At 74.3% G+C, this 115,343-nt stretch carries 68 protein-coding genes (1 of these 68 running past the window's edge); 30 read left to right on the top strand and 38 right to left on the bottom strand.

Features of this window, described 5'->3' with window-relative positions; translation table 11 throughout:
- On the top strand, positions 1 to 738 hold the 3' portion of the coding sequence (locus ACIGNX_RS28015) for a metallophosphoesterase (RefSeq protein ID WP_396543771.1). Its footprint begins 435 nt before the window's first position; only the last 738 of its 1,173 coding nucleotides appear in the window; its start codon lies off the left edge, out of view; its stop codon occupies positions 736 to 738.
- A 33-nt stretch (positions 739 to 771) separates the two neighbouring features.
- Entirely contained in the window at positions 772 to 1,689 is a 918-nt protein-coding gene (locus tag ACIGNX_RS28010) for an NAD-dependent epimerase/dehydratase family protein (protein WP_396543769.1), read from the top strand.
- On the opposite strand, the gene ACIGNX_RS28005 is transcribed toward ACIGNX_RS28010, so the two are convergent.
- Together ACIGNX_RS28005 and ACIGNX_RS28000 are read right to left on the bottom strand one after the other, a co-directional pair.
- Complete coding sequence (locus ACIGNX_RS28005; protein WP_396543767.1) at positions 1,686 to 1,934, bottom strand: hypothetical protein; 249 nt, start codon at positions 1,932 to 1,934, stop codon at positions 1,686 to 1,688. The genes ACIGNX_RS28010 and ACIGNX_RS28005 overlap by 4 nt on opposite strands.
- A 73-nt stretch (positions 1,935 to 2,007) precedes the next feature.
- The gene (locus ACIGNX_RS28000) at positions 2,008 to 2,499 is read right to left on the bottom strand and encodes a DUF4383 domain-containing protein (protein ID WP_396543766.1); all 492 of its coding nucleotides are present in this window, start codon (positions 2,497 to 2,499) and stop codon (positions 2,008 to 2,010) included.
- A gap of 191 nt (positions 2,500 to 2,690) precedes the next feature.
- On the opposite strand from ACIGNX_RS28000, the gene ACIGNX_RS27995 reads away from it, so the two are divergent.
- Positions 2,691 to 3,728, top strand: a complete 1,038-nt coding sequence (locus ACIGNX_RS27995) for a medium chain dehydrogenase/reductase family protein (RefSeq protein ID WP_396543764.1) — start codon at positions 2,691 to 2,693, stop codon at positions 3,726 to 3,728.
- 85 nt (positions 3,729 to 3,813) lie between these two features.
- Complete coding sequence (locus tag ACIGNX_RS27990) at positions 3,814 to 4,674, top strand: LLM class F420-dependent oxidoreductase (protein ID WP_396543762.1); 861 nt, start codon at positions 3,814 to 3,816, stop codon at positions 4,672 to 4,674.
- A gap of 4 nt (positions 4,675 to 4,678) precedes the next feature.
- Here the strand turns inward: ACIGNX_RS27990 and argS are convergent, their stop codons facing one another.
- Together argS and ACIGNX_RS27980 are read right to left on the bottom strand one after the other, a co-directional pair.
- The gene (argS, locus tag ACIGNX_RS27985; RefSeq protein ID WP_396543890.1) at positions 4,679 to 6,415 is read right to left on the bottom strand and encodes an arginine--tRNA ligase; all 1,737 of its coding nucleotides are present in this window, start codon (positions 6,413 to 6,415) and stop codon (positions 4,679 to 4,681) included.
- A 14-nt stretch (positions 6,416 to 6,429) separates the two neighbouring features.
- Complete coding sequence (locus ACIGNX_RS27980) at positions 6,430 to 8,208, bottom strand: alpha-glucosidase (RefSeq protein WP_396543761.1); 1,779 nt, start codon at positions 8,206 to 8,208, stop codon at positions 6,430 to 6,432.
- A gap of 338 nt (positions 8,209 to 8,546) precedes the next feature.
- Between ACIGNX_RS27980 and ACIGNX_RS27975 the strand changes: the two genes are divergently transcribed.
- Positions 8,547 to 10,871, top strand: a complete 2,325-nt coding sequence (locus ACIGNX_RS27975) for an ATP-binding protein (protein WP_396543759.1) — start codon at positions 8,547 to 8,549, stop codon at positions 10,869 to 10,871.
- A gap of 18 nt (positions 10,872 to 10,889) precedes the next feature.
- On the opposite strand, the gene ACIGNX_RS27970 is transcribed toward ACIGNX_RS27975, so the two are convergent.
- Positions 10,890 to 11,576 (bottom strand): GNAT family N-acetyltransferase, encoded by a 687-nt coding sequence (locus tag ACIGNX_RS27970; RefSeq protein ID WP_396543757.1) that lies wholly within the window; start codon positions 11,574 to 11,576, stop codon positions 10,890 to 10,892.
- Between the two features lie 164 nt (positions 11,577 to 11,740).
- Here ACIGNX_RS27970 and ACIGNX_RS27965 point away from each other — a divergent pair, with 164 nt between their 5' ends.
- The 6 genes from ACIGNX_RS27965 (at position 11,741) to ACIGNX_RS27940 (ending at position 16,588) form a co-directional block, all read left to right on the top strand.
- Positions 11,741 to 12,748, top strand: a complete 1,008-nt coding sequence (locus ACIGNX_RS27965; protein ID WP_396543756.1) for an adenylate cyclase — start codon at positions 11,741 to 11,743, stop codon at positions 12,746 to 12,748.
- Positions 12,749 to 12,750: 2 nt separating this feature from the next.
- Complete coding sequence (locus ACIGNX_RS27960; RefSeq protein WP_396543754.1) at positions 12,751 to 13,731, top strand: hypothetical protein; 981 nt, start codon at positions 12,751 to 12,753, stop codon at positions 13,729 to 13,731.
- Positions 13,731 to 14,912, top strand: coding sequence for an adenylosuccinate synthetase (locus ACIGNX_RS27955; RefSeq protein WP_396543753.1), 1,182 nt, complete (start codon positions 13,731 to 13,733; stop codon positions 14,910 to 14,912). The genes ACIGNX_RS27960 and ACIGNX_RS27955 overlap by 1 nt, the downstream gene beginning before the upstream one ends.
- Positions 14,913 to 14,930: 18 nt before the next feature.
- The gene (locus ACIGNX_RS27950) at positions 14,931 to 15,566 is read left to right on the top strand and encodes an NUDIX domain-containing protein (RefSeq protein WP_396543751.1); all 636 of its coding nucleotides are present in this window, start codon (positions 14,931 to 14,933) and stop codon (positions 15,564 to 15,566) included.
- A gap of 44 nt (positions 15,567 to 15,610) precedes the next feature.
- Complete coding sequence (locus ACIGNX_RS27945) at positions 15,611 to 16,045, top strand: VOC family protein (RefSeq protein WP_396543749.1); 435 nt, start codon at positions 15,611 to 15,613, stop codon at positions 16,043 to 16,045.
- A gap of 102 nt (positions 16,046 to 16,147) precedes the next feature.
- On the top strand, positions 16,148 to 16,588 hold the full coding sequence (locus ACIGNX_RS27940) for a PRC-barrel domain containing protein (RefSeq protein ID WP_396543747.1): 441 nt from the start codon (positions 16,148 to 16,150) through the stop codon (positions 16,586 to 16,588).
- Positions 16,589 to 16,634: 46 nt separating this feature from the next.
- Here ACIGNX_RS27940 and ACIGNX_RS27935 read toward each other — a convergent pair whose 3' ends face one another.
- The 3 genes from ACIGNX_RS27935 to ACIGNX_RS27925 form a co-directional block, all read right to left on the bottom strand.
- A complete protein-coding gene (locus ACIGNX_RS27935) occupies positions 16,635 to 17,483 on the bottom strand; it encodes an alpha/beta fold hydrolase (RefSeq protein ID WP_396543745.1) in 849 nt (282 codons plus the stop codon).
- A gap of 74 nt (positions 17,484 to 17,557) precedes the next feature.
- Positions 17,558 to 18,292: a hypothetical protein gene (locus ACIGNX_RS27930; protein ID WP_396543743.1), complete on the bottom strand. Its 735-nt coding sequence runs from the start codon at positions 18,290 to 18,292 to the stop codon at positions 17,558 to 17,560.
- A 67-nt stretch (positions 18,293 to 18,359) separates the two neighbouring features.
- Positions 18,360 to 19,763 (bottom strand): PLP-dependent aminotransferase family protein, encoded by a 1,404-nt coding sequence (locus tag ACIGNX_RS27925; RefSeq protein ID WP_396543741.1) that lies wholly within the window; start codon positions 19,761 to 19,763, stop codon positions 18,360 to 18,362.
- A 46-nt stretch (positions 19,764 to 19,809) separates the two neighbouring features.
- Between ACIGNX_RS27925 and ACIGNX_RS27920 the strand changes: the two genes are divergently transcribed.
- Positions 19,810 to 20,751, top strand: coding sequence for an aldo/keto reductase (locus ACIGNX_RS27920; protein WP_396543739.1), 942 nt, complete (start codon positions 19,810 to 19,812; stop codon positions 20,749 to 20,751).
- Positions 20,752 to 20,796: 45 nt separating this feature from the next.
- Here ACIGNX_RS27920 and rfbB read toward each other — a convergent pair whose 3' ends face one another.
- Entirely contained in the window at positions 20,797 to 21,789 is a 993-nt protein-coding gene (gene rfbB / locus ACIGNX_RS27915) for a dTDP-glucose 4,6-dehydratase (RefSeq protein WP_396543738.1), read from the bottom strand.
- 1 nt (position 21,790) lies between these two features.
- Positions 21,791 to 22,573, bottom strand: coding sequence for a GntR family transcriptional regulator (locus ACIGNX_RS27910; RefSeq protein ID WP_396543737.1), 783 nt, complete (start codon positions 22,571 to 22,573; stop codon positions 21,791 to 21,793).
- A 292-nt stretch (positions 22,574 to 22,865) separates the two neighbouring features.
- Here ACIGNX_RS27910 and ACIGNX_RS27905 point away from each other — a divergent pair, with 292 nt between their 5' ends.
- Positions 22,866 to 23,873 (top strand): LacI family DNA-binding transcriptional regulator, encoded by a 1,008-nt coding sequence (locus tag ACIGNX_RS27905; protein WP_396543735.1) that lies wholly within the window; start codon positions 22,866 to 22,868, stop codon positions 23,871 to 23,873.
- Here the strand turns inward: ACIGNX_RS27905 and ACIGNX_RS27900 are convergent.
- From ACIGNX_RS27900 to ACIGNX_RS27880, 5 genes are read right to left on the bottom strand one after another with little or no spacing between them, the layout of a single operon-like run.
- Positions 23,835 to 26,642 carry a beta-galactosidase gene (locus ACIGNX_RS27900; RefSeq protein ID WP_396543734.1) on the bottom strand — a complete coding sequence of 936 codons (2,808 nt, stop codon included), beginning with the start codon at positions 26,640 to 26,642 and terminating at the stop codon, positions 23,835 to 23,837. The genes ACIGNX_RS27905 and ACIGNX_RS27900 overlap by 39 nt on opposite strands.
- A complete protein-coding gene (yicI, locus tag ACIGNX_RS27895; RefSeq protein WP_396543732.1) occupies positions 26,639 to 28,936 on the bottom strand; it encodes an alpha-xylosidase in 2,298 nt (765 codons plus the stop codon). The genes ACIGNX_RS27900 and yicI overlap by 4 nt, the downstream gene beginning before the upstream one ends.
- Positions 28,933 to 29,745, bottom strand: coding sequence for a carbohydrate ABC transporter permease (locus ACIGNX_RS27890; protein ID WP_396543730.1), 813 nt, complete (start codon positions 29,743 to 29,745; stop codon positions 28,933 to 28,935). The genes yicI and ACIGNX_RS27890 overlap by 4 nt, the downstream gene beginning before the upstream one ends.
- Positions 29,745 to 30,647, bottom strand: a complete 903-nt coding sequence (locus ACIGNX_RS27885) for a carbohydrate ABC transporter permease (RefSeq protein ID WP_396543729.1) — start codon at positions 30,645 to 30,647, stop codon at positions 29,745 to 29,747. The genes ACIGNX_RS27890 and ACIGNX_RS27885 overlap by 1 nt, the downstream gene beginning before the upstream one ends.
- Positions 30,644 to 31,921 (bottom strand): ABC transporter substrate-binding protein, encoded by a 1,278-nt coding sequence (locus ACIGNX_RS27880; protein WP_396543727.1) that lies wholly within the window; start codon positions 31,919 to 31,921, stop codon positions 30,644 to 30,646. Before ACIGNX_RS27880 ends, ACIGNX_RS27885 begins: the two co-directional genes overlap by 4 nt.
- A gap of 344 nt (positions 31,922 to 32,265) precedes the next feature.
- On the opposite strand from ACIGNX_RS27880, the gene ACIGNX_RS27875 reads away from it, so the two are divergent.
- Entirely contained in the window at positions 32,266 to 33,594 is a 1,329-nt protein-coding gene (locus ACIGNX_RS27875; RefSeq protein WP_396543726.1) for a glycoside hydrolase family 43 protein, read from the top strand.
- 45 nt (positions 33,595 to 33,639) lie between these two features.
- On the opposite strand, the gene ACIGNX_RS27870 is transcribed toward ACIGNX_RS27875, so the two are convergent.
- Positions 33,640 to 34,773: a S1 family peptidase gene (locus ACIGNX_RS27870; RefSeq protein WP_396543725.1), complete on the bottom strand. Its 1,134-nt coding sequence runs from the start codon at positions 34,771 to 34,773 to the stop codon at positions 33,640 to 33,642.
- 273 nt (positions 34,774 to 35,046) lie between these two features.
- On the opposite strand from ACIGNX_RS27870, the gene ACIGNX_RS27865 reads away from it, so the two are divergent.
- Positions 35,047 to 35,406 (top strand): hypothetical protein, encoded by a 360-nt coding sequence (locus ACIGNX_RS27865; protein WP_396543723.1) that lies wholly within the window; start codon positions 35,047 to 35,049, stop codon positions 35,404 to 35,406.
- A 17-nt stretch (positions 35,407 to 35,423) separates the two neighbouring features.
- A complete protein-coding gene (locus ACIGNX_RS27860) occupies positions 35,424 to 35,708 on the top strand; it encodes a hypothetical protein (protein ID WP_396543722.1) in 285 nt (94 codons plus the stop codon).
- Between the two features lie 66 nt (positions 35,709 to 35,774).
- Here ACIGNX_RS27860 and ACIGNX_RS27855 read toward each other — a convergent pair whose 3' ends face one another.
- A complete protein-coding gene (locus ACIGNX_RS27855) occupies positions 35,775 to 38,159 on the bottom strand; it encodes a hypothetical protein (RefSeq protein WP_396543720.1) in 2,385 nt (794 codons plus the stop codon).
- Between the two features lie 214 nt (positions 38,160 to 38,373).
- Between ACIGNX_RS27855 and ACIGNX_RS27850 the strand changes: the two genes are divergently transcribed.
- Complete coding sequence (locus ACIGNX_RS27850) at positions 38,374 to 39,399, top strand: hypothetical protein (protein ID WP_396543718.1); 1,026 nt, start codon at positions 38,374 to 38,376, stop codon at positions 39,397 to 39,399.
- 45 nt (positions 39,400 to 39,444) lie between these two features.
- On the opposite strand, the gene ACIGNX_RS27845 is transcribed toward ACIGNX_RS27850, so the two are convergent.
- From ACIGNX_RS27845 to ACIGNX_RS27830, 4 genes are all read right to left on the bottom strand, one after another.
- Positions 39,445 to 40,767 (bottom strand): M20/M25/M40 family metallo-hydrolase, encoded by a 1,323-nt coding sequence (locus tag ACIGNX_RS27845; RefSeq protein ID WP_396543889.1) that lies wholly within the window; start codon positions 40,765 to 40,767, stop codon positions 39,445 to 39,447.
- A gap of 48 nt (positions 40,768 to 40,815) precedes the next feature.
- Positions 40,816 to 41,814, bottom strand: a complete 999-nt coding sequence (locus tag ACIGNX_RS27840) for a universal stress protein (RefSeq protein ID WP_396543717.1) — start codon at positions 41,812 to 41,814, stop codon at positions 40,816 to 40,818.
- Between the two features lie 112 nt (positions 41,815 to 41,926).
- The gene (locus ACIGNX_RS27835; RefSeq protein WP_396543715.1) at positions 41,927 to 43,276 is read right to left on the bottom strand and encodes an MFS transporter; all 1,350 of its coding nucleotides are present in this window, start codon (positions 43,274 to 43,276) and stop codon (positions 41,927 to 41,929) included.
- Between the two features lie 87 nt (positions 43,277 to 43,363).
- A complete protein-coding gene (locus ACIGNX_RS27830; protein ID WP_396543714.1) occupies positions 43,364 to 43,876 on the bottom strand; it encodes a DUF1360 domain-containing protein in 513 nt (170 codons plus the stop codon).
- Between the two features lie 197 nt (positions 43,877 to 44,073).
- Here ACIGNX_RS27830 and ACIGNX_RS27825 point away from each other — a divergent pair, with 197 nt between their 5' ends.
- Positions 44,074 to 44,799: an ATP-binding protein gene (locus ACIGNX_RS27825; protein ID WP_396543713.1), complete on the top strand. Its 726-nt coding sequence runs from the start codon at positions 44,074 to 44,076 to the stop codon at positions 44,797 to 44,799.
- A gap of 9 nt (positions 44,800 to 44,808) precedes the next feature.
- On the opposite strand, the gene ACIGNX_RS27820 is transcribed toward ACIGNX_RS27825, so the two are convergent.
- The 7 genes from ACIGNX_RS27820 to ACIGNX_RS27790 all read right to left on the bottom strand — a co-directional run bounded on the left by ACIGNX_RS27820 (position 44,809) and on the right by ACIGNX_RS27790 (position 54,084).
- On the bottom strand, positions 44,809 to 46,668 hold the full coding sequence (locus ACIGNX_RS27820) for a CheR family methyltransferase (RefSeq protein ID WP_396543712.1): 1,860 nt from the start codon (positions 46,666 to 46,668) through the stop codon (positions 44,809 to 44,811).
- A gap of 11 nt (positions 46,669 to 46,679) precedes the next feature.
- On the bottom strand, positions 46,680 to 47,738 hold the full coding sequence (locus ACIGNX_RS27815) for a chemotaxis protein CheB (RefSeq protein ID WP_396543710.1): 1,059 nt from the start codon (positions 47,736 to 47,738) through the stop codon (positions 46,680 to 46,682).
- A gap of 52 nt (positions 47,739 to 47,790) precedes the next feature.
- Positions 47,791 to 48,828: a GAF and ANTAR domain-containing protein gene (locus tag ACIGNX_RS27810; RefSeq protein ID WP_396543709.1), complete on the bottom strand. Its 1,038-nt coding sequence runs from the start codon at positions 48,826 to 48,828 to the stop codon at positions 47,791 to 47,793.
- A gap of 50 nt (positions 48,829 to 48,878) precedes the next feature.
- Positions 48,879 to 49,241, bottom strand: a complete 363-nt coding sequence (locus tag ACIGNX_RS27805) for an STAS domain-containing protein (protein WP_396543707.1) — start codon at positions 49,239 to 49,241, stop codon at positions 48,879 to 48,881.
- Between the two features lie 195 nt (positions 49,242 to 49,436).
- Entirely contained in the window at positions 49,437 to 50,696 is a 1,260-nt protein-coding gene (locus ACIGNX_RS27800; protein WP_396543705.1) for a glycosyltransferase, read from the bottom strand.
- Complete coding sequence (locus ACIGNX_RS27795) at positions 50,693 to 52,906, bottom strand: glycoside hydrolase domain-containing protein (RefSeq protein ID WP_396543888.1); 2,214 nt, start codon at positions 52,904 to 52,906, stop codon at positions 50,693 to 50,695. The genes ACIGNX_RS27800 and ACIGNX_RS27795 overlap by 4 nt, the downstream gene beginning before the upstream one ends.
- A 185-nt stretch (positions 52,907 to 53,091) precedes the next feature.
- A complete protein-coding gene (locus ACIGNX_RS27790) occupies positions 53,092 to 54,084 on the bottom strand; it encodes a glycosyltransferase (RefSeq protein WP_396543703.1) in 993 nt (330 codons plus the stop codon).
- Between the two features lie 274 nt (positions 54,085 to 54,358).
- Here ACIGNX_RS27790 and ACIGNX_RS27785 point away from each other — a divergent pair, with 274 nt between their 5' ends.
- Entirely contained in the window at positions 54,359 to 55,378 is a 1,020-nt protein-coding gene (locus ACIGNX_RS27785) for an endo-1,4-beta-xylanase (protein WP_396543702.1), read from the top strand.
- 30 nt (positions 55,379 to 55,408) lie between these two features.
- Here the strand turns inward: ACIGNX_RS27785 and ACIGNX_RS27780 are convergent, their stop codons facing one another.
- Complete coding sequence (locus tag ACIGNX_RS27780; RefSeq protein ID WP_396543700.1) at positions 55,409 to 56,263, bottom strand: TauD/TfdA dioxygenase family protein; 855 nt, start codon at positions 56,261 to 56,263, stop codon at positions 55,409 to 55,411.
- Between the two features lie 4 nt (positions 56,264 to 56,267).
- On the bottom strand, positions 56,268 to 57,230 hold the full coding sequence (locus ACIGNX_RS27775; protein ID WP_396543698.1) for an L-tyrosine/L-tryptophan isonitrile synthase family protein: 963 nt from the start codon (positions 57,228 to 57,230) through the stop codon (positions 56,268 to 56,270).
- Positions 57,231 to 57,585: 355 nt separating this feature from the next.
- On the opposite strand from ACIGNX_RS27775, the gene ACIGNX_RS27770 reads away from it, so the two are divergent.
- On the top strand, positions 57,586 to 59,562 hold the full coding sequence (locus ACIGNX_RS27770) for a carbamoyltransferase (RefSeq protein ID WP_396543697.1): 1,977 nt from the start codon (positions 57,586 to 57,588) through the stop codon (positions 59,560 to 59,562).
- Positions 59,563 to 59,601: 39 nt separating this feature from the next.
- Here ACIGNX_RS27770 and ACIGNX_RS27765 read toward each other — a convergent pair whose 3' ends face one another.
- The 4 genes from ACIGNX_RS27765 to ACIGNX_RS27750 are packed head-to-tail and all read right to left on the bottom strand — an operon-like array spanning position 59,602 to position 102,460.
- Complete coding sequence (locus tag ACIGNX_RS27765; protein WP_396543695.1) at positions 59,602 to 60,762, bottom strand: macrolide family glycosyltransferase; 1,161 nt, start codon at positions 60,760 to 60,762, stop codon at positions 59,602 to 59,604.
- A 1-nt stretch (position 60,763) separates the two neighbouring features.
- On the bottom strand, positions 60,764 to 63,007 hold the full coding sequence (locus tag ACIGNX_RS27760) for a cytochrome P450 (protein ID WP_396543693.1): 2,244 nt from the start codon (positions 63,005 to 63,007) through the stop codon (positions 60,764 to 60,766).
- The gene (locus tag ACIGNX_RS27755; RefSeq protein ID WP_396543691.1) at positions 62,994 to 80,105 is read right to left on the bottom strand and encodes an SDR family NAD(P)-dependent oxidoreductase; all 17,112 of its coding nucleotides are present in this window, start codon (positions 80,103 to 80,105) and stop codon (positions 62,994 to 62,996) included. Before ACIGNX_RS27755 ends, ACIGNX_RS27760 begins: the two co-directional genes overlap by 14 nt.
- A gap of 5 nt (positions 80,106 to 80,110) precedes the next feature.
- The gene (locus ACIGNX_RS27750) at positions 80,111 to 102,460 is read right to left on the bottom strand and encodes an SDR family NAD(P)-dependent oxidoreductase (protein WP_396543690.1); all 22,350 of its coding nucleotides are present in this window, start codon (positions 102,458 to 102,460) and stop codon (positions 80,111 to 80,113) included.
- Between the two features lie 446 nt (positions 102,461 to 102,906).
- Between ACIGNX_RS27750 and ACIGNX_RS27745 the strand changes: the two genes are divergently transcribed.
- From ACIGNX_RS27745 to ACIGNX_RS27735, 3 genes are all read left to right on the top strand, one after another.
- Entirely contained in the window at positions 102,907 to 103,824 is a 918-nt protein-coding gene (locus ACIGNX_RS27745; protein WP_396543688.1) for a hypothetical protein, read from the top strand.
- Positions 103,825 to 103,837: 13 nt separating this feature from the next.
- Entirely contained in the window at positions 103,838 to 104,302 is a 465-nt protein-coding gene (locus ACIGNX_RS27740) for a hypothetical protein (RefSeq protein ID WP_396543687.1), read from the top strand.
- 124 nt (positions 104,303 to 104,426) lie between these two features.
- Complete coding sequence (locus ACIGNX_RS27735) at positions 104,427 to 104,975, top strand: carboxymuconolactone decarboxylase family protein (protein ID WP_396543686.1); 549 nt, start codon at positions 104,427 to 104,429, stop codon at positions 104,973 to 104,975.
- Here the strand turns inward: ACIGNX_RS27735 and ACIGNX_RS27730 are convergent.
- Both ACIGNX_RS27730 and ACIGNX_RS27725 read right to left on the bottom strand, forming a co-directional pair.
- Entirely contained in the window at positions 104,957 to 106,360 is a 1,404-nt protein-coding gene (locus ACIGNX_RS27730) for an amino acid permease (RefSeq protein WP_396543684.1), read from the bottom strand. The genes ACIGNX_RS27735 and ACIGNX_RS27730 overlap by 19 nt on opposite strands.
- A gap of 110 nt (positions 106,361 to 106,470) precedes the next feature.
- The gene (locus ACIGNX_RS27725; RefSeq protein WP_396543683.1) at positions 106,471 to 107,550 is read right to left on the bottom strand and encodes an NAD(P)/FAD-dependent oxidoreductase; all 1,080 of its coding nucleotides are present in this window, start codon (positions 107,548 to 107,550) and stop codon (positions 106,471 to 106,473) included.
- A gap of 185 nt (positions 107,551 to 107,735) precedes the next feature.
- Here ACIGNX_RS27725 and ACIGNX_RS27720 point away from each other — a divergent pair, with 185 nt between their 5' ends.
- The 4 genes from ACIGNX_RS27720 (at position 107,736) to ACIGNX_RS27705 (ending at position 111,668) form a co-directional block, all read left to right on the top strand.
- Positions 107,736 to 108,824: a hypothetical protein gene (locus ACIGNX_RS27720; RefSeq protein WP_396543681.1), complete on the top strand. Its 1,089-nt coding sequence runs from the start codon at positions 107,736 to 107,738 to the stop codon at positions 108,822 to 108,824.
- Between the two features lie 133 nt (positions 108,825 to 108,957).
- Positions 108,958 to 110,217: a glycoside hydrolase family 3 N-terminal domain-containing protein gene (locus ACIGNX_RS27715; protein ID WP_396543679.1), complete on the top strand. Its 1,260-nt coding sequence runs from the start codon at positions 108,958 to 108,960 to the stop codon at positions 110,215 to 110,217.
- A 73-nt stretch (positions 110,218 to 110,290) separates the two neighbouring features.
- Complete coding sequence (locus ACIGNX_RS27710) at positions 110,291 to 111,052, top strand: SGNH/GDSL hydrolase family protein (protein WP_396543678.1); 762 nt, start codon at positions 110,291 to 110,293, stop codon at positions 111,050 to 111,052.
- A gap of 52 nt (positions 111,053 to 111,104) precedes the next feature.
- Positions 111,105 to 111,668, top strand: coding sequence for a dihydrofolate reductase family protein (locus tag ACIGNX_RS27705; protein ID WP_396543676.1), 564 nt, complete (start codon positions 111,105 to 111,107; stop codon positions 111,666 to 111,668).
- 90 nt (positions 111,669 to 111,758) lie between these two features.
- Here ACIGNX_RS27705 and ACIGNX_RS27700 read toward each other — a convergent pair whose 3' ends face one another.
- A complete protein-coding gene (locus tag ACIGNX_RS27700) occupies positions 111,759 to 111,971 on the bottom strand; it encodes a DUF397 domain-containing protein (protein ID WP_396543675.1) in 213 nt (70 codons plus the stop codon).
- A 24-nt stretch (positions 111,972 to 111,995) separates the two neighbouring features.
- On the bottom strand, positions 111,996 to 112,874 hold the full coding sequence (locus ACIGNX_RS27695) for a DUF5753 domain-containing protein (RefSeq protein WP_396543673.1): 879 nt from the start codon (positions 112,872 to 112,874) through the stop codon (positions 111,996 to 111,998).
- Positions 112,875 to 113,221: 347 nt separating this feature from the next.
- Between ACIGNX_RS27695 and ACIGNX_RS27690 the strand changes: the two genes are divergently transcribed.
- The 3 genes from ACIGNX_RS27690 to ACIGNX_RS27680 all read left to right on the top strand — a co-directional run bounded on the left by ACIGNX_RS27690 (position 113,222) and on the right by ACIGNX_RS27680 (position 115,252).
- Positions 113,222 to 113,509, top strand: coding sequence for a hypothetical protein (locus tag ACIGNX_RS27690; protein WP_396543671.1), 288 nt, complete (start codon positions 113,222 to 113,224; stop codon positions 113,507 to 113,509).
- On the top strand, positions 113,506 to 113,997 hold the full coding sequence (locus tag ACIGNX_RS27685) for a hypothetical protein (protein WP_396543670.1): 492 nt from the start codon (positions 113,506 to 113,508) through the stop codon (positions 113,995 to 113,997). The genes ACIGNX_RS27690 and ACIGNX_RS27685 overlap by 4 nt, the downstream gene beginning before the upstream one ends.
- A 100-nt stretch (positions 113,998 to 114,097) precedes the next feature.
- On the top strand, positions 114,098 to 115,252 hold the full coding sequence (locus ACIGNX_RS27680) for a hypothetical protein (protein WP_396543668.1): 1,155 nt from the start codon (positions 114,098 to 114,100) through the stop codon (positions 115,250 to 115,252).
- The last annotated feature ends 91 nt before the right edge of the window (positions 115,253 to 115,343 follow it).

The raw sequence follows: 115,343 nt of genomic DNA, 5'->3' as shown, positions 1-115,343 counted from the left end.
CGGGTGAGGCGGACCGACGTCGCGCTCCCCCGCCTCGACCCGGCGTTCGACGGGCTCACGATCGCGGTGCTGGCCGACACCCACTACGGGGCGATCGACCGCACGAAGTGGTCCGCGGGCACGGTGGCCGCCGTCAACGCGCTGGAGCCGGACGTGGTGGTGCACGTCGGCGACATCGCGGACGGCACGGTGGAGCAGCGCCGCGGCCAGGCCGCCCCGCTGGGCGACGTGCGGGCGCGGCACCGGTTCTACGTGTCGGGCAACCACGAGTACCTCAGCAACGCCCAGGCGTGGCTGGACCACATGACCGCGCTGGGCTGGACCAGCCTGCACAACCGGCACCGGGTGCTGGAGCGCGGCGGCGCGCGGTTGGTGTTCGCGGGCGTGGACGACGTGACCGGCGCGCACTCGGGCGAGGCCGGGCACGGGGCGGACCTCGGGGCGGCGCTCGCGGGCACCCGCGCCGAGGACCCGGTGGTGCTGCTGGCGCACCAGCCCAGCGAGGTCGTCAAGGCGGTGGCCGCGGGCGTGGACCTCCAGCTGTCCGGGCACACGCACGGCGGCCAGATCTGGCCGTTCCACCTGCTCGTGCGGTTGCAGCAGCCGGTGCTGGCGGGGTTGAGCCGCCACGGCGAGCGCACCCGCCTCTACACCAGCCGGGGCGCGGGGTTCTGGGGCCCGCCGCTGCGGGTGTTCGCGCCGAGCGAGATCTCCCTGCTCACCCTGCGCGCCGCGTGACCGCGCGCCGGTGACCCGGCATGATCTGCGGGCGTGAAGGTTCTCGTGGTCGGTGCGAGCGGGTTGATCGGGCAGCACGTCGTCGGGCGGCTGCGGGCGCGGGGGCACGCGGTGACGGCCGTGGCGCGGACCGCGCGGGACGGCGTGGACCGCGCCGTGGACGCCACCGAGGCGACCGGGGTCGAGTTCCGGGCGTTGCTCGCGGGGCACGACGGCGTGGTGTTCGCCGCCGGGGCGGACGACCGGGAGGTGCCGCGCAAGCCCGCCTACCCGGTGTTCCAGCGCGGCAACGTCACGCCGGTCGTGCGGCTGCTGACGGCCGCGCGCGAGGAGGGCCTGACCCGCGCGGCGGTGCTCGGCTCGTACTACACGTACTTCCACCGCGAGCACCCCGGGTGGCGGCTGGCCGAGCGGCACCCCTACATCCGCAGCCGGGTCGAGCAGGCGCGGGAGGGCCGGGAGGCGGCCGGGCCCGACCTGCCGGTGGCCGTGCTGGAGCTGCCGTTCGTGTTCGGCCGGGCCGGCGACCGGCTGCCGAACTGGGCGGGCGCGTTCGACCGGTGGGTCAGGTCCCGGTCGCCGCTCGTCGCGCCGCCCGGCGGCAGCGCGGTCACGTCGGCCGCCCACGTGGCCGACGAGGTGGTCGGCGCGCTGGAGCGGGCCTCGGGCGAGGACGTCCCGGTGGCGGCGGAGAACCTGACGTGGCCGGAGATGATCGGCCGCATCGCGGCCGCGGCCGGTCACCCGCGCCCGGTGCGCCGCCTGCCCGGGGTCGTGGCGGAGGCGGCGCTGCGGTTGACCGGTCTGGTGAACGGCGTGCGGGGCAGGCAGTCCGGGATCGACCCGGCGCACGCGGGCGGGTTGCTGCTGCGCGACCTGTTCCTGCCGCCGTCCGGTACCGGCTCGGTGGCCGACGCCATCGCCGAGACCTTCCCGGCCGACCGGCGCTAGCGAGCGCGGCGACCGCGTTCGGGTGCCTCGTACTCGTAGTCGCCCTCGGGCACGTCGAACGGCAGGGGTCGGTTGGTCCACGAGTCCACGAGCACCACGAGGCCGGCGATCACGATGACGACGACGCCGACCCAGCCCAGGCCGCCCCAGACCAGGATCCCCGCGATCAGCACCAGCGGCAGGACCATGAACAGGCAGAACGGGTCCACCCGCCCGAATTGCCGCCGTCCTCCGGAACTCGCCATCTACGCCCTCCCAGTCAAGCACCTCGCCGGGTGAACTTACGCGACGGCTCCCGGGAGGCCCCCAGCCGGTCGGTCAGGCGCCGTGCTGCTCGGGGCCGGGGTACCGGCCCTTGGCGCGTTCGAACACCGTGGCGAGCACGGCCAGGATGATCATGCCGGCTCCGAGCCCGAGGTGCAGCAGGTTGTCGGCCGGGTTGAGCGGCGCAAAGTTCGCCGGGCCGTCCCCGTGCCCGATCGAGTGCACGACCGACCCGTAGATCCACAGCAGCAGGTACGCGAAGCCGCCGGCCACCAGGAACGCCCGCGCCGCGCCGCGGGTGGCCGCCGCGAGGACGCCCGCCACGCCGAACAGCAGGTGCAGGACGTTGTGCAGCACCGACACCTGGAACACGCCGAACAGCATCGCGCCGGAGTGCGGCCCGGCGAAGCCGATGTCCCCGAGGTCCCTGGTGAGGCCCGGCACGAACCCCAGCACCCCGACCAGCAGGAACACCACCCCGACGAGCAGTGAGAGGGCCTGGACGGGGCGGCGGCGCGTGCCGACGCGGTCGGTCGAGGTCGTCATGGCAGTCCTCCGAATCGACGGTTCCGCTTGGCGTACCCGGCGGGTCACCACCGAAACCAAGATCCGCCCGGCCATGACCGACCGATGTGAGTAACCAATCACTCTCTCCACCTCTTCGCTTGACAGCGCGCGAACCGGCAGCGTTCACTGATTAGTGAGTGACTGACCACTCACACACTTGGGAGGAAGCGATGGCCGAGCAGTCCACCGAGCAGATCCTGGAGATCGTGCTGCCGGGCGTGGTGGGACCCGACGGCCTGCGGCCCCGTCGGCGCGACCGACCGGTGCCGGGACCCGGCCAGGCGCTGGTCCGGGTCGAGGCCACCGGGGTGTCCTTCGCCGAGCAGCAGATGCGCCGCGGGAAGTACTACGACCAGCCGCCGTTCCCGTTCGTGCCCGGCTACGACCTGGTCGGCACGGTCGCCGAGGTCGGGCCCGGGGTGGACCGGGCGCTGGTCGGCCGGCGGTGCGCGGCGCTGACCAAGGTCGGCGGGTGGACCAGCCACGCGCTGCTGGACGCGGCGGACCTGGTGCCGGTGCCCGCCGGCGTCGACCCGGCCGAGGCGGAGACCGTGGTGGTCAACGGCCTGACCGCCTGGCGGATGCTGCACGGCGTGGCCGGGGTGCGGGCCGGGCAGGTGGTGCTCGTGCACGGCGCCAACGGCGGGGTCGGGTCGACCCTGGTGCAGCTGGCCCGGCTGGCCGGCGCACGGGTGATCGGCACCGCCTCGCCGCGCCACCACGACGCCGTGCGCGAGCTGGGCGCCACCCCGGTGGACTACCGCGCCGCCGACCTGCCCGCCCGGGTGCGCGCGCTCGCCCCGGCCGGCGTGGACGCCGTCTTCGACCACGTCGGCGGCCCCGGCATCGTCGACTCCTTCCGCCTGCTCGCCCCCGGCGGCACGCTCGTCGCCTACGGCACCGCCGCCACCCGCGACCGGCAGGGCTCGGCGCGCCTGCCCGTGCTGATGCTGTTCGCCCGCCTGCTGTGGTGGAACGCGCTGCCCAACGGCCGCTCCGCCTCGTTCTTCAACGTCTGGGCGGGCAAGCGGAACGCCGCCCGCTTCCGCGCCCGCCTGGCCCACGACCTCGGCGAGGTCTTCGCGCTGCTCGCCGACGGCTCGCTGCGGGCGAAGGTCGCCGCCCGCGTGCCGCTGGAGCGGGTCGCCGAGGCCGTCGCGCTGGCCGAGTCCGGCACGGTCACCGGCAAGGTCGTGCTGGTGCCCTGATCCGGTGGTCGGGGGTTGACCTGGAGCGCGCTCCAGCCGTTAGCGTCGCGGTCGTCGGCGGAGCGGGTGGCGAACGGAGCACGACGTGCGACTGGGTCTGCACATCAACCGGTTCAACCAGGGTGCGGCGCGGCTCGGGCCCGGGCTGGCCGCCACCTGCGCGGCGGCCGAGGCCGCCGGGGTCGGGTGGATGTCGGTGATGGACCACTACTTCCAGATGGAGCAGAACGGCGGCGCCGGGGACGCGATGCTGGAGTGCTACACGACGCTGGGGTTCCTCGCGGCGCACACGTCCACGATCCGGCTGGGCGCGCTCGTCACCGGTGTCACCTACCGCCACCCGGGCCTGCTGGCGAAGATCGTCACCACGCTGGACGTGCTGTCGGGCGGTCGGGCGACGCTGGGCATCGGGGCCGCCTGGTACGAGCGCGAGCACCGCGGCCTCGGGGTGCCGTTCCCGCCGGTCGCCGAGCGCTTCGAGCGGCTGGAGGAGGCGCTGCGGATCTGCCTGCGGATGTGGGACCGCGACGACGACGGGCCGTTCGAGGGTGGGCACTACCGCCTCGCCGAGACGCTGAACGTGCCCGCGCCGCTGAGCGCGCCGCACCCGGAGATCATGATCGGCGGCAACGGCGAGCGGAAGACCCTGCGGCTGGTCGCCCGCTACGGCGACGCGTGCAACCTGCTGCTGCCCTCCCCCGCCGAGGTGCCGCACAAGCTCGACGTGCTGCGCCGCCACTGCGACGACCTCGGCCGCGACTACGACGCGATCCGCAAGACCGTGGTGCACCTCGGGGACGCCCCCGACGACGGCGACGGGCTCGCCGGCGCCCTGGCCGGGTACGCCGACCTGGGCATCGACACCGTGGTGCTGCGCGCGCCGGACGGCGACGTGGCGGCGTGGGTCGAGCGGGTCGTCGCACCGGCCGCCGCCCGCCTGGCCTGACGCGTCACAACCGGTCGGGCGCCTCGATCCCGAGCAGCGACAGGCCCAGCACCAGCGTGCGGGAGGTGAGCTGGGCCAGCGCGAGGCGGGAGCGGCGGGTGCGGTCGTCGGGAGCGTTCAGCACCGGGCAGTTCTCGTAGAACGAGGAGAACGCCACCGCCGTCTCGTACAGGTGGCCGCACAGCTTGTGCGGCGCGAACTCCCGCGTCGCCGTCGCCAGCACCGCGGGCAGGTGCAGCAGCTTCACGGTGAGGGCGCGTTCGGCGGGCTCGGTCAGCACGACCGGCGTGCCGCGCGGTGCCTCCCCGCCGGCGCGGGCCACGACCGACAGCACGCGGGCGTTGGCGTACTGGAGGTAGACCGAGGTGTTGCCCTCCATGGCCAGCATCCGGTCCCAGGCGAAGACGTAGTCCTTCTCCCGGTCGCCGGACAGGTCGGCGTACTTGACCGCGCCGACGCCGACCGCGCGGGCCACCTCGCGCTGCCGCGCCGGGGTGAGCGCGGACCGCTCGGCCACCACCGCGGCGGCCCGGTCGACGGCTTCGCGCAGCAGGTCGACCAGCTTCACCGAGCCGCCCGCGCGGGTGCGCAGGACCTTCCCGTCCTCGCCGAGGACCGAGCCGAACCCGACGTGCTCGGCGCGGTGGTCCGCGTCGAGCCACCCGGCGGCGCGGGCGACGGCGAAGACCATCCGGAAGTGCTGCGCCTGCGGCGAGCCGACGACGTAGAGCAGGTCGGTGGCGCCGCGTTCGCGGGCCCAGTAGCGGGCCGTGGCCAGGTCGGTGCTCGCGTAGCCGTACCCGCCGTCGCGCTTGCGCACGATCAGCGGCAGCGGTTCGCCCTCGCGGTTGGTGAAGCCGGGCGGGAACACGCACACCGCGCCGTCGCTGACCTCGGTCAGCCCCTTGGCCTCCAGCTCGGCGACGACGTCGGCCAGGAACGGGTTGTAGAAGCTCTCGCCGTAGTAGTCGTCGGCGGTCAGCTTCACGCCCAGCAGCTCGTAGACGGCGGCGAAGTGCCGTTCGGACTCCGCCACCAGCTCGCGCCACAGCGCCAGCGTCGCCTCGTCGCCGCCCTGCAGCGCCACGACCCGCGCGCGGGCCCGGTCGGCGAACGCGGGGTCGGCGTCGAACTTCGCGCGGGCCCGCCGGTAGAAGCCGTCGAGGTCGCCGATCGAGTGCCCGCCGGACGCGCCGCCCTCGTCGAGCAGGTGCTCGATGAGCATGCCGAAGGGGGTGCCCCAGTCGCCCAGGTGGTTGTGCCGGACCACCTCGTGGCCCGCGAACTCCAGCAGCCGCACCACGGCGTCGCCGATGATCGAGGACCGCAGGTGGCCGACGTGCATCTCCTTGGCCACGTTGGGGCTGCCGTAGTCGATGGCGTACCGCCGCGGCGGCGCGACCGGGACGCCGAGCCGTTCGTCGGCGAGCAGCCGCGACGCCTGCTCCTGCAACCACTCGCGGCGCAGGGTGAAGTTGACGAAGCCCGGCCCGGCCACCTCGGGCGGCTCCACGAGGTCGGCGGCGTCGAGGTGCGCGACGATCGCGGCGGCGACCTCGCGCGGCGGTCGGCCGAGCCGCTTGGCCAGGCTCATGGCGGCGTTGCACTGGTAGTCCGACCCCCGGCCGGGGGCGGAGGGTCGGATCACCGCCTCGACCGGGGTGATCTCCACGTCCAGCGCCGCCTTCAGCGCCCCGGCCACCCGCGAGCCGAGCTCCAGCCCGACGTCCCCGCCCAGCACCCGATCACCCTCCGTCACGTCCTCGGTTGATCGGGCGATTCTCCGGGACGACCGCCGCCGGCGCGAAGCGAATTCGCCCGGCGCCGGAACACCAGCGCCTCCCACGGCCGCAGGTCGACGCGGCCGGACGAGATCGACGGCGGCCGGTCGGTGTTGGCCAGCACGAGGTCGGCGCCGGACCACCCGGGGTCCAGCTCGACGCGCTGGTCGGTGCCGCCGAGGTTGGCCACGACGAGCAGCCGCGTGTCGTCCAGGGTGCGTTCGTAGGCGTACACGTGCGGGTGGTCGGCCAGCAGCATGCGGAAGTCGCCCAGGGCCACCACCGGCAGCTCGTGGCGCAGCTCGATCAGCCGCCGGTAGTGGTGGAACACCGAGCGGGGGTCGTCGTACTGCGCTTCGGCGTTGAGCCAGGTGTGGTTGGGGTTGACGGCCAGCCACGGCTCGCCGGTGGTGAACCCGGCGTGGGTGCCCGCGTCCCACTGCACGGGCGTGCGGGCGTTGTCGCGGCCCATGGCGCGCAGGCCGCGCATCACCTCCTCCGGGTTCGCGCCGGCGGCGACGGACTGGCGGTAGTGGTTGAGCGACTCGACGTCGCGCAGCTCGTGCACGCCGGCGAACGGCGCGTTGGTCATGCCCAGCTCTTCGCCCTGGTAGACGTACGGGGTGCCGCGGTGCAGGTGCAGCACGGTGGCCAGCGCGGTGGCCGACTCCCGCCAGTGCTCGCCGTCGTCGCCGAAGCGGGACACCACGCGGGGCTGGTCGTGGTTGTTCCAGTACAGGCTGTTCCAGCCGACCTCGCCCAACGCCGTCTGCCAGCGGCCCAGCGACGCCTTCAGGTCGCGCAGGTCCAGCGGCTTCGGGTCGAACTTGCCGCCGGGGCCGTGGTCGAGCGAGACGTGCTCGAACTGGAACACCATGTCCAGCTCCCGCCGCGCCGGGTCGGTGAACAGCCGGGCCTGCTCCCACGTGACGCCCGGCATCTCCCCCACGGTCAGGTACTCGCCGGGCCGGTCCCCGAAGACCTCACGGTTCATCTCGCCCAGGAAGTCGTGGACGCCGGCGCGGGTGCCGAAGTGCGGGAACCCGTCGCCGAGGCCGCCCGCCCCGGTGGTGGCGCCGTCGGGCAGGGCCGGGTCCTTGGAGATCAGGTTGATGACGTCCATCCGGAACCCGTCCACGCCCCGGTCCAGCCACCACCGCATCATCTTGTACACGGCGTGGCGGACCTGCGGGTTCTCCCAGTTCAGGTCGGGCTGCTTGCGGTCGAACAGGTGCAGGTAGTACTCGCCGGTCGCCTCGTCCAACGTCCACGCCGGACCGGAGAAGAACGAGCCCCAGTTGGTGGGCTCCGCGCCGGGCTGACCGGCCTCGAACCCCTCCCGCGGCGGCCGCCACCAGTACCAGTCGCGCTTCGGGTCGTCCTTGGACGACCGCGACCGCACGAACCACGGGTGCTCGTCGGAGGTGTGGTTGACCACCAGGTCCATCACCAGCTTCATGCCCCGCGCGTGCACCTCGGCCAGCAGCCGGTCGAAGTCCTCCAGCGTGCCGAACACCGGGTCGATCGCCTGGTAGTCGGAGATGTCGTAGCCGTTGTCGGCCTGCGGGGAGGCGTACACCGGCGACAGCCAGACCACGTCGACGCCCAGCCGCTCCAGGTGGTCCAGCCGCGCCGTGATGCCGGCGAGGTCGCCGACGCCGTCGCCGTCGGAGTCGGCGAAGCTGCGCGGGTACACCTGGTACACCACCGCGGAGGTCCACCACGGGGTCGCCGGGGTCGGGTCCAGAGCCATGTTCCATCCTCGTCCGGGGGTCGGGAACCGTCATCCCAGTTCACCATCGACCGGGCGACGCCGCACTCCGTTGATCACGCGTTGTCGACGGTCGAGTGCCCCGTCAGCACCCGCCCGGGTACCCGGATCACCCGGACGCCACGCGGCTGCGGGTGATCGGTCCACTGAGGACCGTACCGCTCGACGGCCGCGCCGCCCGACGGCCTGCCGGTCGCCGCGCCCTCGGTTACGCTCCGACCAGCCGGTGTGACGCACCAGCCGCTCCGGTCGTCGGCGGGTGCGGGGGTCCGTCCGGTGCGTGGACGCCTCCCGCCCGGGGCACGGGGAGGGGTGCGGACGTGGTCGGGTGGTCGGCGCAGCGGCTCTTCCCCGGTGACGACGCGACCAGCGCCGCCCACCGGGCGCACGACTGGGCGGCCACCCCGCTCGGGCCCGTGGCGTCGTGGCCGGTGGAGCTGCGGGCGGCGATCCGGACCGTGATGCCCTCGCGGGTGCCGATGCTGCTGTGGTGGGGGCCGCGGCTGGTGCAGATCTTCAACCACGCCTACACGCCCGTGCTGGGCGGGAAGTACCCGCGCGCGGTCGGGCAGCCGGGCGCGGAGTGCTGGGCCGAGGTGTGGGACGAGCTGGAGCCGCCGGCCCGGCGGGCGCGGGAGGAGGGCGTGCCGACCTACGCGGAGAACCAGCTGCTGTTCCCGCACCGGCACGGCTACCACGAGGAGACCTACTGGACGTTCTCCTTCAGCCCGGTGCTCGCCGAGGACGGCGCGGTGGCCGGGATCTTCGTCGCGACCACCGACGTGACCGCGCGGGTGCTGGGCGAGCGCAGGCTGGAGACGCTGCGCCAACTGGGCACGCTGTCGATCGCCGAGGCGGACACGGCCGCGGACGCCTGCCGCGCGGCGGTGAAGGTGCTGGCCGGCAGCTCGGCCGACCTGCCCCGGGTGGCCGCGTACCTGCGCACGGGTGACGGCGAGCCGGTGCTCGTGGCGTCCACCGGCACCGGCGCGGACGCGCAGGCGGAGGTGGTGCGCCGGGTCGCGGCGACGGGGCGGGCCGAGATGATCCGCCGCGACGGGACGCTGGTGCTGCCGCTGACGGCCGGCGCCCGCGGCACGCACGGCGCGCTGGTGGTGGGCCTGAGCCCGTTCCGCACCTTCGACCAGCCCTACGCGTCGTTCGTCGACCTGGTCACGGCGGGCGTGGCGACGGCGGTGGACGACACGGTGGCCTACGAGGCCGAACGCGCCCGCGCCACGGCGCTGGCCGAGCTGGACGCGGCCAAGACGCGGTTCTTCCAGAACGTCAGCCACGAGTTCCGCACCCCGCTGACGTTGCTGCTGGCGCCGCTGCACACGTTGCTGGAGGAGCACGCCGACGCGCTGCCCGAGGACCAGCGGGAGGCGGTGTCGGCGGCGCACCGGGCGGCGCTGCGGCTGCGCCGCCTGGTCGACGCGCTGCTGGACGTGGCGCGCGCCGAGGCCGACCACCTGCACGTGCGGCCGGAGCCGACGGACGTGGCCGCGCTGACCGCGGACTGCGCCGCGATGTTCCGCGCCACCGCCGAGGAGCTGGGCCTGGAGCTGGTGGTCGACGTGTCGGGCACGACGGTGTGGCTGGACCAGGAGATGTGGGCGCGGATCGTGCTCAACCTGCTGTCCAACGCGGTCAAGTTCACCACCGAGGGCACGGTGGCCGTCACCGTGCGGACGACGGACGACGACTGCGTGCTGACCGTCTCCGACACGGGCGTGGGCATCCCGGAGGCCGAGCAGGACCGCGTGTTCCAGCGGTTCCACCAGGTCACCGGCGTCAGCGGCCGCAGCAGCGACGGGGTGGGCATCGGCCTGTCGCTGGTGGCGGACCTGGTGGCCGCGCTCGGCGGCACGGTGTCGGTGCGCAGCGCGCCCGGGCGGGGCAGCACGTTCACCGTCACCGTGCCGAAGGCGGGTGCGGCGGCGCCGGCGCGGCGCAGGTCGTTGGACGACCTGGGTGCCGGCTTCCTCGGCGAGGTGAGGCAGTGGGTGCCCCCGGCGGCCCGCCCGGTCGCCGGCACGGGGCGGCGGCGCGTCCTGCTGGTCGAGGACAACGCCGACATGCGCGACTACCTGGTCCGGCTGCTGACCGCGCAGCACTGGGAGGTCGACGGCGTCGGCGACGCCGGGTCGGCGTTGGCGCGGGCCCGCGCGGCCCGACCGGACCTGGTGCTCAGCGACGTGATGCTGCCCGGCCGCGACGGGCTGGCGCTGCTGCGCGACCTGCGGTCCGACCCGCTGCTGGCGCGCGTGCCGGTGGTGCTGCTGACCGCGCGGGCGGGCGCGGAGGCCGCGGTCGAGGCGTTGCGCGGCGGCGCGGACGACTACGTGGTCAAGCCGTTCCACCCGGCGGAGCTGATCGCCCGCGCCAGGGTGCACCTGGAGCTGTCGAGCTTCCGCGAGGCGCTGCTGGCGGAGGGCGAGCGCGAGGTCGGCACCCTGCGCGAGGCGCTGGCCAGCCGCAGCACCACCAGCCAGGCCGTCGGCATCCTGATGGCGGTGCGCCGCTGCGACGCCGACGCCGCGTTCCGGCAGATCACCGCGCTGTCGCAGCGCCGCAACGTCAAGGCGCGCGACATCGCGGCCGGGATCGTCGCCCGCTTCGTGGCGGGCCTGCCCGACGCCTGAGGTCAGACCGGCCCGGGATCAGGCCGGAACGGTGGCGGGCACGCGCAGCACCGCGATGACGAACCGCTTGCGCAGCCGGAAGCCCAGCGACTCGTACAGCCGGATCGCGCCGGTGTTGGCCGCGGCGGCGTGCATGAGCGCCCGGTCGCCGCGGGCGTGGATGCCCGCCGTCACGGCCAGCACCAGCCGGGTGCCCAAACCCCGCCCCCGGTGCGCGGGGTCGGTGCACACGGCGCTGATCTCCGTCCAGCCGGGCGGGTGGAGGCGTTCACCGGCCATCGCGACGAGCGCGCCCCCGCGGCGGATGCCGAGGTAGGTGCCCATCTCGACGGTCCGGGGGCGGAACGGCCCGGGCCGGGTGCGCTCCACGAGGTCCAGCATCTCCGGCACGTCCGCCGCGCCGAGGCGGACGGCCTCGACGTCCTCGACCCCCCGCACGCCGTCCTGCACCAGCTGCACGGCGTCGAGGCGGTCGACGACCTCCCAGTCGGCGGGTGGCGCGTGCGGGGTGGTGATCGGCACGATCCCGCCCGGCCCCGCCAGCGCCGCGACGTCGGACCACACGTCGGCGTCGGGCCGGTCGGGCAGCGCGACGAACGTCGACACGTCCGGGTGGTAGCGCAGCACCTGCCCGTGCCGTTCGGCGAAGCGGGCGTGCGGTCCGGTGAGCGAGGCCAGGGCCGGGTTGTCCAAGGGCGAAGACATGCGCGGCGGCTCCCCCAGTCGTTCGTGATCCACCGAATGATGCGGGCCCCCGGGACGACGTGTCCACCGCGCGGTCGCCGTCCCGGCAGGTGGAACCTCCGCTGTGACCGGCGACACAGCCGTATTCCACTTGACCACCAGTTTGAGTCGCATAGACTCAAACTATGTTCACCAGGGACGAAGCGCTCGACCGAGTCGAACGGGCAGGCTCGGCCGCCGACCTGTTCGGCCCGTTCGACCCCGACCCGGACCGCCGCAAGGAGGCCCAGCGGCTCTACCGCGGCCTCGCCGCCGTGCTGCACCCCGACCGCGTCGGACCCGACGACACCAGGGCGCACGCCGCCTCGGCCCAGCTGACCCGGCTGCACCACGACTGGCAGCACGGCGCCCGCGTCGAGCTGCGCACGGACCGCGCCACCTACCGGCTCACCGACCGCCACGCCGTCGGCAGCGTCGCCAACCTCTACCTCACCGACGGCGCGCACGTGGTCAAGGTCGTGCGCAACCCCGCCCTCAACCCCCTGCTCCACGCCGAGCAGGACGCCCTGCGCCGCCTCGCCCGCTTCACCGACCGGCACCCCTGGCTGCGCCCCTACTACCCGCGCCTGGTCGACGCCCCCGGCGAGGTGGCCCGCGGCTCACGCGCCTTCACCGTCCTGGAGCCGCTGGTCGACGGGTTCGTCACCCTCGCCGACGTGCGCCGGGCGTTCCCCCGCGGGCTCGACGGCCGCGACTACGCCTGGATGCACCGCAGGCTCCTGCGCGCCGTCGCCGGAGCCCACCGCACCGGCCTCGTGCACGGCGCGATCACCCCCGACAACGTGCTGGTGCACCCCGCGCAGCACGGCATCGTGCTGGTCGGCTGGAGCTTCGCCGTGACCACCGGCGAACGCCCCCTCGCCACCGACCGGACGATCTCCTACCCACCCGAGGTCCGCGCCGGCGGACCCGTCACCGCGGCCACCGACGTCCACATGGCGCACGCGCTGATGCTGGACCTCCTCGCCGACGACGAGACGGCGCAGCGCGGGTTCGCCCGCGGCTGCGCGCAGGACGACCCGGACCGGCGACCGGACGCCGTCGACCTGCTCACCGAGTACGACGACCTCCTCGAAGACCTCTACGGCGAACGGACCTACCGACCCTTCGCCCTCCCCCAGACAGGAGCCTGACCATGGGACACGGCAAGTGGGACGACAACGCCTACGCCGCGGCCAAGACCTTCCGCGCCGCCAAGGGCATCGACGACTTCGGCTACACCGCCGCCCTGCGGTCGCGGCCGGCGAAGGAGTGGAAGGCCGACCCGGCGCTGGACCCGAAGGGCGTCGCGGCCCGCGAGTGCCGCGACTCGCCCGACCACGCCGACTCGACCCCGATCGCCGTGCTGTTCGACGTCACCGGCTCGATGGGCCGCGTGCCGCAGATCATGCAGCGCAAGCTCGGCAAGCTCCACGGCCTGCTCCAGCGCAAGGGCTACCTCACCGACCCGCAACTGATGTTCGGCGGCATCGGCGACGCCGACAGCGACCGCGTGCCGCTGCAGGTCGGCCAGTTCGAGTCGGACAACCGCATGGACGAGCAGCTGCGCACCATCTTCCTGGAGGGCAACGGCGGCGGGCAGAAGAGCGAGTCCTACGAGCTGGCCGCCTACTTCGTCGCCCGCCACGTCGTCACCGACGCCTGGCAGAAGCGCGGCCGCAAGGGCTACCTGTTCCTCATCGGCGACGAGCTGAACAAGCCCCGCCTGGAAGCCAGGCACATCCGCCGCGTCATCGGCGACGACGTGCGGCAGGACATCGACCCCGCCTCGGTCTACCGGGAGCTGAGCCGCCGGTGGCACGTCTACTTCGTGCTGCCCAACCAGTCGTCGTACTACCACGACCCCGAGATCGCCGACCACTGGCGCGGGCTGCTCGGCCAGCGCTTCCTCAAGCTGGACGACCCCGGCGCGGTCTGCGAGCTGATCGCCGCCACCGTCGGCCTCGAGGAACGCGTGGTCGACCTCGACCAGGCGATGGTCGACCTCGCCGAGGTCGGCTCGGTCGCCGAGAGCCGGGCCGTCGGCAAGGCGCTGGTGCACGTCGGCGGCACGGCCGTCGCCACCACGACCGCCCCGCCGCTGCTGGACGGTCCCGACGACGTCACCCTGACCTGATGGACGGCCACGTGATCGTCGTCGGCCTCGGGTTCGGCGACGAGGGGAAGGGGGCCGTGGTCGACGCGCTGTGCCACCGCGGCCCCGTCACGTCCGTGGTCCGGTTCAACGGCGGCGCGCAGGCCGCGCACAACGTCGTCGTCGGCGACCGCCACCACACCTTCAGCCAGTTCGGGTCCGGCACGCTCGCGGACGTGCCGACCCACCTCTCCCGCTTCACCCTGGTCGAGCCGATCGCGCTGGCCGCCGAGGTCCGGGAACTGGAGGACCTCGGCGTCACCGACCCGCTGCGCCTGCTGTCGATCGACGCCGACGCCCTGCTCACCACCCCGGTCCACGTCGCCGCCAACCGGGCCCGCGAGGACGCCCGCGGCGCCGCCCGGCACGGCTCGTGCGGCAAGGGCATCGGCGAGACCACCTGGTACGGCCTGCTCGCCGGCGCGCGGCCCGGCCAGGTCGTGGAGCACCAGGAGGTCATCGGCACCCCCGGCCCGGCGCCCACCGTCGGCGACTGCGCGCACCCCGCCGTGCTGCGCCGCAAGCTGGACGCCCTCGCCCGCTTCTACGAACCGCTCATCGGCGCGGGACCGCCGATCGACGACCTCGTGTCCCTCTACCGCGACTTCGCCGACGCCGTCCGCATCACCACCGGCGACGAGGTGGGGCGGCTCGCCGACCGGGGCCGGCTGGTGTTCGAGGGCGCCCAGGGCGTGCTGCTCGACCAGACGCACGGCTTCCACCCCCACACCACCTGGTCCACCGTCACCCCCGACAACGCCCGCGCCCTGCTCGGCGACCGCCCGGCCGCGGTCGTCGGCGTGACCCGCACCTACCAGACCCGGCACGGCGCGGGGCCGCTGCCCACCGAGGACGCGGGCGTCCTGGCGCGGTTCCCCGAGCGCCACAACGGCACCGGCGAGTACCAGGGCGCCTGGCGCGCCGGGCACCTCGACGCCGTGCTGCTGCGGTACGCGGTGGACGCGTGCGGCGGCGTGGACGGGCTGGCCGTGACGCACCTGGACGCACGGGACCTCAAGGTGGCCACCGGCCACGGCACCCCGTTGACCGACCTGACCGACCCCGTCCCCTGGCTGGAGGCCCACCTCGGCGTGCCGGTGCTGATCACCGGCGCGGGTCCGGACCGGGCCGACTACGCCTTGCGCGCACTGGCCCGCGCCTGAGTGCGGGACAATCCCGCCATGATCGAGTCGACCTTGGTGTCGGTGGACGTGCTGGCCCTGCGCTTCGACCCGACCGCGCGCGCCGTGCTGCTCGGCATCGCGCCCCGCGCGCTCGACCCGTTCGCGGGCGAACTCGCCCTGCCCGGCGTGCTCCTCGGCAAGGGCGAGCGGCTGCGCGACGCCGCGCGGCGCGCGGTGACCGGCAAGCTCGGCGTGCCGGAGGCCGCGATCTCGGCCTCCGGCCAGCTGACCACGTTCGACGAACCGTCGCGCGACCCGCGCGGCCCCACGCTGTCGATCGCCCTGTGGGCCACCGTCGACCCGACCGGGCTCGACGGCGACGGCCCGACGTGGGTCCCGCTGACCGACGTGCCGCCGCTGGCGTTCGACCACGACCGGATCGTCCGCGACTGCCGCCCGATCCTGGCCGGCCACCTGTGGCGGGACACCGCGTTCACGGCGGGGTTGCTGGGCCGCGAGTTCACCACCGCCCAGGCGCTCGACGTCACCGAGTCCCTGACCGGCGACCGCCCCTACCCCGCCAACCTCGGCCGCACCATGGAGCGCGTGCCGGGCCTGGAGCGCACCGCCGACCACGCCGCCGCGCTGCCGAAGGGCGGGCGACCGCCGTCGGTGTGGCGCTGGACCGCGTGACCGTCGTCCGCCGTCCGGGTGATCGCGGCCGTTAGGGTGGGCGGATGGCGTCGGTCAGGAAGGTCCAGGTCACGTTCGACTGCGCGGAACCCGAGCGGGTCGCCCGGTTCTGGTGCGAGGTGCTGGGGTACGTCCTGCCGCCGGCGCCGAGGGGCTTCGCCACCTGGGACGAGTACACCGCCTCGTTGCCGCCCGAGCGGCGCGGTGGGGCGTTCGCGTGCGTCGACCCCACGGGCGCGGGCCCGCGGCTGTTCTTCCAGCGCGTCCCGGAGGGCAAGGTCGTCAAGAACCGGGTGCACCTCGACGTGCGGGTCGGCACGGGGCTCGTGGGCGCGGAGCGCCTGGCCGCCCTGGAAGCCGAGTGCGCGCGGCTGCTCGCCCTGGGCGCGACTCGGGTGCGGCTGCTCGAGGCCGACGGCTACGAGGAGTCGTGCCTCGTCATGCAGGACGTCGAGGGCAACGAGTTCTGCCTCGACTGACTGTTTTTGGTCAACACTGAAGTTATTGAGTGGATCAAGTGCGTCTGTGAGTCGATCGACGCGGGTACTCCCCCGGTCGTCGATCCGACCGAGGAGGCCGAGATGCAACCGCTCCCCATCCCCTTCGCGCCGTGGGTGTGGCGCAACGTCGGCGAGCTGCTCGTCCGGCGTGACACCGGATCGCCCGAGGTGGACGAGGCGATCCGGTCCGACGACCGGCACGAGCGCCCGGACATCGGCCTGCTCGGGTACGAGGTCGAGGCGCTCGACGGGACGATCGGCCGGGTCGACCAGGTCAACGCCCGGGTGCCCGCCGACTGCCTGGTGGTCGACGCGGGGACGTGGTTGTCGCGCCACAAGGTCGTGCTGCCGGTCGGGGCCGTGGCCCGGGTCGACCACGACGCGAAGACCGTCCACGTCGACCGGACCCTCGACCAGGTCCGGCAGGCGCCCGAGTACGACCCGGACGCGTTCGACGCCGAGGACTACCGGCGGCGGCTCGGCGAGTACTACACCGAGAGCTACCGCACCCGGCCCGCGTGACGCGCGGGCCCGGCACCCCCACGGGGGTGCCGGGCCCCGCGAACCGTCAGGCCAGCTCCATGATCCGCGCCGCGACCTCCTCGGGGGCCTCCAGCGGCAGCATGTGGCCCGCGTCCTCCACCACGACCGCCTCGCCGCCGACCGCCGCGGCCAGGTCCTTGGCGTTCGACTCCGGCACCAGCCGGTCCTCGTCGCCCACCACCGCGATCACCGGCCGCTCCCCCGCCACGGTCAGCGCGGCCTCCCGGTCGTACCGGTCGACCGCCGGCCGGAACAGCGCGACGGTCTCCGGCCAGTGCGCCCACACCATCTCCGCGGTGAGGTCGACGTCCTCCTGCCGCGGTTCGTCGCCGAACAGCCACCACCGCAGGCCCGCCGTCTTCGCGGGCTCGATCCTCTCCCGCACCGCGCGCACCAGCGGCCCGAAGGCCCGCTCCAGCTCGCGGACCAGCTTGCCCAGGGCCTTGGGCCAGGCCAGCGACGTCTCCGCGAGGTCCGTGGCGGCGGTCGAGACGAACACCACGCCCGCCACCCGCTGCCGGTACAGGCGGGGACGGCGCTCGGCCATCGCCATCGCGGCCATGCCGCCCATCGAGTGGCCCGCGACGACCACCCGCCCCTCGGGCGCCAGCCGCTCGATCAGCTCGCCCAGGTCGTCCCCGAGCCGCTCGATGGTGGCGGTCTCGCGGTCGGCCGGGGACGACGTGCCGTGGCCGCGGTGGTCGTAGGCGATCACCTGCACCGATCCGGGCAGCGCCGCGACGACGCGGTGCCAGCTGCGGTGGTCGAGCGCGTAGCCGTGGGCGAGCACCACGGTCAACTCGGCGTCGGGCGGGCCGCTGCGTGCCACGTTCAGCTCCGTGCCGTCCTCCAACCGCACCCGTTCGGTCGCCATGCCGCTGCCCCTTCCGTCGTCGGACGTCCGGTCGACCAACGAGTGGCGAGCGCGGACGTCACGGCGACCGGACGCTACGACCAGCCCGGATCGCGCAGCAGGCGCAGCCGCCGGTCCAGGAGGGCGGCGAAGTCGCGCGGGCGGCCGACGACCAGCTCGACGTCGTGGCCGGCGGCGTCGCGGACGACGACCACCTCCCCGCCCGGCTCGGCCCGGGTGTCGGCCACCCGGACGTCGGTGATGTCGCGCAGCGGCAGCTCGCCACCCGAGACGTCCGGTGCGGACCGCCCGGTCACGACGTGCCAGCGCAGCACCGCGCCGTCGAAGTCGGCGTGGGCGGGCACGGGGTGCCCGGTGGCGTTGCGCACCTGCCGGGACGCGCTGCTCACGCCGAGCGTGGTGCCCGCGATCGCGCCGCCGGTCACGTCCAGCAGCACGGCCTTCGCCCGCGCCAGCAGCACTCCCCCGACGGCCGCGACGAGGACCGTCGGCAGGGCGAGCAGCAGGTGGCCGGTCAGCAGGACGACCCCGATCCCGTGCGCCGCGGTCGTGCAGGCGACGAGGCCGAGCCACCAGCCCGTGCGGTGCACGTAGCCGCGCCGCAGGAGGAACGCCACCGGCACCGCGCCGCCGACCACCAGCAGCGCCCAGCCGGCCACGACCGCGCCGGACCGGGGTGCGACCAGCGCGACGACCGGGCTGACCGCGGGCGGGGCCAGGAAGCCGAACAGCACCGGGACCCGCGCCCGGGCCCACCGGCGCTCGAACTCCGACCGCACCGAGGCGTGCACCCGAAACGGCACGGACACCCCGCACCACCTCCCGACAGCAGCGTAACGTCACCGTTTCGGGAGTTTCGGGCACGCACGGTGGTGATCAGTCGATCGGTGGGCGCAGGGACTCGCGCAGGAGTTCCACGGCGGCGGGCACCTCGGTGTCGCCGAGGTTGCCGTACCCCAGCACGAGCGCGCGTCCCGGTCCCCGGTGCACGCGGTAGTCGTCGAGGTCGGCCAGCCGCAGGCCCGCGGACGCGGCGGCGCGGACCGTGGCCGCCGTGTCCACGTCGTCCGGCAGGTGCAGCAGGACGTGCAGCCCGGCGGCGGTGCCGGAGGCGCTCGCGCGCGGGATGCGCCCGGCCAGGGTCGTCAGCAGCAGGTCGCGGCGGACGCGGAAGCGGCGGCGGGACGCGCGCAGGTGGGCGTCGTACCAGCCGCGGTCGATGAACGCGGCCAGGGCCAACTGGTCCAGCACGGGGGGCGCGGTGGCCACGGGGTTCGCCGCGCGCAGCCCGGGGACCATCGCGGTGGGCGCGACGAGCCAGCCCAGGCCCAGCGCCGGCGACAGCGTCTTGCTGACCGTGCCGAGGAGGACCACGCGGCCGGGGTCCATGCCCTGCATCACGGCGACCGGGTGGTGGTCGTAGCGGAACTCGGCGTCGTAGTCGTCCTCGACGACGAAGCCCGCCACGTCCCGCGCCCAGCGCGCCAGCCCGGCCCGGCGCGCCGGCGACAGCACCGTGCCGGTCGGGAACTGGTGCGCCGCGCCGACCACGACCGCGCGGGCCGGGGTGCGGGCCAGGTCGTCCACGCGCAGGCCGTCGTCGTCCACCGGCACGGGGTGCACGCGCGACCCGGCGCTGCCCGCCGCGTCACGCAGGCGCGGCCACCCCGGGTCTTCCACGGCGAGGTCGGTGATCCCGTCGGCGCGCAGCGCGCGGCACGTGCGGACCAGGCCGTCGGTGACGCCGGCGCACACGAACACCGACGTGGCGTCCGCGTCCGCGCCGCGCGAGCGCCGCAGGTACTGGGCGAGGGTCGACCGCAGCACGGCGTGCCCGGCGGGGTCGGGGACGTCGAGGTCGTAGTGCACCGCCGAGCCGATGACCGACCGGACGGCGTCGGCCCACCGGCGGCGCGGGAACGCCCGCAGGTCGGGCAGGCCGGGGGCGAGGTCGTACCGGACCACCGGCCGCGAGGGGGTGCGGGACGCGCGGGGCACGGGCGGGCTCGCCGCAGGCGACCACGCCACCCGCGTCGCCGAGCCGACCCGCGCGGACAGGTAGCCCTCGGCGACGAGCTGCCCGTAGGCCTCGGTGACCACCCAGCGGGAGCAGCCCAGCTCCTCGGCCAGCGCCCGGCTCGGCGGCACGGCCGCGCCCTCGGGCAGCCGGCCGTCGCGGATCGCCGTGCGCAGCGCGCGGGCCAGCCGGTCGTGCAGGCGGCCCCGCCCGCCCAGCTCCAGGAGCGTCGACCACGCGAGATTGGTCTGGGAAAACGCCACGGGATTGGAGCGTAGTGCCGGGCCGACCGCACCTAGCGTGGTGGTCATGACGGAGAAGTTGGCCCTGGGCGCCATGTTGTTCGGCACGGTCACCGACGAGCGCCGCTCGTTCGAGCTGCTGGACCGCTTCGTGGACGCGGGCGGGGTGTGGGTCGACACCGCGAACTGCTACTCGTTCTGGGAGCACGAAAGCGGGTTCGGCGGGCAGAGCGAGGAGCTGCTGGGGCGGTGGCTGGCGGCCCGGCCCGGGGTGCGGGACCGGGTGCGGATCAGCACCAAGGTGGGGTGCGAGCCGACCGAGGCGGGTCGGTTCCCGGAGACTGCGGAGGGGTTGTCGGCCGGTGTGGTCAAGGATGCGGTCGAGGGCAGCCTCCGGCGGCTCGGCACGGACCACGTGGAGCTGTGCTGGGCGCACAAGCCCGACCCGGTGACGCCGCTGGAGGAGACCGTCGCCGCGTTCGACGAGCTGGTGTCGGCGGGGTCGGTCGGCCGGCTCGGCGCCTCGAACTACCCGGTGTGGCAGGTGGAACGGGCGCGGTCGATCGCCCGCGCCGGAGGCCGCGTCGGCTTCACGGCCGTGCAGCAGCACCACACGTACCTCCAGCCGCGGCCCGGCACGCGGCCGTCGGTGGTGCACCGGTTCGGCGCGGCCACGGACGAGGTGATCCACTACCTGGAGCACCACCCGGACATGGCGCTGTGGGCCTACACGCCGTTGCTGGGCGGCCGGTACACCCGGGCGGACAAGCCCCTGGCGGCCGAGTACGACCACCCCGGCACCACCCGCCGCCTGGCCGTGCTGGACGAGGTGGCCGCCGAGACCGGCGGCAACCGCAACCAGGTGGTGCTGGCGTGGCTGACCGGCGGTGCGCCGGACATCACCCCGGTCGTCGGCGTCAGCACGGTCGGGCAGCTGGACGACGCGCTGGCCGGGGTGTCGCTCGCGCTGACCGCCGAGCAGCGCCGACGCCTGGACGAGGCGGCGTGACGGGGCGGTCCGCCGGTGCGCGGGGTCCGGCGGACCGCCCCCGCGTCAGCGGGACCAGGAGTGCTCGGCGACCGGGGCGCGGTCGAGCAGCGGTTCCCACCAGGAGCGGTGCTCGGCGTACCAGCGGATGGTCTCGCGCACCCCGGCCTCGAACCCCACGACGGGCTCCCAGCCCAGCTCGCGGCGGATCTTCGCGGAGTCCAGCAGGTAGCGGCGGTCGTGGCCGGGGCGGTCCGGCACCTCCTGCTTGGCCGACGCGGGCAGGCCCAGTTCGTCGAGCACCAGGTCCGCGATCCGCTCGACGGTGGCCTCGACACCGGTGCCCACGTGGTAGGTCTCGCCGATCCGCCCCCGGTCCAGCACCGCCGAGACGGCGCGGACGTGGTCGGAGACGTGGACCCACTCCCGGCGGTTGTCCTTGGACGCGTAGACCGGCAGCGGCCGGCCGTCCAGGGCGCGGGTGGTGAACAGCGGTAGCACCTTCTCCGGGAACTGGTGCGAGCCGTAGTTGTTGGCGCAGTTGGTGATCGTGACCGGCAGGCCGAACGTCTCGTGGTAGGCGCGCACGGCGTGGTCGCCGCCCGCCTTGCTCGCGTTGTACGGCGTGCGGGGCCGGTACGGCGACTCCTCGGTGAACGCCCGGTCGGCGTCCAGCGCGAGGTCGCCGTAGACCTCGCAGGTGGAGATGTGGTGGAAGCGCTCGACCCCGACCCGGCGCGCGGCCTCCAGCAGGGCCTGCGTGCCCAGCACGTTGGTGCGGAAGAACCGGCCGGGGTCGAGGACCGCGAGGCTGTTGTGCGACTCGGCGGCGAAGTTGACGACCACTTCGACGCGGTGCTCGCGCAGCACGTGCTCGGCGTCGGCGATGTCGGCGTGCACGAACGTGATCCGGTCGCGCACGTCGGCCAGGTTGGTCTCGGTGCCGGCGTAGGTCAGCGCGTCCAGCGCGACGACGCTGTCGCCGGGGTGCTCGCGCACCCGGTGGCGGACGAAGTGGGAACCGATGAACCCGGCGGCTCCGGTGACCAGCAGACGCATGTCAGCCCTCCTGTTCGGCCCCGGTGATCGGGGCGACCCCGGGCGGTTCGGCGGCCGCGGTGGCGGGCCAGCCGCGGAACTCGACCTCCAGCCGGAACCGGTGGCCGAGGTAGCGGTGCTCGGACAGGGCGATCGGCGTGCCGTCCGGTCCGACGGCGAGTCGGCGCACCAGCAGCACGGGGGTGGACGCGGGCACCTCCAACAGCTCCGCGACGCGCCGGGAGGCGGCCGTGGCGGCGATGTCCTGGCGCACCACGGCGATCCGGTGCCCGTTGCGGCGCAGCGTCTCCCAGGTGCCGGTGTCCTCGGCGTCCGCGCGGCTGACCGGCACGGCCAGCGCGAGCGGAACCCACTCTGTGACCACGTCCAACGGGGTCGTGCCCGCCCGCCGCACCGCCTGCACCCGCAGCGCCTCCGCGCCGTCGGGAACGGCCAGCAGGTGGGCCACGCCGCCGGGGGCGGGGCCGTACCCGTACTCGACGACGGTGCGGGTGAGCGGGACGCCCGCCTCCGCGACCGCCGAGCCGGCGTGCTGGAAGCTGCCCAGGGCCAGGGACTGCCCGAACGAAGCGCCGGAGACGACGTACCAGCCCGCCCCCTTGTGGGAGGTCAGCAGCCCTTCCGCGCGCAGCTGCTCCAACGCGCGCCGCACCGTCACCCGGCTCACCTCGTACCGGCGACCGAGCTCGGCCTCGCTCTCCAGGGCTCCCGCGGGCCCGTAGTCGCCGAGCGCGACCCGCTCCCGCAGCTCACCGGCCAGCCACTGGGACCGGGAACCTGTCATAACCTGTATCATACAGGTATGGCAGGCGTGGTCGTCAACGACGGCGCCAGTCCCCTGTGGACCGCGCCGGGGCTCGCCTGGGAATGGATCTGTTAACGCTAACCCGCAGTTCGGTTCGATCCAGTAAGCGGCGAGTCGGTTCACCAAGATTGTTGCTCTTGCTAAGGAAAATTCGCGGAGCCACCGAGCCGGGAGATGGAGTGTTAACGTTATCAATCCGGCGGCTCCGTCGACCGGTCCACAGTGGATCGGACAACCCCGCCGAGGGGCGTCGGCGTATTATGATCTGCGAATGGTCACCATCGCCGACGTCGCGCGAGCGGCGGGAGTCTCGCCCAGCACCGTGTCGTACGTGCTGTCCGGCAAGCGCTCGATCTCGGAGACCACCCGGCGCCGGGTGCACCACAGCATCGCCCAGCTCGGGTACCGCCCGAACGCGGGCGCGCGGGCGTTGGCGAGCAGCCGCACGAACGTGGTGGCCCTCGTCGTGCCCCTGCGCGCGGACCTCAACGTCCCCGTGGTCATGCAGTTCGTCGCCGCCACGGTCGCCGAGGCCCGCGCGCGCGACCACGACGTGCTGCTGCTGACGGCCGACGAGGGCGCGGAGGGGCTGCACCGGGTCGTGGCCTCCTCGCTGGCCGACGCGATCATCGTGATGGACGTGGAGGCGGCCGAGCCGCGCGTGCCCGTGCTGCGCGAGCTGGGCACGCCTGCGGTGCTGATCGGCGTGCCGGACGACGCGGACGGGCTCACGTGCGTCGACCTCGACTTCACCGCCGCCGGCTCCGCGTGCGCGCGCCACCTGGCCGACCTCGGCCACCGCGACATCGCGCTCATCGGCCCCTCCCCCGCCGTCTACCAGCGCGGCACGAGCTACGCGGGCCGGTTCCTGAGCGGGTTCCGGCGGACGGCCGCGAGCCGCGGGGTCGAGGCCGCCACGCTGGCCTGCGCGCCCACCTACGACGGCCTGCGCGAGTGCCTGGACGACCTGCTGGACCGCCGCACCGCGCCCACCGGCCTGGTGGTGCACAACGAGGCCGTCCTCGGGCCGCTGCTGTCGGAGCTGGCGCGGCGCGAGGTGGCCGTGCCCGGCGACATCTCGGTGCTGGCGGTCTGCCCGCCCGACGTGGCGCGGGCGCACTCCGTCCCGCTGTCGTCGGTGGACATCCCGGCCGTGGAGCTCGGGCGGCTGGCCGTCGAGCTGGCGATGCGCCGGCTCGACGGCCCCGCCGACCCCGAGGTCCGGTTGCTGCCACCGGGGTTAACCGACCGCGGCAGCACCGGTCCGGTGGTTGCCTAGGATCACCAGGCCCACCGCCCCGGGGTCACCCCGCGCCGCCTCGGTCGCGATCACGGCGAGGGTGAGCGTGTTGTGCTCGCGCAGCACCCCGTTGGGCACCACGAACTCGCGTTGCGGGCCGACGCCGTCGAGGTACTGGCCGAGGTTCCAGCCGTTGACGAAGATCAGCGCGCGGTAGCCGCGGGCCGCGGTGTCGGTGAAGCGCAGGCCCAGCGACACGTCCTGGCCCGCCGGCAGGTCGAGCCGGAATCGCGTGCGGTACCAGGACACGCCGGGCGAGAGGACGCCGGGCGGTCGTCGCCAGTCGCCGTCGCCACCGGGCAGGTGCCAGCCGGCGCGCTCGCCGTACAGGCCGCCGGTGTTCATCGGGCCGCGCTCGCCGTCCATGGGCTCGGACCCGCGGATCTGCCAGGAGATCGGCGCGGTGGAGCCCTCGACGGTCACGCCGAACAGGCCGCGCGGCTGCTTGTGCCGGACGTCGTCGGCGGTCCAGTCGTCGTTGTGGCCCATGTTCTCGACCAGCACGGTCAGGGTCGCCCGCCGTCCCGCGGTCAGCAGCCCGGCCGGCACGGGGAAGTCGCCGCGCCCGGGGTCGGGGTTGACCGGCTCGGCGTCGGCCTGGGTGCCGCCCGGCGCGGAGCCGAGGTAGCGGCCGTCGAGCCAGACCAGGTAGATGCCGCGCTTGCCGGTGATGGCGTTGACGGTGACCGCCCGCTCCGCCCCGGTGGCGGTGAACCGGCCGCGGTACCAGACGTTGCCGTTGTGGTGGCCGTACTCGTCGGCGTAGAGCACGGGCAGCGTCTTCGGTCGGATGGGACTGGCGGTGGTCGTCCTGTCGGCCGTGGTCCAGCCGGACTCGCCGGTGCCGGGCGCCTCGGGCCGGTACCGCCAGTCGGTCAGCTCCGGCAGCCGCACCTCCCGCGGGCCGGGCAGCGAGCCGACCAGCGAGCCGCCGGCCGTGGCGCGCACGGGCACCGGCCGCCCGCCGACGGTCAGCCGGCGGACGGGGGCGAACACCTCCACCTCCGACGCGCGGTCGGTGTCCGCGCGCAGCACCAACCGGTCGCCGCGGACCTGCGCGGAGCGGACCAGCGACGTGCCGCGGACCAGCACCGGCCCGGCCGCGGTGTCCTGCCGCCAGAACCCGGCGGCGGTCTCGTCGGTGCCGAGCAGGAGCAGCAACGGCCGGCGCCCGCCACCGGTGACCAGCACGCGGGCCAGTCCGGTGTGGTCGTAGTCCAACCGCAGGTCGCCCCGGTCGTAGGAGGCCCGGACCCGGCCGTCGAGCACCGTCACGGTCGGTTCGGAGCGGTAGCGCAGCACGGTCGACCCCTGCTCGCCGTCGCGGCCGTAGAGCACGGCCACGTCCCGCCCGGACACCTCGACGTGCGTCAGGATCTCCGAGTTCGACCACACCAGCCGCTGCCCGCCCAGGTCGTACCCGGCCACGAGGATCTTCGCGTCCCGGCCGTTCACCCGCACCGGCACCTGGTAGCGGCCGTCCGGGGTGGCCCAGTCCAGCGTCGTGGCCAGGTCGGCGGTGCCGGCCCGGTCGGCCTGGCGCACCAGCGCGAACTGCGTGCCGGTGTCGGGGTTCGCCCGGGCGAGGGTCCGCACGGCCGGGTCGGCGGGCGCGGGCGGGGTCGCCTCGTCGGTCTTGGTCAGCGGCGCCACCGTGGTCATGAAGTAGCCCTGCCGCTTGAACTCGTCGTACTTGGCGGTGAGCTGCCGCGACTCGGTGATCGCCGCGCCGTAGTCGTAGGAGGTGTAGACGTCGTTGGGCTGCGGCAACCAGCCCCACGACGTGCCGCCGTAGGTCATGTAGTACCCGAACATCGTCGCGCCGCTGGCGATGACGTTGTTCTTGTAGAACGCCTTCATGTAGGTCGGCCCGGTCAGCTCGCGGCACCGGTCGTAGCCGGCACCGCCCAGGTCGATGGCGCCGGCCTGGTACTCGACCGCGTACACCGGCGCGTCGTCGCGCAGCCGGCGCGTGACGCCTTCGCCCCACGGTCCCCACGTGTCGGGGTCGCCGCAGTCGAACGACTGCGGGTAGTCGTCCACCCCGGGGATCTGCACCGCACCCGGACCGGACGACCAGTTCGCCAGGTCGCCGCCGCAGCAGTTGTTGTGCACGATCGGCACGTCGATGCCCGCCGCCCGGGCCTGGTCCCGCAAGTCCCGCATGTAGGCGGGGTCGACGTTGACCGCGTACTCGTTCTCCACGTTGTAGGCGATCACCGAGCCGCCGCGCGACACCTGGTGCCGGGCGATGATCGGGTTGAGCCGGCCCAGCCACTCCCGGTAGGCGGCGGTGTAGCCGGGGTCGCCGGACCGGGCGCGACCCGGGACCGCCTTGAGCCAGGCGGGGAACCCGCCGCCGCTGGTCTCCGCGTTGATGTACGGGCCGGGTCGCGCCACCACGTACAGGCCCAGCTCGTCGGCCGTCCGCAGCAGCCGGTCCACGTCGCGCACGCCGGTGAAGTCGTACACGCCCGGCGCGGGCGAGTGGTAGCCCCAGTGGAAGTACAGCGACACCCCGGAGAAGCCGGCCGCCCGGATCTTCTCCAGCACGTCGCGCCACAGCTCCGGGTCGGGCAGCCGGAAGTAGTGGAACTCCCCCGACCACAGCATGACCCGCTCGCCGTCCACCGCGAGCGAGTAGCGGTCGTAGGACACGACGTGCCGCTCGCCGGCGGGGGCCGCCACCACCGGGGTGATCGCGGCGAGCGAGCCGAGGAGCAGCAACGCGACCGCGAGCAGCCTCATCGGACGCCGCGCACGGTCAGGGTGGCGCCGGTGGCGCTGACCAGCACGCCGTCGGGGTCCGTGCCGAGCTCCCCGCCGGCCACGCCGTCGACCGCCTCCGCGCCCACCAGCAGCAGCCGCCACCGCCGCGGCGCGCCCTCGACCTCGACGCGGACCTCCCCGCCCCGGCGGTGGGTGCGGAACGTCGTGCCGCCGACCACCGTCACGTGGTCGCCGTCGGCGAGCCGGTAGGCCCGCAGGGTGACGCCCTCGGCGTGGTCGTAGTCCGGCCGGTCGTCGACCGCGCCGACGGGCAGGATCGCGTTCGGGCGGACCAGGACCGGCGCGGTGAGGAAGTCGCAGCGGTCGCGCACCCAGCGCGGGCCCCGCACGGCCTCGCCGGTCAGCAGGTGCGTCCAGACGCCCTCGGGCACGTAGTAGGACACGTCGCCGTCGTCGCTGAACACCGGTGCGACCAGCAGGTCGTCACCCAGCATGTACTGGCGTTCGAGGTGGGCGCAGCCCGGGTCGTCCGGGAACTCCACCACCATCGCGCGCATCATCGGCACGCCCTCGCCTGCCGCCTGCCGCGCGGCCCGGTCCAGGTACGGCATCAGGCTCAGCTTCAGCTTGGTGAACCGCCGCAGCACGTCGACCGACTCCTCGTCGAACAGCCACGGCACGCGGTAGGACGAGCTGCCGTGCAGCCGGCTGTGCGAGGACAGCAGGCCGAACGCGATCCACCGCTTGAACAGCGCCGCCGACGGCGTGCCCTCGAACCCGCCGATGTCGTGGCTCCAGTAGCCGAACCCGGACAGGCCCAGGGACAGCCCGCCGCGCAGGCTCTCGGCCATCGACTCGTAGGTGGCTTCGCAGTCGCCGCCCCAGTGCACCGGGAACTGCTGCGAGCCCGCCGTGGCCGACCGGGCGAACACCACCGCGTCGCCGTCGCCGCGCCGCTTGCGCAGCACCTCGAACACGGTCCGGTTGTAGAGGTGGGTGTAGTGGTTGTGCATCCGCTCGGGGTCGGAGCCGTCGTGGTAGACGACGTCGGTGGGCACGCGCTCGCCGAAGTCGGTCTTGAAGCAGTCCACGCCCTGGGCCAGCAGGGCGTCCAGCTTCGCGGCGTACCAGGCGCGGGCGGCCGGGTTGGTGAAGTCCACCAGCGCCATGCCCGGCTGCCACTGGTCCCACTGCCACACGTCGCCGTTCGGCTTGCGCAGCAGGTAGCCGTTCGCCCTGCCCTCGGCGAACAGCGGTGACCGCTGCGCGATGTAGGGGTTGATCCAGACCGAGACGCGCAGCCCGCGGGCGTGCAGCCGCTCCAGCATGCCGACCGGGTCGGGGAACGTGCGCGGGTCCCACTCGAAGTCGCACCAGTGGAACTCGCGCATCCAGAAGCAGTCGAAGTGGAACACGCTCAGCGGCAGGTCCCGCTCCAGCATCCCGTCGATGAACCCCGACACCGTCTCCTCGTCGTAGGACGTGGTGAACGACGTCGACAGCCACAGCCCGAACGACCAGGCGGGCGGCAGCGCGGGCCGGCCGGTCAGCGCGGTGTACTTGCGCAGGACCTCCCGGGGCGTCGGGCCGTAGACCAGGAAGTACTCCAGCGACTCGCCCTCGACGCTGAACTGGACCTTCGACACGGCTTCGGAACCGACCTCGAACGACACGTGCCCGGGGTGGTTGACGAACACGCCGTAACCGGCGTTGGTGAGGTAGAACGGGACGTTCTTGTACGCCTGCTCGCTGCTCGTGCCGCCGTCGGCGTTCCAGATGTCGACGGTCTGGCCGTTCTTGACCAGCGGGCCGAACCGCTCGCCCAGCCCGTACACGGTGTCGCCGACGCCCATCGTCAACTGCTCGCGCACGTGGTGCGCGCCGTCGACGGTCATCAGGCCGATGCCCTTGGCGCCGCTGCTGGTGAGCGCGCGGCCGTCCGCGGTGAAGTCGACCCGCCACTCCCCGCCCCGGTGCACCCGCACCGACAGCGCCCCCGCGGTCATCACCACGCCGGCGTCGTCCTCGACCACCTTCGCCTCGTGCCCGCCGTCGGAGGCCAGCGCGAACACCGGCTCCCCCGGCGTGACACCGGAGAAGTGCGTGATCTTCACGCCGATCACGTCGGCCATCGGCGAGGTGAGGCCGAGCGTCACCGCCGGGCCCTTGAGCGTGTCGCCCCGGTGCCGGATCGGCCGGGTCGACGCGTGCACGACGACCTCCCCGTTCCCCGCGGTGACGTCGCGCACCTCAACCGGGTGGGCGGCCTCGACCCCGGGCCGCAGCAGCCAGTACCCGTCGCTGAACTTCACTTGACCGCTCCTGCCGTGATGCCGCGGGTCAACGCCCGCTGGAAGATCAGGAAGAAGACGATGGCCGGGATGATCCCGAGCAACGCCGAGGCGCTGGTCGCGGTGGCGTCCATCATCCGCTGGCCCTGGAGCACGCCGAGCGCCACCGGCACGGTCTGGTTCTCGTTGGAGATCAGCAGCACCAGCGGCAGGAAGAACTCGTTCCAGGTCCAGATGAAGAAGAACGCGAACAGCACGCCCAGGGTGGGCCTGCTGATCGGCACCACGACCCGCACCAGTGCCTGCCACTTGTTCGCACCGTCGACGCGGGCGGCGTCCAGCAGCTCGCGCGGGAAGCCGCCGAGCGTCGAGGTGAGCAGGTAGGTGCCGAACGCGGCCTGGACCACCGTGAAGACGATGATCACGGCCGCCTTCGTGTCGTACAACCCGACCTCGTTGGCCAGGAAGTACAGCGGGTAGACCAGCGCCTCCTGCGGCAGGGTGTTGGCGACGAGGAACACCACCAGGATCCACACCCGGCCGCGGACCCGGCCGATGCCCAGCGCGTAGGCGTTGAACACCGACACGACCACCGCCAGCACGGCCACGGAGCCGCTGATCACCACGCTGTTCCACAGCTTCGTCCCGAAGTCGACGCGCTCCCAGAAGGCGACGACCCCCTCCAGCGACACCCCGTCGGGCAGGTCGAGCGGACCACCGGTGGAGTACTGCGCCGGTGTCTTGACCGCGTTGAGCACGACGAGGGCGAACGGCGCCAGCACCACCGCGGCCAGCAGCACCACCGACCACAGCACCGCGTGCCGCCGCATCACCGCTCACCCCGGTCCTGCACGCGCAGGAACACCGCGGTGAGCACCAGGATCAGCGCCGTGAGCACGGTGGCGACCGCCGCGCCGTAGCCGACCCGGGTCTTCTCGAAGAAGTTCTGGAACGAGTAGTAGGAGGGCACGTTCGTCGCACCGCCCGGTCCGCCCCGGGTCAGCACGTAGATCGGCGCGAACACCTTGAGCGCGGCGATGGTGCAGGTCAGCAGCACGACGAAGATCTCCGGCCGGATCTGCGGCACGGTGACGTGGAAGAACCTGCCCCACCACGACGCGCCGTCCAGCTCGGCGGCCTCGTGCAGCGACGGGTCGACGCGCCGCATCCCGGCCATGAAGACCACCACCGGGTAGCCGACCTGGAGCCACAGCATCACGCCCATCACCGTCCACAGCGCCAGGTCGGGGTCGCCGAGCCAGTCGCGCGCCAGCACGTCCAGCCCGACGGCGCGCAGCGCCTCGTTGAGCGCGCCGTCCCGCGGCGCCAGGATCCAGCTCCACACGACCCCGGCCACCGCGATCGGCAGCACCTGCGGCAGGTAGACGCACGCCCGCAGCACGGACGCGGTCCGCGCGCCGAAGTGCCTGGCGACGGAGTCGAACAGGGCCGCGGCGAGGACCAGGCCCGCCAGCGTCGGCAGGATCGCCATCGCCACCACCAGGCCGACGTTGTGCCGGAACGACGCCCAGAACGCGCCGTCGGACATCAGCCGGGCGTAGTTGTCCAGCCCGACCCACTCGGGCGTGCCGGCGCCGGACCACTCGGTGAGGCTGATGCCGACGTTCATCCCGAACGGCACCAGGACGACCGCGACCAGCAGCAGCCCGCCGGGGACCAGGAACAGCAGGTAGGACCCGCGGTCGCGGATCGGGGTGGGCACCGGGCTCATTTGCCGACGCTCGCCGTGTTCTCCCGGTAGTAGTCGGCCAGCTCGGTGAGCACCTCGTGCGGCCCGAGCTGCCCGGTGATCAGCTTCTGCACCGACGAGACCTGGGCGTCGTAGAAGCCGGGCGCGGGCCAGTCCGGGTAGAACGCGAGCCGGTCGGCGTCGTCGAGGGCCGTGAAGTCGTCGTTGAGCTGCCTGGTCCTCGGGTCGGCCGCGGGCGCGGCGCCCGGCACGACCGCGATGCCGCCCGCGTCGCGCAGCTTGTCCTGGACGGCCGGGGACATGGTGATGTCGATGAAGTCGTAGGCGAGCCGCTTGTTCTTCGAGCCCTTCGGGACGACCCAGAGGTTGCCGCTGGAGCCGGAGGTCATGCCCGGCCACGGCGCGGTCGCCCACTCGAAGTCCTTCACCTGGGCCTTGACCCGGCCGAACCACCAGCTGCCGCTGATCATGACCGGGCTGCGGCCCTGCAGGAACGAAAGGCCCATGTCCTCGGCCTTCGCCCCGGCCGAGTCCCGGGGGAGGTAGCCCTCGCGCAGCCACTCGGCGAAGGTCTCCGCGCCGAACACCCACGCCTCGTCGTGGAAGTTCACCTCACCGGTGTAGCGCTGGAACCGGTCGACCCAGGCGCGGTCGGCCTTGGTCAGGGCGAGCTGGTAGAGCAGCTGGGCGGCGGGGTACTCGGCACCGGCCAGGGCGACCGGCGTGATGCCGGCGGCGGCGAACTTCCGCAGGGCGGCGGTCAGGTCCTCCAGCGTCCGGGGCGCGGCGAGGCCCTGCTGGTCGAACATGGTCTTGTTGTAGTAGACCAGCACGTACTCGGCGTAGTTCGGGACGCCGTACCACTTGCCGGACCCCATCACGCCCCGGTCGTCGTACCTGGCCGTGGTGGCGAGGCCCGGTCCGAGCGCGCGGTCCCAGCCGCGTGCGGCGACCTCGTCGCTTAGGTCGGTCAGCAGGCCCTGCCTGGACAGCAGCCCGGTGGTCGCGTTGCCCTTGTTGTACTCCAGGACGTCCGGCGCGTCCCGGGAGTTGAGCACCATCGAGGCGGTCTTCTGGATCTGCTCGAAGCCCTTCTCCTCGAACTCGACCTTCACACCGGGGTGCGAGGCCTCGAACTGCCGGATCGCCTCGGCCCACGCCACGCCCATGGCGCTGTCCGGTCCCTCGTAGTGCCACAGCCGGAGGGTGTTCGGGTCGGAGCTTCCCTCCGAGCCGCCGCAGCCGGCCACGGCGAGCAGCGCCGCCATCGCGGCCGCCAGGAGTCGCTTGGGCATCACGGTGGTCCCTCCGCGGTGAGGTCGTCGATCCGGGCCTTCGTGTCGCGTTCGGACGGTGGGGTGCTTCGTGGTCGCTGCGCGGCGGCACGACCGGGCGGGCGGCGAGGCGACCCGCCATCGAAGCGCTTCGATTGGCCACCGTAGAGGGCTCGCCGCGACGGGCGCAACGGCCGCGGGGGTGATGGCTTGTTAACGCTAATTCACTTGACGGCGACCGCTTGACACCCGCACGTCACTCGGGATACGACTGTCGCCCCACCGCCGTTTCGCCCCTGTTTCGCCGGATTACGGATGTTAGCGCTAACAGTCCTGTCCCACTCCGACGCTCCCCGGGGGCTCCCATGCGCACCCGCACCCTGCTCGCCGCCCTGATCGGCCTCGTCGTCGCGTTCGGCCTGGTCGGACCCGCGCCGGCCGCGCTCGCCGCCGGACCGGTGCCGCACTACGTGATGACCGCGTTCACCAACAGCAGCGAGTCGAACATGCACGTCTACGACTCGGCGAACGCGACGAACTTCGCCCTCGTGCGCTCCAACGCCTACACCCCGCCCTCCGGCCTGATCCGCGACCCGAGCGTCCTGCGGCACACCGACGGCTACTACTACATCGTCTACACCACCGGCTGGACCGGGAACACGATCGGCTTCGCCCGCAGCGCGGACTACACGACCTGGACGTTCCTGCGCAACGTCACCGTCGGCCTCAACGGCGCCACCGGCAGCACGTGGGCGCCGGAGTGGTTCAAGGACACCGACGGCAGCGTGCACGTGATCTTCTCCGCCTCCACCACCGGCACGGCGGGCCAGTTCCGGCCCTACCGGATCACGGCCACCAACGGCTCGCTGTCGGCGTGGACCTCGCCGGTGGCGCTGGGCATCCCGGCCAACTACATCGACAGCTTCGTCGTCAAGGCCGGCGGCACCTACCACAACTTCCTCAAGAACGAGACCACGAAGTACGTCGAGCACGCCACCGCCCCGTCGCTGAACGGGCCGTGGACGTTCGTCGGCACCGGGAACTGGGCCGGGTGGGGCTCCGGGCTGGAGGGGCCCGCGCTGACCCGGCTGCCGGACGGCCGCTGGCGCATCTACTTCGACCAGTACGGCAACCACCGCTACTTCTACGCCGACAGCGCCGACCTGGGCGCGTTCGGGGCGAAGGTCGAGCTGCCCGGCCTGTCCGGCACCGCCCGGCACTTCACCGTGCTGCGCGAGGACGTCGGCGACGGCACGGCCGTGCCGTCGGGCAACCGGTCGCTGCGCTCGGCCAACTTCCCCGACCGCTACGTCCGGCACCGCGACGACCTGGCCTACGTCGAGCCGATCGGCACCGCGACCGACCGGGCGGACGCCACCTTCACGGTGGTCGCGGGCCTGGCGAACGGCGCCTGCCACTCGTTCCAGTCGGTCAACCACCCGGGCTCCTACCTGCGCCACAACAACATGCGCCTGGTGCTGAACGGCAACGACGGCTCGGCGGTGTTCCGGGCGGACGCCACGTTCTGCGGGCGGGCGGGGCTCGCGGGCGGCGGCACGACGTCGTTCGAGTCGTTCAACTTCCCGGGCCGCTACCTGCGCCACTACAACTACGAGATGCGGCTGGACCAGCGCGGGACCGACTCGGCGTTCACCGGGGACGCCTCGTTCGCGGTGTCCTCGCCCCTGGGCTGATCGACCGCGGACCCGCCCGCGGTGGGGGCGGGTCCGCGGCCGGGATCAGGCGGTCAGCAGGGTCAGGCCGTAGGTGGAGAGGATCTCGTTGACCGGCTGGAACCAGGTGCGTCCGCCGGACGAGCAGTTGCCGTACCCGCCGGAGGTCACGCCCTGTGCCTGGTCGCCGGTGATGAACGAGCCCCCGGAGTCGCCGCCCTCGGCGCACACGCTGGTGCCGGCCAGCTGGTGCACGTCGCCCTGCGCGTAGTGGACGGTCTCGTTGCGGGACTGGATCACGCCGCAGTGCCAGTGCGTCGTCGAGCCGGAGCGGCAGACCGAGGTGCCCACGGGCGCTTCCCACGAGCCGCGGACGAGCGCGTCGCCGACCGTGCCCCAGCCGAGGACGACGGGCGCGTTCCACCAGCCGCCGCCGGTGCGGACCCACGCGTGGTCGTTGCCGGGGAAGGAGGAGCCGGCGAACTGGCCCTGCCAGGAGCGGTCCCAGCCGTAGACCTGCGCGCCCGTGCCGCCGCAGTGGCCGGCCGTGACGTAGCCGCCGTGCACCGAGAAGCCGATGGAGCAGCGGACGTTGCCGGTGTAGTAGGGGTCGCCGCCCACGGTCCCGGCGGCGAACGGCCGGGGAGCGGTGACGCCCTCCGTGTTCACCTCGATCGGGCCGAGGGCGCGGGCCTCGGCCAGGAACCGGGCGACCGCCGCGGTCCGCACGCCGGGCTGGACGTTCACCACGACCGCGCCGGTGCGCGGGTCCGGGTGCCAGCTCGTCACGGCCCGGGGCACGCGGCCGGCGGCGGACAACGCGTCCACCCGGTCCTTCACGCCGTCGAGCTCGGCGGCGGTCCGGGCGACCAGCCGCGGCTCGGCGCCCGCGGCGCGGACCCGTTCGGCGGCCGGGGCGTCGGTCACGCCGACCACGAGCACGCCCTCGTCCTGGTCGAACCAGCTGCCGCCGAACGATCGCCCGGCGGCCGTGCGGGCGTCGGGCAGCGCGCGGGTGGCCCGGGCTTCGCGCTCGACGCGGGCCAGGGCCTGCTGCCCGGTGAGGCCGAACGCGGTCCGCATCGCGGTCACCAGTCCGGGCGACAGCGCCGGCGCCGCGTGCGCCGCCGGGGCGGTCACCAGGCCGCCGGCCGCCAGCGCGACGGCCGCACCGAGCCTTGTCAACGTTGTCAGGCGCACGAGGTCCTCCGTTTGTCCGCAGGGCGGGCCCTCGGCCGGTCGCAGGGTGGGCCGGGTGCCCGGGCAAGCTTGAGAGCGCTCTCACGAAGCTGGTTCAGACCATCGCGGTTCGGTGGACGGGCGTCAACCCCTCTCCGGTTTTCGGCTTCCCGCAGCCTCGGGCCGGCTGCGGCTGCACCGGCCCGGTGGACAAGCCACCATGAGAGCGTCTGGTTCGACAACAATTTTTCGGCCATCCGGTGTGCTCTCCCCCTGCCCGAGAGGACCCAGCCCGTGAACCGATCGAAGCGGACGACCGCCGGCGTTCTCGCCGCCCTGGTCGCCCTCGTGCTGTCCGCGTTCGCCGGCGCCGCGCCCGCGGTCGCCACGCCCGGCCCCGTGACCGCCCTGGCCGGCAGCGGCACGGTCAACGACCCGTGGGTGCCGATGCGCGAAGCGCACACGACCTGCGACTCCACCACCCTGTTCGGCAACTACAGCGGTGGGACCCACCAGGACCCGATCGTCGTCCTGCCGCGCGGCACCTGGATCGGCGTCCGGTACATCACCGGCGACGGCAGGTCCGCGATGGTCCTGTGGCACAACCACAGCCAGTGGGGCTTCCTGCTGCGCAGCTGCTTCGCCTTCGACTAGCCACCGAGGAGCCGTCCGTGCCCACCACCCGCAGCACCGCCGTCGTGGCCGCCGCGCTCGCGCTGGCCTCGATCGCGCCCGCCACCGCCACCGCCGACCCGGTCTCCACCCAGGAGGTCCGCCGGGTCTGCGCCCAGGACCTCTACGTCCGCGCCACCGCGGCCGGGGTCGTCATCGGAACCCTGTACTACGGCGACAACTTCGACGTCCAGCGCTACTCCCCCAGCCGCGAGTGGGTCTACGGCCACGCTTACGGCAACGTCCACCGCGACGGCTGGGTCCAGAACGGATGGTTCTGCTAGACGCGTCCCGGGGCGCGGGCCCCGCCCCCGGCGGAGCCCGCGCCCGTCCGCCGGCGCGTGCGGCGATCAGCAGTCCGGTGTGCCCCACGGGTGGGGAGCCGTCTGGTCGGTCGGCGCGCTGACTTCGTACACGCACCTCGGCACCTCGGCGAGGTCGTGGACGTCGGAGATGGCGAGGATCGCCAGCGGCCGGGTCAGGCCGGTCCGGGAGCGGCCGAAGTCGATCGGGCCGGTCGCCCCCTCGAAGCGGCGCGGCTCGCGCAGCTCCTGGGCGATCGCCGCCCGGTGCACGGGACGCCGCCCGGTCGACGGCGCGTCGGGGTCCGGGTTGGGCACCCTGGCCCGGGTCTGGTTCTCCCGCACCGCCTCCACGAACAGGCTCGCCGCGTCGTAGGCGAGCCCGATCCTCTCCCCCGGCCACGGCATCCGGTCGCCGGACTCGGCGAGCAGCCGGGCGAAGTCCGCGACCCGGCCGGTGCCCGCGGTCCGCTCGCGCACCCTGCGGTGCCCCGTGCAGAACGCGACCAGCGGCCGGGCGCCGGGGTGCGAGGCGTCGGGCGTGGCGGGTTCGCCCTTGGTGACGCAGTCCGGCCCGGACACGACGACCCGGGCGCCCATCGACACGAACGAGACCGCGATGCCCTTGAACTCGTTCTGGAGCCTGAGGTCGCCCTGGGCGATGAACCGGGCCACGGTGTCGTCGCCGATCACCTCGGGCCGGTCGTTGCCGCACTGGCCGACGACCTCCCTGAGGAACCCGGTGAACTCGCCCTCCCTGCCCGCGTAGAACGCGATCTCACCCCGGCCGCACACGACGTCGACCTCGCCGACCTGCCGGTCGTTCTGCGCCTCCTGCCGGATCAGCAGCCCCTCCAGCTCCTCGGAGGTGGACGCGTCGGCCCCGGGATCGGACGCCGGGTGGCTCACGTCGGCGAAGTAGACCACGCTCACCAGGGCCCGGTCGGGGTCCTGCTCGTGCAGCCGCTCCGCCTCGGCGTTCAGCTCGAACACCGCCGCCTGGGCCGCCCGCAGCCGCGGGTCGGAGCCGAACAGCCGCCCCACCGCGTCGCTGTAGCCGACGCAGGACCGGGTGGCGGCGATCCAGCGGACCGCGACGCCGGGCGAGGGGTCGGGCAGGCAGTCGTTCCGCGCCCGGACCCACCCCCAGGGGCCGGCGGTCAAGGCGGTCGCGAGGAGCACGGCGATCACCGCGCCGACGACGACCGGCTCGCGCGCCGGCAACGGCGGTTCGCGCGGCTGGATCCGGTCGCCCACGTCCTGCCAGGCCGACTCGTCGGCCTGGCTCGTCGCGGGGTCGGCGGCGCGGTCGGCGTCGTGCGGCGGCAGTGCCACGAAGACGAACCGCGCGTCCGGGCGCAACGACTGCCGGTGCCCGGGCAGATCGGCCGCCCACCGGTCGAGTTCCGCCTTGATCCGGCCGACCGCGGCGACGGGCCGGTCGGGCTGGAGGTCGGCGGGCTTCCCGGCGGCCGAGGCGACCACCAGCAGCGGGTCGTGCTCGGTCGACTCGTTGCGGACGTCGTTGATGATCCGCAGGAGTTCCCAGCCGCCGTTGTCCTCGGTCAGGCCGGACAGCAGCACGACCGGGTACGCGGTGCGCTGCCACCGGCGCAACCGCGGGCCGCGCGGCCGGTAGGCCAGTCGCAGGTCCTGGAGGAACGCGTGCACCAGCAGCTTCTTCAGCTGCTCGGGGTTCTCCTCGTCCCGACGGCCCGCGGTGAGCCGTTCGGCGAACCCGGTGAACGCGGTGGAGTGGCCCGGCACCAGGAACGGCTGGCGCATCAGCCAGCGCGGTTCGCGGCCGACCCACGGGACACCGCGCACCCACAGCCGGAACCGCAGCGGCCGGTTCCAGACCGTGAGCACCGCCAGCAGGAACCGCGCGACCGCGGACGACGCCACCACCTGCTGCGCCGCCGCGTGCCGCTCGACCTCGGCCGAGCTGTCGGCCGCCGCGTACCAGCCGCGCAGTTCGCGCAGGATCGCGCGGTCCTCCCGGGTGCGGCCCGGCTCCGCGCGTCGACCGGTGAGCCAGTCGACCAACCGGTAGTGGCGGAAGGAGCTGAGCCGGTCGGCGGCGAACCGGTCGGCGAGCAACCGGCTGTGCAGCACGTCGAGCAGCGGCAGCAGCGGCGGTTCGCGCTCGACCGCCTGCCACCGACGCGCGGCGGTCGCGGCGGCCCGCCCGGCGTCCGCGTGGGCGTGCGGCACCTTCCGGTTGCCCTTGGCCTCGGCCTGGCCGAGGCGGTCGGCCAGCGCCTTCGGCACGTCACGCCCGTCGGTGTCGCCGAGCAGGCACAGCAGCGGCAGGGGGCGGTCGCCGCGCAGCCCGTCCCGGCCGCGCCGCGGGCTCCACCGCGGCCGGTCGACGAGTTCCCGGACGACCGACAGGAACACGTGCAGACCGCGGAACACCGGGTCTTCGTCCACCGCCACCTCCTCGCGCCGGAACGGGTTCGAGCAGTATCGGGGCGAGCGGTCCGGTGAACCGGCCGTTCCCGGGACCGGCATTCGATCGGACGAGTGCCGCGCCGGCGCACCTACCGAGAGTGCGGTCGAAGTCCGCGCGATTCCCCGTGAGCCGGCACGGATCCCGCCTACGCTTGCCGGGCTCGATCCCGAGCGGCAGAGGGGGGATGGACTCATGCGCACGCACCGGAGACTCGGCACCGCGCTCGCGGTCGCGGTTCTGGTCACCGCGGCCTCGACCGGCACGGCGGACGCCGCCACCACGATGACCGACCTCGGCTTCCTGCCCGGCGCGACCGAGGCCCTCGCGCGCGACGTCAACACCACCGGTGTGGTGGTCGGCCGCTCCGGCGGCAGGAGCTGGTCGCGCGCGGTGCGGTGGGGAGCCCGCGGTGGCGTCACGGACCTGGGCGTGCTGCCCGGCGGGGAGCACAGCACCGCGACCGGCGTCAACGGCGCCGGGGTCGCCGCCGGGTACTCCGACGGGCCGGACCCGACCTACCGCGCGGTGCGGTTCGACGCGAGCGGCGTCACGGACCTCGGGCTGGTGCCCGGCTTCAGCGACAGCTTCGGCCTCGGCGTGGACGACGCCGGTGCGGTGGTCGGCGAGGGGTGGGACCGGTCCACGGGCAACCGGCGCGCCGTCAGGTGGGACGGCGCCGGCGCGCTGACCTGGTTCCCCCTGCCCGCCGGGTACGCCAACAGCCTCCTGGGCGGGGTCGCGCCCAACGGCGTCGCGGCCGGCAGCGTGTTCGACGGCGGCCTGCCCGAGCGGGCCGTGCGGTGGAACCTCGACGGCACCGCCACCGTGCTGCCCACCCTGCCCCGCGGCGGCGACGCCAGGGCGAACGGGGTGAACCGGTACGGCCAGGCGGTCGGCTACGCGTTCACGGGCGACGGCGCGCAGCACGCGGTGCGCTGGAGCCGCGACGGCACGGCGATCCACGACCTCGGCGCGGCCACGCCGTACAACAGCGTCGCGCGGGCGATCAACGAGAGCGGCCTGGTCGTGGGTACCGCGCAGGACACCGCGGGCGCGTTCCGACCGGTGCGCTGGGACGCCGGTGGTGCCGTCCTCGACCTCGGGGTGCCGACGACGACCTACACGGCGGACGCGTGGGCGGTCAACCGGTACGGCGTCATCGTCGGCGCCTCCGGCTGGACGGGCCCGAACCGCGCCCTGCGGTGGGTCGTGCGCTGACCGCGGCGGGGTGCCGTCCCGGGAGCGGCACGGCACCCCGCCGGTTCACGAGTTGCGCAGGAACCGGTCCAGCACGCGGACGCCGAACCGCAGCGCGTCGACCGGCACGCGCTCGTCCACGCCGTGGAACAGGCCGGAGAAGTCCAGGTCGGCGGGCAGCTTCAGCGGCGCGAAGCCGAAGTTGCGGATGCCCAGCTCCTGGAACGACTTGGCGTCCGTGCCGCCGGAGAGCATGTACGGCAGCACCTTCGCGCCGGGGTCCTCGGCGGTGATGGAGGCGGTCATCGCGTCGACCAGCGCGCCGTCGAACGTGGTCTCCACCGGCGGCAGGCCCAGCCACTCGCGCTCCACGTCGGGGCCGAGCAGCTCGGCCAGCTCGCGGTCGAACGCCTCCTCCCGGCCGGGCAGGATGCGGCAGTCCACGGTGGCCTCGGCGACCGACGGGATGACGTTCGCCTTGTACCCGGCCGACAGCATGGTGGGGTTGGCGGTGTCGCGCAGCGTCGCGCCGATCATCCGCGACAACGCGCCCAGCTTGCCGATCGAGCCCTCCAGGTCGTCCTCGGGGAACTCCAGGCCGGTGATCTCCGACACCCCGGCCAGGAACTCGCGCACCGACGGCGAGAGCACCACCGGGAACCGGTGCTGCCCCAGCCTGGTCACGGCCGCCGCGAGCTTGGCCACCGCGTTGTCGTGGTGGATCATCGAGCCGTGGCCCGCGGTGCCGCGCACGCGCAGCTTGAGCCAGCGGATGCCCTTCTCGGCGGTCTCCACGAGGTAGGCGCGGACGTCGTCCTTGAGCGTGATGGAGAACCCGCCGACCTCGCTGATGGCCTCCGTGACGCCCTCGAACAGCTCGGGCCGGTTGTCCACCAGCCACTTCGCCCCGTAGACGCCGCCCGCTTCCTCGTCGGCCAGGAACGCGAACACCAGGTCGCGCGGCGGCACCACGCCGTCGCGCTTGAACCGCCGCGCGACCGCGAGCGTCATCGCGACCATGTCCTTCATGTCGACCGCGCCGCGGCCCCACACGTACCCGTCCTGGACCGCGCCGGAGAACGGGTGCACCGACCACTCGGAGGCGTCGGCGGGCACCACGTCGAGGTGGCCGTGCACCAGCAGGGCGCCGCGCGAGGGGTCGGCGCCGGCCAGGCGGGCGACCACGTTGCCGCGGCCCTTGGCCCCGGACTCGACGTAGGTGGTCTCGTAGCCGACCTCGCCGAGCTTCTCCGCGACCCACTCGGCCGCCGCCCGCTCCCCGACGACCGTGGCCGGATCCCCCGTGTTGGTCGTGTCGATCCTGATCAACTCGCTGGCCAGGGACACGACCTCGTCCTGCGCGAGCCGCAGCCCGGCCCCGTCATCCAAGTTACTCACCCGGTCTTCCTACCATCCGCACCGCCGCCACCGGACGGGTCACGCCCGCACGACGGCCAGCGGGCACGGCGCGTCGTGCAGCATCGCGTGGCTGACCGAGCCGAGCAGCGCCCGCCGCACCGCGCCGCGCCCGTGGCTGCCCACGACCAGCAGCGCCGCGCCCCTCGCCTGCTCGGCCAGCGCCTGGGCGGGCCGCAGCGGGGACACCACCCGCTCGGCGCGGATGTCGGGCCGGCGGGCCAGCGGCTCGGCGAGCGACTCGGCCAGCAGGGCGTCGGCGGCCGCGGTGAGCCGGTCGGGGTCCAGGCCGAGGCCGACGCCCTGCCCGAGCGCGCCGCCCGGGGCCATCGCGTCCACCGGCAGGCCGGTCGTGGCGTGCACGGCGACCAGCGTGCCGCCGTGCCGCGCCGCGTGGTCGACCGCGAACTCCACCGCGCGCCTGCCCGGCTCCGAGCCGTCGACGCCGACGACCACCCGGCCGTCGTCGGGTTCGTCGTCCTCACCGCGCACGACGACGAGCGGCCCGGTGGCCTGGTGGGCCAGGCTCGTGGTGATGGAGCCGGCGAACACCCGGCCCAGGCCGGTCGCACCGGTCGCGCCCACGACGAGCAGCCGCGCCTCCCGACCCGCCTCGGCCAGGACGGCGGCCGGGTGGCCGTCGAACGCGCGGGTGTCGACCTCCACGCCCGGTGCGACCTCGGCGCACTCCCGGGCGACCTCGGCGAGGTGGTCCCGCGCGTACTCGCGCACCGCCTGCTCGCCGATGAGCTGGGGCAGCGGCATGGTCACGGGCGTGACGACGACCTCGGGGAACGGACCGCGCAGCACGGTCACCACGACCAGGCGCGCACCGCGGCTCGCCGCCTCCCCCGCCGCCCAGCGCGCCGCCTGCCTCGACCGCTCCGAGCCGTCGAACCCGACGACGACCGCACCACGACCGACCGCGCTCTCCAAGCTCCTCAGGACGTCGGGGTCGGTCCCCTCCGGGCCCGGGCTGGTCGGGCTCGGGCTGGGGCTGGTCGGGTTCGGGCTGGTCATCGCCCCACCTCCGGCTCTCGGCGTGTCCGTGTCGCCACGTGGGGTATCCGGTCGGGCCGGTCCCGACACGGGATTCACACCGCAGGGAGGGAACGGGTCGCCGCCGGCCGCGTCAGTCCGAAGAGGACCGGGGCGCGCGGTCGCGCATCTGGCGGTGCGCCACCAGCCCGACGAGGGCCGCGAGCGCGCCCGCGCCGAGCAGCACCGGCCGCGTGGCGTCCACGTCGAACGAGCGGTCGAACAGCGTGACCGCCGTCGGTCCCACCACCGCCACCAGCAGCGGGCCCAGCACCGTCGACAGGCCGAGGACGAGCTTCATCAACGACTGGACCAGCGCCACCATCCGGCCGCGCATCGCGTCCTCGACCCGCGTGCCGATGAGCGTCAACCCGGTGAGGAACGCCACGCCCGCGCAGCCGCCCACCACCGCGACCGCGGCCAGCGCGAACCACAGGTGCGGTGCGAGCGACACGACGGCCAGCCCCAGGCCCGCGCCGGCGATCGCGACGCCGAACAGCCGGTGGTGGCCGAGCCCGCGGGCGAGCCACGGCGCGGTCGCCATGCCGGCGGCCAGGCCGACGAAGACCGCGATGAACAGCGTCCCGTAGGCGCTCTCGCCACCGCCCAGGCTCGTCGCGTACCGGCGGGCGCTGCCGATCACCGCGCCGGCCGCCGCGAACGCGCCGGTCATGCCGACCACCAGGCCGCGCAGCAGCGGTGTGCCCCACGCGTGGTGCAGTCCGTCGCGCATCATGACCAGGAACCCGGGGCCCCCGGGCCCGGCCGGCCGCGCGATCCGGCCCGACAGCTCGGGCACGCGCAGCGCGATCAGCAGCGCCGAGGACAGGTAGAGCAGGCCGTTGGCCGCGACGGCGACGATCGCGATCCGGAACTCCAGGTCGCCGTCGCGCACCCCCAGGTAGCCGGGGACGCCCGCGATCAGCGAGTACAGGCCGAACCCGCCGACCGTGGCGATGCCGTAGGTCATCACCAGGCCGAGCTGGTTGGCCGTGTCGACCTGGTCCGGCCGGTCCAGCAGGTTGGGCACGGCCGAGTCCTTCGCCGGGATCCACAGCATCGCGCAGCAGCCGACCAGGAAGTTCGCCGCGAACAGCCACCAGGCCGTGCCGACGAGCGCGATCGACAGGAACAGCCCGCCGCGCGCCAGGTCGCACGCCACCATCACCCGGCGCCGGTCGAACCGGTCGGCCAGCACCCCGCCCAGCGGCGCGAACACCACCCCGGGCAGCAGTTGCGTCAGCACCACCGCGCTGAGCGCGAAGCCCTCCCAGCCGTACCCGGCGGCCAGCTTCGTCACCAGGCCGGTCAGCGCCAGCAGCGACAGCCAGTCGCCCACGCTGCACAGGAACGTGACGCCCCAGAGCCGCCGGAACGGCCCGATCGCCAGCACCTCGCGCACCCTCCCGGCCGTCGAGACGCCCGCGCCGTCCCCCTCGGCCACCCCCACACCGTCGCCGCCTTGAATGCCGCCACCCCCGTCGTCGCAGATGATCAGACTAACGACGACGGCCCGGCGCCCGCCTCTCGCTCAGTGCTCCTCGGCGGAGTGCTTCAGCGAGGCGTCCACGAAGTGCAGCAGGTCCGAGACGGCGACGGCCGACAGCGCGGTCGCGACCAGGCGGGTCGCCCGGGGCGCGAACACCAGGCCGGCGGTGAGCGCGCTGGCGATCCACACGCCGGAGCAGAACGGACAGGTCACCAGCTCCCCCGCGGCGTGCTTGAGCCCGTCGCCGCGCACCGACTCGTTGACCTCGGCCGCGCCGGCCGGTCCGTCGAACCTGGCGAACGGCGCGCGCAGCACGCTGGTCACCGACGCCTTCGTCAGCAGGCGGCTCGCCTTGTGGGTGGCCAGCGACAGCAGCAGGGCGTCGCCGACGGCGACCCGCTCGGGCAGCCGCACGCCGACGCGCCGCCCGATCACGGTCGCCCCGGTGACGAGCGCGCCGTAGGTGCTCAGCGTCGCCAGGTAACCCCGCAACGGGCGCCGCTCGCCCCCGGAGTAGGCGGAGCTGACCTTCCGGAAGACGTCGGTGATCGGCATGGCTCGGGTGTAGCCGCGACCCGCCGGTTCAAACGCCGGGCGCCGCGCCCGTGCTCGTCCGACGGACCCCGGGCCGGTCCCCGTACCCACTGGTCACACCCGTTCGTGGCGTTTGAGGGTTAGGCGTGCCACGAACGGGTAATCACGGGCGCATCGCCTGGTACGAGCGGACGGAGGCGGACGGGTTGAGGTGCGACGTGCGGCAGGAGCACGGCTGCCTGGTCGTGCGCCCGACCGGTGTGCTCGACGCGGGCACCTACGCCTCGCTCCGCGACACGCTGCTCAAGTGCGCCGTCGAGCAGCCGCGGGCGGTCGTCGTGGACCTCGCCGACGTGGAGGTCCGGGCGGAGTCGCTGCTCAGCGTGTTCGCCGCGGTGTGGCTGCGGACGTGCGACTGGCCCGGCGTGCCGCTCAAGCTCGCCGGCGCCCCGGGGCACGTGCCACCCCACACCGCGCTGCGCCGCTACGTCGCCGTGCACGACACCGTGCCCGACGCCCTGGACCGCGTGGACGAACCGCCGCCCAGCCGCCTCGCGCGCCGCGACCTGCCGCACGACCTGGACAGCCCCGGGGCCGCGCGCGCGTTCGCCTCCCGGACGTGCCGCGACTGGCGGTTGCCGGAGGACGTCGTCGACGCGGCGGTGCAGGTCGTCTCGGAACTGGTGACCAACACCGTCCTGCACACCTCCTCCGCCGCCCGCGTGCGGTTGGAGCTGCGCCGCGGCCTGCTGACCGTGGCGGTCGGCGACGACGACTCCCGCCCGGCGGTGCTGCGGGAGCGACTCGGCCGGCGGGACGGCGGGCTGGGCCTGCTGGTGGTGGCGCAGCTGGCCAAGACCTGGGGCTGCGTGCCCGACCGGGGCAACGGCCGCAAGGTGGTGTGGGCGGTGCTCGGCACGGCGCCGGAACGCCTGTCGGCCTGACGCCGCCGGTCAGCTCTGCTGCGTCGCCGACTCCATGACCACGATCGCGCCGGTGATCCGACCCTGGGGTGCGGTCAGCGGTGAGATGACCACGCGGACGGTGGTGCTGCGCCCGCGCCGGTTGATCGCCTCCAGCATGAGGACGTCCTCGACCGACTCACCGGCCAGCGCCCGGCGCACCGCCGAGCGGAGTTCCCCGACCGGCAGTCCTATGTCGAGGTTCAGCAGGTGGGCGCCCACGGCCTCGTCGCGGCGCAGCCCCCACAGGTCCTCCGCACCGCGGTTCCACACCAGCACGCGCAGGTCCGGGTCGACCACGATGACGCCGGAGCGCACCGAGGTGAGGATCGACTCCATGAAGTCGTTGACCTCGTCCAGCTCGGCGCTGCGCTCGCGCAACGTGTCGTTTATGGCCTGCAGCTCGTCGTTCGTGGACTGGAGCTCCTCGTTCATCGTCTCCAGTTCCTCGTTGGTCGACTGGAGCTCCTCGTTGGTGGTCTCCAGTTCCTCGACCGTGGACTGGAGCTCCTCGTTGGTCGTCTCCAGTTCCTCGTTGGTCGACTGGAGCTCCTCGTAGGCGGCCTCGAGCTGGCGGTTCGCGTGCTCCAGCTCGTCGAGCAGCTTGCGGGCGGCGCTGACGTCGTGGAACACGACGGTGACGCCGAGCAACCCGTTGTCGCCGTCGACGAGCGGGTTGACGTGGATCTCGAACCACACCGAGTCGCCGGGCTGGCGGGCCCACTCGACGTCCTTGACCCGGATCGCCCGCCGCTCGACCTTGGACTGCTCCACGTAGGCGCGCAGCTCGACCGGGCGGTAGGACAGCTCCAGGTCGCGCAGCGGCCGGCCGATGTCGCGGGGTGACAACCCGAACACCACCTCCGCCTGCTGGTTGATCAACGCCACGATGTCCTCCCCCGTGACGACCACCTGCGCGACGGGGCTGGCGGAGAAGGCGTGCTCGCGGAGCTGGTCGAGGCCGCTCACGTCGGTGCCGCGCTCGTGGACCGCCGCCTGGGACACCAGCGCGCCCAGGCCGGTCGGAACGCCCAGCGCCTTGCGGAACATCCGCCGCTTCAGGTCCACGGGGTCGAAGATCCGGCTGTGCGACAGCAGCATCTCGGCCTTGCCCAGGAACAGCAGGCCCCGGGGCATCAGCGCGAAGTGGAACCGGCCCAGGATGCGGGCCTGCGTCTCGGCGTTGAAGTACATCAGCGCGTTGCGGCACACCAGCAGGTCGATCCGGGAGATCGGGGCGTCCTGCACCAGGTCGTTGCGGCCGAAGATCACCGAGCGGCGCAGGTCCTTGCGGAAGACGTACCGGCCGCCCTGCTGGTCGAAGTAGCGCTGGAGCTGGTCCTCGTCCAGGCTCCGCACCTCGGTGGCGGTGTAGGAGGCCTGGCGGGCCTGGGTCAGCGCCTCCTCGTCCACGTCGGTGGCGTAGATCTTCACCTGCTGCCGGAACCGCTCCGGGCCGAGGGCGTCGGCGAGGACCATCGCCAGGCTGTACGCCTCCTGCCCGGCCGCGCAGCCCGCGCTCCAGACCCGCACCGGGTCGTCCGGTCCCCGCTCGGCGAGCATCATCGGGATGATCTCCGAGCGCAGGTGGTCCCACGCCTCGCGGTCGCGGAAGAAGTCCGTCACGTTGATCAGGATCGTGTTGAACAGCGCCTCGAACTCCTCGGGGTTGACCTGGAGGAGGTCGAGGTAGTCGGCGTAGTCCTCGATGCCGACGTGCGCCATCCGCCGCCGGACCCGTCGGGCGAGGCTCGTGCGCTTGTACCCGGTGAAGTCGAACCCGCGCGCTTCTTTGAGGTAGACCAGTACGGCCTCGAACTTGCTGTCGGGCTCGGCCGGAGTCGCGTCCACGGCGGATCAGGCTACTGGTCGTCGGCGACGGGCTCGGCGTAGGCGGGGTCCCGGGGTCCGTCCACGGCCTGACCCTCGACCGCGGACACCAGGAACGCCCGCAGCACCTCGGCCGCGTTCGAGGACTCCTCGACGATGTAGTCGTACCGGGTCGCCCGCCGACCGTCGCCCTGGCCCCGGGCGGCCTCGCGGAGCCGCTCGGACAACCTGATCTTCTCCTCCAGGCTGCGCAGCGCGGTCCACAGCGCCAGCTCGAACCCGTCGCCCTGCGCCTGGGCCAGCGCTTCGGCCGACCAGGCGTGGCCGACCTGGCAGCGGTACCGCAGCGAGCCGGGCTCGACCTCGTTCAGCACGCCGCGGCAATCCGGGCAGGAGAACTCGGTGGGGTTGCCGATCGACTGGCCACCGACGTCCATGCTCGCCCTCCAATCACGCACGATGTCGTTCTCCCGCGTCAGCTCGGTGGGGACGGGTGGCGGCGCGTCCGGCACCGGCACCGCTTCCCGCGCCAGCGCGGCCAGCTCCGGGCCGAGGCGCGAGGCGGGCAGGACGCGCGCGGCCGACACGTGGCGCAGCGCGTTCTCCGGCATCGCCCGGTACAGGGCGTCGTCCGGGTCCTGAACCACCACCGCTCCCCCGCGCCTGCGGATGGCGACGACGCCCGCCACGCCGTCGTCCAGGACGCCGGACAGGACCACCCCGGTGACCCGGGGACCGGCGGCGACGGCGGCGGAGCGGAACAGCGCGTCCACCGCGGGCCGGTGGCCGTTCTCGGTGGGGCCGTGCGTCAGCAGGCAGCGGTCCTCGACCACGAGCAGGTGGTGGTCGGGTGGCGCGACGTGGACGCGCCCGCGTTCGAGCGGCATGCCCGACCGCGCGGTGACCGCCCGCAGCGGGCCGGCGCGGTCCAGGATCCGGGCGAGCGCGCTGGTGCCCCCGGCGGGCAGGTGCAGCACGACGGCCACGGCCGCGGGCAGGTCCTCCGGCAGCCCGGCCACCAGCTCGCGGAGGGCTTCCACCCCTCCGGCCGAGGCGCCCACCACGATCACGTCGCGGTGCACCGAGGGCATCCGGAGTCACATCCTTCGCTGGGAATGGGTCCACCGTAGTCGCCGGCGGCGGTCACCGCGACCGGCGTTGATCACGCAGGTGGCCATCGAGCCCTTCGTCGACGGCTCGGCGAGCGGCCGCGGCGGCATCGCGGTGCTCCCCGGCCCGGCGCAGGTGCCGGGCCCCTTCCGGACCGCTTCTCCGGGCCAGCTTCTCGTACATCGACGCCGCGTTGTCGTGCGCCTCGGCCGCCCTGGTGTAGGCCGCCACCGTGCGCTGCAACCGGTCGGCCGCGCGGGCCGTCGCGTACCGCGCCCGGCGGCTCGCCTCGGCGACCGGGTCGGACACCCGCTGGTCGTCGGACCGGCCGAACACCAGCCGCCGGTGCAGCTGGTCGGCCCGCGCACCCGCCTCCTTGGCCGCTCGGCCGGCCAGCTCCGCCGTGTCGCGCGGGTCGATGCCGGTCTCGACCATGATGCCGGCGAGCCGGCGCACCTTGACGTTGAGCCGCTGCGACGCCTTCGACAGCAGCCCGAACGCCTCGTCGGCGGTCACCCGGTGGCGCTGCATCAGGATGCCCACGGCCTGCCCGATCACCTCGCGGCTGTGGACCGCGGAGTTCAGGTCCTCCAGGCGTGACGCGGTGCGCAGCGCTATCGCGGCGTGCTTCGCGTACAGGGAGGCGATCGTCACGGCGTCGTCGTCGAAGGCCGAGGGCGCCGCGGCGTAGAGGGTGAGCGCGGAGTGCACCCCCGGTTCACCGGACAGGTGGCAGGACAGCACGCTGCGCGCCCCCGGCGCGGCGGCGGCGAAGCGCGGCCACCGGCTCTCGACGCGCAGGTCGTGGACCACGACCGGGGAGTCGTGCGCGATCGCGTCCAGCCACGGGCCCTCGCCGGTGTCGTGCTGCGCGGCGTCGCAGGCGCGCGCGAGGTCGCCGGTGCCGGCCAGGGTCCGGACGGCGCCCCGGCGGGACATCGACACCGACGCGGCGTCCACGCCGGGCACGAGGTCCCCGGCCAGGGCGGCGATGCGCGCCGCGGTGCCTTCCAACGATTCCTCGTCCGACATCGACAGCGCCGCGTCGGCGAGCTTCCGCGCCAGGTCCACCGCAGGTTTCTTCCCCGTCGACCCGGTGACCATGCGTGGTCGATCGGAGGTCAACGGCACGCGGCCGTCGCGGACAGGGCGTCCACCAACGACGCGCGCACGTCCAGGACGCGGTCGACGCCCGTCGCCCGGATCGGCATCAGCACGCGGCGGCCGGGGGCGACCACCGCGACCCGGAGGCCGGCGGCGTCGGCCAGTTCCCGGGACTCGACCAGCAGCGCGAGCCCTTCCGCCCCGAAGAACGTGATGTCGGCGAGGTCCAGGACGACCGCGGTCGTGGCCTCGGCGAAGGCGCGGCGCACCGCGGCGCGGAGGGGGGCGGCGGTCGCCAGGTCGACGTCTCCGGCAAGGTGGATCACCAGGGTGTCGTGGAGGCGGGTCGTTCGCAGGTGGACTGCGGTCGGGTCGGGCACAGCCGGCACACTCCCGGGAGGTCGTGGTGCGGCTGACTGTTCAACCGGTGCTGCTCTCGACGGCGGCGTACGTCGATCCGCTTCCGACGCTACGAGGTCGGGAGGGCATGCGCAACCAGGCGCGCCGAAGCGCGACCTTGATCACGCCGGGGCCGCCGGCGGCCCGGGGCTCGGCGGCTCGGGGTCGGCGCCCCGCTACAGCGGCGACGTCGCGAACAGGTGGTCGAACACCCTCACCCGGTCGAACGACAGCGCGTGCGCCCGCGCCCGGTCCTCCAGCACCCGCCGCTCGTCGGGTGACATCTCCAGCACCGCCCGGTCGATCGCGGCGGTGAGACCGGCGACGTCGCCCGCCTGGACGATGAGCGCCGCGCCGCCGACGGCCTCGCCGGTGCCGCCGGTGATGGTGGTGATCACGGGCCCACCGCCGGCGAGCATCTTCTCGGTCAGCGCGATGCCGAACGTCTCCACGAAGTCCGGTTCGGGCCTGGTCGGCAGCGCGTAGGCGGCGCAGCCGCGCATCAGCAGCGGTTTCTCCCCGTCGTCCACGTCGGACAGCAGCAGCACCCGGTCGTCGTCCCGGGTGAGCTGCCGGATGTCCTCCAGCGCCGGGCCGTTGCCCGCGATCACGAGCTTCACCCGGTCCCGGGCGCGCGACCGGCCGAACGCGGCCACCAGGTCGTGCACGCCCTTCGCCCGCGCCACCCGGGACAGGAACAGCACGTAGCCGTCGCGGTGCAGGCCCCGGCGGGCCAGGGCGGCGTCCACCGCGGCCGGGTCGAGGTCGAGGTAGGCGGAGGTGTCGACCGGCGGGTAGCTGACCTCGACCCGGGCCCGGCACTCGTCGGCCAGCCGCGTGCCGCAGTGCGCGTCGACGGTCTCGGCGGCGGCGACGATCTCCTCCCGGGTGTACTCCGAGACGGCGATCACCTGGTCGTTGGCCAGGAACGTGGTGAACAGCGCGACCGCCGCGCCGAACCGGCCCTCGCGCACGCACGAGCGGATGACGTTGGTGACGTCCGAGCCGACCGCCTTGGCGATGGTCCGCACGTCGGGCGTGAACCCGGCGGCCCGCGCCACCGCCACGGCGTCGCCCACGACGGCCGTGTGCGGCACGAGGTACATCGACAGGCAGGTGGTGGGCACCGGTTCGGCCAGCAGCTCGACCAGCCGGCCGGTGAGCCCGGCCAGGTACCGGCCGTCGGGCACCCGGTAGTCGCCGACCGGTTCCGGCCGCTCCACCGTGATGCCCGCGCTGTAGGGCGTGATCCGGTCCAGCGGCTTGAGCGGCAGGCCCGCCGCCTCCAGGGCGGGCAGCGGCCACGTCAGCAGCCGCACGTCGTCGAATCCGCGGGTCAGGGCGACCTCGGCGAGGTTGCGGGCCTCGCCGGAGTGGCCGCAGATCACCGGGTCGGCGCGGACCACGATGACGAGGCGGCGGTTCGGCGTGCTCATGGACGGGCTCCCGGTGCGCGGCGGTGTGATGGTGACGGCGGCCGGACCGCGCGGCCCCAGGCCGACGGTTCCGGGCCGAGCTCGAGTTGCAGCCGACCGCCCGCGTGCACGTCGGTGGCCCGCAGGTGCGTCACGTCCAGCGGTTCGCCGTTGAGCCGGGCCGACTGCACGTACTGCGGGGCCGGCGCGCGGTCGGGCTCGTCGGAGCCGATCGGGGTCTCCCGGTGGCCCCGGGTCTCGACCACGAAGTCGCGGTCGCCGACGTGCAGGGTCGCGCGGGCGAACGCGGGCGCGTTGACCAGGAAGAGGTTCTGCCCGGCGACCGGGAACAGCCCGAGGGAGGCCCACACGTACCAGGAGCTGAGCCCGCCGGAGTCGTCGTTGCCCGGCAGCCCGCCGGGACCGGTGCCGAACTGCCAGGTCAGCGCCGCGTGCACGACCTCGGCCGTGCGGTCGGGGCGGCCCGCGTAGTGGTAGGACCAGGGCGCTTCCATGTCCGGCTCGTTGTTGAGGCCCTCGAACCGGTTGAGCGCGTAGCCCGCGGCCATCTCCGCCGGGTCGGGCCGCAGGCCGGGCTGGGTCACCGGTGGCGCGCCGAAGCCGAAGAAGGCGTCCAGCATGGCCGTGAACGCCTCGTCGCCGCCGGCCAGGGCGATCCGCCCGGCCATGTCGTGCATCAGCCGGAACGAGTAGTTCCACTTGCCGCCCTCGTAGAAGGACGAGTCGCGCAGCAGGCCCGTGCCCGGGTCGAACGCGTTGGTCCACAGCAGGCTGCGCGCGGCCAGGTCGTCGGCCAGCCTGGTGTCGTTGAGGGCGCGGGCCACCCCCGCGGTGCAGTGGTAGGCGTAGGCCAGGTCGAGGGTGTGCGAGATGGGGTGCACGACCCCGTGCTCGTAGAAGTCCTCGCCGTACAGCCGGCGCAGGTCGGCTTCCATGTGGGCCAGCGCCCAGTTCCAGTCGACGTCGCCCAGGCCCAGCGCGTGCGCGTCGGCCAGCGCGGTGTGCACCAGGGCGCTGGCCTGCCGGAAGAACCGGTCCGCGCCCCGCGCCATGCGGTAGCCGATCGGGAAGTTGCCTTCCTCCTCGCACACCCGGACCAGCGACTCCAGCAGGTCGACCGCCCGGTTCGGGACGATGGCCGCGAGCAGCGGCAGCTGGGTCTTGTAGATGTCCCACATCGTGCAGATGTCGAACGCGAACGGGCCGGAGCTGGGCCAGAACGGGCTCTCGTCGTCGGCGAAGCACGGCTTGATCAGCGAGTGGTACAGGGCGGTGGCGAACACCTGCCGCCGCGCGGGCGTGCCGCCCTCGACCTCGACCCGGCCCACGTGGTCGCGCCAGCGCTCCCGGGTGCGCTTCCGGACGGCGTCGAACGCGGGTGACGCCGGGCCGCACTCGCGGTGCAGGTTGTCCCTGGCCTGGTCGCAGCCGCGCAGGGAGAAGCCGATCCGGACCTCGACGGTCTGCCCGGCGGAGGTCGGGCCGAGGAACAGCAGCCCGAACGGGCGCAACGTGGTCTGGCGGATGCGGTCGAAGTCCAGCCGGGTGCCGCCCTCGATGAGCCGGCGGTCGTGCCAGAGCATCTGCCGCCAGCCCGGCGAGTCGACCTCGACGTGCACCGACAGCGGCACGCCCTCGACGACGACCGTGCCCTGCGCGCGCCCGTGCCCCAGGCTCTCGACTTGGGCGCGCAGGGGCACCGTGTGGCCGTGGTCGATGGCCAGGCCGCCGCACGACAGGTCCACGACCACGCGTGCGCTGCGGTGCTCCGGGAACGTGTAGCGGTGGACCGCGACCTTCTCGCCGACGGTGATCTCGCAGCGGACGCCGGTGTCGAGCGTGGTCGCGTAGTACCCGGCCTCGGCGACCTCGTCGTGCAGCGGCCACGCCTGCCCCAGCGCGTCGAGCTGCTGGAGCATCGGGGTCACCCGGACGTAGTTGTAGTACTTGCGGATCGCGCCGGTGCCGGACTGCTGGAAGTGGGTGAACCCGGACGCCTGCGCGTGGTCGAACATCTCCTCGGGCAGGCCCTCGGTGTTCTTGGTGTACCGGCCGTAGCCGGTCGGGTAGGCGCCGGAGTAGGCGCAGGCCGACACCATGCCCAGCGGCGAGGTCGCGCCGGGGTGGGTGTTGCCGATCTGCGCTTTCGGCCACCACCAGGTGGCCGCGAGACCCTGCGCCGCGGGCAGGGAGGTCGCCGCCGTTCCGATGAGTGGATCGATCTCGTTCAGGATGGCGCGACTGTAGGTCAGCGCCGGGCCACCGGTGGTTTCACCGACGTGAACTCGGCGGGAACGCGTGGCGCTCGATCACCGGTGCGGGTGAGGCGCCGTTCGACGTGCCCGGGCGGCCGGCGGGCGGCGGTCACCCGGGTCGGGCGGTCGCGGGACGCCCCTCAGCCCCGTTCGGCCAGCTCCGGCAGCCTCCGGGCGACGTCGGCGGGGGTCGGCATGCGCGAGATCTCCTCGGCGACGGCGCGGGCGGAGTCGGTGTGCGCGCCGGGCCGCAGGAGCGTGCGCAGGTGCTCGGCGACGGCCTCGGCGCCCACCTCGTCGGGCCGCAGGGTCAGGCCGGCGCCGGCGGCGGTGACCGCGTCGGCGTTGGCGAACTGGTCGGCGCCCTGCGGCAGGAACAGCTGCGGCGCGCCGACGGAGAGCGCGCCGAGGGTGGTGCCGCTGCCGCCGTGGTGCACGACGACGTCCACGTGCGGCAGCAGGTCGGCCTGCGGCACCCAGGCGTGGGCGGTGACCCCGTCGGGCAGGTCACCCAGCTGGTCGGGGCGCACCCGGCCGGTGGCCACGACCACCCGCGCGCCCGTGGCGGCCAGTCCCCCGATCGCCGCGGTCAGCACCTCCGGCGTGCCGAACGCCGTGCCGAGCGTGAGGTAGACCAGCGGTCGGGAGGGGCGGCGGACGTCCCACGCGCCCGGTCCGGGGAACGGGACCGGGCGCAGCGCGACCCGCTCCTCGGCGGCCAGGAACCCCGGGTCCTGCAGCGACGGCGGGCAGATGTCGACGTGCGGGCGTCCCGGCACGTCGCGGCCGGGGCGTTCGAGGCCGATCCCCTCGGGGAACAGGCGGCCGAACCCGTGCCACAGGCCGGGGATGCCCGCGTCCCGGGCGGCGGTCGCGGCGCCCGGGACGCCCCAGCCGTGCACCACGAGGTCCGGTCGCAGGCGTTCCAGCTCCGGCCGCAGGTCTTCGGCGTAGATCTCGTAGAACGTGTCGGCGGGCCGGAAGGGTCGCAGCCCGTGGGCGGCGAGGGGCTCGTGCACCTCCTCGCCGACGGCGAAGCGCACCTCGTGCCCGGCGTCGCGGGCGGCGATCGCGAGCGGGACCAGGGGGTAGGTGTGCCCCACCGACGCGAGGGAGGCGAACAGCACGCGCATGGGCCGAATCTACGCCCCGGTGATCATCGCCGTGTCGGTACCGCCGCCGGGACCGCGCCCGGACCGCCGAACGGCGTCGCGGCGGCTCGCCCGCGGCGCGGTGGTTGCGAAAACGTTCGACAAGCATTGCCCGGGGTGCCGGGTCGCGCCGATCGTGAACACCACCCAGCCGGAACACCACCCAGCCGGAACGCCACCCACTCGGACACGCCGCCCACCGGCGAACGCGACCCGCTCGCGAACGCCGCCCGGGTCGTCGGGGAGGACCGTCGAGATGCGAGCACCCCTGTCCGCCTGCCTCGCCGTCGCGGCCCTCGCCGTCGCGACCCCGGCCGTCGTGCCGGTCAGGCCGGCGGTCGCCGCCGAGCCCGCCACCACCCTCGCCGCGGCCGCCGGGCGCAGCGGCCGGTACTTCGGCGTGGCCGTGCAGGGCCACAAGCTGACCGACCCGGCCTACACCGCCGTCCTCGACCGCGAGTTCGGCGTGATCACGCCCGAGAACGAGATGGGGCTCGACGCCACCGAACCGCGGCAGGGCCGGTTCACCTTCGCGCCCGCGGACCGGGTCGTGGCGCACGCCGTGCAGCGGGACATGCGGGTGCGCGGCCACGCGCTGCTGTGGCACTCCGGCCAGCCGTCCTGGCTCCAGAACCTCCGGGGGTCGGCGCTGCGCCGGGCGATGCTCGACCACGTCACGCAGGTGGTGGCCCACTACCGGGGCGGCATCCTCGCCTGGGACGTGGTGAACGAGGCGTTCGCCGACGGCACGTCCGGCGCGCGGCGCGACTCGAACTTCCAGCGCACCGGCGACGACTGGATCGAGGCGGCCTTCCACGCGGCGCGCGCCGCCGACCCGGACGCGAAGCTCTGCTACAACGACTACGGCATCGAGGACTGGTCGCAGGCCAAGACCCGGGCGGTGCACGCGATGGTGCGGGACTTCCGGGCGCGGGGCGTGCCGATCGACTGCGTCGGCGTCCAGTCCCACTTCGACCCCTACCGGCCGGTGCCCGCCGACTTCGCCGCCACGCTGGCCGCCTTCGCCGACCTGGGCGTGGACGTGCAGCTGACCGAACTGGACGTCGTGGGTTCCGGCGCGGCGCAGGCGGACGGGTACCGGCGTGCCGTGGGCGCCTGCCTGGCGGTGAGCCGGTGCACCGGCATCACGGTGTGGGGCGTCCGCGACAACGACTCGTGGCGCGCGTCCGGCACGCCCGTGCTGTTCGACGGCTCCGGTGCCGCCAAGCCCGCGTACACCGCCGTGCTCGACGCCTTGAACGGGGCCGGGCGCTGAACCGGGTGCGGTCCGGCGCCCGGCGGCCGGTCAGCCGTCCAGGTGGCTCCGGTGCGGCGGATCGCCCAGGACGTGCACCCGTTGCAGGTGCCGGGGCAGGCCGCGCCGGTACGGCTCGCGCGTGTGCAGCAGGGTGTAGTTGTCGGTGATGAGGATGTCTCCGGGCTCCCACGAGTGCGCGTAGAGGTAGCGCGGGTCGTAGAGCGCGCTGCGGACCTCGTCGACGAGCGCCCGCGCCTCCTCGGGGCCGTGGTCGGCCACGGTGACGTTCGGCGGGTTGAGGATCTCCACGCCCTCGGGCACCGGTTCGAGGAACCGCAGGGTCGGCGCGCCGGTCACCGGGTGCGGCTCGACCAGCGGCGAGATCACCAGGCCGCCGTAGTGGCTCACCTTGGGGTTGCGGTAGTGCAGCACCACGTCCCGCCACCGGGCGAGGGTGTCGGCGCCGACGTCAGCCAGCAGCTTCGTGGTGTCGGTGAACAGGGTGCGCCCGCCCTCGGTCGCGGCTGGCGCGGTGAGGCAGTGGAACACCTGGAACTCGGGGACGAACCTGGCGTACATGCCGTCCCAGTGCATCGGCATGAAGCTGGTGTCGAAGGCGTGGTCCTCGGGCTCCTCGTGCGCCAGCACGTCGAAGACCGTGCCGAAGGACCACTCCAGGACCTCGCCCCACGAGCGGCCGTACGCCTCCAGCGCGGAGCCGTCGGCGGGCGGCGTGAACCCCCGCAGCACGACCAGGTGCTCCCGGCGCACCAGGGTCCGCACCTGGTCGACCGGCGGCGCGGTGAACGGCAGGCCCGGTGCCCGCGCCGTGACCAGCGCGCCGAACGGGGACAGCGGCCCGGTGGCCCAGGCGGTGTCCGGTGTGGTGGTGGCGGATGACATGGCTTCAGCCCTTCGAGGAGGTGGGGTGGTCCGTGGTGGGCAGGACGTAGTGGGACGGCCGGCCGTCGCGCAGCACGAGCCGCCCGCCCGCGTCCTTGGCGGCGCGGTGCTTCATCAGCCGGAAGCGACCGCGCTCCTCGACCGCGACGGCGTGCCACGGAGTGAGCCAGCGGTCCTCGTCGCCGGTGTGCTGCAGGAAGATCCCGAACTTCTCGTGGCCGCACGGCTGGGGGTGGATGGACAGCCGGACCGCGTCCGGGTGCAGCACGGACAGCAGGTTGCCCCACGCCTGGCTGCGCCCGATCACCTCGTAGGCGCGCTTGCGGCTCTCCCGCTGCAACGTCGCGTTGCTGCCCTGGAAGGCCGGGGTCCGGGCGTCCTCGTACAGGAAGCGCGTGATGCCCCGGTACAGGCCCAGCATCGGGCCGCCGCCGCGCACCTCGTCCCGCAGCGCCTCCAGCTCCGGCGCGTGGTCGGCCCACAGCTTGCGGCGCATCGCGGCCGGGTCCGTGCCGGGGTAGACGTCGTCGAGGCTGTAGAGGCTGATGTGGGCGGTGCCCAGGCGGCGCAGGACGTCGGCCATCTCCCGCTGGTAGGCCGACACGTGGGCGTCCGGGATGCCGACGACGTCGTTGAACACGCGCCCGTCCGAGCAGATGATCAGGTGCGCCCCGGGCGGGTGGACCTCCGCGACGCGCGCGCACAGCTCTTCGAGGAAGGCGATGGACAGCTCCTCGGCGAGGTCGGGCAGGTGGCCGAGGACCTTGTCGGGGTTGGGCGACTTCGCCGGGAAGGCGGGCAGCAGCATCGGTATGGCGCGTCCGGCGCGGACGTGGACGTCGATCCGGCCGCGCTGGGCGTCGCGGCACCGCGCGCACCGGCGGCCGTGCGTGCCGTCGCCGTCGTGCAGGAGCCTCTGGTGCCCCATTAACAAATCCAGCACGGCGTCGGTGGGGTGGGCGGACATGGAACTCCTCTTTCCCGAGCCTGTGAACGGCGCGCACCCGTCCGGGAAGCGAACGCCGTGGGTGCGTCACCTGGAATATCGGGGAGTGGGGCCCAGCGCTGGGAAGATGGCACCACGCCACCGCGCGGTGAGCGTGGCCGGCCGGCGACAATGTCAGTTCCGCCACTATGGAACACCGCAATGCGGGCCGTCAACAGGACGTCCGACGGAAGTCCCGGTTCGGTTTCCAGCATTGACAACACCATTCCAAGAACATCGGAATAGTTATTCCCGACAATCCGGCCGATCAGCGGTACGGGCCCTGTTGCGGCCGTGGTTCGGTACGGGAGAAACCCCACCCGCGGAGTGGAGCGGCATGCTGACGTTGGGCATTAGCGGCCATTTCGACCTGCTGCCTGCGTTGTACCGGACCTACATGCACGACGCCACCGCGTGCCTGGTGGCCGACGGCGAACTCGTCGCCGCGGTCGAGGAGGAGCGGTTCAACCGGGTCAAGAAGACCAACCGGTTCCCGGCCGGCGCGATCCGCGCGTGTCTGGAGCTGGCGGGCGCGCGGCCCGCGGACGTCGACGGGATCGGCTACTACTTCGGCCACGACCTGGTCGACCTCGGGTTGGCCAACTTCCAGGTGGCCAACCCGGTCCAGCCGGTGCGCTGGGGCGTCGACCTGCTGCGCGACCGGCTGCGCGAGCACTTCGACTGGGACGTCCCGCCCGACCGGATCACGTTCGCCCGGCACCACCTCGCGCACGCCTGGTCCTCGTTCGCGCGGTCGGGCATGGCGGACGCGCTGGTCGTGGTGATGGACGGCCGCGGCGAGACCGCGTCCACGACGGTCTACCTGGGCGGTGCGGGCGGGCTGCGGGAGCTGCGGTCGTACTCGGTGCCGCAGTCGCTGGGCCAGCTCTACCAGGACGCGATCGGGCACGTCGGCTACGGTTTCGGCGACGAGTACAAAGTGATGGGGCTGGCGCCCTACGGCGACCCGGCGCGGTACCGCGAGCAGTTCCGCGACCTCTACGCGCTGCGGCCGGACGGCGATTACGGGATCACCCCGCCGATACCGGACATCAACCCGACCGTCGCGCCGTTCTACGAGGCCGGGTTCCGCTCCCGGCGCGCGGGCGAACCGGTGACGCGGGAGCACCGGGATTTCGCGGCCGGCCTCCAGGAGACGCTGGAAATCCTGGCGATGCACGTGCTCGCGCACTGGGCGCGGGAGACCGGCGCGACCAGGCTGTGCTTCACCGGCGGCGTGGCGCACAACAGCAGCCTGAACGGCGTCATCCTGCGCTCGGGCCTGTTCGAGGAAGTCTTCGTGCACCCCTCGTCGCACGACGCGGGTGCGGCGGAGGGCGCGGCGATCGTGGCCGCCGCCCGGCTCGGCCGGCCGCACACCGGGGTCGCCCGGTTGACGAGCGCGAGCCTCGGCCCCGACCTGGGTCGGCCGGACGAAGTGGAGCGGCGGTTGCGCGCGTGGGACGCGGTCGTGGACGTCGAGCGCTGCGAGGACGTCGTCGGCGCGACGGCGGCGCTGCTCGCCGGGGGCGCGGTGGTCGGCTGGGCGCACGGCCGCTCGGAGTTCGGGCCGCGCGCCCTGGGCAACCGCAGCATCCTGGCCGATCCCCGCCCGGAGGCCAACCGGGACCGGATCAACGCCATGGTGAAGAAGCGGGAGGGTTTCCGGCCGTTCGCGCCCGCCGTCACGCCCGAGGCCGCCGCCGACTACTTCGACCTCACCGCCACGCGGGCCGACCACGGGTTCATGTCGTTCGTCGTGCGCGTGCTGCCGCACCGGCGGGGCGAACTCGGCGCGGTGACGCACGTCGACGGCACGGCCCGGGTGCAGGTGGTCACGCCGGCGGCCAACGCGCGGTTCCACGAGCTGATCACCCGGTTCGGCGAGCTGACCGGCACGCCGGTGCTGCTCAACACGTCGTTCAACAACAACGCCGAGCCGATCGTGCAGTCCGTGCACGACGCGGTGACCACGTTCCTGACCACGGAGATCGACGTGCTGGTGGTCGAGGACTTCCTGGTGCGGCGGCGGGGGCCGGTGGCGGACGCGCTGGACGACCTCGTGCTCACCCCGCGGCCGGTGACCCGGTTGCGCCGCGACTGGCGGCCGGGCGAGGACGCGACCGGCGAGGTGTACCTGGACTACTCGTTCGGCCCGTCGGCGGCGGTGTCGCCCGCGGTGTTCGACCTGCTGGCGGCGGCGGACGGCGAGAGCACCGTGGCCGCGCTGGCCGGCGGGCTGCCCGAGGAGGCGCGCGCCGAGCTGCTGTCGTTGTGGCAGCGGCGGTTCTTCGTCCTCTCCCCCCGGCGCTGACGGCGCGCCGGTGGCCCGCGCGGGCCACCGGCGGCCGGGTCACCGCACCAGGCCCTCCACCGCGTCGGCCGCCGCGCGCGCCCCGCCGGCCGAGCGGACCACGTCCCGCATCGCCGCCACGGCCGCCCGGTTCGCGGAGGCGGCCGACACCGCGGCCCGCAGCCCCTCGGGGGTCTGGTCCTCGAGCGTGACGCCGACGCCCAGCTCCGCGGCCCGCGCCGCGACGGCCCGCTGCTCGGGGATCTGCGGCACGGCCACGAACGGCACGCCGTGGTAGAGCGACTCCATGACCGAGTTCATGCCCGCGTGGCTGACGAACGCCGACGCGTGCCGCAGCACGGCCACCTGCGGCACGCGCGCGTGCGCCGTGACGTTGCCGGGCAGCGGTCCCAGCAGCGCGGGGTCGAGGCCGCCGATCGACATCACGACCTCCCACGGCCCGTCGCCGAACGCCTCGACGCACGCCCGGTAGAAGTCGGGTCGGGTGGTGAACACCGTGCCCAGGGAGATCAGCAGCACGGGCGCGTCGGTGCGCGGCGACCACTCCTCGGCCTCCTGCCAACTGCCCAGGGACGGCCCGACGAAGCGGAACCGCTCGTCGAACGTGTCGGCCGAGAGCTGGAACGAGCGCGGCACGAACACCACGTTCAGCGGCGCGACGTGGCCGAACATCAGGTTGGGGTCGTCCAGGAAGCTGAACCCGGCGGCGAACTCCCCCATCCGCTCGACCGCGGCGACGAGGTCCGGGTGCCCGTGGTCGAACGTCGGCGGCAGGTAGACCTGCGTGGCCGAGAACCGCTCGTTCTCGGCGAAGGTCGGCACCAGCGCCACCTCGGGCACGCCGAGCAGGTTCGCGAGCACCCGCCCGGTGAAGGTCACCGAGTCGTAGCACACCGCGTCCGGCCGGTCCGCCTCGAAGTGCGCGGCCAGCACCGGGAACGACACCTCGGCGTCGTCCAGGAAGTACCCCAGCGTCACCGCGAGCTGCTCGGCGGTGAACTCGCCGCGCGAGTCCAGGTCCGGCGGCAGCTCGGACGGCAGCACGACCGGGGTCGCGCCCGCCCGGGCCGCGCCGTCGGCGGTGGCGGGCCCGGTGGCGTAGCTGACCCGGTGGCCGCGGCGGACCAGCTCCTCCACGAGCGGCAGGGTCGGGTTGACGTGCCCGGCGGCGGGCGCGCTGACAAAGGCGAAGTGCGCCATCTCAGTCCTCCTCCAGCACCACGGGCAGCGTCTTGTGCCCGTTGGTGAAGAACGACCCCAGCGGTTCCAGCTCCTCGCTCGGCACCGCCAGGCGGAGGTTCGGGAACCGCCGGAACAACGCACCCAGCGCGATCCGGGCCTCCAGGCGCGCCAGCGGCGAGCCGAGGCAGTGGTGCACGCCGTGGCCGAACGCGAGGTGGTCGCGCCGGGAGGGCCGGGTGAGGTCGAACTCCTCGGCGTTCGCGCCGTGCCGCGCCGGGTCGCGGCCCGCCGCGCCGAACGACACCAGGATCGCGTCGCCCTTGGCGATCGGCACGCCGGCCACCTCGACGTCCGCCACCGCGTAGCGCAGCGGCAGGTTGGGCACGGGCGCCTGCCAGCGCAGCGTCTCGTCCACCACGTCGTCCCAGGTGCTCGACCCGGACGTGACGCGGGCGAGCTGGGCGGGGTGGGTGGCCAGCGCGTGCACGGCGCTGTCGAGCAGGTTGACCGTGGTCTCGAACCCGGCGCTGATGGTGAGCAGCAGCGTGTCGAGCAGCTCCTGCTCGCCGAGCCGGCCGCCGTCCTGCTCCCGGGCCCCGATCAGGTCGGTGGTCAGGTCGTCGCCCGGGTTCGCGCGCTTGTCCGCGACCAGGCCCTTGAGCAGCAGGTACAGCTCGGCGGACGCGTCCGGCACGGCGTCGGGGTCGGCGTCGAGGCTGAACACCGCCTCGACCAGGCGGCGCAGCTCGGCGCCGGTGCCCTCGGACAGCCCGAACAGGCCGCCGATGACCCGGATCGGCAGCTGGAACGCGAACTCGGCCCGCAGGTCCACGACCTGCCCGCGGGGCACGGCGGCGAGCCGGTCGAGCAGGTCGGCGGTGATCCGCTCGACCTCCGGCCGCAGGGCCTCGACGCGGCGGGCGGTGAACGCCCCGGCGACGAGCTTGCGCAGCCGGGCGTGGTCCTCGCCGTAGGCGGTGAACATGTTCTTCATCGCCACCCACATGATCAGCGGCCAGTCGGGCGGGATCTCGCCGTTGCGCCACGCGGGCCAGTGCCGGTTGGCGTCCTTGGAGACGTTCGGGTCGAGCAGCACGGCCTTGACGGCGTCGTGCCCGGTCACGGCCCACGCGCCGATGCCGCCGGGCAGTTCGACTGGCGTGACCTGGCCGCGCTCGCGCAGCCGGGCCGCCTCGCCGAAGAGGTCGCCGCCGGCCGGGTCGATGGCGTACCGCTCGACGGCGGGGACGGCGGCGGACTGCTCCACGAACGTCGTGCCGCGCGCGGGCGGTTCGGTGACCTCCAGCAGCGCGGCGGTGAACCGCGAGCCCATGCCCAGGCCGATGACCATGATCGTGTCGCCGGGCGCGAGGTCGGCGTCGTTGAGCAGGTGGTCCACGCCGAGGAGCTGGTCGCACGGCCCGACGTGCCCGAGTTCCCGCAGGAACGGCCACGTGGTGCGGGCCAGGTCGATGCCCAGCGGTTCCAGCACGACGACCTGGAGCTGCGCCAGGCCCAGGCCGGTGACGACGAACCGGGTGATGTCGGCGATCGCGACGCCCGCCTCCTTGGCGGCCTGCTCGACCGCGCTCACCAGCGCCTCGCTCATCAGGGTCAGGTACGGGGCCAGGCCGGTGACCTCGATGGGCGTGCGGTTGCGGTGCCCGAGCGGGTCGGGGATGGACGGGGTGGCGAGCACCTCCATCTGGGTGGCGGAGCTGTTGGCGGTGGCGACCAGGCGGGCCCGGCCGCCGTCGCGGGTGAGCACGGCGGCGGCCGCGCCGTCGGCGAGGAAGATGCCCACGGTGGGCTGCCAGCGCTCCCAGCGCGGCGGCAGGAACCGGGCGGTGGCGGTGACGAGGGTGGCGGTGGCGGACCGGTCGGCCACCAGGTGCGCGGCGGCGGCCTGGAGCGCGGCGGCGCCGCCGTTGCTGGTCGCCTCCACCTCGTAGACCAGGGCGTGGCCGAGGCCGAGGACGCGCTGGAGGTGGCACGAGGAGGCCATGTGGTCCTGGTGGTCCATCTGGGCGTAGGCGGCCATCGCGATGTCCGCGCCGGTGAGGCCGGACCGGCGCAGCGCGCCGATCGCCGCCCGCACCGCCATGGCGTGCTCGGTGAGGTCGTCGGACCGGGTGAACGAGGTGAAGTCCGACAGGGCGAGCAGCCGGCGCATGGTGTCGGTGTCGGGCACGGCGTCGGTCGCCGGGGTGCGCGGCGGCAGGTACCGGCCGGTGCCGCCGAGGTACACGTCATCCCAGATCATGGACGTCCCTTTCCCTGAGGTCGGACAACCCGGCGCCGTACCCGCGGAAGTCCGTGAGCCAGCCGCTGATCGCCAGCGCGGTGGCGGCGGAGTGCTGTTCGAACACGGAGAAGTGGTCGCCGGCGACCACCGCCGACTCCTGCCCGGACGGTGGGCGCTCGTGCGCGGTGCCGACGTGCAGCACCGGAGCGGTGGTGGGCTCGAACCGCCACCCGGCCGCCAGGTCGAGGTAGCGGCCCATGGCCACCAGCCGGTCGTCGTCGACGGGGTGGACCTGGTGCGCGGGGTCGAGCACGCCGGCCAGCACCGGCCCCGGGTCGTCGGTGGGGGTGATCAGCACGAGGGCCGCCGGTGCGGCGCCCCGCGCTTCGAGGCGGGCCGCGACGGCACGCGCGAGCCACGCGCCGACCGAGCGGCCGACCAGCGCGAACTCCCCCGCGGCGACGTCGGTGACGGCATCGGTGACGGCGTCGGTGAGCGCGTCCACGAGGGCGTGCGCGGTGGTGGGCAGCGGACCGCCGGCGAAGCCGGGCAGGGGCACGGCGGTGACGTCCCGCATCGCCTCCAGCGCGGCGGCGAACCGCGCGTACTCCTCCACGCCGGTGAACGCGAGCGCCGACGGCAGGCAGACCAGGGCGGGCGGCACGAACCCGGTGGTGAGCCTGACCGGGGTGGCGTCGAGCCGGTCGGCGAGCGGGCCGAGCCGGGCCGCCGCAGCGAGCAGGTCGAGGCCGTCGCGCGGGCGGCCGACGTCGATCGCCTTGCGCAGCAGCGCCTCCAGCGGTCCCGCCGCCCGGTTCGCCGCGCCGCGCAGCAGGCCGAAGAGGTGGTTGGCGAGCTGGGCGGGTGTCGGGAAGTCGAACACGGCGGTCGCGGCCAGCTCCAGGCCGGTGGCCGCGTTGAGCCGGTTGCGCAGCTCGATCGCGGTCAGCGAGTCGACGCCGTGGTCGCGGAACGCCTCCCGCGGCTCGGTGGCCAGCGGTGTGGTGTGGCCCAGGACGGCCGCGCTGTGGGTGGTGATCACGTCGAGCAGCAGGGCTCGCTGCTCCGGTTCGGCGAGCGCGGCCAGGCGTGCGAGCAGGTCGGGCGGGGTGACGGCGGCGGCGTCGCGCCCGGGCCGCCCGCGGTCGCGCAGCAACGCCGTGCGCGCCGTGACCGGGTCGAGGTGGGCGGGCACCAGCACGGGCCGTGCGGACGCCAGCCCGGCGTCGAGCAGCGCCAGCGCCCGGTCGGTGGGCAGGGTGCGCAGCCCCGCGCGGGCCAGCCGGTGCCGGTCGGCTTCGGCCAGGTGCCGGGTGATGCCGCTCTCCCGCTCCCAGTGGCCCCAGGCCAGCGACACGGCGGGCAGGCCGAGCGCGTGCCGGTGGCGGGCCAGGGCGTCCAGGAACGAGTTGGCCGCCGCGTAGTTGGCCTGGCCGGGGCTGCCCAGCACGCCGGCGACGGACGAGAACAGCACGAACGCGTCCAGGTCGCCGGTCAGCTCGTGCAGGTGCCAGGCGGCGTCGACCTTGGGCCGCAGCACGGCGGTCACCCGGTCGGGGGTCAGGCTCGTGACGACGGCGTCGTCCACCGCGCCCGCGGTGTGCACGACCACGCGCAGGTCCTCGATCGTGGCCAGGAGTCCGGCCAGGGCGTCGCGGTCGGCGACGTCGCACGCGGCCACCGTGACGGTCGCGCCCAGCGCGGCCAGGTCCGCCCGCAGCTCCTCGGCCCCGGGGGTGGCGATGCCCCGGCGGCCGGCCAGGACCACGTGCCGCACGCCGTGCCGGGTGACGAGGTGGCGCGCGGTGAGGCCGCCGAGCACGCCGAGGCCGCCGGTGACCAGCGCCGTGCCGCGCAGCGGGCGTGGCGCGTCGCCGCCGCTCGCCCGGACCAGCCGCGGTGCCAGCAGTTCGCCGTCGCGCAGCCGCAGCTGTGGTTCCCCTTCGGCGAAGCCGGTGCGCACGGCGGCCGGGAGCGCCCGCCGGGACGCGTCGGTGTCGTCGTGCTCGACCAGCAGGAACCTGCCGGGGTGCTCGGCCTGCGCGCTGCGCACCAGTCCTCGGGCCGCCGCCTCCGGCAGGCCGTCGCCGCGGGTGACGAGCACCAGCCGGGTGTCCTCGGCCAGCGCGCGGCGGACGTCGGCCAGCACCCGGTGGGTGAGGGCGTGGGTCTGCTCGACCGGGTCCGCGCCGGTGACGGCGAGGTCGAGGACCTCCGCGGCCACCTCCGGCGCGTCGGCCCGCGGCACCGGGGTCCAGTCGAGGGTGAACAGGTGGTCGGGCCGCCGCACCGGGGCGGGCCCGCCCGGTTCGACCGGCCGCAGCACGAGCGAGTCGATCGAGGCGACCGGGGCGCCGGCGGTGTCGGTGACGCGCACCGCGTAGGTGTCCGGCGCGGTGGGCGACAGCACGACCCGCAGGGTGGCGGCCGTGCCGGTGACGGACGCGCCCGCGACCGAGAACGGGAGCCTGGCCAGGCCCTGGCCGGGTGCGTCGCCCCCGGTGGTGGTGCCGGTGAGCAGGGTGAGCGGCTGGATCGCCGCGTCCAGCAGGGCCGGGTGGAGGCCGTAGCCGGTCAGCCGGGCGTGGTCGGCCGGGAACGCGACCTCCGCGTGCAGCTCGTCGCCGTGCCGCCAGAGGGCGCGCAGCCCCCGGAACGTCGGCCCGTAGTCGTAGCCCGCGTCGGCGAGGGTGTCGTAGAGGGTGGTGATGTCGACCGGGGTCGCGCCGGGCGGCGGCCACGTCGCCGGCCCGGCGGGCGGGTCGGCCGGTTCCGGCCGCAGGACGCCGGTGGCGTGCCGGGTCCAGTCGTCGGGGTCGGCGGCGCGGCGGGAGTGCAGGGTGACGGTGCGCCGCCCGGTCCCGTCCGGTGGGCCGACGGTGACCTGGACGTGGGCGGTGTCGTGCAGCGGCAGGGGTGCTTCGAGCACGAGTTCGGCCAGCACCGGGCAGCCGACGTGCGCGCCCGCCCGCCAGGCCAGCTCCACGAAACCGGTGGCGGGCAGCAGGGCCGTGCCCAGGACGGTGTGCTCGGCCAGCCACGGGTGCGCGTCGCGGGACAGCGCTCCGGTCAGCACCGCGCCCCGGCCGTCGGGCAGCGTCACCGAGGTGCGCAGGAGCGGGTGGTCCAGCGCGTCGAGCCCCGCGCCGACCGGGGTCGGGGGCGTCAGCCAGAACCGCTCGTGCCGGAACGGGTGGGTAGGCAGGTCGAGGTGGGCGCGGGGTGCCGGCGGGCGCCAGTCCGCTCCTTGTTCCCAGGCGCGGCCGAGGGCGGCGAGGAGGCGTTCGGGTTCGTCGTGGTCGCGCCGCATGACGCCGGTCGGCACGAGCGTGGGGTGCGGCCCGATCTCCAGGAACGCGGTGACGCCGCGGGCGCGCAGCCACCGCATGCCGTCCTCGAACCGCACGGACTCCCGCGCCTGGCGTACCCAGTACCCGGCGTCGAACGCCACACCCGCGGGGAGGTCCCCGCCCAGGGGACCCCTGTTCTTCACGCTACCCGACCACACCGACGAGATCGTCGACACGATCGGAACCTGTGGATCGTTGAACACCAACCCCTCCACGACCCGCGCGAACCCCGCCAACATCGGCTCCATCCGAGCCGAGTGGAACGCGTGGCTCACCGCCAGCCGCCGGGTGTCGCGCCCCCGGTCCCGCCAGGTGTCGGCGATCCGCGCCACCGCGTCCTCGTCACCGGAGACCACCACCGAGTCGGGGCCGTTGACGGCGGCGATCTCGACGCCGGCGGTGAGCACGACCTCCGCTTCGGCGGCCCGGATCGCGACCATCGCGCCCCCGGCCGGCAAGCCCTGCATCAGCCGGCCGCGCGCCGACACCAAAGTGCACGCGTCCTCAAGGCTGAGCACACCCGCCACATGCGCCGCGGCGATCTCACCCACCGAATGCCCGATCAAATAATCCGGCCGCAACCCCAACGACTCCACCAACCGGTACAACGCCACCTCGACCGCGAACAACGCGGGCTGCGCGTTGGCCGTCCGGTCCAGGTCCGCCTCCCGCAACGCCAACCCCAACCGACCGCACACCTCGTCCAACACCTCGGCGAACACCGGGAACGCAGCCGCCAACCGCCGCCCCATCCCCACCCACTGCGAACCCTGGCCCGAGAACACGAACGCGGTCTTGCCGCCTTCCGCCTTCGCGATCGGCGCGTCGGCCAGGGCGTCGAGGTCGGCGAGCAGCGTGGCGGGGTCGGTGAGCGCGACCCGGTGGGGGAACCGGGTGCGGGCCGCCAGCGCCGCACCCACCGCCGGATCACCGGCGAACGCGCGCAACCGCCGGGCCTGCTCCCGCAACGCCTCCGGGGACTTCGCCGACAACAGCCACGGCACCGGCTCGGGCACCTCGACGGCATCGGCGGGTGGTGCCTCGGCGAGGATGACGTGCGCGTTGGTGCCGCTGATGCCGAAGGCGGACACCCCGGCTCGGCGCGGGCGGTCGGCCCGCGGCCACGGCCGGGACTCGGTGAGCAGCCGGACCTCCCCCTGCTCCCACTCCACGTGCGGGGTCGGCTCGTCCACGTGCAACGTTTGCGGCAACACCCCGTGCCGCAACGCCATCACCATCTTGAGCACACCGGCGACACCGGCCGCCGCCTGCGTGTGCCCGATGTTGGACTTCACCGAGCCCAGCCACAACGGCTCCGCGCGGTCCTGCCCGTAAGTGGCCAACAAGGCTCGGGCCTCGATCGGGTCGCCCAACGTCGTCCCGGTGCCGTGCGCCTCCACCGCGTCCACATCGGACGGCGACAAACCCGCGTTCGCCAACGCCTGCCGGATCACCCGCTCCTGCGACGGACCGTTCGGAGCCGTCAACCCGTTCGACGCACCGTCCTGGTTCACCGCCGAACCCGCCACCACCGCCAACACCCGGTGACCGAGCCGACGGGCGTCCGACAACCGCTCCAACAGCACCAACCCCGCGCCCTCGCCCCAACTCGTCCCGTCGGCCGCCGCCGCGAAGGACTTGGCCCGGCCGTCGGCGGCCAGCCCGTGCTGCCGGGAGAACTCCACGAAGCTCGCCGGGGTCGCCATGACGGTCACCCCGCCCGCGAGCGCCAGGTCGCACTCCCCCGACCGCAACGCCTGCGCGGCCAGGTGGATCGCCACCAACGACGAGGAGCACGCCGTGTCCACCGACAGCGCGGGCCCTTCCAGCCCGAGCAGGTAGGACACCCGCCCGGAGGTCACGCTGGTCGCCGTGCCGGTCGCGAGGTAGCCCTCGACGTCCCGCGTGACCTGGTCGACCCCGCCCGCGTACCCCGACGCCCAGCTCCCCGTGAACACCCCGGTCCGGCTGCCGCGCAACGACGTCGGGTCGATGCCCGCGTGCTCGAACGCCTCCCAGGCGGTCTCCAGCACCAACCGCTGCTGCGGGTCCATCGCCAACGCCTCACGCGGCGAGATCCCGAAGAACGCCGCGTCGAACCCGGCCACGTCGGCCAGGAACCCGCCGGACCGGGTATAGGTGGTGCCGGGGCGGCCGTCCGGGTCGTACAGCCCGGCCACGTCCCAGCCGCGGTCGGTCGGGAAGTCGCCGATGGCGTCCACGCCGTCGGACACCAGCCGCCACAGGTCGGCCGCCGACCCGACCCCGCCGGGGAACCGGCAGCCGGTGCCGACGATGACGACCGGGTCGTCCGGGGTGGTGGCGGCGGCCGGGGCGGTGGTCGGCCGCGCCGCGCCCAGCAGGACTTCCCGGAGGTGGTCGACCAGCCTCTCCGGGGTCGGGTGGTCGAACGTCATGGTCGCCGACAGCCGCGCGCCGACCGCCGCGGCCAGCCGGTTGCGCAGCTCCACGGCGGTCAGGGAGTCGAACCCGAGGTCCTTGAACGCCCGGTCGGCGGCAACGCCGTCGGTGCGGCCGAGGACGGCGGCGCTGTGCGTGGTGACCAGCTCCAGCAGGGCCGCCCGCTGCTCGGCCTCGGGCAGCGCGCCGAGGTCGCGGGCCACGCCGGACGTGCGGGCGGGTCGGCGGCGGGTCAACGCGCGCAGCACCGGCCGGTCGCCGAGCGCCGACACGCGGAGCCCGGCGGCCACGACCGCGGCCCCGGGCGCGTGCAGGGCGGCGTCGAACAGGGCGAGGCCGTGCGCGGTGGTCAGCGGCACGACGCCGGACCGGGCCAGGCGCAGCCGGTCGGTCCCGGTCAGGTTCCCGGTCAGGCCGGTGTCGCGCGCCCACTGGCCCCAGGCGACCGACACGGCGGGCAGGCCCTGGCCCCGGCGGTGCTCGGCGAGGGCGTCGAGGTAGGCGTTCGCGGCGGCGTAGCTGCCCTGGCCCGCGCTGCCGAGCACGCCGGCGGCCGAGGAGAACAGCACGAACGCGGCCAGGTCGAGGTGCCGGGTCAGCTCGTGCAGGTGCCGGGCCGCGTCGGCCTTCGGCGCTCGCACGACCGCGAGCCGGTCTGGGGTCAGCGACCCGATCACGCCGTCGTCCAGCACGCCGGCCGCGTGCACCACGGCGGTGAGGTCGGGTATCCCGTCGAGGAGGCGGGCCAGCGCCGCCCGGTCGCCGACGTCGCACGCGACGACCTCGACCCGCGCCCCCGGGATGTCGGCGGAGCCGCCCGACCGGCTCGCCAGCACGAGTTTCCGCACGCCGTGGTTGGCCACCAGGTGCGCGGCGACCGCGCGGCCGAGCACGCCGGTGCCGCCGGTGACCAGCACCGTGCCGTCCGGGTCGAGCGGCGCGGGGACGGTGAGCACGACCTTGCCGACGTGCCCGGCGCGGCTCACGTGCCGGAACGCCTCGCGCGCCCGCCGCACGTCCCACGCGGTGACCGGCGGGACCGCCAGCTCTCCCGCCACGAGCAGCCGCACGACCTCCGCCAGCAGCGCGCCGAGCCGCTCGGGGCCCGCCTCGGCCAGGTCGAACGCCCGGTAGCCCGGCCGGTCGCGGACGTCGGCCTTGCCCAGGTCCACGAACCGGCCGCCGTCGGCCAGCAGCCGCAGCGACGCGTCGGTGAACTCACCGGTCAGCGAGTGGAGGACCACGTCCACGCGCGGGAAGCGCCGCTCGAACTCCAACGTCCGCGACGAGGCGATGTGGTCGTCGTTCAGGCCGAGGTCGCGCAGCACGTGCCACTTGCCGGGGCTCGCGGTGGCGAACACCTCCGCGCCCGCCCGGCGGGCGAGCTGGATCGCGGCCGTGCCGACCCCGCCCGCGCCGGAGTGGATCAGCACCCGGTCGCCCGCGCGCAGGCCGCCGAGGTCGAACAGCCCGTACCAGGCGGTCAGGAACGCCACCGGCACGGCGGCGGCCCGGCCGAAGGTCCAGTCCGCGGGCATCGGGACGAGCACCCGGTGGTCGGCGACGGCGGTCGGCCCGAACGCGCCCGGCAGCAGGCCCAGCACCCGGTCGCCGGGGCGCAGGCCCGGGACGGCCGACCCGACCTCGGCGACCACGCCCGCGCCCTCGCTGCCCAGTCGTGCCGGGACGGGGTAGACGCCCAGGGCGATCAGCACGTCGCGGAAGTTCATCCCGGCCGCGCGCACCCGGACGCGGACCTCGTGCGGCCGCAACGGCGCCTCGTCCTCCTCGGCGAACGCGAGGTCGTCCAGGTCGCCGGTGCCGGACTCGACCAGCGGGCCCGTGACGGCCGGGTGCGCGGCGGCGCGGACCAGCCTGGGCACGTGGACGACGCCGCCGCGCACGGCCAGCTCGTCCTCGTCGTCCAGCACGACCGGTGGCGAGTCGTCGGTGTCCACCAGCGCGAACCGGCCGGGGTGCTCGGCCTGGGCGGCGCGGACCAGGCCGCGGACCGCCGCGCCGTCGAGGTCGGTCACCCGGTCGCCGGGGGTCACCGCGACCGCGTGGCGGGTGTGCACGACCAGCCGCGCGTCACCGTCCTCGGCGAGGAAGGCGTGCAGCAGCTCCAACGCCTCGTCGGGCGACTGCGGCGACACGACCCGCGACGGGGTGACGGGGTCGTCGTCCCGGCGGACCCACGTCAGCTCGAACAGGGCGTCGTCGGCCCGGGTCGCCATCGGGCGGGTGGTGACGGAGCCGATCGTGGCGATCGGCGCGCCGGTGTCGTCGGCGAGGGCGACCGCGTGGCCCCCGTCGGCCGTGCCGGAGAGCCGGACGCGGGCGGCGGAGGCGCCGGCGCGGTGGACGGTGATCCCGGTGAGGGAGAACGGCAACCGCACGTCCCCGCCGGTGCCGGCCAGCAGCGCCAGCGGTTGCAGGGCCGCGTCGAGCAACGCGGGGTGCGCGCCGTAGCGGCTCCCGTCGTCCACGGCGACCTCGGCGAACACCTCGTCGCCCGCGCGCCACACCGCCCGCACGCCCTGGAACGCCGGGCCGTGCTCGTAGCCCGCGTCCGCGAGCAGGTCGTGCAGCTCCCGCACGTCGACGGGTCGCGCGTCGGCCGGCGGCCAGCTCCGGGGGAACGCGGGCGCGGCGACCGGGTCCGGGGCGAGCGTGCCGGTGGCGTGCCGCACCCAGCCGCCCGGTCCCTGGGCGCGGACCTCCACCGGGTGTCGGCCGGTGTCGTCGGCGGCACCGACGACGACCTGCACGCGCACCGGGCCGGGCAGTTCCAGGGGCGATTCGAGGACGACCTCCTCCACCGCGGCGCAGCCGACCACGCCGGCCGCGTGCGCCACCAGCTCCATGAACGCGGTCGCGGGCAGCAGCACCACGCCCCGCACCGCGTGGTCGGCCGGCCACCCGTGCGCGGCGGCGGACACCGTGCCGGTCAGCACGACGGCCCGGTCACCCGGCAGCTCGACGGACGCGCCCAGCAGCGGGTGGTCGACCGGGTCCAGCCCCGCGCCGGACACGTCCCCCGGGCCGCCGGGCGGCAACCAGAACCGCTCGCGGTGGAACGGGTAGGTCGGCAGGCCGGGCGGAGGCGCCGACGCGGGACCCCAGTCGACGGTCACGCCGAGCACGAACAGCCGTGCGGCGGCGGCCAGGAAGTCCGCGCGCCCGCCCTCGTCGCGGCGCAGCGTGCCGGTCGCCGGGAGGTCCCGCTCGGCCAGGGCGGGCACCAGCACGGGGTGCGGGCTGATCTCCACGAACACCGGCGACCCCTGGGCCGACAACGCGCGGACCGCCCGGTCGAACCGCACGGGCTCGCGCAGGTTGCGGTACCAGTAGTCGGCATCGAGGCCGGCGGTGTCGACCACCTCGCCGGTCACCGAGGAGTGGAACGGGATGCGGCCGGTGGTCGGCGCGATGTCGGCGAGGTCGGCGAGCAGGCGGTCGCGGATCGCCTCGACCTGGGCGGAGTGCGCGGCGTAGTCCACCGGCAGGCGGCGGACCCGCGGGCCGTCGGCGTGCGCCACCAGCTCGTCCAGCGCGTCGGTGTCACCGGACACCACCACCGAGCCGGGCCCGTTCACCACGGCGACGGTCAGCCGGTCGCCCCACCGGGCCAGGGAGGTCGCGGCCTCGTCGGCGGACAGGCCCAGCGACACCATCCCGCCCCGGCCGGACAGCGCGACCAGCGCCCTGCTGCGCAGCGCCACCACGCGGGCGGCGTCCTCCAGCGACAACGCGCCCGCGACGTGCGCGGCGGCGATCTCGCCCTGCGAGTGGCCGACCACCACGTCCGGTTCGACGCCGACCGAGGCCCACAGCCGGGCCAGCGCCACCATCACGGCGAACAGCGCGGGCTGCACCACGTCGACCCGGTCCAGGTCACCGCCGTCGAGCACCTCGACCAGGGACCAGTCCACGTGCGGGGTGAGCGCCCGCCCGCACGCGTCGATCGCGTCCCGGAACACCGGTTCGGACGCGTACAGCTCGCGGCCCATGCCGACCCACTGCGCGCCCTGGCCGGGGAAGACGAACACCGTGCGGTCCGGTGTGCCCGCCACCCCGGACACGACGTCCGCGCCGAGGATCGCGGCCCGGTGCGGGAACGCGGCACGACCGGCCAGCGCGCGGCCGGTCCCGACGGCCTCCGGGTGACGCGCGGCGAACTCCCGCACCCGGCGCACCTGCTCGCGCAGCGCCTCCTCGGTCTTGGCGGACACCAGCAGCGGCAGTTCGACGTCGGCGGTCGCCCCGGCCGGTTCGGGTGCCTGCTCCAGCACCACGTGCGCGTTGGTCCCGCTGATCCCGAACGACGACACGGCGGCGCGCCTCGGCCGGCCGGTCCCGGGCCACGGCACGGCCTCGGCGAGCAGCCGCACGTTCCCGGCCGTCCAGTCCACGTGCGGGGTGGGCTGGTCCACGTGCAGCGTTCGGGGCAACACCCCGTGCCGCAACGCCATCACCATCTTGATCACACCGGCCACACCGGCGGCGGCCTGGGTGTGCCCGATGTTGGACTTCACCGAACCCAGCCACAACGGCTCCGCGCGATCCTGCCCGTAAGTGGCCAGCAACGCCTGGGCCTCGATCGGGTCGCCCAACGTCGTGCCGGTGCCGTGCGCCTCCACCGCGTCCACATCAGACGGTGACAAACCGGCACTGGCCAACGCCTGCCGGATCACCCGCTCCTGCGACGGACCGTTGGGGGCGGTGAGACCGTTGGAAGCGCCGTCCTGGTTCACCGCCGAGCCGGCGAACACCGCGAGCACCCGGTGGCCGTTGCGCCGGGCGTCCGACAGGCGCTCCAGCAGCACCAGACCCGCGCCCTCGCCCCAGCTCGTGCCGTCGGCGGCGGCCGAGAACGGCTTGCAGCGGCCGTCGGCGGCCAGCCCGCGCTGGCGGGAGAACTCGGTGAACCCGACCGGGGTCGCGATGACCGTGACCCCGCCCGCCAACGCCAGGTCGCACTCCCCCGTGCGCAACGCCTGCGCCGCCAGGTGCATGGCCACCAGCGACGACGAGCAGGCCGTGTCGATCGAGACGGCGACACCCTCCAGCCCGAGCAGGTAGGCGATCCGACCGGACACCACGCTGGTCGCCGCACCGGTGCCGAAGTACCCCTCGACCTCGGTCGCGCCCGAGCCGTACCCGGAGGCCCAGATGCCGGTGAACACCCCCGTCGAGCTGCCCTGCAACGACGTGGGGTCGATGCCGGCGTGCTCAAAGGTCTCCCAGGCGGTTTCCAGCAGGACCCGCTGTTGGGGGTCCATCGCCAACGCCTCACGCGGCGAGATCCCGAAGAAATCCGCGTCGAACCCCGCCACGTCGTCCAGGAAGCCACCGGACCGGGTGTAACTGGTCCCGGGGTGATCAGGGTCCGGGTGGTACAGCCGCTCCAGATCCCACCCGCGATCCGCCGGGAACTCCGTGATCGCGTCCACGCCGTCGGTCACCAGCCGCCACAGCTCGTCCGGCGACCCCACACCACCCGGCAACCGACACCCCATACCCACGATCACGATCGGGTCGTCGTCCACCGCCCGCACGACCGGCGCGGCGACCTCGCGCCGCGTGCCGGCGATCTCGGCGCGCAGGTGTTCCGCCAGGCGGGCCGGGGTGGGGTGGTCGAACGTCACCGTCGCCGGCAGGCGCAGGCCGGTGGCCGTGCCGAGCCGGTTGCGCAGCTCCACCGCCGTCAACGAGTCGAACCCCAGGTCCTTGAACGGTTGTCGGGGGTCGATGGAGTCCGGTGAGTCGTGCCCGAGGACGGTGGCGGTGTCGGCCGTGACGAGGTCCAGCACCGCGGTCGCCTGTTCGGCTTCCGGCAACGACCGGAGCCGGTCGGCCACCGTGCCGCCGACGACCCGCTGCACGGGCTTGCGGCGCACCAGGCCGCGCAGCGCCGACGGCAGCACCGGCGTGCGGGCCAGGACCGACGGGTTGAGCGCGACGGGCGCGACCGCGGCCCGGTCCGCGGCGAGGGCGGCGTCGAACAGCTCCAGCGCGTGCTCGGCGGTCAGCGGCACCACGCCGGCGCGGGCGAGGCGCCGCCGGTCGGCGTCGGACAGGTGCCCCGTCATGCCGCTGGCCTGCGCCCAGTACCCCCAGGCCAGCGACACGGCGGGCAGGCCCAGGGCGCGCCGGTGCACCGCCAGGGCGTCCAGGAAGGCGTTGGCGGCGGCGTAGTTGGCCTGGCCGGGGCTGCCGAGCACCCCGGCGGCGGACGAGAACAGCACGAACGCGGCCAGGTCGAGGTCCCGGGTCAGCTCGTGCAGGTGCCAGGCCGCCCGCGCCTTGGGTGCGAACACGTCGGCCACCTGCCGGGGCGTCAGCTCGGCGACCACGGCGTCGTCCAGCACGCCGGCCGCGTGCACCACGGCCGTCAGGTCGGGGATCGACGCCACCAACCGCGCCACCTGCTCGCGGTCGGAGACGTCACACGCGACCACCCGCACGTCCGCGGGCAGTGCCGGAGCCTCACCACCGTTGCGACCGACCAGCACCAACCGCCGCACCCCGTGGTTCGCCACGAGGTGCGCGGCCACCGCGCGACCCAGCGTGCCCAAGCCGCCGGTGATCAGCACGGTGCCGTCGAGGGCCGCGGGCACGGTGAGCACGATCTTGCCGATGTGCCGCGCCTGGCTCATGTGCCGGAACACGTCCACCGCGTCGCGGACGCCCCGCACGTCGAGCGGCAGCGGTCGCAGCACGCCGTCGGCGAAGGCGCGCAGGACCTCGGCCAGGATCTCGCCCAGCCGCCGCGGCCCGGCGTCGGCGATGTCGAAGGCCGCGTAGTCCACGCCCGGGTCGTCGCGGACGTCGGTCTTGCCCATCTCCACGAACCGGCCGCCGGGCGCGAGCAACCGCAGCGACGCGTCGGTGAACTCGTCGGCCAGCGAGTTGAGCACCACGTCCACCGGCGGGAAGCGCCGCTCGAACTCCAGCGTGCGGGAGGAGGCGATGTGGTCGTCGTCCAGGCCGAGTTCGCGCAGTACGTGCCACTTGCCGGGGCTCGCGGTGGCGAACACCTCCGCGCCCAGGTGCCGGGCGAGCTGGATCGCGGCCAGCCCGACCCCGCCGGTGCCCGCGTGCACCAGCACCCGGTCGCCGGGGCCGACCCGGCCCAGGTCCACCAGGCCGTACCACGCCGTCAGGAACACCACCGGCACCGAGGCGGCGCGGGCGAACGACCAGCCGTCCGGGATCGGGGCGAGCAGCCGGTGGTCGGCGACGGCGACCGGTCCGAACGCGCCCGGCACGAGGCCGAACACCCGGTCGCCCGGCCGGAACCCGGTCACGTCCGGTCCGACGTCGAGCACCACGCCCGCGGCCTCGCCGCCCATCACCGCCTCGCCGGGGTAGACGTCGAGCGCGATGAGCACGTCCCGGAAGTTCAGCCCGGCGGCGCGCACGGCGATCCGGACCTGGCCCGGTTCCACCGCCGACAGCGGTCTGGGCACGAGCGCCAGGTCGTCGATCCCGCCCGTGCCGACGTCCTCCAGCCGCCACGGCCCGTCCGGCGGCGTCAGCGCGCGGTCGACCCGGGTCAGCCGGGGCGCCAGCAGGGTGCCGCGGCGGGCCGCCAGCTCCGTCTCGTCGGCCAGGCCGCCGTCCCACGCGTCGTCCGCGTCGACCAGCGTGAACCGGCCGGGGTGCTCGGCCTGCGCGGCCCGCACCAGGCCCCAGACGGCGGCGTGGGCGAGGTCGACCACGTCGCCGGGGGCGGCGGCGACCGCGTTGCGGGTGACGACCACCAGCGGGGTGTCGTCGCGGTGCGCCCGGATCACGGCCAGGGTCTCCTGCACCGCCGCCAGGGACGCGTCCGGGCCGAAGTGGTCGGGGACGTGGTGGCGCGTCCCGGCGGTGGAGTCCGCGGTGACCGGTTCCCACCGGAGCTGGAACAGCTCGTCCGGGGCGTCCGCCGGTTCCCGTACCGACAGTGACGCCACCGAGGCGACCAGCGCGCCGTCGGGGTCGGTCAGCGTCACCGAGTACGTGTCGGGGCCGCCGGACAGCCGCACGCGCAGCACCCGCGCGTCGGTGGGGCGCAGCACCGCGTCGGAGAACGCGAACGGCAGCCGGGCCGGGCCGCCGGGGTTCAGCAGGGCCAGGGGGTGCAGGGCGGCGTCGAGCAGGGCGGGGTGCACGGGGAAGCGCTCCTCGGCGGGCACCTCGACCTCGGCGTGCACCTCGTCGCCCACCCGCCACGCCGCCGTGACGCCGCGGAAGGCCGGGCCGTAGTCGTAACCGGAGGCGGCGAGGTCGTCGTAGAGGTGGGTGACGTCGAGCGGTTCGGCGTCCCGGGGCGGCCAGGCCGCCGTCCGGGCGGGTTCGGGCGCGTCGCCGAGGGTGCCGGTGGCGTGCCGGACCCACCCGTCGGTGTGGGAGTGCACGGTGACGGGTCGCAGGCCGGCGTCGTCGGGCGGCCCGACCACCACCTGCAGCCGCACCGCGTCCCGGTCGAGGACGAGCGGGGTTTCCAGCACCAGCTCGCGCACCGAGCCCGCGCCGACCCTCGCGGCGGCGTGGGCGGCGAGTTCGAGGAACGCCGTGCCGGGCAGCAGCACCGAGCCGCGTACCGCGTGGTCCGCCAGCCACGGGTGGGTGGAGGGCGACACCGCGCCGGTGAGCGCCGCGCCGCCGTCGGGCAGGTCCACCACCGTGGTCAGCACCGGGTGGTCGCCGGTGCGCGCGGTGGTCGGGCGCACCCAGAACCGCTGCCGCTGGAACGGGTAGGTGGGCAGGGGCGCGGGCGTGAGGCCGGGCGGGAACAGCGGGCGCCAGTCGACGTCGACGCCCCGCACGTGCAGGCGGGCCAGGGCGGCGCGGAACTCGTGCGGCCGGTCGCGGCGCAGCGTCCCGGTGACCAGGACGTCGCGCCCGCCGGCCGTTTCCTCGATCGCGGCGGTCACCACGGGGTGCGGGCTGACCTCGACGAACACGGCGTGGCCCTGGTCGAGCAGGGCGCGGGTGGCCAGGTCGAACCGCACCGGTTCGCGCAGGTTGCGGTACCAGTGGTCGGCGTCGAGGTCGGTGGCGGGCGCGCCGGTCACCGTCGAGTAGAGCGGGACGGCGGCCGGGCGCGGCGCGATGCCGGCGAGGTCGCGGCGGAGCCGGTCGCGCAGCGCCTCGACCTGGGCGGAGTGGGCGGCGTAGTCGACGGGCAGCGCGCGGGCGCGGATGCCGTCGGCGGCGCACGCGGCGAGCAGCCCGGCCAGGTCGTCGCCACCGCCGGAGACGACGACGGAGCCGGGCGCGTTGACCACGGCGACGGTGAGGCCGCCCGGCAGGCGGTCGAGGTAGGCGGCGGCCTCGTCCGGGGACAGGGCCACGGACACCATGCCGCCCCGGCCGGCCAGGGTGGTGAGCGCCTTGGCGCGCAGGGCGACGACCCTGGCGGCGTCCTCCAGCGACAGGATGCCCGCGACGTGCGCGGCGGCGATCTCGCCCTGCGAGTGGCCGACGACCGCGTCCGGGACGACGCCGTGGGAGCGCCACAGCCCGGCCAGCGACACCATCACGGCGAACAGCGCGGGCTGCACCACGTCCACCCGGTCCAGCGCGTCGTCGCGCAGGACGTCGACCAGCGACCAGTCCACGTGCGGCGCGAGGGCTTCGGCGCAGGCGTCGAGGTGGGCGCGGAACACCTCGGACGTGTCGTACAGCTCGCGGCCCATGCCGGCCCACTGCGCGCCCTGGCCCGGGAACACGAACGCGGTCCGGCCCGGGACGCCCACCCGCCCGGTGATCGGGCCGCGGCCGGCCACGAGCGCGTCCAGCCCGGCCCGGTGGTCGTCGAGGACGACGGCGCGGTGCTCGAAGTGCGTGCGGTCGAGCAGGGCGCGGGCGACGGCGGCCGGCGGCGCGTCGACCGCCCGCAACCGCTCGGCCTGGGCGATGAGGGCGCGCGGGGTCCGGGCCGAGAGCAGCCACGGCAGCGTGACGTCCACTGTGGACGGTGTTTCGGCCGGGACGTGTTCGAGGATGAGGTGGGCGTTGGTGCCGCTGATGCCGAACGACGAGACGGCCGCGCGGCGGGGGCGGTCGGCGTCCGGCCACGGCTCCGGTTCGGTGAGGAGCGTGACGCGGCCTGCCGTCCAGTCCACGTGGCCGGTCGGCCGGTCGACGTGCAGGGTCCGCGGCAGGGTGCCGTGCCGCATCGCCAGCACCATCTTGATCACGCCCGCGACGCCGGCGGCGGCCTGGGTGTGGCCGAGGTTCGACTTCACCGAGCCCAGCCGCAGCGGCTCGACCCGGTCCTGCCCGTAGGTGGCCAGCAGCGCCTGGGCCTCGATCGGGTCGCCGAGCGTGGTGCCGGTGCCGTGCGCCTCCACCGCGTCCACGTCCGCCGGTTCCAGCCGGGCGTTGGCCAGGGCCTGGCGGATCACCCGCTCCTGGGACGGCCCGTTGGGCGCGGCCAGGCCGTTGGACGCGCCGTCCTGGTTCACCGCCGAGCCGCGCACGACCGCCAGCACCCGGTGGCCGTTGCGGCGCGCGTCCGACAGGCGTTCCAGCAGCAGCACGCCCGCGCCCTCGGACCAGCTCGTGCCGTCCGCGGCGTCGGCGAACGACTTGACGCGGCCGTCCGGGGCGAGGCCGCGCTGCCGGGCGAACTCCACGAACCCGGCCGGGGTCGCCATCACCGTGACGCCGCCGGCCAGCGCCAGCGAGCACTCCCCCGCGCGCAGCGCCTGCGCGGCCAGGTGGATCGCCACCAGCGACGACGAGCAGGCCGTGTCCACCGACACCGCCGCGCCCTCCAGGCCGAGCAGGTACGACACCCGGCCCGAGGTGGTGCTGGTGGCGATGCCGGTGGCCAGGAAGCCCTCCAGGTCGGGCGGCGGCTGGGCGGCGTAGCCGGAGGACCACACGCCGGTGAACACGGCCGTGCGGCTGCCGCGCAGCGTGGTCGGGTCGATGCCCGCGTGCTCGAACGCCTCCCACGCCGTTTCCAGCAGCACCCGCTGCTGCGGGTCCATCGCCAGCGCCTCGCGCGGCGAGATGCCGAAGAACGCGGCGTCGAAGCCCGCGCCGTCGGCGAGGAAGCCTCCCGACCGGGCGTAGGTGGTGCCCGGCCGGTCCGGGTCGGGGTCGTGGGTGACGTCCCAGCCGCGGTCGGCCGGGAAGTCGCCGATCGCGTCCACGCCGTCGGCGACCAGCCGCCACAGGTCGTCCGGTGACTCGACGCCGCCGGGGTAGCGGCAGCCCATGCCGACCACGGCGATCGGCTCGCGGGCCGCTTCCTCCACCTCGGCCAGCCGCTTGCCCATGACCCGCAGGTCGGCCGTGGCGCGCTTGAGGTAACTGCGGAGCTTGTCTTCGTCGGCCATGGCGGCTACTCCCCCGAGGTGCGGTGCTCGCCCGATCGGATGACCTGGGTCCGGCGGTGCTCGTCGTCGAGGATGCTGAACAGCTCGCTGTCCGTGGCGTCGTCCAGGTCGTCCTCGGGCTCGCCGCGCTTCGCCGTCCACGACGCCAGCAACGCCTCCAGGCGCGCGGCGACCACGTCGTGGTCGGCCCGGTCCGCCCGGTCCAGCGCGGACTTGAGCCGGTCCAGCTCGGCCAGCAGCGGGTCGGGCGCGGCGACGGCCAGCCGGTCGCGCAGGTGGTCGGCGAGCCGGGCGGGCGTCGGGTGGTCGAACGTGAGCGTGGCGGGCAGCCGCAGCCCGGTGGCCGCGTCGAGCTGGTTGCGCAGCTCCACGGCGGTCAGCGAGTCGAACCCGAGGTCCTTGAACGCCCGATCCGGGCCGACGGCGTCGGTGGAGGCGTGGCCGAGCACCCGCGCCACGGCCCGGCGCACGAGGTCCAGCACGTCGTGCGCCGGCTCGACCGGCGCGCTCGCGCGGCGGTCCAGCCGGATCGGCGCGAGCACCGGCTCACCGGCGGTGACGGCGGCGTCGAACAGGGCCAGCGCCTCCTCGGTGGCCATCGGCAGCACCCCGGCCGCGGCGATGCGCCGCCGGTCGACGTCGGTGAGGCCGCCGGTCATGCCGCTGGTCCGCGCCCACTGCCCCCAGGCCAGCGAGACGGCGGGCAGGCCGTTGGCGTGCCGGTGGGTGGCCAGGGCGTCGAGGAAGGCGTTCGCGGCGGCGTAGTTGGCCTGCCCCGGCGCTCCGAGGACGCCCGCGGCCGAGGAGAACAGCACGAACGCCTCCAGGTCGCCTGCCAACTCGTGCAGGTGCAGCGCGGCGGCGGCCTTGGGCCCCCAGACCGCGGCGAACCGCTCGGCGTCCAGCGACTGCACCACGGCGTCGTCCAGCACCCCGGCCGCGTGCACCACGGAGGTGACGGGGTGCCGCGCCAGGAGCCGGGCCACGGCGTCCCGATCGGCCACGTCGCACGCGACCACGGCCACCTCCGCCCCGGACAGGCCGGCCACCAGCTCGGCGACGCCCGGCGCGTCGGGCCCGCGCCGGCTCGCCAGGATCAAGCGGGTGACGCCGTGCCGGGCCACCAGGTGCCGGGCGACCTCCGCGCCCAGCACGCCGGTGCCGCCGGTGACGAGCACGGCGCCGCCCGGGCTGAACGGCGACGGCCCGGGCGTGAACGCGGCGCGTTCCAGGCGTGGCGCGTACAGCTGCCCGCCGCGCACGGCGACTTGTGGCTCGTCGCCCGGTGCCGGCACCGGTCCGTCCGCGTCGACCAGCGCGAACCGCCCGGGGTGCTCGGCGACGGCCGACCGCACCAGGCCCCACACGGCCGCGGCGCGCGGGTCGGTCACGTCCTCGCCGGCCACCGACACCGCGCCGCGCGTCACGACGACGAGCCGGGCGGCCGGGTCCGGCTCGTCGGCGAGGAACTCCTGCACCGCGCGCAACGTCTCGACCGGGTCGGTGGCGTGGTGGAACCGGTCGGAACCCGACGTGGTGGTGCTCGGCGCGACCGGGGACCAGGTGAGCCGGTGGAGGTGGTGCGGCCGGGACCGCGGCGCGCGCAGGGTCAGCGACTCGACGGCGGCGACGGGCTCGCCGGCCGGGCTCACCAGGGCGACCCGGTAGGTGTCGGGCCCGGTCGCGGTCAGCTTCACGCGGACCGCGGTGTGCCCCGACGCCCACACCGCGACCCCGGTGAAGGAGAACGGCAGCCGCGCCCGGTCGTCGGCGACCGTGACGGCGTGCAGCGCCGCGTCGAGCAGCGCCGGGTGCAGGGCGAACCGGTCGGCGTCCACGGGCAGCCGCACGTCGGCGTAGAGGTCGTCCCCGTGCCGCCGAACGGCCCGCAGGCCCCGGAACGCCGGCCCGTACCCGAACCCGGCGTCGGCCAGCGACTCGTAGAAGCCGCCCAGGTCGACCGGCTCGGTGCGCGGCTCGGTCCACGGCTCGCCGGGCGCGACGCCCGCCCCCAAGGCGCCGGTGGCGTGGCGCGTCCACCCGTCGTCGGCCCGGGAGTGGATCGCCACGGTGCGCCGGGCGTCCGGACCGGGCGGTCCGACCGTGATCCGCACGTCGACCGGCCCGGTCAGCGCCAGCGGCGCTTCGAGCGCCAGCTCCTCGACCGCCGGGCAGCCCGCCTCGCGGCCGGCCCGCAGCGCCAGCTCCACGAACGCGGTGCCCGGCAGCAGCGGCGAACCGAGGACGACGTGCTCGCCGAGCCACGGCTGGGCGGCCGGCGACAACTGGCCGGTCAGCACCACGCCCTGGTCGTCCGGCAGCTCCACGGCCGCGCCCAGCAACGGGTGGTCGACCGCGCCGAGGCCCGCGCCGGCGACGTCCGCGGCCGCGGTGGCGGGCAACCAGAACCGCTCCCGCTGGAACGCGTAGGTCGGCAGGTCGAGGTGCGCGGTGGGCAGGGTCCACTCCGCGCCGTCGACCCACGACCGGCCGAGCGCGGCGAGCAGCCGCCCGGGTGAGTCGTCGTCCCGCCGCATGACGCCGGTCGGCACGAGTGTCGGGTGCGGCCCGATCTCCAGGAACGCCGTCACGCCGTGCGCGCGGGCCCACTCGACGGCCTCGGCGAACAACACCGGTTCCCGCGCCTGGCGCACCCAGTACCCGGCGTCGAACGCCACACCCGCGGGAAGGTCCCCGCCCAGGGGACCCCTGTTCTTCACGCTACCCGACCACACCGACGAGACCGTCGACACGATCGGAACCTGTGGATCGTTGAACACCAACCCCTCCACGACCCGCGCGAACTCACCCAACATCGGCTCCATCCGAGCCGAGTGGAACGCGTGGCTCACCGCCAGCCGCCGCGTCTCGTGCCCCAACACCTCCCAGAGGGAGGCGACCTCCAGCACCGCGTCCTCGTCACCGGAGACCACCACGGACTCGGGGCCGTTGACGGCGGCAATCACGACCCCGTCGGGCAGCGTCTCCGCCACCTCCGCCGAACCGGCCCGGATCGCGACCATCGCGCCCCCGGCCGGCAAGTCCTGCATCAGCCGACCGCGCGCCGACACCAAAGTGCACGCATCCTCAAGGCTGAGCACACCCGCCACATGCGCCGCGGCGATCTCACCCACCGAATGCCCGATCAAATAATCCGGCCGCAACCCCAACGACTCCACCAGCCGGTACAACGCCACCTCGACCGCGAACAACGCGGGCTGCGCGTGAGCCGTCCGGTCCAAGTCGACGTCCCACAACGCCAACCCCAACCGACCGCACACCTCGTCCAACACCTCGGCGAACACCGGGAACGCCGCCGCCAACCGCCGCCCCATCCCCACCCACTGCGAACCCTGACCCGAGAACACGAACGCCGTCCGACCGGTCCGCGCTTCACCGATCGGCGCGTCACCCCGCGCCACGGCGTCGAGGTCGGCGAGCAGCGTGGCGGGGTCGGTGAGCGCGACCCGGTGCGGCAGCCGGGCACGCGTCGCCAGCGCCGCACCCACCGCCGGATCACCGACGAACGCGCGCAACCGCCGGGCCTGCTCCCGCAACGCCTCCGGGGACTTCGCCGACAACAGCCACGGCACCGGACCCGTGACCGCGACCGGGTGCTCGGGCACGTGTTCGAGGATCACGTGCGCGTTCGTGCCGCTGATCCCGAAGGACGACACACCGGCCCGCCGCGGCCGGTCGACCTCCGGCCACGGCACGGCGTCGGTGAGCAGCCGCACGGTGCCCGCCTCCCAGTCCACGTGCGTGCTGGGCCGGTCGACGTGCAGGGTGCGCGGCAGGGTGCCGTGCCGCATCGCCATGACCATCTTGATCACACCCGCGGCACCCGCCGCGGCCTGCGTGTGCCCGATGTTCGACTTCACCGACCCCAACCACAACGGCTCCGAACGACCCTGGCCATAGGTCGCCAACAACGCCTGGGCCTCGATCGGATCACCCAACGTCGTACCGGTACCGTGCGCCTCCACAGCGTCCACATCGGACGGTGACAAACCCGCGTTGGCCAACGCCTGCCGGATCACCCGCTCCTGCGACGGACCGTTGGGAGCCGTCAGCCCGTTCGACGCACCGTCCTGGTTGACGGCGGTGCCCCGCACCACCGCCAACACCCGGTGACCGAGCCGACGGGCGTCCGACAGCCGCTCCAGCAGCACCAACCCGGAGCCCTCGGACCAACTGGTGCCGTCGGCCGCGTCGGCGAACGACTTGATCCGGCCGTCCGCCGCCAGGCCGCGCTGCCGGGAGAACTCCACGAACCCCGACGGGGTCGCCATGATCGTGACGCCACCGGCCAGCGCGAGCGTGCACTCCCCCGACCGCAACGCCTGCGCGGCCAGGTGGATCGCCACCAACGACGACGAGCACGCCGTGTCCACCGACACCGCGGGCCCCTCCAACCCCAGCAGGTAGGACACCCGCCCGGACGTCACGCTCGTGGCCGTGCCGGTGGACAGGTAGCCCTCCAGGTCGGCGGGCTGCGGGCCCGACCCGTAGCCGGACGACCAGATGCCGGTGAACACCCCGGTCCGGCTGCCGCGCAACGACGTCGGGTCGATCCCGGCGTGCTCGAACGCCTCCCACGCGGTCTCCAGCAGCACTCGCTGCTGCGGGTCCATCGCCAACGCCTCACGCGGCGAGATCCCGAAGAACGCCGCGTCGAACTCCGCCGCCTCCCGCAGGAAGCCGCCGGACCGGGTGTAGGTGGTGCCGGGCCCGCCGGCCGGGTCGTGGAGCCGGCCGAGGTCCCAGCCGCGGTCGGTCGGGAAGTCGCCGATCGCGTCGACCCCGTCGGCGACCAGCCGCCACAGGTCGGCCGCCGACCCGACCCCGCCGGGGAACCGGCAGCCCAGGCCGACGATGACGACCGGGTCGTCACCGGCGGGCACGGCCACCGGTGCGGCGTCCCGGCGTTCCCGGCCGAGCAGCAGCCCGTGCAGGTGGGTGGCGAGCGCGTCCGGGGTCGGGTGGTCGAACGTCAGCGTGGCGGGCAGCTTCACGCCCAGTGCGGCGGCCAGCCGGTTGCGCAGCTCCACGGCGGTCAACGAGTCGAACCCGAGGTCCTTGAACGCCCGGCGCGCGTCCACCCCGTCCGTGCGGCCCAGCACGACGGCGGTGTGCGAGCTGACCAGGTCCAGCACGGCGGTGCGCTGTTCGGCCTCGGGCAGGGAGGTGATCCGGTGCGCCGGATCGGCGGTGGCGGTCCGGGTGCGCCGCGTCAGGCCGCGCAACGACGGCGCGGTGAGGTCCAGGCGCGCGGGGACGAGCGCGGGCGCCCCGTCGGCCAGGGCGGCGTCGAACAGCGCCAACGCGTGCCCGGTCGACATCGGCACGATGCCGGACCGCGCGAGCCGCCGCCGGTCGGCCTCGGTGAGGTGCCCGGTCAGGCCGCTGGCCGGCTCCCACTGCCCCCACGCCAGGGACAGGCCCGGCAGGCCCAGGTCGTGCCGGTGGGCGGCGAGGGCGTCCAGGAAGGCGTTCGCGGCGGCGTAGTTGGCCTGGCCCGGGCCACCCAGCACGCCGGCGGCCGAGGAGAACAGCACGAACGCGGCCAGGTCGAGGTGCCGGGTCAGCTCGTGCAGGTGCCAGGCCACGTCCACCTTCGGCCGCAGCACGTCGTGCAGGCGGTCCGGGGTCAGGGAGGTGACCACGGCGTCGTCCAGCACGCCCGCCAGGTGCACCACCGCGCGCAGGTCCGGGATCGCGGCGACCACGTCCGCCAGCGCGGTCCGGTCGCCCGCGTCGCAGGCGACCACGGTCACGTCCGCGCCGTCGACCTCCACCGCACCGCCCGTGCGGCTGAGCAGCACCAACCGCCGCACGCCGTGCCGGGCCACGAGGTGGCGGGCGAGGAGCAGGCCGAGGGTGCCGGTGCCGCCGGTGATCAGCACCGTGCCGTCGAGGTCGGGCGGCGCGGCCGAGCCGGGCGCGCGGGTGAGCCGGGGCGCGAGCACCCGGTCGCCGCGCACGGCCACCTGGAACTCGTCGGCCGGCACCGGGACCTCGCCGTCGTGGTCCACGTCGACCAGCGCGAACCGGCCCGGGTGCTCGGCCTCGGCTGCCCGCACCAGGCCCCAGACCGCGGCCGCCGCGAGGTCGGTCACCGCCCCGGGCCCCGCCGCGCCCCGCGTGACGACGGCGAGCCTGCCGTCGTCGGAGGTGCGCAGGAAGTCCTGCACCACGGCCAGGGTCTCGGCGGTCAGGTCGTGCGCGGCCCGGACCGGATCGGTTCCGGCAGCGCTGATCACGCGGTGCACGACGGCGTCGGCGGGCGCGGCGGTCACCGGTACCCAGTCGAGGCGGAGCACGCGCCGGTCGCGGGTCCGGAAGTCCGCCGTCATCGGCCGCACGGTCAGCGCCTCCACCACCGCCACCGGCTCGTCGTCGGCGGTGAGCAGCACCCGGTAGGTGTCCGGCGCGGTCGGCGTGAGGCGGACCCGCGCCGCCGTGACGCCCGTCCGCAGCACGGCCACCCCGGCGAACGAGAACGGCAGTCGACCCGACGCGACCAGGGTGAGGGGCTGCAGGGCCGCGTCCAGCAACGCCGGGTGCAGGTCGAACCCGTCCGCGCCCGGCAGCGACACGTCGGCGAGCAGCTCGTCACCGTGCCGCCACACCGCCCGGACGCCCTCGAACGCCGGCCCGTACTCGTAGCCGCGGGCCGCGAGGTCGTCGTAGAAGCCGGCGAGGTCGACCGGTTCGGCGTCCGGCGGCCACGCGAGCGGACCGGTCGCGGGCGGTTCGCCGCCGAGCGTGCCGGTGGCGTGCCGCACCCAGTCCCCGTCGACGCGCGAGTGGATCGCGACCGCCGGGCCGTCGACCACGACCTGGACCGGCACGGCGTCGCGGGCGGGCACCTCCAGCGGCGCTTCGAGCGTCAGCTCGTCCAGCACGTGCCGGCCGACCCGGGCACCGGCCCGCAGGGCGAGGTCCACGAACGCCGTGCCGGGCAGCAGCACCGTGCCGTGGACGGCGTGGTCGGCCAGCCACGGGTGGGCGGCCGTCGACAGGCGTCCGGTGAGCACCACGCCCCGTCCCGCGGCGAGGTCCACGGCGGCCCCGAGCAGCGGGTGGTCGGTCGTTTCGAGCCCGGCCGCGGTCACGTCGGCGGTCCCCGGCAGGGGCGTCAGCCAGTAGCGCTCGTGCTGGAACGGGTACGTGGGCAGGTCGACGTGACCGCCCTCGGGCACGGGCCAGTCCACGTCCACGCCGGCGGCGAACAGGCGTGCGGCCGCGGCGGTGAAGTCGCCCTGGTCGCGGCGGAGCGTGCCGGTCGCCACCGGGACGTCCAGCGCGGGCACCAGCACCGGGTGCGGGCTGACCTCGATGAACACCTCGTGCCCGGCCGCCCGCAACGCCTCCGTCGCCCGATCGAACCGCACCGGCTCACGCAGGTTGCGGTACCAGTAAGCCGCGTCAACGCTCTCGACCAGGCCATCGGTCACCGTCGAGTAGAACGGCACCACCGCCGGCAACGACGTGACACCCGCCAAATCCGCCAACAACCGATCGCGCACCGCCTCCACCTGGGTCGAGTGCGCCGCGTAGTCGACGGGGAGCGTGCGGGCCCGGATGCCCTCTGCCTCGCAGGCGGCGACGAGTTCGGCGAGCGCGCCCGGTTCACCGGACACCACCACGGAGTCGGCCGCGTTGACCACCGCCACCGACAGCCGGTCGCCCCACCGCGACAACAGTTCCGCGTCGGGCGGCAGGGACACCGACACCATGCCACCGCGACCGCTGATGGCGACCAGAGCCTTGCTGCGCAACGCGACCACTCGCGCCGCGTCCTCCAACGACAGCGCGCCGGCCACGTACGCAGCCGCGATCTCACCCTGCGAATGCCCCACCACGGCATCCGGCTCCACACCGAACGACCGCCACAACGCGGCCAACCCCACCATCATCCCGAACAACGCCGGCTGAACCACATCCACCCGACCCAGGTCACCGCCGTTCAACACCTCGACCAAAGACCAGTCCACGTGCGGGGCGAGCGCCCGCCCACACGCGTCGATCGCGTCCCGGAACACCGGTTCGGACGCGTACAGCTCACGGCCCATGCCGACCCACTGCGCACCCTGACCCGGAAAAACGAACACCGACTTGCCCAACGACCCCGCCGCACTACCCCTCACCACACCCGGATGCTCACGACCCTCCGCCAACGCACCCAAACCCGCCACATCCACCACCACCGCACGGTGCTCGAACCGCGCCCGACCCGCCAGCACCCGGGCCACGGCGGACCGGTCGGCCGACCCGACGACCTCGCTCAACCGGCGTGCCTGGTCGCGCACCGCCCGTTCGGTCCGGCCGGTGATCACCCACGGCAGGTCTCGCGCGTCCCCGCCCGGCTCCGCCGCCGGTGGCGCCTGTTCGACGATGACGTGGGCATTGGTCCCGCTGACCCCGAACGACGACACACCCGCCCGACGCACCCGGCCGGTCTCCGGCCACGGCACGCTGTCCGTCAGCAGCCGCACGTCTCCGGCGGCCCAGTCGACGTGCGGGGTGGGTTCGTCCACGTGCAACGTCCGCGGCAACACCCCGTGCCGCAACGCCATCACCATCTTGATCACACCAGCCACACCCGCCGCCGCCTGAGTGTGCCCGATGTTCGACTTCACCGACCCCAACCACAACGGCACCGAACGACCCTGACCATAAGTCGCCAACAACGCCTGGGCCTCGATCGGATCACCCAACGTCGTCCCCGTACCGTGCGCCTCCACCGCGTCCACATCGGACGGTGACAAACCGGCACTGGCCAACGCCTGCCGGATCACCCGCTCCTGCGACGGACCGTTCGGAGCCGTCAGCCCGTTCGAGGCGCCGTCCTGGTTCACCGCCGAACCCGCCAGCACCGCGAGCACCCGGTGGCCGTTGCGCCGGGCGTCCGACAGGCGCTCCAACAGCACCAGACCCGCGCCCTCACCCCACCCCGTGCCGTCGGCCGCCGCCGAGAACGGCTTGCACCGACCGTCGGCCGCCAACCCGCGCTGGCGCGAGAACTCCGTGAAGCCCAACGGGTTCACGATCACGGTCACGCCACCGGCCAGCGCCAGGTCGCACTCCCCCGACCGCAACGCCTGCGCCGCCAGGTGCATGGCCACCAGCGACGACGAGCACGCCGAGTCGACCGACACCGCCTGACCTCGCAACCCGAGCAGGTAGGCGATCCGGCCGGAGGTGACGCTGGGTGAGATGCCGGTCGCCAGGTAGCCCTCGGCGTCACGCGGTGCCTGCTCGACCACGCCCCCGTACCCGGACGACCACAGGCCGGTGAACACCCCGGTCTGGCTCCCGCGCAGCGAGGTCGGGTCGATGCCGGCGTGCTCGATCGTCTCCCACGCGGTCTCCAGCAACACGCGCTGCTGCGGGTCCATCGCCAACGCCTCACGCGGCGAGATCCCGAAGAAATCCGCGTCGAACCCCGCCACATCGTCCAGGAAGCCACCGGACCGGGTGTAACTGGTCCCGGGATGGTCGGGGTCCGGGTGGTACAACCGCTCCAGATCCCACCCGCGATCCACCGGGAACTCCGTGATCGCGTCCACACCCTCCGACACCAGCCGCCACAAGTCCTCCGGCGACCCCACACCACCCGGCAACCGACACCCCATACCCACGATCACGATCGGGTCGTCGTCCACCGCCCGCACGACCGGCTCGCTGGTCTCCTCCCGCGTGCCCGTCAGCTCCAGCCGCAGGTGCTCGGCGAGTTCTTCGGGTGTCGGGTGGTCGAACACCAGGGTCGCGGGCAGGCGCAGGCCGGTGGCCGTGGCCAGCCGGTTGCGCAGCTCCACGGCCGTCAACGAGTCGAACCCGAGGTCGCGGAAGGCGAGCCGGGGCTTGATCGCCGCCGGGTCGGGGTGCCCGAGCACGGCCGTGGTGTGGGTCGTGACCAGGGCCAGGAGGTCTTCCCCGGGCGCGGGCGGCGGTGGCAGCGCACGCGTGGTGCGCGTGTCCAGGTGCGCCGTGGTCACGGTGGGCAGGCCGGAGGCCAGGGCCGCGTCGAACAGCGCGAGCGCCTGCGCGGTGGTCATGGGGGCGATGCCCGCGCGGGCGAAGCGCTCGCGGTCGGTCGCGGTGAGGTGGGCGGTCATGCCGGACTCCTCCGCCCAGTGGCCCCACGCCATCGAGACGGCGGGCAGGCCGAGGGCGTGCCGGTGGGCGGCCAGGGCGTCGAGGTAAGAGTTCGCGGCGGCGTAGTTGGCCTGGCCCGCGTTGCCCAGCACGCCGGCCGCGGCCGAGAAGAGCACGAACGCGTCGAGGTCGGACGTCAGCTCGTGCAGGTGCCAGGCGCCGTCGACCTTCGGCCGCAGCACGCGGTCCAGCGCCTCCGGGGTGAGGCCCTGCACCACGGCGTCGTCCAGCACGCCGGCCGCGTGCACCACGGCCGTCAGGTCGGGGATCGACGCCACCAACCGCGCCACCTGCTCGCGGTCGGAGACGTCACACGCGACCACCCGCACGTCCGCGGGCAGTGCCGGAGCCTCACCACCACCGCGACCGACCAGCACCAACCGCCGCACCCCGTGCCGCGCCACCAGGTGCGCGGCCACCGCGCGACCCAGCGTGCCCAAGCCCCCGGTGATCAGCACCGTCCCGTCGGCGAGCCGCGGCACGGTCAGCACCACCTTGCCGACGTGCCCGGCCTGGCTCATCAGCCGGAACGCGTCCACCGCCCGCCGCACGTCGTACGTCGTGACGGGCGGCAGCCGGAGCGCGCCGTCCCGGAGCAGCCGCAGCACCTCGGCCAGCACCTCACCCAGGTGGTCGGGGTCGGCGTCGTTGAGGTCGAACGCCCGGTAGTCGACGCCCTCGGGCGCGCGGACGTCGGTCTTGCCCATCTCCACGAACCGGCCGCCGGGCGCGAGCAAGCGCAACGACGCGTCGGTGAACTCACCGGCCAACGAGTTCAGCACCACGTCCACCCGCGGGAAGCGCCGCTCGAACTCCACCGTCCGCGACGAGGCGATGTGATCGTCGTCCAGGCCCAGCTCGCGCAGCACGTCCCACTTGCCGGGGCTCGCCGTGGCGAACACCTCCGCACCCAGGTGGCGGGCCAGCTGGATCGCGGCCGTCCCCACGCCACCCGCGCCGGAGTGCACGAGCACGCGGTCGCCCGGGCCGACGCGGCCGAGGTCGACCAGCCCGTGCCACGCGGTCAGGAACGCCACCGGCACCGCCGCCGCCCGTGTGGCCGACCAGCCGTCCGGGATCGGCGCGAGCAGCCTCGCGTCGGCGACGGCCCGAGGACCGAACGTGCCGGACGCGAGCCCGAGCACCCGGTCGCCCACCCGCCACCGGTCCACGCCCGGCCCGACCTCGACGACCGTCCCGACCGCCTCACCGCCCAGCGCCGCCCGCCCGGGGTACATCCCCAGCGCGAGGAGCACGTCCCGGAAGTTCAGCCCCGCCGCCCGCACCGCGAGCCGCACCTGCCCCGGCTCCAACGGGGTTTCCGCGACCTCGGCGAACGCCAGGTCGTCCAGGCTGCCGGTGCCCGACTCGACCAGCCGCCACGGGCCGTCGACGGACGCGGGCCGCGGCCGGAACGACACCTGCCGGGGCACGAGCGCGGCTCCGTCGCGGAGCGCCAGCTCCACCTCGTCACCCGCCACGGCCGCCGCGTCCGCCGCCTGCTCGACCGTCGCGTCCCCGGTCAGGGCGACCGCCACCACCCGGCCGGGGTGCTCCGCCGCCGCACTGCGGACCAGCCCCCGCACCGCCGCACCCGCCACGTCGTCGGCACGGGTGGGCACCACCAGTCGCCCCGGCGCGTCGGAGGCCAGGAAGTCCTGCACCGCGGCGAGCGCCCGCCGGGTGAGGGCGTGGACGGACTCGGCGTCCGGCGACCCGGACAGCAGGGGCGCGAGCCGAACGGGCACCGGGCTCGCCTCGACCAACGGCACCCACTCGGTGCGCAGGAGCGTCGTTGACGGCTCGCCTACGGGCCGCACGGTCAGCGCGTCGATGGTCGCCACGAGCCCGCCCGCCGGGTCCGTCACGGTGACGGAGCAGGAGTCCGGGCCGAGGCGGGTGAGGTGGACGCGGGCCGTCGAGACGCCCGTGGCGTGCACGGCGATGCCGCTGAAGGAGAAGGGCAGGCGCAGGCGGGTGTCGGGGTGCAGCAGGACCACCGGTTGCAGCGCCGCGTCGAGCAGCGCCGGGTGCAGGCCGAACCTGGCCCCGTCCGGCACGGCGACCTCGGCGAACACCTCGTCCTCGCCGTGCCGCAACGCCCGCACGCCCCGGAACGCCGGCCCGTACTCGTAGCCGAGGTCGGCGAGGTGGGCGTAGAAGGCGTCGGGGTCGACGCCCGTGCCCCGCGGGCTCCAGGCGGCCGGGGAGGCGGGTCGGGCGCGGTCGAGCGCGCCGGACGCGTGGCGGACCCACTCGCCGTCGACCCGCGAGTGCACGGTGACGGGGCGGTGGCCGGCGTGGTCCGGCGCTCCCACGGACACCTGCACGTGCGCCGGCCGTTCGGTCAGGACCAGCGGCACGTGCAGCACCAGGTCCGCGACGACCGGGTGGCCCACCGCGCGCCCCGCTTCGGCCACCAGCTCCACGAACGCCGTGCCGGGCAGCAGCACCGCGCCGTCGACGGCGTGATCGGCCAACCACGGGTGCGTGCGGGTCGAGAGGCGACCGGTGAGCACGGCACCCCGGTCGTCCGGCAGCTCCACGGACGCGTCCAGCAGGGGGTGGCCGAGCGCGGGCTCGGCGGCGCCGGACGTGAGCCAGTACCGGGTGCGCTGGAACGGGTAGGTCGGCACGGCGACGCGACCCGAGGCCGTGCCGGGCAGCGGGAAGCCGCGGGCCACCAGGGCGGCCAGGGCGAGGCGGACACCGCCACCGTCGCGGCGGAGCGTGCCGGTCGCCACGGGGACGTCCAGCGCGGGCACCAGTACCGGGTGCGGGCTGACCTCGATGAACACCTCGTGCCCGGTCGCTCGCAACTGCTCCGTCGCCCGATCGAACCGCACCGGCTCACGCAGGTTCCGATACCAGTAAGCAACGTCAACCGTCTCGACCAGGCCATCGGTCACCGTCGAGTAGAACGGCACCACCGCCGGCAACGACGTGACACCCGCCAAATCCGCGAGCAACCGCTCCCGGACCGCCTCCACCTGAGCCGAGTGCGCCGCGTAATCCACCGGAATCCGCCGCGCGTGCACGCCCTCCCGCTCGCACAACGCCACCAACTCGTCCAACGCCGCCGGCTCACCAGACACCACCACCGACGACGCCGCGTTCACCACCGCCACCGTCAACCGGTCACCCCACCGCGACAACCGCTCATCCCCCGGCGACAAGGACACGGCCACCATGCCACCCAAGCCCGAGATCGCCAGCAAAGCCCTGCTGCGCAACGCGACGACCCGTGCCGCGTCTTCCAACGACAACGCACCCGCCACGTACGCAGCCGCGATCTCACCCTGCGAATGCCCCACCACGGCATCCGGCTCAACACCGAACGACCGCCACAACGCGGCCAACCCCACCATCATCGCGAACAACGCAGGCTGAACCACATCAACCCGATCCAACTCGCCACCGTTGAGCACTTCGACCAAAGACCAGCCCACATACGGAGCAAGCGCCCGCCCACACGCGTCAATCGCCTCACGGAACACCGGCTCCGACCCGTACAACTCCCGACCCATGCCGACCCACTGCGCACCCTGACCCGGAAACACGAACACCGACTTGCCCAACGACCCCGCCGCACTACCCCTCACCACACCCGGATGCTCACGACCCTCCGCCAACGCACCCAAACCCGCCACATCCACCACCACCGCACGGTGCTCGAACCGCGCCCGGCCAGCCAAGGCGTGCCCGATGCCGGCGTGCTCGTCGGGGTGCGCGGCCACGAAGTCACGCAGCCGCGCGGCCTGCGCGCGCAACGCCTCCGGCGTCTTCGCCGACAGCAACCAGAGCGGACCCTCGCCCGCCGGTCGCGCGGCCTCGGGTGCCTCCTCGATGATCGTGTGCGCGTTCGTGCCGCTGATGCCGAACGCGGACACCGCCGCCCGCCGGGGACCGCTCCCGGGCCAGTCGACGGCGTCGGTCAGCAGCCGCACGTTCCCGGCGGCCCAGTCCACGTGCGGGGTGGGCTCGTCCACGTGCAACGTCCGCGGCAACACCCCGTGCCGCAACGCCATTACCATCTTGATCACACCAGCCACACCAGCCGCCGCCTGCGTATGACCGATGTTCGACTTCACCGAACCCAACCACAACGGCTCCGAACGACCCTGACCATAAGTCGCCAACAAGGCTTGGGCCTCAATCGGATCACCCAACGTCGTACCCGTACCGTGCGCCTCCACCGCGTCCACATCGGACGGCGACAGTCCGGCACTCGCGAGGGCTTGGCGGATCACCCGTTCCTGCGACGGACCATTGGGAGCCGTCAACCCGTTCGACGCACCGTCCTGGTTGACGGCGGTGCCCCGCACCACCGCGAGGACGTGGTGACCGTGCCGACGGGCGTCGGACAGGCGTTCCAGCAGGAGCAGCCCCGCGCCCTCGGACCACCCCGCGCCGTCCGCGGTCGCGGCGAAGGACTTGCTGCGGCCGTCCGGGGCGCTCGCGCCCTGCCGGGACATCTCGGTGAACAACGTCGGCGTGGCGTTGACCGTCACCCCGCCGGCCAGGGCCAGGTCGCACTCCCCCGACCGCAACGCCTGCGCCGCCAGGTGCAGCGCCACCAACGACGACGAGCAGCCCGTGTCCAGCGACAGCGCGGGTCCGACGAGGCCGAGGAGGTAGGACAGCCGGCCCGAGCCGATGCTGGTGGCCGTGCCGGTGACCTGGTAGCCCTCCAGGTCGTCCGGGATCGGCCCGGCGGCGTACCCGGTCGACCAGATGCCGGTGAACACCCCCGTCGAGCTGCCCTGCAACGACGTCGGGTCGATGCCGGCGTGCTCGAACGCCTCCCAGGCGGTCTCCAGCAACAGCCGCTGCTGCGGGTCCATCGCCAACGCCTCACGCGGCGAGATCCCGAAGAAGGCGGCGTCGAACCCGGCCGGGTCGGCGAGGAAGCCGCCGTGCCGGGTCGAGGACGTGCGCGGGCGGGCCGAGGTGGGGTCGAACAGCCGGTCGAGGTCCCAGCCGCGGTCCTCGGGGAAGCCGCCGACGGCGTCCACGCCCTCCGCCACCAGCCGCCACAGGTCGTCCGGCGACGCCACGCCGCCGGGGAACCGGCAGCCCATGCCGACGATCGCGATCGGTTCGTCGGTCCTGGTCGTCGCCGGGCCGGTGGTGGTGGACGGGGCCTCACCGCGCAGGTGGGCGGCGAGCCGTTCGGGCGTGGGGTGGTCGAACACGAGGGTGGCCGACAGCCGTCGGCCCAACGCGGTGGTGAGCCGGTCGCGCAGCTCGACGGCCGTCAGCGAGTCGAAGCCGAGGTCCTTGAACGCCTGCCGCGGGTCCACCGACCCTGGCGAGGCGTGCCCCAGCACGGCGGCCGTGTGGGTCGTGACCAGCCCGAGCAGGTCGACGTCGGTCGGCGTCCCCGGCTCGGCCGGTTCCTCGCGCACCTGCGCCTCGGGCAGGTCCGCGAGGAGTCGGCCGGGTCGCAGCCGGGTGTAGGCGGGCGCAAATTCGGCCCAGTCGACCGGGGTCACCACGGCGTGCGGCACGTCCTGGTCGAGCACGTCCCGCAACGCGGCCAGCGCCCGCCCCGACGGCATCTCGCCCAGGCCCAGCAGCCGCCGCTGCCGCCGCACGGACTCCAGCGCCGCCATCCCGCCCTCGGCCCAGATGCCCCAGGCCACGGAGGTGGTCGACCGGCCCTCGGCGCGGTGCCGGGAGGCGAGGGCGTCGAGGAACGCGTTGCCCGCCGCGTACGCCGCGCCGTGACCGTCGCCCCAGACGCCGGCGGTGGAGGAGAACAGCACGAACGCGTCGAGGTCGGGCAGCAGGTCCGCCAGGTGCGCGGCACCCGCGACCTTGGCCGTGACCACCTCGGCGAACCCGGCCAGGTCGTCGTCGGCCAACCGGCCGGACCTGATCACGCCGGCCGCGTGGAACACCGACCGGACGTCGCCGACCTCCGCCAGCAACGCCGCCAGCGCGTCCCGGTCGGCCACGTCGCAGGCCGCGACCGTGACCCGCGTGCCGGAGGCCGCCAGCTCGTCGCGGAGTTCGACCGCTCCGGGGGCGTCCGGGCCGCTGCGGCTGACCAGCACGAGGTGCTCCGCGCCCTGCCCGGCGAGCCAGCGCGCCACCCGGGCACCCACCGCGCCGGTGCCGCCGGTGATGAGCGTCGTGCCCTCCGGTCGCCACGCGCGGACGGCCGGGGTGGGCCGGGCCCGGCGCAGCCTGCGGGCGAACACGCCCTCCGCGCGGATCGACACCTGGTCCTCCGGGCCGCCGATCGCCGCGAGCAGGCGTCGCACGCCCACCGGGTCCGGAGCGGCGGGGACGTCGACCAGGCCGCCCCACCGCTCCGGGAACTCCAGCGCGGCCGACGTGCCCGTGCCCCACACCAGCGCCTGGCGCGGTCGGTCGCCGAACGCCCCGCTGGTCACGCACCACAGCGGCGCGTCGAGCGCCCGCAGCGCCTCCAGGGTGCGCGCCAGGCCCACGGGCACGGCCGGGTGGTCGGGGTGCGGTGACTCGTCCAGCGCCAGGAACGACAGCACGCCGTCGGCCCGTTCGGCGGAGTCGACCACCTCCGCGCCACCGTCCCGCAACGCCCGCACGGTCGCGTCGGCCCACGGGTGCCCACCGTCCGGTGCCAGGACCAGCCACCGGCCGGTGGGCGTCGAGGCGGGCGTCACCGGAGCCCACGCGACCTCGTACCGCCAGGGGTCCACCACCGGCGCGGTGGCCGTGAGCCAGAACTGCTCGTGCTGGAACGCGTACGTCGGCAGGTCCGCGCCACCGGCCGGCGGCAGGGCGGGGGTCCAGTCGACGTCCACACCGGCGACGAACAGCCGTCCGGCCGCGGTCAGGAACTCCTCCCGACCACCCTGCTCGCGGCGCAACGTCCCGGTCGTCACGGGGACGTCCAGCGTCGGCACCAGCACCGGGTGCGGGCTGACCTCGATGAACACCTCGTGCCCGGTCGCCCGCAACTGCTCCGTCGCGCGGTCGAACCGCACCGGCTCACGCAGGTTGCGGTACCAGTAAGCAGCGTCAACGCTCTCGACCAGGCCATCGGTCACCGTCGAGTAGAACGGCACCACCGCCGGCAACGGCGTGATGTCCGCCAGCTCCGCGAGCAACCGCTCCCGGACCGCTTCGACCTGAGCCGAGTGCGCCGCGTAGTCCACCGGAATCCGCCGCGCGTGCACGCCCTCCCGTTCGCACAACGCCACCAACTCGTCCAACGCGGCCGGCTCACCCGACACCACGACCGTGGAAGCCGCGTTCACCGCGGCGACCGTCAACCGGTCACCCCAACGGGACAACCGCTCGTCGTCGGCCGGCAAGGACACCGAGACCATGCCACCGCGACCGCTGATGGCCACCAGAGCCTTGCTGCGCAACGCGACGACCCGTGCCGCGTCCTCCAACGACAGCGCGCCGGCCACGTACGCGGCCGCGATCTCACCTTGCGAGTGCCCCACGACGGCATCCGGCTCGACACCGAACGACCGCCACAACGCGGCCAACCCCACCATCGTGGCGAACAGCGCGGGCTGCACCACGTCCACCCGACCCAGGTCACCGCCGTCGAGCACCTCGACCAGGGACCAGTCCACGTGCGGGGCGAGCGCCCGCTCACACGCGTCGATCGCCTCCCGGAACACCGGTTCGGACCCGTACAGCTCACGGCCCATGCCGACCCACTGCGCACCCTGACCCGGAAAAACGAACACCGACTTGCCGGTGACGCCCGGGATTCCGAGCAAGGGTTCCCGAGCCGGGCCGACCAGCACCGCGCGGTGGCGGAACCGGGCGCGGGTGGCCAGCTCGCCGGCGATCGCGGCGGCCGGGACGTCCGGGTGGGCGAGCGCGTGGGCGCGCAGCCGTTCGACCTGCGCGTGCAGCGCGGCCTCGGTCTTCGCGGTGACCAGCCACGGGACCGCCCGCTCCTCGCCCAGCTCGACCGCGCCGGCGTCCGGGGCTTGTTGGAGCACGAGGTGGGCGTTCGTGCCGCTGATGCCGAACGCGGACACCGCCGCCCGCCGGGGACGGCCGGTGTCGGGCCACGTCGTCGTCCCGGTGAGCAGCCGGATGTCCCCCGCCGTCCAGTCGACGTGTGGGGTCGGTTCATCCACGTGCAACGTCCGCGGCAACACCCCGTGCCGCAACGCCATCACCATCTTGATCACACCAGCCACACCCGCAGCCGCCTGCGTGTGCCCGATGTTCGACTTCACCGAACCCAACCACAACGGTTCCGCACGACCCTGACCATAGGTCGCCAACAACGCCTGGGCCTCGATCGGATCACCCAACGTCGTCCCGGTACCGTGCGCCTCCACCGCGTCCACATCGGACGGCGACAAACCGGCACTCGCGAGGGCCTGCCGAATCACCCGCTCCTGCGACGGGCCATTGGGAGCGGTGAGCCCGTTCGACGCGCCGTCCTGGTTCACCGCCGAACCCGCCACCACCGCCAACACCCGATGACCACGCCGACGGGCGTCCGACAGGCGCTCCAGCAGCACCAGACCCGCGCCCTCACCCCAGCTCGTCCCGTCGGCCGCGGCGGAGAAGGGCTTGCTGCGGCCGTCAGGCGCGAGCCCGCGTTGCCGGGAGAACTCGGTGAAGATCACGGGGGTGGCCATGACCGTGACCCCGCCGGCCAGCGCCAGGTCGCACTCCCCCGACCGCAACGCCTGCGCCGCCAGGTGGATCGCCACCAACGACGACGAGCACGCCGTGTCCACCGACAGCGCCGGCCCGCGCAGCCCGAGGTGGTAGGCGACGCGACCGGACGTCACGCTGGTCGCGGTGCCCGTCACCAGGTAGCCCTCGACGTCCTCGGGCACCGGCGTGCCGACCGCGTACCCGGACGACCAGATGCCGGTGAACACCCCCGTCGAGCTGCCCTGCAACGACGTCGGGTCGATGCCCGCGTGCTCGAACGCCTCCCAGGCGGTCTCCAGCACCAACCGCTGCTGCGGGTCCATCGCCAACGCCTCACGCGGCGAGACCCCGAAGAACGCCGCGTCGAACCCGCCGGCGTCCGCCAGGAACCCGCCCCGGGCCACCGAGGTGGTGCCACCGCTGCTCAGGTCCGGGTCGTGCAGCCGGCCCAGGTCCCAGCCCCGGTCGGTGGGAAAGCCGCCGATCGCGTCGACCTCGGACGTCACCAGCCGCCACAGGTCGTCGGGTGACGCCACACCGCCCGGGAACCGGCAGCTCATGCCGACGATGACGATCGTGTCGTCATCGGCCGGGTCGGCATCGGCCGTGTCGTCATCGGCCGGAGCCACGACGTCGGGCACGTCGACCGTGCCGTCACGCAGGTGCGCCAGCAGGGCGGCGGGCGTCGGGTGGTCGTAGATCAGGCCCGACGACAGCCGCAGGCCCAGGGCGGTGTTGAGGCGGTCGCGCAGGGCCACGCCCATGACGGAGTCGAAGCCGAGGTCCTTGAACGTCAGCGCGGGGTCGAGGTCGGTGACGTCGGCGTGCCCGAGGACGGCGGCGATGGTGGCGGTGACCAGTTCGGCGGGGTCCGTGGTCGGCTCGGCGAGGTTGGTGGTCGGCTCGGTGGTGGGATTAACGGTCGGCTCGGCGGAGAGGTCGGTGGTCGGCTCGGTGGCCGGCGCGTGGTCACCGAGCCAGTGCGGTCGGCGTTGGAAGGCGTAGGTGGGCAGGTCGACCGGTCGGACCCGGGCCGGGAACGCGGGCGTGAAGTCGACCGGCCCGCCGGCCGCGAACACCCGGCCCAGCGCCGTCAGGAACTCGCCCCGGCCGCCCCGGTCCCGGCGCAACGTCCCGGTGGCGAACGGGACGTCCACCGCGGGCGTCAGCACCGGGTGGGGGCTCACCTCCACGAACACGTCGTGCCCGGCCTCGGTCAGGGCGGCGGTCGCCAGGTCGAACCGGACCGGCTCGCGCAGGTTGCGGTACCAGTAGTCGGCGTCGAGGGTCGCGGTGTCCAGCGCGCCGCCGGTCACCGCCGAGTAGAACGGCACCCCGCCCGGTCGCGGGCGCACGTCGGCGAGGTCGTCGAGCAGCCGCTCACGAATGGCGGACACCTGCGCCGAATGGGCGGCGTAATCCACCGGGATGGCGCGCGCCCGAATGCCGTCCGCCGCGCACACGTCCGCCAGTTCGGCCAACGCGTCGGTCGGTCCGGACACCACGACCGAGCCGGGCGCATTCACCGCGGCAACTGTCAATCGCCCGTTCCAGCGGGCCACCAATTGCTCGGCCTGTTCGAACGGTAATGTGACGGAAGTCATTCCGCCGCGTCCGGCCAAGGCGATGAGGGCGCGGCTGCGCAATGCCACCACGCGGGCCGCGTCGGACAACGACAATGCCCCCGCCACGTGAGCCGCGGCGATTTCGCCCTGGGAATGGCCGACCACCGCGTCCGGCTCGACGCCGTGCGACCGCCACAGCGCGGCCAGCGACACCATGACCGCGAACAGCGCGGGCTGGACCACGTCGACCCGGTCCAGCGCGCCGCCGTGCAGCACGTCGACCAGCGACCAGTCGGTGTGGGGCGCGAGCGCGGCCGCGCAGGCGTCGATGCCGGCGCGGAACACGGGTTCGCCCGCGTACAGCTCACGGCCCATGCCGACCCACTGCGCGCCTTGGCCGGGGAACACGAACACCGTGGGCCCGAGGTCGGCGGCCCGGCCGGTGACCAGGTCGGGAGCCGGGCGGCCCGCGGCGAGCACCCCGAGGCCGGACGGGTCGAGCAGCACGGCCCGGTGGGCGAAGCGCGTGCGGGTGGTCGCCAACGCGTGGCCGACCTCGGCGGGCGTCAGGTCGGGGTGGGCGGCGAGGTGGTCGCGCAGCCGCGCGGCCTGGCCGCGCAGCGCCTGCTCGGTCCGCCCGGACAGCACCCACGGCACGACGGCGGACTCCGTGACGGACTCCGTGGCGGACCCCGCGAGGGACTCCGCGGCGGCCTCCGCGACCGGCACGACCGGCTCCGGGTCCGGGTCCGGCGGTTCGGCGACGACCACGTGCGCGTTCGTGCCGCCCATGCCGAACGCCGACACGCCCGCGACCAGCCGCCGGTCCGCGCGCGGCCACGGGGTCAGGTCCGTCTGGACCCGCAGCTTCAGCGAGTCGAACGGGATGTCCGGGTTCGGCGTGGCGTGGTTCAGGCTGGCCGGCAGGGCGCGGTGGCGGATGCTCAGCACGGCCTTCAGCAGGCCGACCACCCCGGCCGCGCCCTCCAGGTGGCCGACGTTGGTCTTCGCCGAGCCGACCAGCAGCTCGGTGGCCCGCCCGGCGTGGGCCGCGCCGAGGCCCGCGGCCTCCACCGGGTCGCCGACCGGGGTGCCGGTGCCGTGCAGCTCGACGTACTGCACGTCGTCGGGCCGGACACCCGCGTCGGCCAGGGCCTCGCCGATGACCTGCGCCTGCGCGTCGGCGCTGGGCACGGTCAACCCGCGCGTGGGGCCGTCGTTGTTCACCGCGCTGCCGAGGATCACCGCGTGCACGGGGTCACCGTCCGCCAGGGCCCGGGCCAGCGGTTTCAGCACGACCAGGCCGCCGCCCTCGCCGCGGGCGAAGCCGTTGGCGCGGGCGTCGAAGGTGTGGCTGCGGCCGTCCGGCGACAGCCCGCCGAACTCGACCGCGCTCGTCTCCCGGCTCGCCGCGAGGTTGAGGTTCACCCCGCCCGCCACCGCGAGCGCGGTCTCGCCCCGGCGCAGGCTCGCCACCGCCAGGTGCACCGCGACCAGCGCGGACGACTGCGCCGCGTCCACGGTCAGGCTCGGCCCGCGCAGGCCGAGGAAGTGCGACACGCGGTTGGCGATCAGGCCCCGGTTCGTGCCGGTCGTGGTGTGCGGGGTGACGTGCGCGGGGTGGCTCAGGGTGGCGTAGTCGTCCCAGGTCGCGCCCAGGAACACGCCGGTCCGGCCGCCCGCGAGCGTGCCGGGCACGATCCGGGCGTCCTCCAGCGCCTCCCACGCCAGCTCCAGGGCGAGCCGCTGCTGCGGGTCCGCGGCGGCGGCCTCGCGGGGCGAGATGCCGAAGAACCCCGCGTCGAAGTCCTCCACCCGGTCCAGGAAGCCGGCGGGCAGCCCGCCCGCCCGGCCGGGCGGCGGGGCGGTGATCGCGTCCCGGCCGTCGCGCAGCAGCGCCCAGAACGCGGCCGGGTCGGGCGCCTGCGGCAACCGGCAGGCCATTCCGACGATCGCGATCCGGTCGTCAGCGCGGGATTTTTCCCCACCCATCGGGTCACCTCTTCCGCTCGCGAGAATTCGAGTCGGTTCCCGGACGAAAGCAGTGCGGCCCGCGACCACCGCAACGGTCGATCGGTTTCCCCGGCGGTGGAGAAAGGACGACCCGAACGTACCTCGGTTCCGCGCGGCGGGGCTACGGGCGAACGCGTTTCCCACGACCGCGCATCGGGTTTCCGATCGTGCCACTGGCACCGGTGGCGTGATTCGGCTTCAATGCCGCCGGGTTCCGGCGCCCCGGCCGGAGCCGGTATCGGTGGCACGGCATTCGCCGCGACCCCGATTCACCCACCGGGCGGCACGGGCGCGGACGAACGGGCCGGCGCGCCCCTGCGGTGACCGGCCGCCAGGACAGCAGTCTGGAAGTTGTCGCGGCGACGGGCCGGCAAGGACATTGAGTCGACCGAAACGCGCCCCGACCCGCAGCGAGGTGACCGCCCATGACCCACGTCCGGCCCGTCATCGGGACCGACCGCACCACCACGACCAGACCGGGACGACTGATCGTCGGCAGCGTGATCGCCGGCGTGCTCCTGGCCGTGCTGTGGTCCTACGAGTTCGTCGATCAGGTGATCGGCGCCAACGTGGCGAACACCCTGCTCGGGGAGGAGGCCGCGACCGCGTCGATCGCCGGCACCGCCGCGGGCCTCGCGTTCGCGTTCGTCTCCGGGCTGGCGGGCACGTTCACCGCGTGCAACATCGCCATGGCGGCATCCATCGGACCGATGAGCCAGGCCGGCGGTGCGTCGCAGGGAACCGCGAGGGCCCTGTTGCGCCCCTTGGGCTTCTTCACCGCGGGCATGGTCGGGGTGTCGGCGCTGTACGGGGCGGTCGGCGTGCTGATCGGGCCGAGCCTGCCGCAGCTGTCGAGCGCGACGATCGGCACGATGCCGGTGCGGCTGCTGCAGTCGGCGATCGTGTTCGGCCTGGTGGGCCTGGCCATGGCCTACCTCGGGCTGGCCGCGATCGGCGTGCTGCCCGACCTGTTCCGCGACCGGCCGGTCGCCCGCGTGGTGGTGCTCGGCGCGCTGGTCGGCGCGTTCCTGATCGGCCGGCCCTACCCGATGTTCATCAAGCTGTTCCGATCCGCCGTGGACTCGGGCAACCCGCTGTTCGGCGCGGGGACGTTCGTGCTCCAGTCCATCGGCAACGTCCTGCTCGTCACCGTCGTGTTCGCGGCGCTGGCCCTGGGCACCAAGGGCCGCTTCCTGCGCTGGTTCAGCGCCAACACCCGCCGTTCGGCGGTGGTCAGCGCGGCGCTGCTCATCGCCCTCGGTGTCTTCCTGCTCGTGTACTGGGACGTCCGCGTCCCGTCGATCTTCGGGATCGGCTGGTTCCCGACCATGCCGTACAACTGACGAAGGAGTGCCCGTGACCGCGACAATCGCTGCCCCGACGACCACCAGGTCGGACTCCCCCATCCGGAACGGTGCGCTCGCCGGGCTCGCCGGCGGCCTCGTGTTCGGCCTGCTGATGGCCGGTGTCGGCATGCTGCCCATGGTGGGCATGCTGATCGGTGTCGAGAACGCCGTCGTCGGCTTCATCGTCCACCTGGTGATCTCGGCCATCGCCGGCGCGGGCCTCGGGCTGCTGACCCGCAACCTCAAGGCCGTGCCGCCCGTGTACGCCATGAGCCTCATGTACGGCGCGGCGCTGTGGGTGCTCGGCGCGCTGATCATCATGCCGCTGTGGTTGAGCGTCACCGCCGACCCGATGATGAGCGACATGGTGTTCGTCGTCGGCGGCGCCCAGTGGGTCAGCCTGTTCGGCCACGTGGTCGGCTACGGCCTGACCACCGGTGCCGTGCTGCTGGTGCTGCGCGGCCACGCGAAGTAGTGCCACCACCCGGTCCCGCCGCCTTCCCCTCCTGGTGGGACCGGGTGTCACCACTGCGGGAACACGCAGTGCGGCCGTTCACCGACCACCCCCCGAGTGGTCGGTGAACGGCTAGCGTGCGTCCATGGCGCACATCGAGCTCGGCTTGGACGAGACCCTCTTCCCCGGCATCAACGGACTCATGCGGTTCCGGCCCGAGACGGCCGTGCCGCTCAACGCGCTCGCCGAGGCCCTCCTGCGGGCCCCGAACTCGCTGCCCGCGGGCGAGCGCGAGCTGATCGCGGCCTACGTGTCCGGGTTGAACGAGTGCCGGTTCTGCTGCGACTCGCACTCGGCGTTCGCCGCCGCCCAGCTGGACGAGGGCATGACCCTGGTCCACCAGGTCCGGGCCGACCTCGACACCGCGCCGGTGTCGGAGAAGCTGCGCGCGCTGCTGCGGATCGCAGGCGCGGTGCAGGAGTCGGGCCGCAACGTGACCGCCGAGCTGGTGGACCGGGCGCGGGCGCAGGGCGCGACCGAGGTGGAGATCCACGACACGGTGCTGATCGCGGCGGCGTTCTGCATGTTCAACCGCTACGTCGACGGCCTGGGCACGCTCGCCCGCGACGACGCCGACGGCTACGACGAGGCCGCCCGCCGGATCGTGGAGCACGGCTACACCGGTTCGGCCTGATCCGCCTCGGCCCGCCGGTCGCGAGCCGACCGGCGCAGCCGCACCAGCGGGTAGGACAGCAGCACCAGCAGCACGAACGGCACGCCCACCTGCCACGCCGGTCCGAACGCCTCGGTGAACGCCGTCGCGGTCACCACCAGCACGACGTACAGCAGGCTCAGCACCGAGGTCACCGGCGCGCCCGGCAACCGGACCGGGGCCGGCGGCAGGTGCCGACGGGCGCGCCGGAACGCCAGGTGGCTCACGAAGATCAGCATCCACGCGACCATGCCGCTGAACATCGCGATGCCCAGCAGCACCGGGAACGCCGCGTCGGGCGAGAGGGCCGCGGCCACGGCGGCGGCGAGCAGGCCGGCGGTCGAGGCGAGCACCGCGTTCACCGGGCTGCCCCGCCCGGTCACGGCGGCGAGGGCGCGCGGCGCGTACCGGTCCAGCGCCAGGGAGTGCACCGTGCGCGACGCCAGGTACAGGGTGGTGTTCGCGGCCGACAGCGCGGCCGTGAGGATCACCAGGTTCATCAGGCCCGCCGCGGCCGGGACGCCGATCGAGGAGAACAGCCGCACGAACGGGCTCCGCGCGATGCCGTCGACCGCCGCCGCTTCCGTCCACGGCACGATCGCCACGATGATCCCGGTCGCCAGCACGTAGAACAGCGCCAGCCGCAGCACCACCCGCCGGGCCGCGCGCGGGATGTCCCCGGCCGGGCTGCGCGACTCGGCGGCCGTCATCGCCACCGACTCGACACCGCCGTAGCTGAACGTCGCCACGGTGATCGCCAGCAGCACGCCGGTCAGCCCGTGGGGCATGAACCCGCCGTGCGCGGTCCACGCCGCCAGCCCGGCCGCGTCCTGGCCGGGCAGGCCGAACACCACGCACAGCGCGCCGAGCACCAGGAAGACGACCAGCGCCGTCACCTTGACCATCGAGAACCAGTACTCGACCTCGCCGAACAGCCGCACGGCCGCGAAGTTCACCCCGAGGATCGCCAGCGAGAACAGGCACACCGACGCCCACAGCGGCACCTGGGGCCACCAGTACCGGACGTACAGGCCGGCCGCGACCACCTCGCCGCCGACGGTGATCACCTGGGTCGCCCAGTAGCACCAGCGCTGCACGTAGCCCACCAGTGGACCGGCGTACCGCGCGCCGACCGCGCCGAACCCGCCCGCCTCCGGGTGCACCACCACCATCTCGGCCACCGCGTAGGCCACCGCCACCGCCGCCAGCGCGCCGACGAGGTAGACCAGCACCACCGCGGGCCCGGCCATGGAGATGGCGAGGCTGGAGCCGAGGAACAGCCCCGTGCCGATGGTCCCGCCGAGGGAGATCATGCCGATCTGGCGGCTCGTCAGCTCCCGCCGCAACCCGCCGTTCGCCTGGTCCAAGGCAGCCTCCGAGGTCGCGCCGTCCGCGGGCAGCGCGACAGTGCCAGGCGCGGGCGGGTCGCACCATCGTCGGGAACGGCGGCACTTCGGCCAGCCGAAGCCCGTCGTCCTCAGTGGACCGTCGTGAACCGTTCGAACCGGAACGGGGCGAGCGCGTCGCCGACGTCCTCGCCCAGCACCTCGGCCGCGACGAGGTCACCCGCGTGCAGGCTCAGGGTCGCGCCGCTGTGCGAGACGGCGAAGTGGAAGTTCGGCAGCTCCACCACCCGGCCGAGCACGGGCAGCCCGTCCTCCGGGATGGGCCGCTCACCCACCCGGACGCTCTCCGCGGTCGCGGCGCCGATGCCGGGGTAGAGCGCGCGGGCCGCCTCGACCACCGCGGTGGCGGCACCGCCGTCGGCGGCGACGTCCTCGGGGTCATGCAGCAGCAGCCGTCCCCCGCCGTCCGGGCGGAGGTGGACGTGGGGCGCGTGCACCACCCGCCCCACCGCCACCGCGACGGGCGGCGTGCACACGAGCACACCGCGGGTGTTGCGCATCGGCAGCGCCAGCCCGGCCAGCTCCGCGACCCGCGCGGCGCGGGGTCCGGCGCAGTCGACCACCGCGTCCACCGCGGCCCGCCACCCCGAGGAGAGCCGCACGGTGCGCACCGCCCCGCCGGCCACCTCCAGCCCGGTCACGGCGTCGCCGCGCACCACCTGCGCACCCGCCCGCGCCAGCAGGTGGCCGATCAGCCGGGTCGGGGCGACCCAGCCCTCGCGGGGGAACCAGGCGATCCCGTCGTCGGGCAGCGCGGCCGGGTCGAGGTCGGGTTCGAGGTCCAGCGCCTCCGCCCGGGTCAGCCAGTGGGCCTCGTAGCCGTAGTCGAGCACGCCGTCGACCTTCGCCCGCAGGCTCGCGAGCGCGGTGTCGGTCGCGGCCCACTCCAAGTTGCCGGTCTCGTGGTACCAGTCGCTGTGCGGCACGGCGGCCGCCAACCGCCGGTGCGCCCGCATGCCGGCCACGTTGAGGTCGTGGTAGGTCCGCGGCTGCTTGCCGCAGGAGTTCGTCCACGAGAACGTCGCACCGGACGTGCCGCCGCCGGGCTCCGCCGCGTCGACGACGGTGACCCGGGCGCCCCTGCGGGCGAGCGAGGCGGCGACCGCCGCGCCGTAGACCCCCGCTCCGATGACGACGACGTGCGCGACCATGCGACCTGCCTCCCGAGCCGAGCCGAGCCGGGGCCGTTGCGTCGTTCCAGGTATAGCCGAGCGGCCGGTACCCCGCCACGCCCGTCCCGCACCGGCACGCCCGGATTGCCGTTGCGCGGTGACGGGGAATACCCGTCGCCAATTCCGGTCGGCGTGGCCGGAATCACACGCGCTAGCATGCGCGAATGAGCGATTCCGCTTTCCTCCCGCGCCGTCGGGAGCTGGTGCTGGCCGGGCGGACCGCCTCGCTCACCGAGATCGGCGCGCGCACCGGGCAGGCTTACCCGTTCGAGTTGTTCCGACTCCTGGTGGAACTCGTGTCCGGCCGGGGTGGAATGGTTCTGCTCTCCGCTCCGGTCCCCTGGCGCGAAGTGCTCGACCGCCACCCCGACGCGGATCAAAGCCGCTGGTCACAGCCGCTGAACCTGGCCCACTCGCTCGGTCCGCGCTTCTCCTGCGTCCGCCTGGACGACCTGCGCCGCGGCCCGGGCGAGGATTTCGTGACGGTGGACGAGCGCGGCGCGGTGGTGCCGCCCGAACGGCGCGCCCGCCGATCACGGCCACTGGTCATCCGGTTCCCGGAAGACTTCCCCTTGGTCATCGGTTCGTCGCACGCCATTCACGCACTGGCCTCCGCCGCGCCCGCTTCGCCGCACACCTTTCGGGCCCGGGACCCGCGGGTCGACTTCGCCGCATTCGACCACCTGTGGCACGGCCCGCCGGGCGCGGAACGCGACACCGTCGAAAAACTCCTCCGGACACCCGGGGGCCGCAACGGTTTCGCCGCCGCCCGGGAAACCGGGGAAACGTTCGGTTCGGCGCACCGGAATGCCTCGCTCGTCGGCGACGGACGAGAACCCGTCGCCCTCGTCCACCACCCCGGCGACGCGCAGTGCGCCGCCGACTTCTCGCCGTTGTTGCCGGCGATGCGCCGCCCGCAGTGGCTCGCCTTCCGCGCCGGCTACCTGTGCGGCCGACCGGACGGCCAGGGCGTCCTCGACCTCGTCGAGCACGGTGACACCACCGGCTGGGCGCGGGCCGCCAGGCGGGGCGACTGGGCCACCGCGCACGCCCTCGTGCGCACCCAGCTCACCACCTCCGACCAGGCAGACCCGCGCCCGGCACGCGCGTGCGACCTGATCGGCCGCCGCGCGCTGACCGACCCGGTGACCGTCGACGAGCACGAGCGGGCGATGGCCTTCGCCCGCTCCCGGAGCGGGCCGCCGGCGACGACCGACGAGGCGATCCGCGGGCGGCGCCGGCGGCGGTCCTGATCACGCGGGAACCGCGACGAACGTCACGGGGAACGCGGGTTTCGACACCGCATTCACATTTCCCGGTGGTCTGGAAATGATCGGGAACGCGCCCGTCCCGGCACGATCGGCGGTAGCGGATACCATGGGTCCGATGCCCCACGACGCGGAATCCGAATGGCACCGGCGCACCCCTCCGACGCCGAGGCGCACCGGCCGCCGCGGAGCCGGCACCTCGACGCTGCTGCTGTTCGTGGCGCTCGGCGCGGTCGTCGCCGCCCTGCTGGTCGTCACGACCGCCGTGCGCGGTGACCGGTCGGCCGACACCGCGGCCCGGGGGTCGACGTCCACGACCGCCCCGCCCACGTCCACGTCCGCGCCGTCGTCCCCTTCCTCCTCCGCGCCCCGGCCCGCGCCGGTCGTGGACGCGTGCGCGGAGAAGGTCGCCGCGCTGCCGCTGCGGGCCCGGCTCGCCCAACTGCTCGTCGTCGGGGTCGACCCGCGCGGTCCCGCCGACGCCCTCGCCGCGGTCCGCGACCAGCAGGTCGGCGGGATCTTCATCGGTGGGGACGACGTCGGCCTGCTCAGCGCCGGCGCGCTGGCACCCGTGCACGCCGCGGCCTCCCTGCCGCTGACCGTCGCCGTGGACGACGAGGGCGGGCGCGTCCAGCGCCTGGACGTGCTCGACGGCCCGCTGCCCAGCGCCCGCGAGATGGCCGCCGAGCTGACGCCGGACCAGGTCCGCGCCCTGGCCGTGAAGCGCGGGCAGGCGTTGCGCGCCCGCAGCGTGACCACCGACCTGGCCCCGGTGCTCGACACCAGCGGCCAGCCCGACCGCACGGTCATCGGCGACCGCTCGTTCAGCGCGAACCCGGACGTCGCGCTGGGCTACGCGCTGGCGTTCGCCGAGGGCCTGCACCAGGCGGGCGTCACGCCCGTGGTCAAGCACTTCCCCGGGCACGGCAACACCAGCGGCGACTCGCACCTCGGCGCGGTCACCTCGCCCCCGCTGGACGCGCTGCTCGGCGCGGACCTGCTCCCCTACCGGGAGCTGCCCCGGTTCGGCGACGTCGTGGTGATGGTCGGCCACATCGACGTGCCGGGCCTGACCAACGGCGTGCCGGCCACCCTCAGCCCGCAGGCGTACGCGCTGCTGCGCGGCGAGTTCGGCTTCTCCGGGCCCGCGATGACCGACGACCTGGGCGCGATGCGCGCCGTGACGGACCGGGTCGGCCTGCCCGACGCCGTCACGCAGGCCCTCGCGGCGGGCGCGGACATCGCCCTGTGGTCCTCCGGCGGTCGCGTCGCCGAGGTGCTGGACCACCTGGAGGGCGCGGTCGCGTCCGGCGCGCTGCCCGCGCCGCGCGTGGCGGAGGCGGCCAAGCGGGTGCTGACCGCCAAGCACGCCTGCTGAGCCTCCTGCGGCGAGGCCGCAGGAGGCGGCTCATATGCTGGCCCGTGACGTTCCGACACGGGAGGCGGCGGCAGTGCGATACGTGGCCATCGGCGACAGCTTCACCGAAGGGGTCGGCGACGAACGCCCCGACGGCACGCCCAGGGGGTGGGCGGACCTGGTCGCGGAGGGGATGGCGGCGGCGCTCGGCGAGACCGTCCGGTACGCCAACCTCGCCGTCCGGGGCAGGCTGCTCGAACCCATCGCCACCACCCAGCTCGACAAGGCGCTGGCCCTGTCGCCCGCGCCGACGATGCTGACCTTCAACGGCGGCGGCAACGACATGATGCGCCCCGGCATCGACGTGGAGCGGCTGGTCGGGCTGACCGAGCGGGTCATCCTGCGGTGCCTGGCGGCGGACGTGCGGCTGGTGCTGCTCAGCGGCGCGGACCCGTCGCAGCGGCTGCCGTTCGGCCGCATGATCCACCGGCGCGGCGAGGTGCTGACCGCCCGGATCGCCGAACTGGCCGCCCGGCACGACATCCTGCTGGTCGACGCGTTCAACGACGTCGAGAGCCGCCGGGCCGAGTACTGGTCGCCGGACCGGCTGCACCTCAACGCCGCCGGCCACCGCCGCGTCGCCTCCCTGGTCCTCAAGGCGCTGGGGCACACCGCCGAGGCGCACGCCGTCGCCCCGGGCCCGGTCGCCCGCCGGAGCCTGCGCGTCGAGACCCGCTACTACCGCGAGCACGTGCTGCCCTGGGTGAACCGCCGCATCCGCGGCATCTCCTCCGGCGACGACGCGACCGGCAAGCACCCCGACTGGGTGCCCGTCGAGGCCCGCCCCCTCGTCTGAGGGAGGCCGACCCGCCCGACGGCCCGCCGGCCGCCCGGGAGAGGGTGACGCCATGCGGAAACTGATCTACGGCATGAACCTGAGCCTGGACGGCTACATCGCGGCGGCCGGCGACGACCACAACTGGGGCGAGCCGAGCGACGAGCTGTTCCAGTGGTGGCTGGAGCGGGAGCAGGGGATCGACCTGCTGCTGTACGGGCGGAAGCTGTGGGAGACGATGAGCTCCCACTGGCCGACCGGCGACCAGCACCCCGGCGCCACCCCGACGGACGTGGCGTTCGCGCGGAACTGGCGGGACACGCCGAAGGTGGTGTTCTCCTCGACGCTCGACGGCGTGGCCTGGAACGCCCGCCTGGTCGGCGGCGACGCGGTCGAGGAGATCACCCGGCTCAAGGCCGGGGACGGCGGGCCGATGAGGGTCGGTGGCGCGACGCTCGCCGGGGCCGCCGTGCGCGCCGGGCTGGTCGACGAGTACGAGATCGTCACCCACCCGGTCCTCGTCGGCGGGGGCACCCCGTTCTTCGGCGCGCTGGACGACCGGGTGCGCCTGGACCTGGTGGAGACCCGCACCTTCCCCGGCGGCGTGGTGATGACCAGGTACCGGACGAAGCGCTGACCGCGCACGCACCGGTGGCCGTCCTCCGTGGTCCCGGCCGGTTCACCGGGATCACGGAGGCGCCGTCACCCGCCGGTGCCCGCGACCGGGTCAGACCAGGTCGTCGAACTCGCCGTTCTTCGCTCCCAGCAGGAACGCCCGCAGCTCGCCCTTCGTGTAGACCACGACCGGGCTCGCCTCGCCGAGGGTCGAGTTGCGCATGGCCACCCGGCCGTCGGCCGTCGGCGCGAGTTCGACGCACTCACCGCCGCTGCCCTCACCGGTGCTGAAGCTGCTCTTGCGCCACGCCAAGTGCTCCGTCATCGCTCAATCCGCATCGTCGTCGGGTCAAGGGGCTGCTTCCGGGCCGAAGGAGGCCGCTGCGTCCAGTATCAGGGCCTTGGAAGCCTGCAAGTCCAACGCGGCCACCCTGCGGCGGTCCCACACGGCCCGATAAGGCTCCGTCGCGGCCCGGCGGTCGCGGTAGAACGACTCCGCGTGCCCGTAGACCTGCACCACGTCGCCGGATACCCCGGCCGGGAAGCGCAGCAGCGAGAAGGTGGAGTCCATGCCGGGGAACGCCCCGGCGGCGATCGGCTGCACCTGGATCTCGACGTTGGGCAGCTCGCACGCGGCGGCCAGCACGCGGAGCTGCTCGCGCATCACGTCCGGACCGCCGACCGGCAGCCGCAGCGCGAACTCGTGGATGACGGCGCGGATCATCGGCGCGTCCCGCTTGGTGACGACCTGCTGCCTGGTCCGGCGCAGCTTGACCAGCTCCTCGATCCTGGCCGCGGACAGCAGTTCGCCGTTGCGCAGCCACAGCTCCCGCATGTACGCCTCGGTCTGGAAGTACAGCGGGATGAAGCTCAGCGTCACCGCCATGATCTCCACGGCGTCGTTGCGCTCCAGCTCCAGGTAGGCGCGGGCCCGCACCGGCACGAACATCGGGAACTCGCCGCGCTTGGTGCTGGCGCGGGCCTCCCGGGCCAGTTCGACCAGCATGGCCAGCTCCTCGTGCCCCACGCCGTAGGCGGCGGCCAGGGTCTCGACCTCCTGCCGCTTGAACTTGAACTGGCCGGACTCCTTGCGGGTCAGCGTCGGACCGGTGACCTCGATCAGCTCGGCCGCCGCGTCGCGGTCGATGTCCGCGTCCTTGCGGAAGCTGCGCATCGCCGCGCCGAGCTGGCGCCGCTGGCTGATCGCGCTGTCGTCGCTGTTCTTCACCAAGGCGCGCTCCCCGTCGTCCGATGACCAAGCTGTTAGTACGTGCTTACCGCACGTACACCCGAAAGGAAACCCGTTTCACCCGATAGAGCAGCGCAAAAAAGGTACGTACGTGATTAACTCATGCCGGAAGTGTTGTGCAGGCCACAGCGTCTCACGTGCGCGGCGGCCGACCCAGCGGGTCACCAACTCCGGAGGAGGCAGGGCATGGACCGGGACAGAATGCGGTTGAGCAGCGGCTTTTCGGTCACACGGCGTGCTCCCCGGCCGGCGCGGCGATGTCGTGCGGTGTCGATCACCACGCGCGGAACCACCCGTACGTGTGTTTTCGGCGCGGAGGTGGCGACGTGACCGCCGCGGGCCCGGGTGACCCGGAGTCGTGGTGGGCCACGCACGACAGCGGCACCGGCCTGCGTCCCAGGCCGGGCACGCGGGTGCGGCTGCGCGACGGGCGCACGGGGACCGTGACGGCGTACGAGGGCTGCTGGAAGTCCTGCGCGTTCCCCGTGCTGATCGACCGGACGGGCCAGTCGGTGATGGTGTCGGCCTCCGACGTCGCCGAGGTGGTGACCGGTGGGTCGAGGAAGGAGACGGAGGTGTCGGTGGACGACAACGGACAGGTGGAGGCGTCGTGAGCTGGGTGGACCGGCAGGTCGTCACGAGCGTGGGCCTGCGGTTGACCGAGGGCGTGTCGATCGACCTGCGCGGGAGCCTGGACAGCCAGGCGTTCCTCGCGATCGGGGACAACGTGGAGATCACGCTGGGCGAGTCGCACCTGCGGGCGCTGCGCGACCAGGCCGCGACGGCGTTGCGCGACATGGCGCGGGTCGACGCGGCCGAGGACGTCGTGGGCGACGCCTACCACGCCGGGGCGCAGGCGCTCACGGCCGCGGACGTGGCGCGGCGGGAGGCCGGTGCCGCGCGGGCGGCGGGTGCCGGCGAGCAGGCCGACCTGGCGGAGCGCGCCGCCGCGCGGGCCGCCGAGGCCGCGGAACGCGCGCAGACCGCCGCCCGCGCGGCGGCGCAGGCGATGGGCCAGGCCGACGAAGCGGCCGAGGCCGCGTGGGCGACGGCGAGCCTCGCCGCGCGGGCGGCGGGCCACCGGGGTCCGGCAGTGGTGTGAACCCGACGGCCGCCCCTTCGGGGGCGGTCGTTGCCCCGCCGGCCGATCGCGCGCCATGATGGCTGTCCGTCAGCAATCGACCGACAACGGTGGTGGTCTGGTGAACAAGTACCGAGTGGCGGTCGTCGTGCTGGCGGCGGTCCTGGTCACGGCGATCACCCCGGTGGCGCGAGCGGCCGCGGCGTTGCCCGCCGCGAGCTTCCGCCTCAAGGCCACCGCGTACTCCGGGCTGATCGACGACCTCGACGCGGCCCTGCCGAACGTGAGCGTCCCGACCGTGGTCGGCGACGGCAACCGCGCCGCCACCCCCTGCTCCCCCGCCGCCGCCAACCGCGTCGCCGCGTTCTGCTGGAACAGCGGTGACGACGACGTCGCCTACTGGGTGCCGCAGGGCATCACCACGACGGCGGACGCGTACGGCGAGGGCACCTACGAGGGTTCGACGGCGATCCTGGTGAGCTGGTACGACAACGGCACCGACGGGCTGGACCGGGGCATCCGGGTCTCGTTCGTGGACTACGCCACCCCTTCCGCGCCCACCTACCGCCACGTGCTGCTGGTCGAGCCCTGCACCACCGGCGCGGGCCAGGCGTCGTTCCGGCCGATCAACCTGCACGTGGGCGGGATGTTCTGGTACGGCCACCACCTCTACGTCGCGTCGACGAGCAGCGGTTTCCGCGTGTTCGACCTGCGGCACCTGTGGCAGACCAGCACCAGCGACGGCTCGGCCATCGGCCGCCAGGCCGACGGCAGCTACCAGGCGTACGGCTACAAGTACGTCCTGCCGCAGGTCTTCGCGTACAACCAGTCGACCACCGACGGGCAACCGGCGATCCGGTTCTCGTTCGCCTCCCTGGACCGCACGAGCACCCCCGACAGCGTGGTCGTCGGCGAGTACGCCAACCCGGGCGCGGGCAGCCGCCTGTTCCGCTTCCCGATCGACTACACCACCCGCATGCTGACCACGGCGCCGGACGGCTACGCCCACGCGAGCGAGGCTTACGACGTCTCGGTGCAGAGCATGCAGGGCGCGACGGCGATCAACGGCAAGTTCTACCTCTCGACCAGCGACGGCAGCGGCAACGCGGGCGACCTGGCCACGTTCGAGCCGGGCGGGTCGGTGGTGGTGCACCGGGACGTGCTGCCGATCGGGCCGGAGGACGTGTCGTACTGGCCCGCCAAGGGCCAGCTGTGGTCGCTGACGGAGTACGCGGGCAACCGATCGGTCTTCGCGGTGCGCGCGTCGGCGTACTAGGAGCTGTTTGGGGTTCGGATCATGTGGTTGGGGTCAGGGTCTTCAGCCACATGATCGCTCCTCGTAGATGCAGTCCTGCTTCGTAGCTTTG

Source organism: Actinosynnema sp. NPDC053489 (assembly GCF_044544865.1).
Classification (GTDB): Bacteria; Actinomycetota; Actinomycetes; order Mycobacteriales; family Pseudonocardiaceae; genus Actinosynnema.
This window is presented reverse-complemented; position numbering and strand designations above follow the sequence as displayed.

Coding starts and splice junctions, on each gene's coding strand:
- ACIGNX_RS28005 (WP_396543767.1), bottom strand. CDS start 1,934: ATGGCGAGTTCCGGAGGACGGCGGCAATTCGGGCGGGTGGACCCGTTC.
- ACIGNX_RS28000 (WP_396543766.1), bottom strand. CDS start 2,499: ATGACGACCTCGACCGACCGCGTCGGCACGCGCCGCCGCCCCGTCCAG.
- ACIGNX_RS27995 (WP_396543764.1), top strand. CDS start 2,691: ATGGCCGAGCAGTCCACCGAGCAGATCCTGGAGATCGTGCTGCCGGGC.
- ACIGNX_RS27980 (WP_396543761.1), bottom strand. CDS start 8,208: ATGGCTCTGGACCCGACCCCGGCGACCCCGTGGTGGACCTCCGCGGTG.
- ACIGNX_RS27970 (WP_396543757.1), bottom strand. CDS start 11,576: ATGTCTTCGCCCTTGGACAACCCGGCCCTGGCCTCGCTCACCGGACCG.
- ACIGNX_RS27965 (WP_396543756.1), top strand. CDS start 11,741: ATGTTCACCAGGGACGAAGCGCTCGACCGAGTCGAACGGGCAGGCTCG.
- ACIGNX_RS27960 (WP_396543754.1), top strand. CDS start 12,751: ATGGGACACGGCAAGTGGGACGACAACGCCTACGCCGCGGCCAAGACC.
- ACIGNX_RS27955 (WP_396543753.1), top strand. CDS start 13,731: ATGGACGGCCACGTGATCGTCGTCGGCCTCGGGTTCGGCGACGAGGGG.
- ACIGNX_RS27950 (WP_396543751.1), top strand. CDS start 14,931: ATGATCGAGTCGACCTTGGTGTCGGTGGACGTGCTGGCCCTGCGCTTC.
- ACIGNX_RS27945 (WP_396543749.1), top strand. CDS start 15,611: ATGGCGTCGGTCAGGAAGGTCCAGGTCACGTTCGACTGCGCGGAACCC.
- ACIGNX_RS27940 (WP_396543747.1), top strand. CDS start 16,148: ATGCAACCGCTCCCCATCCCCTTCGCGCCGTGGGTGTGGCGCAACGTC.
- ACIGNX_RS27935 (WP_396543745.1), bottom strand. CDS start 17,483: ATGGCGACCGAACGGGTGCGGTTGGAGGACGGCACGGAGCTGAACGTG.
- ACIGNX_RS27920 (WP_396543739.1), top strand. CDS start 19,810: ATGACGGAGAAGTTGGCCCTGGGCGCCATGTTGTTCGGCACGGTCACC.
- rfbB (WP_396543738.1), bottom strand. CDS start 21,789: ATGCGTCTGCTGGTCACCGGAGCCGCCGGGTTCATCGGTTCCCACTTC.
- ACIGNX_RS27910 (WP_396543737.1), bottom strand. CDS start 22,573: ATGACAGGTTCCCGGTCCCAGTGGCTGGCCGGTGAGCTGCGGGAGCGG.
- ACIGNX_RS27905 (WP_396543735.1), top strand. CDS start 22,866: ATGGTCACCATCGCCGACGTCGCGCGAGCGGCGGGAGTCTCGCCCAGC.
- ACIGNX_RS27900 (WP_396543734.1), bottom strand. CDS start 26,642: ATGAGGCTGCTCGCGGTCGCGTTGCTGCTCCTCGGCTCGCTCGCCGCG.
- ACIGNX_RS27890 (WP_396543730.1), bottom strand. CDS start 29,745: ATGCGGCGGCACGCGGTGCTGTGGTCGGTGGTGCTGCTGGCCGCGGTG.
- ACIGNX_RS27885 (WP_396543729.1), bottom strand. CDS start 30,647: ATGAGCCCGGTGCCCACCCCGATCCGCGACCGCGGGTCCTACCTGCTG.
- ACIGNX_RS27880 (WP_396543727.1), bottom strand. CDS start 31,921: ATGCCCAAGCGACTCCTGGCGGCCGCGATGGCGGCGCTGCTCGCCGTG.
- ACIGNX_RS27875 (WP_396543726.1), top strand. CDS start 32,266: ATGCGCACCCGCACCCTGCTCGCCGCCCTGATCGGCCTCGTCGTCGCG.
- ACIGNX_RS27850 (WP_396543718.1), top strand. CDS start 38,374: ATGCGCACGCACCGGAGACTCGGCACCGCGCTCGCGGTCGCGGTTCTG.
- ACIGNX_RS27840 (WP_396543717.1), bottom strand. CDS start 41,814: ATGACCAGCCCGAACCCGACCAGCCCCAGCCCGAGCCCGACCAGCCCG.
- ACIGNX_RS27830 (WP_396543714.1), bottom strand. CDS start 43,876: ATGCCGATCACCGACGTCTTCCGGAAGGTCAGCTCCGCCTACTCCGGG.
- ACIGNX_RS27815 (WP_396543710.1), bottom strand. CDS start 47,738: ATGCCCTCGGTGCACCGCGACGTGATCGTGGTGGGCGCCTCGGCCGGA.
- ACIGNX_RS27800 (WP_396543705.1), bottom strand. CDS start 50,696: ATGAGCACGCCGAACCGCCGCCTCGTCATCGTGGTCCGCGCCGACCCG.
- ACIGNX_RS27790 (WP_396543703.1), bottom strand. CDS start 54,084: ATGCGCGTGCTGTTCGCCTCCCTCGCGTCGGTGGGGCACACCTACCCC.
- ACIGNX_RS27785 (WP_396543702.1), top strand. CDS start 54,359: ATGCGAGCACCCCTGTCCGCCTGCCTCGCCGTCGCGGCCCTCGCCGTC.
- ACIGNX_RS27780 (WP_396543700.1), bottom strand. CDS start 56,263: ATGTCATCCGCCACCACCACACCGGACACCGCCTGGGCCACCGGGCCG.
- ACIGNX_RS27775 (WP_396543698.1), bottom strand. CDS start 57,230: ATGTCCGCCCACCCCACCGACGCCGTGCTGGATTTGTTAATGGGGCAC.
- ACIGNX_RS27770 (WP_396543697.1), top strand. CDS start 57,586: ATGCTGACGTTGGGCATTAGCGGCCATTTCGACCTGCTGCCTGCGTTG.
- ACIGNX_RS27765 (WP_396543695.1), bottom strand. CDS start 60,762: ATGGCGCACTTCGCCTTTGTCAGCGCGCCCGCCGCCGGGCACGTCAAC.
- ACIGNX_RS27760 (WP_396543693.1), bottom strand. CDS start 63,007: ATGATCTGGGATGACGTGTACCTCGGCGGCACCGGCCGGTACCTGCCG.
- ACIGNX_RS27755 (WP_396543691.1), bottom strand. CDS start 80,105: ATGGCCGACGAAGACAAGCTCCGCAGTTACCTCAAGCGCGCCACGGCC.
- ACIGNX_RS27750 (WP_396543690.1), bottom strand. CDS start 102,460: ATGGGTGGGGAAAAATCCCGCGCTGACGACCGGATCGCGATCGTCGGA.
- ACIGNX_RS27745 (WP_396543688.1), top strand. CDS start 102,907: ATGACCCACGTCCGGCCCGTCATCGGGACCGACCGCACCACCACGACC.
- ACIGNX_RS27735 (WP_396543686.1), top strand. CDS start 104,427: ATGGCGCACATCGAGCTCGGCTTGGACGAGACCCTCTTCCCCGGCATC.
- ACIGNX_RS27725 (WP_396543683.1), bottom strand. CDS start 107,550: ATGGTCGCGCACGTCGTCGTCATCGGAGCGGGGGTCTACGGCGCGGCG.
- ACIGNX_RS27720 (WP_396543681.1), top strand. CDS start 107,736: ATGAGCGATTCCGCTTTCCTCCCGCGCCGTCGGGAGCTGGTGCTGGCC.
- ACIGNX_RS27715 (WP_396543679.1), top strand. CDS start 108,958: ATGCCCCACGACGCGGAATCCGAATGGCACCGGCGCACCCCTCCGACG.
- ACIGNX_RS27705 (WP_396543676.1), top strand. CDS start 111,105: ATGCGGAAACTGATCTACGGCATGAACCTGAGCCTGGACGGCTACATC.
- ACIGNX_RS27700 (WP_396543675.1), bottom strand. CDS start 111,971: ATGACGGAGCACTTGGCGTGGCGCAAGAGCAGCTTCAGCACCGGTGAG.